Origin of the sequence: Micromonospora sp. WMMA1949, from assembly GCF_027460145.1 — a bacterium.
Lineage (GTDB): Bacteria > Actinomycetota > Actinomycetes > Mycobacteriales > Micromonosporaceae > Micromonospora.
Window position 1 is genome coordinate 57,672 of the sequence record NZ_JAPZBG010000001.1, and the last position, 115,343, is coordinate 173,014.

At 69.0% G+C, this 115,343-nt stretch carries 81 protein-coding genes, 4 pseudogenes and 1 CRISPR repeat array (2 of these 86 cut by a window edge); of the genes and pseudogenes, 41 read left to right on the top strand and 44 right to left on the bottom strand.

Annotated features, from left to right (window positions below; all coding sequences use genetic code 11):
* Together O7607_RS00220 and O7607_RS00225 are read left to right on the top strand one after the other, a co-directional pair.
* Window positions 1-1,027: the end of a TIR domain-containing protein gene (locus O7607_RS00220; protein ID WP_269700185.1), read on the top strand. It extends 1,721 nt beyond the left edge of the window; the window shows 1,027 of its 2,748 coding nt (coding positions 1,722-2,748); the start codon falls outside the window, past its left edge; its stop codon occupies window positions 1,025-1,027.
* A 132-nt stretch (window positions 1,028-1,159) separates the two neighbouring features.
* The gene (locus tag O7607_RS00225) at window positions 1,160-2,038 is read left to right on the top strand and encodes an IS5 family transposase (RefSeq protein WP_442929509.1); all 879 of its coding nucleotides are present in this window, start codon (window positions 1,160-1,162) and stop codon (window positions 2,036-2,038) included.
* 182 nt (window positions 2,039-2,220) lie between these two features.
* On the opposite strand, the gene O7607_RS00230 is transcribed toward O7607_RS00225, so the two are convergent.
* The 13 genes from O7607_RS00230 to O7607_RS00290 all read right to left on the bottom strand — a co-directional run bounded on the left by O7607_RS00230 (window position 2,221) and on the right by O7607_RS00290 (window position 26,932).
* Window positions 2,221-4,374, bottom strand: coding sequence for a UvrD-helicase domain-containing protein (locus O7607_RS00230; protein WP_269700186.1), 2,154 nt, complete (start codon window positions 4,372-4,374; stop codon window positions 2,221-2,223).
* Entirely contained in the window at window positions 4,374-10,751 is a 6,378-nt protein-coding gene (locus O7607_RS00235) for a DEAD/DEAH box helicase (RefSeq protein WP_269700187.1), read from the bottom strand. The genes O7607_RS00230 and O7607_RS00235 overlap by 1 nt, the downstream gene beginning before the upstream one ends.
* The gene (locus O7607_RS00240; protein WP_269706857.1) at window positions 10,748-15,463 is read right to left on the bottom strand and encodes an Eco57I restriction-modification methylase domain-containing protein; all 4,716 of its coding nucleotides are present in this window, start codon (window positions 15,461-15,463) and stop codon (window positions 10,748-10,750) included. The genes O7607_RS00235 and O7607_RS00240 overlap by 4 nt, the downstream gene beginning before the upstream one ends.
* Window positions 15,460-18,321, bottom strand: a complete 2,862-nt coding sequence (locus O7607_RS00245) for a helicase-related protein (RefSeq protein ID WP_269700188.1) — start codon at window positions 18,319-18,321, stop codon at window positions 15,460-15,462. The genes O7607_RS00240 and O7607_RS00245 overlap by 4 nt, the downstream gene beginning before the upstream one ends.
* Before the next feature lie 143 nt (window positions 18,322-18,464).
* Window positions 18,465-19,586 (bottom strand): hypothetical protein, encoded by a 1,122-nt coding sequence (locus O7607_RS00250; RefSeq protein ID WP_166457850.1) that lies wholly within the window; start codon window positions 19,584-19,586, stop codon window positions 18,465-18,467.
* Entirely contained in the window at window positions 19,586-20,101 is a 516-nt protein-coding gene (locus tag O7607_RS00255; RefSeq protein ID WP_269700189.1) for a DUF4365 domain-containing protein, read from the bottom strand. Before O7607_RS00255 ends, O7607_RS00250 begins: the two co-directional genes overlap by 1 nt.
* A gap of 762 nt (window positions 20,102-20,863) precedes the next feature.
* Complete coding sequence (locus O7607_RS00260; protein ID WP_269700190.1) at window positions 20,864-22,168, bottom strand: hypothetical protein; 1,305 nt, start codon at window positions 22,166-22,168, stop codon at window positions 20,864-20,866.
* Entirely contained in the window at window positions 22,165-22,848 is a 684-nt protein-coding gene (locus O7607_RS00265; protein ID WP_269700191.1) for a GGDEF domain-containing protein, read from the bottom strand. The genes O7607_RS00260 and O7607_RS00265 overlap by 4 nt, the downstream gene beginning before the upstream one ends.
* 241 nt (window positions 22,849-23,089) lie before the next feature.
* Window positions 23,090-23,368: a hypothetical protein gene (locus O7607_RS00270; protein ID WP_269700192.1), complete on the bottom strand. Its 279-nt coding sequence runs from the start codon at window positions 23,366-23,368 to the stop codon at window positions 23,090-23,092.
* A gap of 230 nt (window positions 23,369-23,598) precedes the next feature.
* A complete protein-coding gene (locus O7607_RS00275; RefSeq protein ID WP_269700193.1) occupies window positions 23,599-24,051 on the bottom strand; it encodes a hypothetical protein in 453 nt (150 codons plus the stop codon).
* Window positions 24,052-24,056: 5 nt separating this feature from the next.
* A complete protein-coding gene (locus O7607_RS00280; RefSeq protein WP_269700194.1) occupies window positions 24,057-25,103 on the bottom strand; it encodes a DUF4192 domain-containing protein in 1,047 nt (348 codons plus the stop codon).
* A gap of 418 nt (window positions 25,104-25,521) precedes the next feature.
* Window positions 25,522-26,364, bottom strand: a complete 843-nt coding sequence (locus O7607_RS00285; RefSeq protein ID WP_269700195.1) for a TRM11 family SAM-dependent methyltransferase — start codon at window positions 26,362-26,364, stop codon at window positions 25,522-25,524.
* Window positions 26,357-26,932 (bottom strand): hypothetical protein, encoded by a 576-nt coding sequence (locus O7607_RS00290; RefSeq protein WP_269700196.1) that lies wholly within the window; start codon window positions 26,930-26,932, stop codon window positions 26,357-26,359. The genes O7607_RS00285 and O7607_RS00290 overlap by 8 nt, the downstream gene beginning before the upstream one ends.
* Before the next feature lie 279 nt (window positions 26,933-27,211).
* On the opposite strand from O7607_RS00290, the gene O7607_RS00295 reads away from it, so the two are divergent.
* A complete protein-coding gene (locus O7607_RS00295; protein ID WP_269700198.1) occupies window positions 27,212-27,979 on the top strand; it encodes a hypothetical protein in 768 nt (255 codons plus the stop codon).
* 154 nt (window positions 27,980-28,133) lie between these two features.
* Here O7607_RS00295 and O7607_RS00300 read toward each other — a convergent pair whose 3' ends face one another.
* From O7607_RS00300 to O7607_RS00310, 3 genes are all read right to left on the bottom strand, one after another.
* Complete coding sequence (locus O7607_RS00300; protein ID WP_269700199.1) at window positions 28,134-28,403, bottom strand: hypothetical protein; 270 nt, start codon at window positions 28,401-28,403, stop codon at window positions 28,134-28,136.
* A 389-nt stretch (window positions 28,404-28,792) separates the two neighbouring features.
* Window positions 28,793-29,809: a hypothetical protein gene (locus tag O7607_RS00305; RefSeq protein WP_269700201.1), complete on the bottom strand. Its 1,017-nt coding sequence runs from the start codon at window positions 29,807-29,809 to the stop codon at window positions 28,793-28,795.
* Window positions 29,799-30,107, bottom strand: a complete 309-nt coding sequence (locus O7607_RS00310) for a hypothetical protein (protein ID WP_269700203.1) — start codon at window positions 30,105-30,107, stop codon at window positions 29,799-29,801. The genes O7607_RS00305 and O7607_RS00310 overlap by 11 nt, the downstream gene beginning before the upstream one ends.
* Window positions 30,108-30,592: 485 nt before the next feature.
* Here O7607_RS00310 and O7607_RS00315 point away from each other — a divergent pair, with 485 nt between their 5' ends.
* The 12 genes from O7607_RS00315 to O7607_RS00370 all read left to right on the top strand — a co-directional run bounded on the left by O7607_RS00315 (window position 30,593) and on the right by O7607_RS00370 (window position 43,476).
* Window positions 30,593-30,883: a pilin gene (locus tag O7607_RS00315; protein WP_269700205.1), complete on the top strand. Its 291-nt coding sequence runs from the start codon at window positions 30,593-30,595 to the stop codon at window positions 30,881-30,883.
* A gap of 2 nt (window positions 30,884-30,885) precedes the next feature.
* Window positions 30,886-31,866: a conjugal transfer protein TrbL family protein gene (locus tag O7607_RS00320; RefSeq protein ID WP_269700207.1), complete on the top strand. Its 981-nt coding sequence runs from the start codon at window positions 30,886-30,888 to the stop codon at window positions 31,864-31,866.
* 3 nt (window positions 31,867-31,869) lie between these two features.
* Window positions 31,870-32,763 carry a PrgI family protein gene (locus tag O7607_RS00325; RefSeq protein ID WP_269700208.1) on the top strand — a complete coding sequence of 298 codons (894 nt, stop codon included), beginning with the start codon at window positions 31,870-31,872 and terminating at the stop codon, window positions 32,761-32,763.
* Window positions 32,760-34,508 (top strand): VirB4 family type IV secretion system protein, encoded by a 1,749-nt coding sequence (locus O7607_RS00330; RefSeq protein ID WP_269700210.1) that lies wholly within the window; start codon window positions 32,760-32,762, stop codon window positions 34,506-34,508. The genes O7607_RS00325 and O7607_RS00330 overlap by 4 nt, the downstream gene beginning before the upstream one ends.
* A 26-nt stretch (window positions 34,509-34,534) precedes the next feature.
* The gene (locus O7607_RS00335; RefSeq protein WP_442929510.1) at window positions 34,535-36,970 is read left to right on the top strand and encodes a type IV secretory system conjugative DNA transfer family protein; all 2,436 of its coding nucleotides are present in this window, start codon (window positions 34,535-34,537) and stop codon (window positions 36,968-36,970) included.
* Between the two features lie 206 nt (window positions 36,971-37,176).
* The gene (locus tag O7607_RS00340; protein ID WP_269700213.1) at window positions 37,177-38,028 is read left to right on the top strand and encodes a replication-relaxation family protein; all 852 of its coding nucleotides are present in this window, start codon (window positions 37,177-37,179) and stop codon (window positions 38,026-38,028) included.
* 308 nt (window positions 38,029-38,336) lie between these two features.
* A complete protein-coding gene (locus tag O7607_RS00345; protein WP_269700214.1) occupies window positions 38,337-39,032 on the top strand; it encodes a hypothetical protein in 696 nt (231 codons plus the stop codon).
* A gap of 90 nt (window positions 39,033-39,122) precedes the next feature.
* Entirely contained in the window at window positions 39,123-39,851 is a 729-nt protein-coding gene (locus O7607_RS00350) for a hypothetical protein (RefSeq protein ID WP_269700215.1), read from the top strand.
* Window positions 39,852-39,863: 12 nt separating this feature from the next.
* Window positions 39,864-40,457: a hypothetical protein gene (locus tag O7607_RS00355; protein WP_269700216.1), complete on the top strand. Its 594-nt coding sequence runs from the start codon at window positions 39,864-39,866 to the stop codon at window positions 40,455-40,457.
* A gap of 171 nt (window positions 40,458-40,628) precedes the next feature.
* On the top strand, window positions 40,629-41,858 hold the full coding sequence (locus tag O7607_RS00360) for a MarR family winged helix-turn-helix transcriptional regulator (RefSeq protein WP_269700217.1): 1,230 nt from the start codon (window positions 40,629-40,631) through the stop codon (window positions 41,856-41,858).
* A 71-nt stretch (window positions 41,859-41,929) separates the two neighbouring features.
* Entirely contained in the window at window positions 41,930-42,919 is a 990-nt protein-coding gene (locus O7607_RS00365; RefSeq protein WP_269700218.1) for a DUF932 domain-containing protein, read from the top strand.
* Window positions 42,920-43,041: 122 nt separating this feature from the next.
* A complete protein-coding gene (locus O7607_RS00370; RefSeq protein ID WP_269700219.1) occupies window positions 43,042-43,476 on the top strand; it encodes a hypothetical protein in 435 nt (144 codons plus the stop codon).
* A 332-nt stretch (window positions 43,477-43,808) separates the two neighbouring features.
* Here the strand turns inward: O7607_RS00370 and O7607_RS00375 are convergent, their stop codons facing one another.
* A complete protein-coding gene (locus O7607_RS00375) occupies window positions 43,809-44,855 on the bottom strand; it encodes a serine/threonine protein phosphatase (protein WP_166457694.1) in 1,047 nt (348 codons plus the stop codon).
* Between the two features lie 362 nt (window positions 44,856-45,217).
* On the opposite strand from O7607_RS00375, the gene O7607_RS00380 reads away from it, so the two are divergent.
* The 3 genes and pseudogenes from O7607_RS00380 to O7607_RS00395 all read left to right on the top strand — a co-directional run bounded on the left by O7607_RS00380 (window position 45,218) and on the right by O7607_RS00395 (window position 47,981).
* Window positions 45,218-46,246, top strand: a complete 1,029-nt coding sequence (locus tag O7607_RS00380) for a C40 family peptidase (protein WP_104113260.1) — start codon at window positions 45,218-45,220, stop codon at window positions 46,244-46,246.
* A gap of 293 nt (window positions 46,247-46,539) precedes the next feature.
* Window positions 46,540-47,025 carry a hypothetical protein gene (locus tag O7607_RS00385; RefSeq protein WP_116510039.1) on the top strand — a complete coding sequence of 162 codons (486 nt, stop codon included), beginning with the start codon at window positions 46,540-46,542 and terminating at the stop codon, window positions 47,023-47,025.
* A gap of 100 nt (window positions 47,026-47,125) precedes the next feature.
* Window positions 47,126-47,981 (top strand): annotated as a pseudogene (locus O7607_RS00395) (IS5 family transposase).
* Window positions 47,982-48,257: 276 nt separating this feature from the next.
* On the opposite strand, the gene O7607_RS00400 reads toward O7607_RS00395, so the two are convergent.
* Both O7607_RS00400 and O7607_RS30515 read right to left on the bottom strand, forming a co-directional pair.
* The gene (locus O7607_RS00400) at window positions 48,258-49,346 is read right to left on the bottom strand and encodes a hypothetical protein (protein ID WP_146074803.1); all 1,089 of its coding nucleotides are present in this window, start codon (window positions 49,344-49,346) and stop codon (window positions 48,258-48,260) included.
* 163 nt (window positions 49,347-49,509) lie between these two features.
* Entirely contained in the window at window positions 49,510-49,668 is a 159-nt protein-coding gene (locus O7607_RS30515; protein WP_420914987.1) for a zinc finger domain-containing protein, read from the bottom strand.
* 125 nt (window positions 49,669-49,793) lie between these two features.
* Between O7607_RS30515 and O7607_RS30520 the strand changes: the two are divergent.
* Both O7607_RS30520 and O7607_RS00405 read left to right on the top strand, forming a co-directional pair.
* Window positions 49,794-50,015 (top strand): annotated as a pseudogene (locus tag O7607_RS30520) (transposase); the annotation flags it as partial.
* Between the two features lie 14 nt (window positions 50,016-50,029).
* The gene (locus O7607_RS00405) at window positions 50,030-50,623 is read left to right on the top strand and encodes an IS5 family transposase (RefSeq protein WP_442929436.1); all 594 of its coding nucleotides are present in this window, start codon (window positions 50,030-50,032) and stop codon (window positions 50,621-50,623) included.
* On the opposite strand, the gene O7607_RS00410 is transcribed toward O7607_RS00405, so the two are convergent.
* A complete protein-coding gene (locus O7607_RS00410; RefSeq protein ID WP_269700227.1) occupies window positions 50,607-53,096 on the bottom strand; it encodes a LysM peptidoglycan-binding domain-containing protein in 2,490 nt (829 codons plus the stop codon). The genes O7607_RS00405 and O7607_RS00410 overlap by 17 nt on opposite strands.
* A gap of 394 nt (window positions 53,097-53,490) precedes the next feature.
* Here O7607_RS00410 and O7607_RS00415 point away from each other — a divergent pair, with 394 nt between their 5' ends.
* From O7607_RS00415 to O7607_RS00435, 5 genes are all read left to right on the top strand, one after another.
* Entirely contained in the window at window positions 53,491-55,413 is a 1,923-nt protein-coding gene (locus O7607_RS00415; RefSeq protein WP_269700228.1) for a hypothetical protein, read from the top strand.
* A 780-nt stretch (window positions 55,414-56,193) separates the two neighbouring features.
* On the top strand, window positions 56,194-56,403 hold the full coding sequence (locus O7607_RS00420; RefSeq protein WP_030504821.1) for a helix-turn-helix transcriptional regulator: 210 nt from the start codon (window positions 56,194-56,196) through the stop codon (window positions 56,401-56,403).
* Window positions 56,404-56,406: 3 nt separating this feature from the next.
* On the top strand, window positions 56,407-57,618 hold the full coding sequence (locus O7607_RS00425) for a tyrosine-type recombinase/integrase (RefSeq protein ID WP_269700229.1): 1,212 nt from the start codon (window positions 56,407-56,409) through the stop codon (window positions 57,616-57,618).
* 497 nt (window positions 57,619-58,115) lie between these two features.
* Entirely contained in the window at window positions 58,116-58,472 is a 357-nt protein-coding gene (locus O7607_RS00430; protein WP_269700230.1) for a hypothetical protein, read from the top strand.
* Window positions 58,472-59,137: a nucleotidyl transferase AbiEii/AbiGii toxin family protein gene (locus O7607_RS00435; protein ID WP_269700231.1), complete on the top strand. Its 666-nt coding sequence runs from the start codon at window positions 58,472-58,474 to the stop codon at window positions 59,135-59,137. The genes O7607_RS00430 and O7607_RS00435 overlap by 1 nt, the downstream gene beginning before the upstream one ends.
* Before the next feature lie 47 nt (window positions 59,138-59,184).
* On the opposite strand, the gene O7607_RS00440 is transcribed toward O7607_RS00435, so the two are convergent.
* The 4 genes from O7607_RS00440 to O7607_RS00455 all read right to left on the bottom strand — a co-directional run bounded on the left by O7607_RS00440 (window position 59,185) and on the right by O7607_RS00455 (window position 63,119).
* On the bottom strand, window positions 59,185-59,655 hold the full coding sequence (locus O7607_RS00440) for a UPF0158 family protein (RefSeq protein ID WP_269700232.1): 471 nt from the start codon (window positions 59,653-59,655) through the stop codon (window positions 59,185-59,187).
* A 42-nt stretch (window positions 59,656-59,697) separates the two neighbouring features.
* Window positions 59,698-60,147 (bottom strand): hypothetical protein, encoded by a 450-nt coding sequence (locus tag O7607_RS00445; RefSeq protein WP_269700233.1) that lies wholly within the window; start codon window positions 60,145-60,147, stop codon window positions 59,698-59,700.
* A gap of 97 nt (window positions 60,148-60,244) precedes the next feature.
* The gene (locus O7607_RS00450; protein ID WP_269700234.1) at window positions 60,245-61,462 is read right to left on the bottom strand and encodes a hypothetical protein; all 1,218 of its coding nucleotides are present in this window, start codon (window positions 61,460-61,462) and stop codon (window positions 60,245-60,247) included.
* 817 nt (window positions 61,463-62,279) lie between these two features.
* Window positions 62,280-63,119, bottom strand: a complete 840-nt coding sequence (locus O7607_RS00455; protein ID WP_269700236.1) for an aldo/keto reductase — start codon at window positions 63,117-63,119, stop codon at window positions 62,280-62,282.
* Window positions 63,120-63,918: 799 nt separating this feature from the next.
* On the opposite strand from O7607_RS00455, the gene O7607_RS00460 reads away from it, so the two are divergent.
* From O7607_RS00460 to tuf, 3 genes and pseudogenes are all read left to right on the top strand, one after another.
* A complete protein-coding gene (locus O7607_RS00460; protein WP_269706862.1) occupies window positions 63,919-64,347 on the top strand; it encodes a GNAT family N-acetyltransferase in 429 nt (142 codons plus the stop codon).
* Between the two features lie 83 nt (window positions 64,348-64,430).
* Window positions 64,431-64,922, top strand: a pseudogene (locus O7607_RS00465) (sigma-70 family RNA polymerase sigma factor); the annotation flags it as partial.
* Window positions 64,923-65,234: 312 nt separating this feature from the next.
* Window positions 65,235-66,422 (top strand): elongation factor Tu, encoded by a 1,188-nt coding sequence (tuf, locus tag O7607_RS00470; RefSeq protein ID WP_269700239.1) that lies wholly within the window; start codon window positions 65,235-65,237, stop codon window positions 66,420-66,422.
* A gap of 294 nt (window positions 66,423-66,716) precedes the next feature.
* On the opposite strand, the gene O7607_RS00475 is transcribed toward tuf, so the two are convergent.
* The 3 genes from O7607_RS00475 to O7607_RS00485 all read right to left on the bottom strand — a co-directional run bounded on the left by O7607_RS00475 (window position 66,717) and on the right by O7607_RS00485 (window position 69,410).
* Entirely contained in the window at window positions 66,717-67,661 is a 945-nt protein-coding gene (locus O7607_RS00475) for a CPBP family intramembrane glutamic endopeptidase (protein ID WP_269700240.1), read from the bottom strand.
* Between the two features lie 3 nt (window positions 67,662-67,664).
* Window positions 67,665-68,240 carry a hypothetical protein gene (locus O7607_RS00480; protein ID WP_269700242.1) on the bottom strand — a complete coding sequence of 192 codons (576 nt, stop codon included), beginning with the start codon at window positions 68,238-68,240 and terminating at the stop codon, window positions 67,665-67,667.
* Between the two features lie 153 nt (window positions 68,241-68,393).
* Entirely contained in the window at window positions 68,394-69,410 is a 1,017-nt protein-coding gene (locus O7607_RS00485) for a protein kinase domain-containing protein (RefSeq protein ID WP_269700245.1), read from the bottom strand.
* Between O7607_RS00485 and O7607_RS30525 the strand changes: the two are divergent.
* Together O7607_RS30525 and O7607_RS00495 are read left to right on the top strand one after the other, a co-directional pair.
* A pseudogene (locus O7607_RS30525) lies at window positions 69,409-70,143 on the top strand (AAA family ATPase); the annotation flags it as partial. The gene O7607_RS00485 and the pseudogene O7607_RS30525 overlap by 2 nt on opposite strands.
* A 205-nt stretch (window positions 70,144-70,348) precedes the next feature.
* Window positions 70,349-71,137, top strand: coding sequence for a hypothetical protein (locus tag O7607_RS00495; protein ID WP_269700249.1), 789 nt, complete (start codon window positions 70,349-70,351; stop codon window positions 71,135-71,137).
* Here the strand turns inward: O7607_RS00495 and O7607_RS00500 are convergent.
* Window positions 71,115-73,850: an AAA family ATPase gene (locus O7607_RS00500; protein WP_269700251.1), complete on the bottom strand. Its 2,736-nt coding sequence runs from the start codon at window positions 73,848-73,850 to the stop codon at window positions 71,115-71,117. The genes O7607_RS00495 and O7607_RS00500 overlap by 23 nt on opposite strands.
* 341 nt (window positions 73,851-74,191) lie before the next feature.
* Here O7607_RS00500 and O7607_RS00505 point away from each other — a divergent pair, with 341 nt between their 5' ends.
* The 6 genes from O7607_RS00505 to O7607_RS00530 all read left to right on the top strand — a co-directional run bounded on the left by O7607_RS00505 (window position 74,192) and on the right by O7607_RS00530 (window position 79,277).
* Window positions 74,192-75,088, top strand: coding sequence for an ABC transporter ATP-binding protein (locus O7607_RS00505; protein ID WP_269700252.1), 897 nt, complete (start codon window positions 74,192-74,194; stop codon window positions 75,086-75,088).
* 16 nt (window positions 75,089-75,104) lie between these two features.
* Window positions 75,105-75,824: an ABC transporter permease gene (locus O7607_RS00510; protein ID WP_269700253.1), complete on the top strand. Its 720-nt coding sequence runs from the start codon at window positions 75,105-75,107 to the stop codon at window positions 75,822-75,824.
* 72 nt (window positions 75,825-75,896) lie between these two features.
* The gene (locus O7607_RS00515; RefSeq protein WP_269700254.1) at window positions 75,897-76,736 is read left to right on the top strand and encodes an alpha/beta fold hydrolase; all 840 of its coding nucleotides are present in this window, start codon (window positions 75,897-75,899) and stop codon (window positions 76,734-76,736) included.
* A gap of 50 nt (window positions 76,737-76,786) precedes the next feature.
* Window positions 76,787-77,431 carry a GOLPH3/VPS74 family protein gene (locus tag O7607_RS00520; RefSeq protein WP_269700255.1) on the top strand — a complete coding sequence of 215 codons (645 nt, stop codon included), beginning with the start codon at window positions 76,787-76,789 and terminating at the stop codon, window positions 77,429-77,431.
* Between the two features lie 289 nt (window positions 77,432-77,720).
* Window positions 77,721-78,578, top strand: coding sequence for an NAD(P)-dependent oxidoreductase (locus O7607_RS00525; protein ID WP_269700257.1), 858 nt, complete (start codon window positions 77,721-77,723; stop codon window positions 78,576-78,578).
* Window positions 78,579-78,605: 27 nt separating this feature from the next.
* Window positions 78,606-79,277, top strand: coding sequence for a hydrolase (locus O7607_RS00530; protein ID WP_269700258.1), 672 nt, complete (start codon window positions 78,606-78,608; stop codon window positions 79,275-79,277).
* A gap of 984 nt (window positions 79,278-80,261) precedes the next feature.
* On the opposite strand, the gene O7607_RS00535 is transcribed toward O7607_RS00530, so the two are convergent.
* From O7607_RS00535 to O7607_RS00570, 8 genes are all read right to left on the bottom strand, one after another.
* On the bottom strand, window positions 80,262-82,019 hold the full coding sequence (locus O7607_RS00535) for a hypothetical protein (protein WP_269700260.1): 1,758 nt from the start codon (window positions 82,017-82,019) through the stop codon (window positions 80,262-80,264).
* On the bottom strand, window positions 82,016-85,465 hold the full coding sequence (locus O7607_RS00540; RefSeq protein WP_269700263.1) for a DUF5682 family protein: 3,450 nt from the start codon (window positions 85,463-85,465) through the stop codon (window positions 82,016-82,018). Before O7607_RS00540 ends, O7607_RS00535 begins: the two co-directional genes overlap by 4 nt.
* On the bottom strand, window positions 85,449-86,564 hold the full coding sequence (locus tag O7607_RS00545) for an ATP-binding protein (RefSeq protein WP_269700265.1): 1,116 nt from the start codon (window positions 86,562-86,564) through the stop codon (window positions 85,449-85,451). Before O7607_RS00545 ends, O7607_RS00540 begins: the two co-directional genes overlap by 17 nt.
* Window positions 86,561-91,291: a hypothetical protein gene (locus O7607_RS00550; protein WP_269700266.1), complete on the bottom strand. Its 4,731-nt coding sequence runs from the start codon at window positions 91,289-91,291 to the stop codon at window positions 86,561-86,563. The genes O7607_RS00545 and O7607_RS00550 overlap by 4 nt, the downstream gene beginning before the upstream one ends.
* Window positions 91,288-92,163, bottom strand: coding sequence for a DUF4132 domain-containing protein (locus O7607_RS00555; RefSeq protein ID WP_269700268.1), 876 nt, complete (start codon window positions 92,161-92,163; stop codon window positions 91,288-91,290). Before O7607_RS00555 ends, O7607_RS00550 begins: the two co-directional genes overlap by 4 nt.
* A gap of 189 nt (window positions 92,164-92,352) precedes the next feature.
* Entirely contained in the window at window positions 92,353-92,928 is a 576-nt protein-coding gene (locus O7607_RS00560; RefSeq protein ID WP_269700269.1) for a hypothetical protein, read from the bottom strand.
* Between the two features lie 220 nt (window positions 92,929-93,148).
* Window positions 93,149-94,045, bottom strand: a complete 897-nt coding sequence (locus tag O7607_RS00565) for a hypothetical protein (RefSeq protein ID WP_269700270.1) — start codon at window positions 94,043-94,045, stop codon at window positions 93,149-93,151.
* Window positions 94,046-94,376: 331 nt separating this feature from the next.
* Window positions 94,377-94,547 (bottom strand): hypothetical protein, encoded by a 171-nt coding sequence (locus tag O7607_RS00570; protein ID WP_269700271.1) that lies wholly within the window; start codon window positions 94,545-94,547, stop codon window positions 94,377-94,379.
* Between the two features lie 388 nt (window positions 94,548-94,935).
* Between O7607_RS00570 and O7607_RS00575 the strand changes: the two genes are divergently transcribed.
* The 5 genes from O7607_RS00575 to O7607_RS00595 all read left to right on the top strand — a co-directional run bounded on the left by O7607_RS00575 (window position 94,936) and on the right by O7607_RS00595 (window position 104,791).
* Window positions 94,936-96,399 (top strand): NF041680 family putative transposase, encoded by a 1,464-nt coding sequence (locus O7607_RS00575; RefSeq protein ID WP_269700144.1) that lies wholly within the window; start codon window positions 94,936-94,938, stop codon window positions 96,397-96,399.
* Window positions 96,400-97,950: 1,551 nt separating this feature from the next.
* Window positions 97,951-98,706: a DUF429 domain-containing protein gene (locus tag O7607_RS00580; RefSeq protein WP_269700272.1), complete on the top strand. Its 756-nt coding sequence runs from the start codon at window positions 97,951-97,953 to the stop codon at window positions 98,704-98,706.
* A 13-nt stretch (window positions 98,707-98,719) separates the two neighbouring features.
* Entirely contained in the window at window positions 98,720-99,955 is a 1,236-nt protein-coding gene (locus O7607_RS00585; RefSeq protein ID WP_269700273.1) for a DUF6361 family protein, read from the top strand.
* Between the two features lie 61 nt (window positions 99,956-100,016).
* Window positions 100,017-101,693, top strand: a complete 1,677-nt coding sequence (locus O7607_RS00590; RefSeq protein WP_269700274.1) for a phospholipase D family protein — start codon at window positions 100,017-100,019, stop codon at window positions 101,691-101,693.
* On the top strand, window positions 101,690-104,791 hold the full coding sequence (locus O7607_RS00595; protein ID WP_269700276.1) for a C-terminal helicase domain-containing protein: 3,102 nt from the start codon (window positions 101,690-101,692) through the stop codon (window positions 104,789-104,791). Before O7607_RS00590 ends, O7607_RS00595 begins: the two co-directional genes overlap by 4 nt.
* Window positions 104,792-104,989: 198 nt before the next feature.
* Window positions 104,990-107,709: direct repeats of the CRISPR family, unit length 28 nt; unit sequence CTGCTCCCCGCGCACGCGGGGGTGATCC.
* A gap of 272 nt (window positions 107,710-107,981) precedes the next feature.
* On the opposite strand, the gene cas2e is transcribed toward O7607_RS00595, so the two are convergent.
* The 8 genes in view from cas2e to cas3 are tightly spaced (at most 33 nt apart) and all read right to left on the bottom strand, a layout consistent with a single transcriptional unit that may run on beyond the window.
* Window positions 107,982-108,371, bottom strand: a complete 390-nt coding sequence (gene cas2e / locus O7607_RS00600; RefSeq protein ID WP_269696653.1) for a type I-E CRISPR-associated endoribonuclease Cas2e — start codon at window positions 108,369-108,371, stop codon at window positions 107,982-107,984.
* The gene (cas1e, locus tag O7607_RS00605; protein ID WP_269700277.1) at window positions 108,371-109,324 is read right to left on the bottom strand and encodes a type I-E CRISPR-associated endonuclease Cas1e; all 954 of its coding nucleotides are present in this window, start codon (window positions 109,322-109,324) and stop codon (window positions 108,371-108,373) included. Before cas1e ends, cas2e begins: the two co-directional genes overlap by 1 nt.
* 12 nt (window positions 109,325-109,336) lie before the next feature.
* Window positions 109,337-110,002 carry a type I-E CRISPR-associated protein Cas6/Cse3/CasE gene (gene cas6e / locus O7607_RS00610; RefSeq protein ID WP_269700278.1) on the bottom strand — a complete coding sequence of 222 codons (666 nt, stop codon included), beginning with the start codon at window positions 110,000-110,002 and terminating at the stop codon, window positions 109,337-109,339.
* 2 nt (window positions 110,003-110,004) lie between these two features.
* Window positions 110,005-110,706, bottom strand: coding sequence for a type I-E CRISPR-associated protein Cas5/CasD (gene cas5e, locus O7607_RS00615; protein WP_269700279.1), 702 nt, complete (start codon window positions 110,704-110,706; stop codon window positions 110,005-110,007).
* Entirely contained in the window at window positions 110,703-111,827 is a 1,125-nt protein-coding gene (gene cas7e, locus O7607_RS00620) for a type I-E CRISPR-associated protein Cas7/Cse4/CasC (protein ID WP_269700280.1), read from the bottom strand. The genes cas5e and cas7e overlap by 4 nt, the downstream gene beginning before the upstream one ends.
* Window positions 111,824-112,495 (bottom strand): type I-E CRISPR-associated protein Cse2/CasB, encoded by a 672-nt coding sequence (gene casB / locus O7607_RS00625; RefSeq protein ID WP_269700281.1) that lies wholly within the window; start codon window positions 112,493-112,495, stop codon window positions 111,824-111,826. Before casB ends, cas7e begins: the two co-directional genes overlap by 4 nt.
* Window positions 112,492-114,153 carry a type I-E CRISPR-associated protein Cse1/CasA gene (gene casA, locus O7607_RS00630; RefSeq protein WP_269700282.1) on the bottom strand — a complete coding sequence of 554 codons (1,662 nt, stop codon included), beginning with the start codon at window positions 114,151-114,153 and terminating at the stop codon, window positions 112,492-112,494. The genes casB and casA overlap by 4 nt, the downstream gene beginning before the upstream one ends.
* 33 nt (window positions 114,154-114,186) lie before the next feature.
* On the bottom strand, window positions 114,187-115,343 hold the end of the coding sequence (gene cas3 / locus O7607_RS00635; protein WP_269700284.1) for a CRISPR-associated helicase Cas3'. 1,687 nt of this gene lie beyond the right edge of the window; the window shows 1,157 of its 2,844 coding nt (coding positions 1,688-2,844); the start codon falls outside the window, past its right edge; its stop codon occupies window positions 114,187-114,189.

The window sequence follows — 115,343 nt, forward strand, 5'->3', positions numbered from 1 at the left end:
CGCGCATCTGGAGGCAGGCGGCTACGAGCGGGCGGTCGAACTCGCCAGGCGGGCCTCTACGTCGGACGGCGAGCGGCTAGTGGCCCAAGGTCTCGACGCGCTCGGCCGGTTCGACGAGGCGAACGACTGGTGGTCACGGGTCGCGTCGGCACCGTCAGCCTCGGCGGACGGCGAAGTCGCATACATTCGCAGCCGCCGCCTTCGTGGCGAGATGAGTCACGCCCGTGACCGAGCCGGCGAGCTCGTCACCCGGCTTTCCGGCTCCGACGATGACCGGCTGCAGGCCGCCCGCCTCGAACTGGCCGTCATCCAGCTCTCCACCAACCAGCAACAGGAGGCCCGCCGCACGGCCGAGGCCGTGGTCGAGCACTACGCGCGGCGAGGGCTACCCGAGCACGCCAGCGCCGTCGCCGCACAGGGGGTGCTTGCTCAGGCCTGGCTCACCCTGCACCTGTTCGAGCTGAATCCCGACCCGCGCAGGTGGAAGGACTCGGCACGCGACCTGTGGGAGATGCGCGAGAGGCTGCGCCGGTCGCACGGCCCGCTCAACGCCCGTACGCTCGCCATTGACGTGGAGTACGGCTTCGCCCTACTGTGCCTCGGCCGGCCGGTGGACGTGTGGGCACACCTCGGCGAGACGCTCAAGGCGCTGCACCGCCGGTTCCCGGCCGGGCACCACACGATCATGCGCGCCACGTTCCTGCTCGCGCAGGCCGACGCCCAGCTTCATCGCTACGACCGCGCCCGCGCTTCCTACCAGGAGGCCTATGACGGGTTGCGCCTCAGCCTGGGACCGAGGCACCCGGAGACACTGGCCGCGCAGTACGGGCTCGGAGTGGCGCTTATCCTGACCTCTTCCCGAAGCCAGGGATTGAGGATGATTTGGCAGGTCTTGCGGGCGGCGCCGTCAGTCGTCGGGCTGAGGACCGACATTTTCGGCCAGAGCCTCGTCGCCGCCCTCCTCCTGCCACTGCTGCCCGGCAACGTGCTGCGTCTGCTCGGCCGGGTGGGGTCCAACGCGGACTAAGGCGTGTTTCGGAACTCGGGTTGGCCGGTTGAAGTCACGGCGTGGCGGTGATCGATAACTGAAGAGGTCTCCGGTACTTGGTACAACGACCAAGAAGCACCATGCACCGGAGACCTCGTGGCCACCTTAGCGGTGACGAGGCGGCATGACCTGACTGACGCGCAGTGGGCTGTCCTGGCCCCGTTGCTGCCTGCTGCGTCGTCTACCGGCCGGCCGCCGAAGTGGGAGAAACGGCAGCTCATCGACGGGATTCGGTGGCGGATTCGGATCGGTGCACCGTGGCGCGACGTGCCGGCGGAGTACGCGCCCTGGCCGACGATCTACGGACTGTTCCGTCGTTGGCAGCGCGATGGAACCTGGGAACGGATCTTGTCAGCGTTGCAGGCCCAGGGTGACGCCCGGGGGCGGATCGGCTGGACGGTCAGCGTGGACTCGATGACCAGTCGCGCTCACCAGCACGCCGCAGGTGCGCGCACCGACGGCCATCTGCAGAAGGAACCACCCGGTGGGGTTCATGATGAGCCGGCCGACCACGGGCTGGGCCGCTCCCGTGGAGGGCTGACGACCAAGACACATCTGGCCTGTGAGCAGGGCCAGAAAGTCTTGTCCTTGATCGTCACCGCCGGGCATCGCGGGGACAGCCCGCAGTTCATTCCGGTCCTGCGCCGCATCCGCGTGACCCGCCTCGGCGTCGGCCGGCCCCGCACCTGCCCCGACCTGGTCCTGGCCGACAAGGCCTACACCAGCCGCGGCAACCGCCGATACCTGCGCTCACGCGGAATCAAGGCCTGCATCCCCAGCAAGAGCGACCAGGACGCCCACCGCAAAGCCAAAGGCTCCAAGGGCGGACGCCCACCCACCTTCGACAAGGACCTCTACCGGCTACGCCACGCCGTCGAGAACGGCATCAACCGACTCAAACGCCACCGCGGCGTCGCCACCCGCTACGAAAAGCTCGCAGTCCGCTTCCAAGCCGTCCTGACCATCACCATCATCACCGAGTGGCTCTGACCGGCTTATGAAACACGCCTTAGGATCGCGGCGTGACCGGGAACGCCCAGATCTACAACATCGCGGTGTCGTTTGCCAGAGCGCAGCGGGCACTGGTCGGGCCCATCGTCCGGTGAGCACCGTAGACGTAATGACAATTATGTGTCTACAGAAGGTGTGTACCGATCATGGCCAGAGCAGAGCTATCGACGTTGGATCACCAACAGCTCGTCGCGAGCACGGGTTGCAGCTACGTACACCAATGACCGGGCCCGCAGCTCAACGTCGTGCCGCTCGATGGGATCAAGCTCGTTGAGTCTGGTCCTCTCGGCGACCGACTGAAACCCGACGTCGGCGAGTATGACCTTGGCGAACTCCATGCCCTTTGCCCGGTGCATGGTCATGACCAACACTCGGCCCTCCCCCGGGCGGTCGCGGTCGACCGCTCGTGCGGGCACGCCGCGCTCGTTGAGCGCATTGACGACCCGTTCCCGCTGAAACTTGTCGTGCACGAGCACGGCGATCGTCTCGGGTGTGGCCCCGGCGTCGCGCCAGGAGCGGATGCGGTCGGCGATCCTGTCCAGCTCCGAGGCGAGCGAGTCCAGCGTCTCCACCGCTGGCACCGGGCCTGATCGTGCCGACCGATAGCCGGTGATCTCCGCATGTTCTTCGAGGTCGACGTAGTGACCGCCGTCGAGCACAGTCATCGCGTAGCGCAGGTTCTGCGCCGTAGTGCGGTAGTTAAGGCTGAGCCGCTGCGATCGCCCGACGATCTTGATGCCGTAGCGGCCCAGGACGGTTCGGCTGCCGTAGATGCGCTGGTGGGAGTCCTCCGCGATGAACAGGTCGTCTTCGCCCTCGGCGACCAGAGCGCGCAGCATCTGCCAGTGCGTCGGCGACAGGTCCTGGCCTTCGTCAACGAGCACGTGGTCGGCTTGGCCACCGCTGGTCGTCAGGTGAGCGGCGGCGACGGCGGCAGCCTCGGCGAAGTCGAGTGTGCCGTCGATGCGGCACTGCGCCCGGTAGGCGGCGATCAGCGCCCAGACGCTGTCCCGCTTGGCCCGGTCGAGGGCCACACCACGACCGGGCCGGCGTACCCGGCGGTACTCGTGCTCGTTCTTGACCTTGTTGGGCAGGACGATGAGCGCGTATTCGTTGCTGAGGAACGTCTCGTTGACGATCTCCGGCGGCAGCGAGGTCGCCGACGCTTCGATGACCTCCCGCCAGCGACCGGTCGGCGTACGGCCGGTCGGCGTCGATCGGGCCTCGCCCAGGACGGCGTGGACGGCGTCGGCGATGCCGCCGCCGGCGGACCGGATGACGGTGGCGGCAAGTGCGTCGACGCCGGTGACGTGGACGCCGGGTACGTCGAGTGCCGGCGCCTGCGGCACTGTCGGGTCGAGTAGCCCGAGCCCGTCGCGGAGCGCGTCTGCCAGGTTCGTGGTGAAGGTCGTCAGCACGATCCGCGCTTCGGGCCGCTCCCGGGCCAGCGCGCGGGCGCGATGCAGGAGGACGACAGTCTTTCCGGTGCCGGCACCGCCGGAGAGTCGGAAAGGCCCTCGGTAGCGGCGCACCGCGTAGTGGCGCTGCTCGGGGTGCAGGAAGACCCGCCACGAACCGAAGTCACCGTTCTCGATGACCCGGCGGAGTTCCTCCTGGCCGTCGATGAAGGCGAACTGGGCCTGAGCGGCCGGTTGCTGGAGCGACCGAAGCAGGTCGGCGTCGTCGTCACCGGTCTGATCGGGCGCTTCGAGGTGCAGCCGCTCGGCGATGGCGTCGATGGAGTCCTGGGTGGCGAGGTCCACCAGGAGCAGCCCCAGCCAGCCTTCGTGGCGTTGTGCCAGCTCCAGGACGGCATCCTCGTCCGGCGCGGCCAATGCCTGGTCGGCGATGTCGGAGGGCACGCCGAGCCGGTCGACGAGTTCGCTGCGGCTGCGCCCGAGCCGGACCAGCAGCGGCTCCTCCGGTTCCGTGCGGGGGTGCTCCGGACGGGACACGGCAGAGCCGCTGCCGTGCGGCGGTGCGACGGGTCCGGCCTCCTCGATCTGGGGCAGGCCGTTGATCGGGTTGACCTTGAGACGGACCCGGGACGCGACGGCGATGGCGTCGTCGTGGGGCCAGACACCGTGGATGACGTAGTGGCACTCCCCCGCGCCGTCGAGCCGGAACATCACGGCCCGCCAGAACTGGTCGACACGGCCGGTACGGACGCGGGGGTCGGCCGCTCCCGCGATCGGTTCGACGTGCAGGCCGGCGGTGGTGTCATCGGCGGAGAGCTTCTGCAGGAACGTCATCGCCTTGGCTTTGACCGAGCCATCGATCTTGACGGGCCACTTGGTCATGATGATTGTCGGCATCAGCGCTCCCCCTGTTCGGTGGCACCGGTCAGTGCCGCGACGATGGCGTCCGGGTCCGGCTGCACGACGTGCCAGCCGGCAAAGCTGAGGTCCGCGCGGTCCTCGTCGGGCATGTCGTAGAGGTCCACTGCGACGTGCCGGTGCGGCCAGCAGATGTCCATCGGGATGCCCTGCGGGCCTTCCACGCCGATCAGCGGGGCGTCGAGGCCGCCGCGGGTGGCGAGCAGCCGGATCAGGTCGCGTTCGGCGCCCGGCGCGGCCGACTCGTACGCCGACACCCAGCTGTCGTCCACGCCATCCGGTAGGCCGTCCGAGCCGGTCGGCTCAGATGTGGTGGTCGAGGCGGTGGCGACGCCCGCACGGCTGGTGGTCGTGATGACGGTGGGCCAGTCACGCAGGGACATCGCGTTGGACAGTTGCAGCCACAACCGCCAGGCGTCTGCGTGGTCGGCGTCGAGTGCTTGCTCCCGGTCGTCGAGCACGAGCGCGGCGTGCACCGCCGAGCGCGCCGGCTCGATGACGACGGCCAGCGCGCCGAACTGCCGCACCAGGACGGTCCGCCCGCCCGGTGGCAGCTCCTCGCCGAGCAGCACGGCCCGCCCGATCGTGGCGAGGCCGATCCCTTCGGCGCAGGTGCGGCGCGACCGGCTGTCGACGAGGAACATCGGCACGGCCCTCGCGACGATCCCCAGGTCCGTCGGCTTGGGCGCCGACACCCACGCCAGCACCCAGGAGACCGGGCCGGAGCGCAGCCCTTCGTACGCGCTCGGTGCGGCCTGGAACGGGGCTTGTTTGATCAGTCGGGCCACAGTCGCCTCGGCGAACCACGCCGGAGCGGCGCTGGTGTCCTGCTCGGCGGCGGCGAGGTCGGCTGCGGTGACGGCCAGGACCACGCGCCCGGTGTCGCGCAAGATCTGGCGTTTCTCGGCGTCCTCGGCGAGCCGGTTGCGGGACGCGACGGCGTGGAAGGCCCGGCCGTCGGTGAAGACGGCCACCGCCGGTACGGAGGTGTCGTTGGATTCCAGGAGGAAGTCGGGGCGGGAGTTCTCGACGTTCACCTGCGGGGTGAGGGTCCATTGCCGGTGGTCACCGGGCAGAGTGAAGCGCAGTGCGTTGCCCCAGGGTTTGGGCACTTCGGTGATGGCGGCTCCGATCGCCTTCAACCGCTGCACGAGCAACTTGCGGAAGCGTTGTTCCAGGTGCGATTCGGGGCTGTCCTGCGGCGGGGTCTGCACCAGCGTCCACGGCGGGCCGTCGGCGGTGTCGGCGTCCTCGGGCAGGCCGAGCAGGTGGGCGAGGTGTCGCTCGGCGGCGGCACGGGATGTGCGGCGCAGCGCGGCGGGCGGGGTGAACGGCAGCAGACAACGATGGCAGGCGAGTCGTTCCTCGTGCCTGCATTCGCACTCGCGCACCCGCCGCCAGGCCCGCGCCAGCAGGTCGCGCAGCTGTCCGGGGTCGGCCAGGTCGGCCAGGTATCCGGTGCCACCGGGCACCACGTCGTGCAACAGCAGCGCGTCGTGGTTGTCGGTGCCGTCGCTGAGCGTCGGGTCGACGACGTGCTCGACCCGCAGATGGTCCGGGTGCCCGCCGATTTGCTCACGCAGCCCGAGCAGCAACGCCGCAGCCAGGCTGGGCACGGCGAAGTCGTCGCCGAGGGTGACCGCGTACGGCAGGCGCAGCAGCAGCCCCTGGGTACGCAGGGTGCGGGAGAGGGCGACGGCGACGGTGTTCTCCCTGGCCGACCTCCGGTACGGGCACCAGGCGCGGTGTTCGTGCGGGCGATTACGACCGGAGTCCGTGTCGAGCTTGCCGCACCCGCTGCACACCCGGAACAGCGCTCCGTTGCGTTCGTCGGCCGAGATGATTCGCGACATGCCGTGCCCCGGGACGCCGACGTTCAGCCACCGCAGGTCCATGGTGCGCAGGTAGGTACAGCCCAGCCCGGTGTTCTCGGCGAACCACTTCGCCGCCACGCCCGCCGGGTCGATGTCGGCGGCCGTGATGAGCTGGAACGGGAGGCGGTCGCGTTGGTCGCGCCGGTCGGAGATCTTCACCTCGTCGCGGCGCACCTCGGCGGAGACGTGGGCCAGTTCCACCACCTGGAGATGCTGGCCGGTGTCGGCGATGCCGGTGCTGCCGCACCGCGGGCACCTCGCGATCGGCTGTTCCTGCCCGGTGGCGGCGATGTCGGCGGCGTATCCGCAGGCCGGGCAGAACGCCCAGGGGCGGATGGATTCGCCGTCGATGCCCAGGTCGATCGCGTCGACGGAGATCTCCCAGCCTCGGGCGTAGAAGGTCGCGCCCGGCGCGAACTCGCGGATGGCCTGCGCGGAGGCACGCTGGAACTGGGCGCTGTCGCTTTCGAACTCGCCGGAGTCGGGGTTGGTCCAGCTGATCCCGACCGCGAGCGTGACCGTGTCGTCGAGCAACGTGTAGTTGGGCAGAAGGCCGTGTTCCTCCAGCACGCTGATCCAGTATTCGCCGCGCAGGTGACCGAGCTGCCCACTGATCAGTTTGCGGGTGGTTCGGGCCGAGCGCAGGGCGCGTTTGTCGTCGTCGGTGACGGCCGGGGAGGCGGCCTTGGCCTCCAGTTCCGGCAACACCTTGTTGATCTGGATCTGGCGCTGCCGGAGGGTTTCGACGGTCTGCTGCCAGCGTCGGCTGGCCGCGTGCACGTGCCCGGCGAACAGGCTGGTTCCGGCGCCGGCCACCGGGCTGACCCAGTCGACGAGCCCGTCGACGGTGGACTGCGGCAGTGCTCCGATCGTCTCGGTGAACCGGCGTACCGCGTCGGCCCCACCCGTCTCCGCTGCGGCGATGACCTCGCCGAGGAACGACCCCGGCTCGCTGGAGCCGATGGCCTGCTGGGCGTTGCTCGGGTGGGTGTGGCGCCCGTCGCGGGCCATACCGTCGACGAGGCAGGCGGTGAACTGCCGACGCAGGATCTCCTCGGCGCTCAGGTAGGTGGCGGGTGGACGCACCTCGCCGTTGATGACCGACAGCGGGTCGCCGAGCTTGGGTAGCTGCTCGCCCCGCCCGGTCAGGTAGGCCAGGTTCAGGGCGTTGCCGGTGATGCGTCCGGCCCGCCCGACCCGCTGCAGGTAGGACGCCACCGTGCGGGGCAGCGACGACAGCAGGACCGCCGACAGGTCACCGATGTCGATGCCCATCTCCAGCGTCGGCGTGGCGACCAGCACGTTCGGCGCATTCGCTTCGGACGCGGACCTCTTGAAGCCCTCCTCGTAGCCCAGCCGGGTGGCGTCGTCCAGCAGACTGGTGTGCTCGCGGGCGACGATGCGGCGCATGTCCGGCGAGCTGTACAGCCGGCGGTAGAAGTTGTCGGCCAGCGCCTCCCGGGTCAGCCGGCCGTGGCAGCGCACCAACATGCAGGGCGCCCCATCGAGCTGGTCGATCGTGGTGCGGCTGCCCGGCACCAGCGCCCGGCAGGTGTCGCAGGCCAGGAGGTGACGCCCGGCGGTGAGATCGTCGAGGCGGGCCGGTCCCACCGCCACGCCGGACGGTGGGATCGCGTAGACGGTGGCACCGCTCTGACTGGTGACGGTGGTGAGCACGCCGTCACGGGCGAGCCGGTCGAGCAGCAGGCGGACGAGCCGCCCTCCGTCGGCGGGGCTGACCGACAGCGCCCGCGACGTCCAGCGCGCGTACCAGGACTGGGCCGCCGTGACGGCGTCCAGGTCACTGTCACGGACGGGGTTGGCGGAACCCCCGACGCGCGGGTAGCTCGGTGCCGGGCGGGTTTTGGGAAAGGCCGGCATGCCCTCGTCGCGGGGCCGCCCACCCCAGATGGACCAGCGGTTCCCGTCCTCCTGCCGGAAGGTGGCGAACCAGGGATGGTCGATGGCGCCCTGCACCCGCATCCGGTCCAGCACGCCGCGCGCCCACCGGACGAGCGTCTCGTCGGACGGTTCGGCGCCGTCCCCGTCGAGCGGGTTCTGAACGGCGAAGCCGGTCAAGACGGTCCGGGCGGCGGCGGCCATCCGGGCCGGCGGGCCGGCGTCCACCTCGACGGTCACGGCGCCGGTCAGTTCGAGGGTCCGGCCGGTACGCGAGTTGAGCCCGAACTCCAAGGCCACGTCGAGGGCGAGCCGCTTGCGCACCCGGGACATCACCCGGGCGGGCACCCCCCGCAGCGTCTTCGACGTCCAGAACGGGGCGAACGACTCCCGGTCGACGCAGTCGGGGCCGAGCAGGCGGTAACGCTGGAAGCTGTCCTCGCCGGTGCGGCGGATCGCGTCCTCGACCAGCGCGTCCAGGGTCAGGGTGCCGGGGGCGATCGCGGCGTTGAGCGCCGCCCGCAGTGTCAGGGTGTGCGAGCGGGCCTCCACGAAGCCCGCCCGGTGCGCGGCGTCCTGCACCGAGTCGGTGAAGACCAGGGCCTTCTTCTCCTGTACGTCGAGCGCCGCCGACCCGAACAACGTGGACAGGGACACCGATAGCAGGGTGGCGATTGCGCTGCCGAGGAACCGGATGCCGTCCGGCTGGGAGCAGGAGGGACAGGTGTCGTCGCGGGCGTGCTCATCGGCGTCCCGGCCGGCGGTGGTGAGCACCGGCAGGATCCATCCGTCGCGCAGGTCGGAGTCGTCGTCGGGCGGGGCGGCGTCGAGCAGTTCCCGGCCGCGTACCGAGAACCAGGCCAGTCCGTCCGGGTGCGCGGCCCCGTCGTAGGCCGCGTTGGCTTCCGCCGGCGCGTACAGCAGGGCCCGGAAGCGTCCTTCGCGGGTGGCGTGGTCGCGCCGGATGCTCTCGTCGTCGGCGGCGAGACCGGTGCCGACCGGAGCGAGCGCGACACCCCAGCCGGATCGGCCGCAGAACCGGCAGTAGACGGCCGGGAACGACGGCCGGATGTCCTCGGTGTCACCACCGGGCACGGGTGGCCCGTCGTCGCCCCAGCGGAACCGGGCGGTGGTGTCGGCGGCCCGGTCGATCCGGGTGAGTTCGCGCACCCACAGGTGCACGTCAACGGCGAGCGCGTCTCGTCCGGCCACCGCCCGGATGTGCCCGAGGGTCGCCACCACCGCCGATATCGCCTGCGACCAGTCGGTGTCGAAGCCGCCCGCCGCCAGGCGTGAGGTGCGCTGGCCGACCTGGCCGGCGATCGTGCGGACCAGGTCGTCGACACTGACGGCGTCGGCTGTCTCGTAGGTGAGTTCCTGCACCAGCGGGTGCGCCTTCGCCAGCGCGAGCAGCAGGTCCGGCCCGGCCGCCGCGAGCCGGTCAGGGTCACCGGACCAGAGCAGACCCAGGACGGTGCGGGTGAGAGCGGCGCCGTCCGGGTCGGCGCCGACCGCCTCGACGGCGGCGCGTACCTCGTCGGGCCGGAACGCGTCAGCGACGGTGAACCCGGCCGCGGCGACGACGACTTCCGCGTCCCCCACCCATTCGGCGAGGTCCTGCCGGGACTCGGTCACCACCGCGTCGGCGGGGAAGGGCTCGCCGAAGACCGTCTCGGCGAAACCGAGCATCGCGCCGGGATCTCCCTTGTCGCCCAGGGTCGCCGACGTGGCCACCGGCGTCATCAGCCCCAGCGGCCGGGACCGGGCGGTCTCGGTGACCGCCGGGTCGTCGTCGTGCCAGTGACTCTTCAGCGCCAGGCCGAGGCGACGCAGCAGCATGGCGACGTCGGTGCCCTGCGCGCCGTCATAGGTGTGGAACTCGTCGAGCACCAGGTAGCGCAGGCTGGTCGCGGACTGCTGCCACAGGCTCTGGTCGTCGTGGCGCAGCAGCAACTGGTCGAGCATCTTGTAGTTGGTGAGCAGGATGTCGGGCGCGGTGTCCCGGATGATCCCCCGATCGGTGATCAACCCGTCGGCGGTGACCATCGTCCGCGGCCGGCCCTTCTCCCCGGTGTAGAGCGCGGCGGTGACAGACGCCAGCTCCGGGTGGCCGGTCAGCAGCCCGGCGAGGCGCCCGGCCTGGTCGTTGGCGAGCGCGTTCATCGGGTACAGGATCAGCGCCTTGATTCCGCTGACGCCCTCCAGCCGGGCCCGGCGCACGTGGTCGAGGATCGGATACAGGAACGCCTCGGTCTTGCCCGAGCCGGTGCCGGTGGTGACGAGCGTCGGCTGCGGACGCCGCCCACCCAGGGAGGTCAGCCGCGCGAACGCGGCGGCCTGATGCCCGTACGGGTCGGGGCCCGCGTACCAGTCGAGATGCTGCCGCCAGCCCTGCTCCGCCGGACGGAACGGCAGGCGCAGGCGCACGTACGGCCCCTTGAACATGCCGGTCACCGGGTCGGACAGGAACGTGTCGAGGCCGTCTCGGGCATCCGCGTCGGTGAGCGCGAACGTCGTCGTCAGGTAGTCGACCAGACTGTCCCGGACATTGGCCGCTTGGACGGTGGGCAGCAGCTCGGTCACGAACGCTCCCGCAGGCGCTGCGCGAAAACGGCGTACGCCTGGCGCATGTCCGCCTCCCGGTCCAGGGTGACGAACGGCAGCTCGTAGGTGTAGGTGTTACCGGCCTGGTTGGTGGCGGTGCGCTCCTCGGCGGTGATCCGGTCGCCCTTCCTGCGCCAGACGGTGAGCACCGAGTTGGGCACCAACCGGCCGTTCGCGTCATAGAGGTAGACGTTGCGGTCGTAGCCGCGCAGCACGGCGAACTGGGTCCGGTAGATCGAGCACAACTCGTCGGCGGTCAGGCCGAGCGCCAGCGCGACGAGTGCGTCGATCTCGACGAGCGCCTGACGCCTGTCGGCGGCGATCCGCAGCGGCGTCGTCACTGTCCACTCCAAACCAAAGTCAACGAGGGGGCGGCGTCTCTGGTGGGCCAACCCGCCCGCCCAGTCATCGGTGTTTGCCCCCGGTTCGCACCAGCGCCATAGGTCGGCATATGCCTCCGTCAGGCAGTTGAGCCTCAGGACACGCAGCGAGATCTCTGGCGTCAGGGGGTGGTCCAGCACGAGTGGCATCCGAGCGATCGTGCTGAATAAAATGGCTGACTTCGGCGCGCAACGAATGAGCAGGTCAGACAAGAGAGAGGACAGGAATCCGCAGACGATCGGAATCCGGACGATCTCCTCGGGCGGCACTGCCAGCGAATAGAGGGTGTAGAGATGGGCAGCACCGGGCGGGATGATCGCGGGGATCAGGGTGCGTTCGCCCTGATTGGCGGCCATTGCCCGCCATGCGATGCGGTAGTGGTCGCGGGCGGGGTCGGGGTGGTCCTCGTCGCCCCAGTCGGTGTAGGCGCAGTCGTAGGCGTAGCGGTCACCTCGGGGTTGGTAGGCGGTAGCGGGGATCGTGTCGACCGCCAACGCCTCAAAGTCCGTCACTGACCAGTCCTGGTTGTTGCGCAGCGACTCGTTCGGCTGCTTGTAGACCGGCGTCGACACGAACAGGTGCGGCCCTTGGAGGATCACATCGTCCCAGGACTCCGGCACACCCCACTCCGATTCGAAGTACCCTCTGCGGCGATCCGTTGTTTCGTTCCACCCCTGCGAGAAACGTAGTCCGATTTCTCCGATGCGTGAGGCGCGGGAGAGCTTTTCGAGCACGACCGCCGTCGCGCGGTTCACCGCGTACACCATCCGGGTCTCCCGGATGGGCACGTCGTCGCTTTCCATGGTGGCGTGCCAGGCGCGCAGCGTCTCGTCGGTGACAGTGGTGATCCGTGAGGCATGCGGGCGGAGGTCCCAACGTCCCTCGTCGTCCTTCAGTCCGGGCTCTGGCCCGGACCCGTCGTGCAGCAGGGATCGCACCGCAGTGTCGGGATGGTAGAGCCAGCTCGCTTGTAGGAATTGAGGCGAGACCGATCCTGGGCCATGAATCGTTATACCGAAAACGTTGGAATGATCCATATCAAAAAGGCTGAGTTCGTTGACGAAGTGCCAGTGGCGGCGGAGTCTCAGGTACAGCTCCGAACGGAGCAGGCCCGCCTTCTCGTCGGTGAAGTGCGAATTCGAGTGGATCATGCCGATGGTGCCGCGAGCCGAACCGTGCCTCCACATCACCTCCATGAAGCAGCGGTACAGGTCCGGACGTAGGCCGGTGAGATGCGGATACTGCGGTGTCGCGCTGACAAATGAACCCACACAGACGGTTTCCCCCGTGCCGTCGATGACCAGGTTCCGCACACCTGGCAGATCGAGGGTGTCGACACGCTTGGCGGCCACCTCGGCCTGGGTTGGCTTGAGCGCGAGTTGCCACCACGGGTCGCCCTCGGCGAGTAGAGCATTCACGTCGACGTCCGGGCGCACCCAGGGTGGGTTACCGACCTGGAGGTCGAAGCCGCCCCGGGCGAACACCGTGGCGAAGTCCAGGTGCCAATGGAAGAAGCCCTGCCGCTCGGCGATGCGCTCGCACACCACCAGCCACGGGTGCTCCCGCCGCACCGTCTCGATCGGCCTCGCGTTGGCGAAGCCGATCTCCACCTGCTCGGCCTCGTTGAGCTCGCTCCAGCTCATCCCGACGGTCAGGGTCGGTCCGGAATCCTTGCGCTTGCGGAGTTCCGGATTGCGGCCCAGCAGCGCCTGCAACCCGGCCACCCACTGCGCGACCGTCGGTGGAGCGATCACCTTCCCGTCAACGGTTGCAGATTCGTCGGTGAGCGGCCAGAACCACAGCGCCGCCCACGCGTCCATCGCCCGGCGCAGCCGCCGGTAGGCGCCGTCCTCGTCGGCGAGGGCCTTCTCGATCTCCTCGCGTTGCACCGCCCCACCAGCGGGCAGTTCGCCCGCCTCCCACACCGGGATGCGCCGGCGGATCTGCTGCTCGGCGAGGTCCAGGCGACGGTACGCGATCTGCCACAGCGACTCGACCCGGTGCGCCAGTTCGGCGTACGCGTCGACGGTTTGCTTTGTGGGTTTGGTCTTGGTGCTTCCTCGCCAGGTCTTGAGTCGCTTCGCGGCGGCGGGGGCCAGTGCGGCGGCCTCCTTGGCGTCGGCGGCCGAGCCCCAGCCGTCGGCGGGCAGCAGGAAGTGGTGGATACCGTCGGCGGCGACCCGGCCGGCGGTCATGCCGTCGACGAGCGAGGTCAGCGGCATCTCCTCGGGCACGGCGCCCAGCCAGGACTTGTCGGCGACCTGGCCGCGCCGGTAGACCGCCCGGCGGGCGCCGATCAGCGAGTTGCCGCGCTTCAGGTGCAGGCCGAACCACGGTGCCGGCAGGCCCGGCACCATCGTGTCCAGCCACAGGGTGATCTCGGCGAGTTCGACGGCTGTGGCGTTCAGGTCGACGCCGTAGACGTTGTGCAGGGCGAGGTACGCCTTCACCTCCTGCAGGCGTCGCGGGTAGTCGTCCGGGTCGATGGTCCTGCCCTCTTCGGCCAGTTCCTCCTTGCGGCGCTTGAGGTACTGCTCGGCGAGCTGCCGCACCGCCTCGATGGCGAACGCGCCCGACCCGAGCGCCGGTTCGCAGATCGTCATGCCGAGAATGTCGGCCGCCGGGGTGCGTTCGCCGTTCTGGTCGAGCAACTCCTCCAGGGCCTGGCCGACGGTGAACCTGGTCAGCACCTCGGGGGTGTAGTAGGAGGCCGACTGCTGGCGTTCCCGGCCGGCCAGCCGGAACACGAATGAGCCCTGTTTGTGCAGCACCGGCCGCAGCTCGCCGGTCACCGCGTCGGCCGCCTTCACGAAGTCGGCGGCGGCGATGCCACCCGCCCGGTCCGCCGGCACCACCCAGGAGCCCTTGCCCGCGTCGCCGCCCTTGGCGACCTCGTACAGGTCCGTCTCGGCGAAGAACCCGGTGTACGACATCAGCCCCTCGTAGACCGCGCCGAGCTGGTTGATGCCAAGTTCCGCGTACGAGATGAAGCCCCGGTCCCGGCCCCGCCGCTCCTTGCTCAGCAGCAGGTGGGTCAGCACCTCCTGAAGTGCCGCGTTGCCGAGGCCGACCGCGTCGATGTGCGCGGTTGCGCTGGGCCGGAACAGGTCGGCGCGCAACGGGTTGAAGGGGAGCCCGGGTGTGGACAACGCCTCGTCGTCGTCCGGCTCGGGGCTGGGATGGCCCTTGTCGACCAGCCGGAACAGCACGCCGAGGGACTCGTAGAGGTGGGTGCCGGTCCGGGCGCGCGGGGTCGCCAGTTGCACCTGGACCAGCTCCCGTAGCCGGTCCAGGCTGTAACCCCTGTCGTACTCGGGTGCGCCGACCGGCAGCACGCCCAGTTCGGGCGAGGCCTCGGCATAGAGCAGGAACAGGATGCGGTAGAGGAAGCGCAACGCCTGTTTGGCCAGCGGCTGTGCCTGTGCCGCGGGCAGCGGTTCGAGGCCCCGGGCGCGACGGCGGGCCACCACCTCGTTGGCAATGATCTCGATGGAGAGGCGTACGCCCTCGCGGAGGTCCTTGGAGACGCCGACGGTGTGCTTGATCGACTCGTCGAGGACACCGCTCCACCACAGGCCGCCGTCCGCGTCCGGAGCGATCGAGGCGGCGGACAGACAGGTCAGCGCGCGGTCGATCTCACCGCCGCGTCTGGTGTCGTTGCGCTCGCAGATCAGTTGCAGGTCGACGGCGAGATAGCGGCCCTCGGCCCAGCGGTCCCGTTCCGCCAGCACCGCCCAGCGCCCGGCCAGGATGAGCACCAGGTCGGGCGCGTCGTCCTCGCCGAACAGGCCCGAGACCAGGCGGGCGGCCGAGGGAAGCTCGTCACCGTCGTCGGTCAGGCGCACCGGCGCGGCCAGCGTCCGGCCGTCCTTGGCCAGAACGTCCTCGACCGTCGCGACCGGCTGGGCGAGCACGACGGCAAGCGGTGCCCCCTCGGTGATGCCGGGCGCCGAGACGCGCAGGACCGGCCCGTCCCCGCTGACGTCGAGGCCGTGCCCGCGAAGCCCCAGGATGCCGACGACGCGCTCATGGATCGACGCGACAGCGACAGCGGTGGGCTGCGCATCGGTGGCGCCGAGATCGGCCTCCACCTCGGCCAGTTCGGTGAGCTTGGCGAGGTCGGCTTCCAACTCCTGCCGGGCCTCGATGAACCGGCTGCGCGGAGTGGGCCGGCGCGCGTCGGCCTCCGCGTCCCACTCCTTGCGGCGCTCCAGCACGCGGGCGTGGAACGACTCCTTCGTCGCGTCGGTGGTGAAGTAGTGCTCCGAGATCCAGCCCTCGCCGACCAGGATCGCATCCGAGACGCTCACCGGGTGCCTCCGCTCTGCGACACGACGACCAGCAGTGGACGGACCAGTTGCCGGTCCGGATTCATCTCGGCCACCAGCCTCTGCTCCTGTGCGATGCTCACCCGGCGCTGCTTCAGGTCGCGGCGCTGGATGAGCGCGTCCGCCTCGTCCTGCCATTGGGCCAACCGGTGCGACCACTGCTCCACCCGGTGCGCCACGTCCTTCTCGGCCGCCGCGAACAGGTCGTGCATCTGCGCCCGGGCGTGCTGGACCGCCGGGGCGATGAACCGGTCGAGCGCTCCGGCGTCGGGCACCGCTCCCGGATTGGCCCGCACGGTGTCGAAGCCCAGCGCGGCCAGCGCGGCGGCGGCCGACGGATGCGGGGTCACCGGGGCGAAGGACAGGTCGTCGGGTGCCGGGAACTCCACGGTCAGCCAGGCCGCCGAGACGACCTGCCCGCGCCGGTTGGTGAGCGTGCCCAACAACAGCACGGTCGGGCCGTCGACCTCCCCGCGGACCGCGAACACCTGGTTGCGGCCCAGGCCGGCCAGCGCGCGGTCCGAGGCCCAGTCCAGCACCGGGTGCAGCGGGCCCAGGTAGTGCGCGTCCGGCCAGCTGGAACCGGTGTCGTCGCGGAGCGCCTGCTCCAGCCGTTCCTTGCCCCGGGCGACTGTGGTGGCCAGTACGAGCCGGTCGGTGACGCGCCGGTCGGCAAGATAGCTCTGCGGGAGGACGTCGAGACGTTGCACCAGGTCGGGCGGCGGGATCAGCTCTGCCGTGCCGAAGGCGGTGTTCCGCCGCCAGGCGACCCCGTTGTTGCTCGGCAGCCCGGTCGGGTCGACGAAGGCGGCATGCAGCGCCTCTTCGAGGTAGGAGACCTCGTCGGGGTAGAGCCCGGAACCTGCTGTCGTGGTCGTCTCGGGCAGCGGCGACTCGTCGGCCTCGTCGACGAGGCCGAAGAACATCGCTGACAGGTCGTCGGTGGCCAGCACCTCCTCCGGCGTCCGTACCACGTCGTCCAGGTCGCGCTGCCCGGCCAGGACAGCCCGGATGGCGTCCTCCTCGCCCTTGACGTCGTACCGGCCCATCAGTGAGGCGACGTCGCCGAGCGCGCGGTGCGCCTCGTTCTCCTTGTCGACGAGTCTCGCCAGGATGCGGACGTCGCCGGCGAACCGGTCGCTGTCCGGATCCAGCAGCAGGGCCGCGATCCGAGGTGAGTGTCGCTGGCCGTACCGGTCGATGCGGCCGTTGCGTTGCTCGATCCGGATGAGGCTCCACGGGATGTCGTAGTGGATCAGATGGTGGCATTGGGCGTGCAGGTTCACCCCTTCGGAGGCGACGTCGCCGGTGACCAGCACGCGCACCGCCGTGTTCTCCTGCTTGAAGGCGTCAACGATCTGCTGCTGCTCGTCGTCTGGCAGGCCACCGTGCATGACCGCGACGGCTCCGGCGGGCAGGCCGAGATCGGCGGGCAGCTTCTCGTGCAGCCAGGCGAGGGTGGCCACCCGTTCGGCGAAGACCACCACGCGGGTCGGCGAACCAGCGGCGACGCCAATTCTCTGGAGTCGGCAGACCAGCTCGGCGTACTTGGCCGAGCCTTCCGCCAACGCCACTGCGGTCAGGCCGGCCAGCCGATCCAGCGCCGCGCGTTCAGCGTTCGCGGCGGCGTCGTGCCCGAGCCGGGCCCGCCGCTGCCGGACGGTCTCCGCCAGCGCGGCCGGCGACGACAGGAACGCCTTGGCCAGCGTCCACGGGAACAGCGACGCGTTCTGCCCGGAGTAGGGGGTGCGCCGGTCCAGCGGCCACAGCCACACGTCCTCCAGTTCGCGTGCGACCGCGTTCTCCGCCGGGCTCGCGGGTACCAACACGTTCTCCGGTTCCTCCCGCTCCGCCCAGTCGGCACCGACGACGCCGGCCACCTCGTCGCTGTGCCGGTGCCGGCGGATCACCAACCGTTCGATCTCGGCGGCCACCAGCTCGCCGCCCGGCGGGACAGCGGACGGATCGAGCAGCCGGACCAACTCGGCGAAGGACTCCTTGCGGCCGTTGTGCGGGGTCGCCGACGCCAGGATCAGCGTTTCGGCATTGCGGGACAACGTCCGGGCCAGTTTGTTGTTCTGCGTGGCAGCGTTGGCCAGGTTGTGCGACTCGTCGATGACGACCGCGTCCCAGCGTTGCTTCTTCAGGCTGGCCGCGTACCGCTCCGATTTCAGGGTGTCGATCGAGATAATCGCCCGCCGGAAGTACGTGAACGGGTTGCGGTTGGCCGGAAGCTTCTGGCGGACCCGTTGGATGCCGGCCGAGTCGAGCCGGACGAACGGTAGTGCGAACCGGGACCACAACTCCTGCTGCATCTGTTCGAGCACGTGGCGTGGGGTCACGATGAGAATCCGCTCACCCCGGCCGCGGCGCACCAACTCCGACAGGATCATGCCGATTTCCAGGGTCTTGCCGAGCCCCACCGCGTCGGCCAGAAGGATCCGGGGCCGCAGGTTGCCCGGGTCCAGCGCCTTGCGCACGGCGGTCTGCTGGTAGCTCAACGGGGTGGCGAGAGCCTGGGTGGACACCGTGAGTGAGCGGTCGGCGAGCGGAACCGCTGTCTTGCGGTAGGTGGACTCCAGCCAGAGCCGAGCGTCGCGGTAGCGGGGGCTGTTGTCCGCCACGACGCGTGCGGCTGCCGGGTCGAGCGGCGCGACACGGTCGAGGGTGGCATAGAAGCTGGCGGTGACCTCACGAACCAGTTCTCCCAGTCCGCGGACGTGCACGAGGAGTCCATCTGCGGTTTCCTCCGCGGTCTGTACCAGCCACTCCTCGTCGCGGATGACCACCACCGACCCGGGCGCCACGTCGAGTGCCGACTCAGAACGGATATCGCCCACGGCCGTCTCCTCCCCCATCGAGTCGCGGTCCGAAGATCCTATGTAAAACACTGGTGGCCGGGGACCCGGTCATCCGTTCCGGCGAATCGAATCAAGAGCGCCAACCGGTCGTACGAGCGGTTGAAGCGCCACAGGTGGGCGGGTCAGGACGCGGTGGTGTCGCTGAGGACATCGACGCGGGAAACGCGCTCGATCCGCCCGCGTACCGCGATTCCCGTGACCCGCACATGCTGCCGGCGCCCGTGCGCCTCGACGAGTCGCTGATAGAGCAGATCCGGCAGGAGTACCCGCACGGATCGTTCCGAGGAGCCGTACACCGTGGAGATCGGTCCCCGCACGGTCGCCTGGCCGCCCTCGCCGATGTCTCGCCGGAGTTTGCTGACCTGGCCCTCGACGGTGACCTCGCCGTCCGGGACGGCCACCTTGAGCTGCTCCGCTGCCGTGTGCAGCACCTCGATCCGGCGGGTGTTGAAGCGGAACGAACGAGCCGGCACGGTGGAGGCCAACTGTGCGGCCCAGTTGAACCTGACGTCGTAGGGAACGCCGTCGCGGCCGAGTTTGGCCAGGGCGTCGCAGACGTTGGCCGACACGCCCTCACCGGTACGGCGAAGGAAGAGCCCGAGGTCGAAGTCGCGCTGCGCCTCACCGGAGGCGGCGAAGCATGCCCGCACCGCGCTGTGCATCTGTAACGACACGCGGCGGGCGAGCGGCACACCCGTGTTCCCGTCGGTACGCGGGACGGCGAGCCGTGCCGCGATCGCCCAGCTCCCCGAGCGTGGCGTTCCCAGTCGAACGGTACGCGCGAAGTCCAGCGCGCTCTCCGGCCGGCGCCCCTGAACCAGCATCGGTTGCTCGCTCATCAGGGCGTAGGTCGAGGAGACGACGAGTTCCCGCACTCCCGCCAACGCGTCCACCGCGTTGAACAGGGGAATGGTGCCGGACGGGCCGCCCGGCAACAACCGGAAGGAGAGCGTGTCCGCGCCGGTGGTCTCCAGATCGTCGAGGAGCAACCGGATCGGACGTTCCTCGACCGCCGCCACGGTGGTGAGGAAGTCGGAGACACGACTCGCGTAGTCACGCAGGCCCTGATCGCCCGGCACCAGCACCTGGAAGTCGCCGTCATCCTCGCTACGCGACCACAGGGTCGCCCTTTCGAGTCGCTGCTCCTGCGTCCAGCCGGTGGACGCCAGATAGCGGCTCAACGTCTCGGGTGTCAGCCCCGATGCTGCGCTAAATTCGTCAGCACTCATGGCGATCGACGGCATCATGACGCAGACACTCGTTGCGCCAGACGGGGCTCGAGAAGCGATCGTAAGCCCTTGACGGTCAGCAGATTCCGCTTCGGCACGGGGACCGTGACGTGGCGCTGCGTTGCTTGGTCGATCACGGGCGACGTCCGTAGCGACGTCCAGTATCCGCAGTGACTGAGCCGCAGGGAAGTCTCGTCCGCCTGCGCGTACTGACCGGCATCCGCAGGCACAATGACCAGGAAGAGGTAACGCGAGACCGCGAACCCCTCGCCGGCGAGGTTGTTGTAATGCCGCACGTCCATGGGATAGAGCCAGTCCAGGTCGGTGCCCTTGGGGCTGGACCAGGACTTGACCTGCGCCTCGATCTTGGGAAAGCGGACCGTGCCGCGCGTCCCCGGAAAGTCGATCGAGAAGTCCACCCCGGTGTGGTCTACGTCCTGCTGCCCGGCGATAAGACCGGCGGCGCTGGCCAGGACCCGCACGAAGCTCTCACCGAAATACCCCTGGTGGTTGTACCTGCCGTAACTCATCCACCTTGCCCCAGGCCCACACCGACGCGCTCCGTGGGCGTAAACATACTTCGGGTTACCGTCGTTGAGAACCCCTGGGCTGCCGCTGCAGACTCGATCGGTGGTTGGGCTAGCCGACTCTGTCGGGCTTAGGTGGGAGCCTATGCCCAGACGAGCCAGCCGGCTTGCTGCGTGGCCGGCCGTTCGCGCTGACCACAGGTTCCGCGCCAAACTATTCGCCCGGATCCCGCCGCGAGCACCTTGAGCTACATCGGACCAACTGAGTGTTCGGCACCGCTGGGCCAGCGGGCTCTTCCGCTTACGCGTGCCAACTCCAGCACGGAACGACCAGTTGGGAGCGCCGCGCCTAACTATCTGCCCTGGGCGGCGTCACCGTTACGCTAGCCAGAGGGTGGGCCCATCAACGGGCTTGCCCCCTACGGAGCTCCTGCTCCCAATCTGCTCCCAATTTAGGGGCAACAGCGCGGAAGCCCGTTACCTATGACTCCGGTGACGGGCTTCCTACCTGCACATACTCATGGTGGGCGATACTGGGATCGAACCAGTGACCTCTTCGGTGTGAACATAGTCGTCTACTCGTCCGGGGCCCGGACGAAGGAGCGTCACCATCGCCGTGTCATGGCGGCGCGCGTCCTTGGCCCTCCGCAGCTCAGTCGCCTGGTGCGTTTCGGTTGATGGTCTCGCCGTGGAGGCCGTACGCAGAGGTGGCCCTTGCTGTTGGTGGTGACAGGGGACGGGCCCCTGCCACCACCTGACATCAGGTCACGCTGGTCGCGGGGTCGGCTCCTCACCCTGCGGTTTGTGGCTCCTGAGCATGCGAACGGTGGTACTGGTCTTCACCGGGGACTCGGCTGGCCCTTTCAGGAATGGATTGATGTAGACCGGGCGGCGAAGCGATCGGCCTGGGCCGTAGGCTTGGTTGCGCCAGTGGCCGGAAACCCAGAACCGGCTACTCTGACGCCGGCCGTGCTCCCCCGGCATCGTCTCTGCTGCGTCGCTCGGGCTGCGGCGGCCGCGGATCCGCACGATGCGCACCTCTGGTTGGTCCCGCTTCGTACGGGCATAGGCGTTGACGATGTTTTTGTCGACTCTCGCGACGTCGACCTCTGCGGCCTTCTGAGTGATCAGCAGCCATGTAGCGAACAGGGCGGCTGCGGGGTGGTCGGCATCGATCAGATGTTGCTCAGTGAGGTGGGCGGCCGTCATGGGTACGAGCCAGCCGACTTGCTCCCGGAGCCGTTGCAGGGGTTTGCCTTCGAGTCCGGCCCCGATGGCGCGGTAGAGGACCACCTGCCAGCCGTCGGTGGCCAAGGTCCAGGAGGCGGCGGTGATCTGGTGTTGGGTCACGGGCCGCGACCAGGTGATGAGTACGTTGGCCGGCGGGCCGAGGTCGTGGCCGATGGTGAGGGCGGTGAGCTGGGTGGCGGCGTGTTCGGCGAGGTCGGTGAAGTCGTCGTCGATCCAGTACAGGCGCGACTGGTCGAGTCCGTCAGCGACCTGGGCGCGTCTTCCGGTGAGTCCGAGCGAAGCGGGAAGGTCGTCGTTGCCTCGGTAGAGGTGGGTGAGCCGGTCGCGGACCTTGGGCAGGTCCTTGGCTGCGATGGATGCCGCTGGCCAGGGGGTTGTGGTGAGGAGCGTGCGGCTGGGGAGGCGGGCGGCGAGGAATGCCAGGTGCAGTTCCTGGATGCGCCCTCGTACTTCCGGGTTGGTGCCGACGTCGAGGGCTTGGACGGCTCGGTCGACGACCAGGTCTGGGCGGCCGTCGTCGATGTGGGTTTGGCAGGTGGCGCATGCTGCCCACGTCTCGCCGAAGTTCTGCACGAAGGTGGCGGTGGAGCCGATGGCGACGGCGGTGACGTTTGCGCCGTGCAGCGTCCAGATCGGGTAGGAGTCGCCGCAGAAGTCGCAGGTCCGGCGGACGGTGGCGAGTTGGCTGACCGGGACGGGCACGGGGACGTGTCCGTCGGTGGCGAGATGGACCGGGTGGACGTGGGTGGGCGGTGTACCCAAGGTGTTGAGCGGGACCAGGCAGGTGCGGCAGGCCATCTCTTCGGGTGGGGCGGTCATGCTGGGGCTCCGTCGATCGGGCGTCGGCGGTCGCGCAGGCGTGGTCCGCGGCGGTGCGGGGCGGGTGGCATGGTCATGCCTGGCTGGTAGGTGACGTGACGGTTCCGCCCGTTGCGCTTCGCGTGGTACATGGCGACGTCGGCCCGGTGGAGCGCGACGTCGGTGAGCGGATCGGTGGCTTCGACGATCGCCAGGCCGATGCTGGCGGTGACAGAGTGCTCGTCGGTGTCGAGGGCGACGGGCTCGGCGATGATCGTCGCGAGCGCGTCGGCGATGCGGTCCGGGTCGCCAGCGCGGCTGGTTAGGAGGACGGCGTATTCGTCGCCGGCGAGCCGTGCGGCGGCGCCCCCGTGGAGGGCGGCGAGGTCGGTGATGCGGTCGCCGATGGCGATGAGCAGGTCATCGCCGTGGTCGTGGCCGTGGGTGTCGTTGACGTGCTTGAAGTCGTCGAGGTCGATCAGGGCGACCGTGATCGGCTGGGCGAGGGCTTCCTCTGCGAGGGCGGTGTGGGCGGCGTGGAGGCCGGCGCGGTTGAGCATGCCGGTGAGCGGATCGTGGAGCATCGAGCGGTGGGTGCCGGCGAGCTGGTGGCGTAGGCGGTGGATGGTCGGCCAGGCGCTGAGCCGGCCCAGGACGTAGGCCACCACAGCGGTGGCGATCATGAGCAGTGGTCGGGACACTGGGGTCCTCCTTTCGGGAGAACCCGGGACGCGGACGTTTCCAGGCGGCGCGTCCCGGGTCCTGATACGACGACGGCCCGCCAGTGGCGGGCCGGTTTCGGTTCCTGCTGCAAGGACTCGCGGCACTGGTGGCCGGAGCGTTCGGGCCAGGGCCAGGCCGGCGGCGCCGGACAGCGGCACGTCGAACCGCGCTGCAGATACGACAGCAGCCAGTCACCTCGTGACTGGTCGCGGGATGGTGTCAGCGGCGTACCGGGTGTTTGGCCTGGTCGGCGCGGAGTCTGGCCGGAAGGTCGGCGGGGATCTCGGCGTAGGGCTCAAGGGCCGAGAGCACTTCGGCCGGGTCGAGAATGGTCTCGACCCGGCCGAGGTGGATGACGTCGGGTTGCCGATCGGGTTCGGTCACCGGGTCCCAGGTGAAGTCGACGAGGGTGGCGATGTAGGTGCGGTGTGGGTTCCAGCCGACCTGGATCGTGTACCGGTCGAAGCCTGGCTTGGGTATGAGGGTGTAGAGGCTCATGGGTTCCTTTCGTGGAGATCTCGCGACGTTGCCGAGTCGCTGCCTCCGATGGCCTGCTGGCTGCGAAGGCTGGCGCGGAGACCGCCAGTGGCACTGGTTTCCGGCGCCGCACCCCCCTGCTCTTGACCCCTCGGGGAAGGCTGGCGCCGCTCGGGCCTGAAGGCGCGTTCTGCGGTAGGCGCGAGGGGAGGCTGATGGCCCTGGCGGCAGGCGTCCATCGGGCCGGGGACTCAGGCCGGACGGTGTCGGGCGCGTTCCTCCGCCGCTTCGATGATTTTGTCGCGGCGTGCGGTGGGAAGGCTGGCGAGCAGGTTGACGTAGTGCTGTTCCTGTGGGGTGAGCGGTTCGGCGAAGGCCTGCTTGTAGGCGAGGCGGGCTGCTTCGTGTTCGGCCTCGATTGGGCCGCTGTGGTCGTAGGCGGAGGCGACTTCGCGGAGTTGCGCGGCTGCGGCGAGGGGGTCTCGGGACAGCGAGGTGTCGTAGAGACGGAAGTTCGCGGGCAGGTCGGCTGCGGTGATGGCGGTGATTAGGCAGTGGTCGGCTTGGACGCTGTAAGGCCACGAGTTGCCGTGGGTGGGGGTTTCGCCGCGGGCGCGCACGGCGGCACGCTCGGCATACCAACGCAACCGGGCTTCTTCCGCTTTGCCGGCGAGGGCCAGCAGGATGGCGCGAACGGGATCCATGATCTTTACTCCTTTTCCATCGGGTCGTCGGGCAGAGCGAGGGGTTCGGAATCGGCGTCGGCGAGGGCCTCCTCGATGACGGTCGGGGGTACCCCGGCCTGTATGGCGTGAAGGACCGTCTCGGCGAACTGGTAGGTGCCGTCGATGTGGAGGGCGTGTTCGGCGGCCATGGCGGCGAGGACACCGTCGCCGCAGCGCCAGGCGGTGACGGCGAGCAGGGTGGCCGGCGCCGGTACGAGTGGCTCGTCGGCGCGGCGCGTGATGTCGGCCCAGAAGTCGACGTGCCGGCTGTGTGGCTCGGTGAGGCCGACGGCGAGGTCCCGGATGTCCCGGTCGACCAGCAATGTGGTCAGCCATGCCACCTCGTCATTGGTGAGACGCGTTCCCGCGTCGTGTCGACGTAGCGCGTCGCGGACTGCCCGCTCACCGGCCTCATACATCGCGGTGCCGCCGACCACGTGCAATGCCTCCAGTCGGATGCGCGCCTCGCGGCTGGCCCGTTGGATGGCGTCGCGCGCGGCGCCGCTCACCGGCGTGATTTGGCCGGCGATCGACGCTCGGTCGGGTCGAACCACGACGCCCGCGATGGTCGCCCGGACCGCAACCGTTGATGCGATGGGGTCGAACGGGGTTCCCTGGGGCGGGCAGCAGGCAGGGTTGTCGCAGATAAGGCTGAACAGGCGATCCCCAGCGATCCGCAGCAAGTCGACGACGGGCAGTCCGGCGGCGGCGAAGGCGTCGCGGAGGGCGCGCAGCGCCGGGTCGATGGGGTCCGGCGTGCCGTAGCCGATGATCACCACGTGGGTGAGTGGCTGTTGCCGCTGCACGACGGGGATGAACTGATCGGCGAGGGCGTCCAGCTGGTGTGCGTACTCTGAGCCGGCGGGCAGGTCCCCACGTGCGGCGAAGACGATCCGTCGGCCGTTGCAGGCGATGACGACGACGCTGCCTTCGCTGGGATGAAAACCGATGAGGTAGGGCACGGCGGCGGCCAGATCGGCCGGCGAGCGGACTGTCACTTTGTTCTCGGGTAACGACACGATGACCTCCACAATGTGACTCGGGTCGAAGGGATGGGATTGCCGACGGCATCTGGGCCGGGCGGGGGTGCATAGACCTGAAGCCGAGTGGTGGTACCGGTGGCGACTTCCGGCTGGTGACGTACGGCGGCAGGCGGCCACCCGAGTGGTGGCCGCCTGACCGACGGTTGCTACGCGCGATCGCCACAAAGGCGCGAGCGGGCTTGATGGATTGCGGCGTTCTGAGGCTGGCGCTGGCGGCCGACCGAAGCGGTGGGCGAATGCCGTCGCGGATGCGTCAGACGAGCGCAAAGAAAGAGAAAAGAAGGAATCCTCAGGCTATGCGGGCTCCCGGAGGCAGGGCCCCACGTGTCAGAACTGGCTATCTGTCAGGCCCTGACAGCCCAGCCGCCGCGAGCCGGCACCTCGGCGGGAGCGCCAACGGAGGCGTCTATGGACGCTGAAGCACGAGGACGTCCTCGTGCGCGATCAAGTGCATGGGAATGCCGTCGTCGCGGGCGCGGCGCACAGCCAGCAGCACGAACATGTTGGCCCGGTGGACGATATGCCCGTCGCGGACAGCGGCGAGCATCGCTGCGCACCGCTGCACCGGGATCAGCCCGACCGACCGGGCGACGGTGAGCAGCTCGCCAGGCAGATCTATCAGGTCGTTGCGCTGGCGGCGCACCGGCCGGCAGGTGATCACGACGATCCCGCCCGGGCGCAGAAGCTGGTAGCTGGCGGCGAGGATCGCGGCGAACCCGTCGAACAGACGCGACCAACCACCGTAGGCGAGGTTTCCGCTCTGCCGGTCACCGTAGTGGTGGTGCCGCTTGCGCACGCCTGCGCTCGTCGTCTGGACCAGTCCGTGAGTGCCGCGTCCGTACGGCGGCGAGGTGAGCACGAGCCCAACCTGGCCGACGACGGTGGCGGGCACCAGGTCGAGCAGTCCGGTGGCGTCGCCGGTGAACACCCGCGCGGTTCCCGGAGCGTTCTGCCCTGTGGCAAGAGCGATGTTGGCCTCAGCGATGGCGGTGTAGCGAGGTTCGATGTCGATGCCGAGTCCATGACGGCCGAGGTGCATGGCCTCGACCAGGGTGGTCCCGACCCCGCACATCGGGTCGAAAACCAGATCCCCCGGCCGGCTGTAGGTGGTGATGGCGTGGGCGGCCGCGTGGGGCAGCATCTTGGCCGGATGGCTCGATGTCGTCGGAACGTACCGGCCGCGGCGCTGGTCACGGGCGGGTATCTGGCAGGTCAGCCACACCGAGGTGATCGGCAGCGAGTCACCCATGGCCGTCGCCGAGCTGCGTGACGCCTCGGGTCAGGATCAGCACGTCGGTATGGATGTCGAGGTGCGTGCGCAGGCCGCGCCGTGGCGGACGGTCAGCCGCCACGATGTGCTGCAGATACATCAGTCCGGTGCGCTTGGCGGCGACGACCACGTCGACAGGCAGGGCAACGTCGTCGTGCGGCAGCAGCACCGCGACACAGCCACCAGGCCGCAGCCTCGTACGGCAGCGGGTGAAGAACTCCTCCGGCGCGGCAGCATCGTGGGGCGGCCATCCGGAGACGATCAGCGTCGCCGGCTCCGGGCCCCGCTCTCCAGGATCCGCCAGGATCAGATGAGCACGGCGCTGCGTGCCGATAATCGCGCGGGCCAACTGCGGCCCCACCGCCAAGTCGATGATCAGATCGGATCGGTGGCTGAGATTGTGGACCAGCCGCACCCCCATCGCGTTGGACATGGTCTCCCCCGCCTGCGGCGCGGGGACCGGCCACACGGTGATCGGCACGGGCGGGTCGCCGGGCACCACATCCCCCACAGGATCGGGTGCGCGACGCGGCTTCTTGTCGGTCATAGGCACGGTGGCCCCCGGACCGGCGGACGTACTGACGATTCCCAGGGCCACGCTGACAGGCCGATCGAACCCACCCCCGGTCTGACAGGACCCATCACCCGGCCGGCACGCGACGCGGGGTAAGCAGGCATGACCCGCTCTGACCGGTGTGGACCTGACAGGGCAGGGCACGACCCGTCCGACCCTGACAACCGACTCTGGTGTCAGGCCGAGCTGTCCCAATCGAGGGCCTCGGGAACGTCGCACCAGGCGACGTCCTCCGGTCGAGGGGACCTCACCATGGCATCAACGACGCACACGACGCCAACCGACACAGCGTTGACCACCGCCGAGAAGGCATTCGCATTGCTGACCTGCGAACCCGCACCGCTGATGTTCGACGCACGGCCGGTGCCAGGTCTGCCGGACAGGCCACTGCCGCTGGACGAGCTACGCACCCTGCTGCTGAGCGAGCATCACAGCAGCGACACCACAGACGTGCTGTGGCGACAGCTGGCCCACCACGCCCGCGAGTGGGGACCAGCCTGGGTTGTAGGCGCGATCGGCGTCGCGCTCCCCGCGCTGACACACCTTGCGGCAAGGGTCAGCCGAGGCAGTCCGAGGCACGCCGACGATGTGGACTCCGAAGTCCTCGCTGGCTTCCTCAGCGCTCTCCGCACCGCAGACCTGGCACCACCTCGGTTATGGCTCCGGTTGTGCTGGGCCGCCTGGCGCGCCGCAGTCGCGGTCGTCAAGGTCGACGATGGTGAGGAATTGCCACCCGACCTCGCAATCGGCTCGCGGACACCCAGAATGCCCTATGGGCATCCTGATCTGCTGCTCGGCCGGGCAGCTGCCGCTGGCCTGATCACCCCCGACACCGCCGCACTCATCAGCGCGACACGCTTCGGCGACGCCCTGATCGAGCACCTAGCCGCCAAACACGGCGTGACCGCACCTGCACTGAGGATGCGCAGGCGTCGCGCCGAACACCTCATCGCCGCCGCTGTCAGACGGGGCGACCTGTCCGGCCCAAGTCCTTCCGGGCACCGGGCGCACAGGCCCTGACCATGGTTATGGGCAAACAGCGAGCCAACGTCCGTCCTCGAGTCAGTTGCCCTCCGCGGTGTGCCTAATCGCCGGACCGGTCCTGTTCACTGCGCCCGATTTGTTCCGGTCGGCGACGCTGAGTACGGCTTGGTCGCCGGCATCCCGCCATGAATCACCCCCGGGAAGCTTGGTCCCAGCGGCGCGCCCGGTGTCGCAGCCAAACGGCGAGCGCAACGAATGCCAATCCCCAGACTGCCCCGCCGTCATCCGCCTGCCAGATCACAACAGCGTAGAACAGCTGGTAGACCGCCCAGGCGTTGAGCACCCAAGCCCTGACTCGCATGTTCCCCGGGTTGGTCTTGCCGAGAACGGTTAGGGCAAACAAGAAGGCCGCCCAGCCGATCCCGGTAACGATTGCGACGCCGTCTTGGAAGTCGTGCACTTCTGTCTAGCCCTCTCTGCCCGCTCGACGGTGTGCGCGACCGGCCTGGTCGCTCGTGGGCTCTTCTCCCGCCCGCCCGAAGGCGTCAGCGTAGCCGGTTCATCCGCTACATCCAGGCGCTCAGCGACCGGCGGTTCCTCGCACATCGTCATGGGGCCTCGATGAGCCGGTGCCGCTCTGCGGCAGTTGATGCCCTCGTGAGACTGGTACTACTCCCGTTCTGACGGCTTCGGGCAGGTCTTGAGGCAAGGCGAAGTCGATCGTGATGCCGGCATAGTTGCATGATCAATCGGTTGAGATGCCCAGGGATGGAGAGCTCATGAGTGGGCGAGTTTGCTGGGCGACACAGTGCGGGTCGCTGCGAACAGTTTCTGTCATCTGCGGCGAGGTTATACCGTGCTGATGCGCAGCACCTGCGGCTTCCCGTCATCGACGGACAAGACGGCGTCGTATCTTCCGCTGGCTGGTTCGGACGTCGCTCCGAAGAACAGCTGACTGTACGACGCCGTCACCGAGTAATCACCCTCGACATGGATAAGCCCGGTTGACGGCTCGAAGCGCGGCTTGGCGTTGATGGAAGGGTCGCCATTAAGCTTCCAACTGACCCTGCTCGACCCGGCACCTGAATAAGTATCAGGGCATTCGGGAGGCAGCCGCGACTTCTTTGTCTTCACACATCTCTCGAAGGCAGCCTTCACTAAGGACAACGCGAGCTCATCAGGGACTTGCGGATTGCGCTTCTCCGTAACCGGCCTGGGCGTATCGTCGTAGTTTCTCAGTTCTGCTAGCTTTGCCTTTCCCGCCGCCCACTCGACTCGAGCCCAAAATTGGATGACCCTCAGCTTGAGGGCGGGACCGGATGCAGTCACGTAGGACGCCGTCATGACCGCAGTGCCGAGCACGTGGAAGCGGCCTTCCTCGCCGTTGTAGTGGATGACGGCACCGTCGCCTGGTACACCGTGGATCCGCCATGTGACGGTCGTGGCGTCGCTGGCCGCCCAGTCCTTGACCTGCTGGGGGCAGTTCTGGGGTTGCAACACCAGGGCCTTCGCGCAGCTTTGCAGTCCGTCAAGGGCCGCCGCAAGGACAGCGAGGTCGTTCGATCCGGCCGGTCGTGTGCCATTCTCGGCGGGAAAAGAAGACTTGGGCTCGGGCGGGCCTGGAATGATGTTGAAGATGATGATGATGGCCACGACTGCGCCACCGATCAACTTCCAGGGGAAGGGATGGGACGCAGGGGCTGGCTCCTCCTCCGCAGCATCCTCGTCGCCGTCATCGGAGTCCGGCGATGGATAGATGATGTTATTGTCGCCGTGAATGATCGTCGAACGATGAGCTGAGCCGAAACTCCGATTGCCTTTGACGGTGTTCTTGTCCGCTCGCCCAGCGGCACCATCATCGGTCATTTTTTTTACCTTCTCCAAGACGGTTTCGGTTGCCGTACACGACCTGGCTGTTGGTCGCGGATCCAAACGACTTGTCGCCTTTGACTCTATTGACGTCCGGGCTGCCGCCGGCGGCTGAGCGACTCGACGAAGGTGGGCTCATCGGACGGACCCAGGTAAGCCAAGTCACCACCAGGGCAGTCACCGCGACCACAAGGCCAGCGATGGCGACCCAGTAGGCACCAGCTGTGCGGTCCTGCTTCCACAGCAAGGCCCCGAAGATTGCGGCGGCCACAAGGATGGTCAGCGGTCCACCCACGACGGCCACCTTACGTGCATTGGACATCTGCCCATAGTCGCCTACTCCCGCAATGAGCGGTAGAACCCCAGCGCCCACTGCCGGCGTCAGCGGCCGAGACGCATCAGCAGCCTGTGCTGAAGCAGCGCCGAACCCGGGCAGGTGTCGGCTCCGCCTGAGAAGTTCAGCCGGCGTTGACAGCAGGGCCACGGATCAAATGTTCGCCCGCTCGTTGACTGGTCGGGTGTTAGGGCGTGACAGGCGACATGTGGGTTCGATCTGTCTGACAGCACAGTTCTGGGCGGTGCATGTCCTCCATGGCATGCCCGCCGGGCGGGGGTCGTTCGCGTGGCGGGCCTGAGGTGAGTTCGGCATGGCTGGCGTGGCGTACTGACACCGCGATCCCTGCGCTAGACCGCGAGGGAGGAGCGCCCCCACCGACTCCCACCGGCCCCTCCCCCGAGGTCCCCGCTGGGCGGCTCACAGAACCATTCTGGAGTGCCGTCATGCACCTGACGCTGTCCGTCCTGTCGGGGATCGCCGCCGCGCCGCAGCCGGTGGCGGTCAATTCCATCAATCAGGTCATCTCCAACATCACTGGCTGGATCATGGGCATCATCGCGTTGGTCGCGACGATGTTCTTGGTCATTGGTGGTCTGCGGTACATGGCCGCCGGGGGTGATCCTGCCCAGGTCGAGCAGGCCAAGGGCAACTTCAAGTCCGCGTTGGTCGGTTACGCCTTGGCGGTGTTGGCCCCAGTGATCCTGCAGGTGTTGCAGGGCATCCTCGGCGGCTGAGGATGACCACCTGGGTGATGAACGATCTGGTCCGCTGGCTCGCGGAGCGGGTGATCGATCTTCTCGGCGGCCTGCTGGCTTTCCTGACGTCCTGGATCTTCGTGTCGCCGGATGTGACCGGGCTGCCGCAGGTGCAGTCGATCGCCGGGAAGAGCGCGCTCGTGGTCGACGCCTGCTTCATTCTCGCGATCGTCGCCGCGGGCGCCGCGGTCATGCTGGGCGACTCCGTCGAGACCCGTTACACGGTCAAGCAACTGATGCCGCGGCTCGTGGTCGGGTTGGTCTTGTCGGCGTTCGCGGTTCCGTTGACCGGCGTGCTCATTGAGGTGGCGAACGCGTTCACCGCGTCGCTTGCCGGGGTGGACGCCCCGACGACCGAGGCGGTCACCTTCGTCAAGGCGCGGCTCGCCTCCGGGATGGGGGACCCGAGTTCTGGCCTGCTGATGCTGATCATCGGGCTGCTGATCGTGGTGCTGATGTTCCTGCTCGTCAGCGGCTGGCTGACCCGCATCGCGGTGCTGGTCGTGTTGGCCGGTGTCGCACCGGTGGCCCTGGCGTGCCACGCGACCCCTTGGACCGAGGGGGTCGCGCAGTTGTGGTGGCGGTCGGTGTTGAGCTGTCTTGCCACCCCGACGATCCAGGCGGTCACGTTCTCGGCCGGCGTCAACCTGGTGATCGATCCGCGGGGGAACCTGCCGGTCCTGCTCGGCCTGCCTGGTTCCGACACCCTGAACCTGCTGCTCGTGGTCGTCGTGCTGTGGATGACGGTCAAGGTTCCGAGCCTGGTGCGGCGGTTCTCCGGTCAGCAGGGCCGCAGCGTCGGCATCGGCGGCGTCGTCCTGCGAACGGTGGCCCTGCAGGGGATGACCCGCAACCTGGGCCGACTCAGAGCCGCCCCGGTCCGGCGCACGCCGCTGGCGTCGAGCAACCCCATCCGACCGCCCTACCGCCACATGCCCGGCGTCTACCCCAGCCCGGAGTGATCAATGAACAATCTGGATGAGGCGACGCCGCGTGCGGTGGTGCCGGCCAACGTCAACGAGCCGGACCGGGTCGCGTTCGGGCTCACCTTCCGTCAGCTCGGCATCATCGGCGGCGTCGGCTTGGCCGCTGCCGGTGTCTACCGCTCGTTCGGGCATCTGCTGCCGCGGCCCGTGTGGCTCGTCGGCGGTGCTGTCGTGTTCGCGGTCGCGGTCGTGGTGGCGCTCGGCTGCCGCGACGGCCTGCCGTTGGACGTGTGGCTGCGGCACGCCTTCACGCTCTCGCACAGCCCCCGCGTGCTGACACCCGGGGCGGCCCGGGCCGTCCCGGGCGCGGCCGTGGAGGGGAAGCCGGTCGTGCCGGCGCTGTTGCGGTCGCCGGTGACGGCGGTCAGCCCCGCTGGTGTGCTCACCAGCGGGGGCAGCGACAAGGTGGTGATCGCCTGCGGCACCACCAACATTCACCTGCGCACCGGCGGGGAGCAGGGCGCGTTGCTGGACGGGTTCGGCCGGTTCCTCAACGGCTTGACCGGGCCGGCGCAGATCGTCGTGGCCGCGCAGCGCCACGACCTGGGCGCACACGCGAGCGCTGTCGCCGATCACGCCCGGCGCCTGCCGCACCGGGCGCTGCAGGCCGCCGCCGAGGACCACGCCCGATTCCTGCTAGAGCTTGACAGCGAGCGTGATCCGTTGCGCCGGCAGGTCCTCGCGGTCGTCACCGGCGCGCGAGCGGGCGACACCGCGGTGCGGGCGTTGTCCGGGCTCGGCGTGCACGCCGCCGTGTTGGACGGGTCTGCGGTGTGCGCCGCGCTCGCGGGCGCGGTCGACCCGTTCTCCCCACCAGTGCCCGGCCCGCGCGCGGTGCCCGGCGTCCCCATCACTCTGCGGAGCAGCACATGAACCTGTTAAAACCCAAGAAGAGTGTCCGAGGCGTAGAGGGCATGCCGTCGCCGGCCGCGTTGTCGCGTACCCCGTCGCATGTGCGGGTTGGTGACGGGTACGCCGCCACCTACGTCGTGTGCGGCTACCCGGCGGAGGTCGGCCCGGCGTGGCTCGACCCGCTGCTGTCCTATCCGGGACGCGTCGACGTCGCCGTGCACCTGGACCCGGTGGTGCCGCAGTTGGCCGCGCCGATGCTGAAGCGGCAACGCGCCCGCCTCGAATCCTCCCGCCGCCTCGACGCCGACGCCGGCCGGCTGGGCGACCCGATGGTCGAGGCCGCCGCAGCGGATGCTGCGGACCTGGCTGAGCGTGTCGCCCGCGGGGCGGCGAAGCTGTTCGAGGTCGGCATCTACGTCACCCTCCACGCCCGCACCCTCGACGACCTCGCCACCCTCACCGCAGGCGTGAAGTCCGCTGCGGCGAGCGTGCTGCTGGACCTGCAACCGGCGACGTTCCGTCACCAGCAGGGCTGGCTCTCGACGTTGCCGGTCGGGGTGGACCCGCTGCGGATGCGCCGCGTGCTGGACACCACCGCCCTGGCGGCGGCGTTTCCCCTCGCCTCCCCGGACCTTCCCGCACCCACACCCGGCAGCATTCCCTTGGCGGAGGGGGTGTTGTACGGGGTCAACACCACCTCCAACGGGGTGCTGGTGTGGAACCGGTGGGCGCAGGACAACCACAACTCGGTCGTCCTCGCCCGCTCCGGGGCGGGCAAGAGCTACTTCGTCAAGCTCGACGTTCTGCGCAACCTGTATCAGGGAACGACCGTCAGCGTCATCGACCCCGAGGACGAGTACACGCCGCTGGCCGACCACGTCGGCGGCACGGTCGTGCAGCTGGGCGTGCCCGGGGTGCGCATCAACCCGCTCGACCTGCCCGACGACCGGCGGCCCGACACGCTCACCCGACGCGGCCTGTACCTGCATACGCTGATCGCGGTCATGCTGGGCGCGGCCCCGCCGCCGGCCGAACGCGCCGCCTTGGACCGGGCCATCACCGCGACCTACGCCCGGGCCGGCATCAACGGCGACCCGGGCACCTGGACGAAGCCCGCTCCCCTGCTGCGTGACCTGGCCGAGGTGCTCGCCGGGGACGGGGACCCGGCGGCCGGGCAGTTGGCCGCCCGGCTCGTTCCCTGGACGGTGGGGAACTTCGCCGGCCTGTTCGACGGGCCCACCACCACGGTCCCGCATGGGCACCTGGTGGTCTGGTCGCTGCGACACCTGCCCGACGAGCTGCGGACCATCGGCACGCTGCTGGCGCTCGACTCGATCTGGTCGGGCATCGACACCCCGCCGGCCGGCACTAGCCGGGGTCGGCATCTGGTGGTGGTGGATGAGGCCTGGCTGCTGATGCGCGACGGCGAGGGCGCGCGGTTCCTGTTCCGGATGGCGAAGGCGGCCCGCAAGCGGTCGGCGGGGTTGTGCGTCGTCACGCAGGACGCGGCTGATGTGCTGTCGACCGACCTGGGGCTCGCCGTGGTGTCCAACGCCGCGACGCAGGTGCTGATGCGCCAGAGCACCCAGTCGATCGACGCTGTCGTGGAGGCGTTCAACCTCACCGCGGGTGAGGCGCGGCTGCTGCTGGCCGCGCCCCGGGGCGAGGGGTTGCTCGTCGCGGGCAGGTCGCGGATCCCGTTCCGTGCCGTCGGGTCGGCCGCGGAGCACACGATCGCCGTCACGGGCATCGGGGAGACCGAGTGACCGTCACCCCGGGCTGGCCCGCCGAGATGGGGCATTGGGTGCTCGCCCGGCCGTGGCTGGCCTTCGTCGCCGCCGCGATCGTTGTCGCGGCGGTGTTCGGGCATGACCAGGTGCTCGCCTGGCGGCACCGGCGGTTCACCGCCGGCGCGCGATGGCTGACCGTCGCTGCCCCACCGCAGGTCACTGCCGAGGCCGCCGCAGCGTTCTGGACCACCCTCACCGGCGTCCTGACGCCGTCGGTGTGGCGCCGCCGGGTGTTCGGCTACCCGCATGTCGGCTGGGAGTACACGTGGACCGGCCGCGCGCTGATCATCCGGGTCTGGGTGCCCGGCACGGTGCCGCCCGGCGCGGTCGAGGCCGCTGTCCGCGCGGCCTGGCCTGCCGCCACCATCACCACCGCAGATGCCGCCGCGCCGATCCCGCCGCTGGTCGGTGAGGGGGTGGGTGGGGCGCACTGGCCGCAGCACCCCGATGGGCTGCCGCTGCGCGGCGACCACGACACTGATCCGCTGCGGGCGCTGCTCGCCGCCGGCGCCGAGGTCGGCCCCCGCGAGCACGCCTGCGTGCAGGTCCTCGCCCGGCCGGCGCGAGCCCGCCGAGTCCGCGCCGCCCGCCGGGCCGCGGCAACCGCCGCCACCCACCCGCACGGGCGGCCGGACCTGGCCGCGCGGGCGGTGTCGGGCATGGCGAGGCTGGCCGTCGAGCCGCTGCTGTGGCTGCTCGACGTGTTCACGCCCGGCCCGTCCAGGCCGCCGCGCGCCTCGGCTGCGGCGGGTCGGGTGGCCGAGCGGGATCCGGTGGCCGCGGCTGAGGCCCGCACGGTGGTGGACAAGGCGGTGCGGGTGCCGCACTTCGAGATCGCGGTCCGGTTCGCCGTCGCCCGCGACCCGGACACCACACCACTGGATGCGGGGCGGGCCAAGCGCATCCGTGAGCGGCTGATCGGGCTGGGGCACACGATCGCCTCGGCGGCCGCGGCGTACACGGGCCCGAACCGGCTGCGGCGCATGAAGATGCCCCACCCGGTCGCCACCCTCGCCGGGCGCCGGTTGCGGCGGGGGTTCCTGGCCACCGTGGCGGAACTCGCGGCCCTCGCCGCGCTGCCGCAAGACCTCGCCGTGCCCGGCCTGGACCGCGCCCGAGCCAAGGCTGTGCCGGCGCCCGTGCAGGTCCCCGGCGGTGGGCGTGGCGTCAAGATGCTCGGCCGCGCGCAGATCGGCCGCCACAAGGTCGGGTTGACCGTCACCGACGCCCGCCAGCACGTGCACGTGGTCGGCAAGACCGGCGTCGGGAAGTCCACGCTGCTGCTGAACATGATCCTCGGCGACATCAAAGCCGACCGGGGCACGGTGGTCATCGACCCGCGCGGAGACCTGATCACCGACATCCTCGACCGGCTCCCCGCCACCTCCGCGGACAAGATCGTGATCATCGACCCGGACCAGGAGAACCCCGGCTGCTTCAACCCGCTCGATGACCGAGGAGACCCGCACCTGGCGGTCGACAACCTGGTGGGAATCTTCGCGAAGATATTCCAGGGGCAGTGGGGGCCGCGGATGGACGACACCATGCGGGTGGCGTGCCTGACGCTGATGCGCCACGCCAAACCGACGCTGAGCCTCGTGCCGTCGCTGTTGCAGGACAAGGACTTCCGGGCCCGGTTCACCCACGGCCTGGACGACCCGGACGGTCTCGGCGGGTTCTGGGTCTGGTACGACGGCATCAACGAGCAGTTCCGCGGGCAGGTCATCGCCCCCGTCCTGGCCCGGCTGCGGGCGTTTCTGCTGCGCGACTTCGTCAAGTCGGTCATCGGCAACGCGCACAGCTCGTTCGACATGGGTGGGGTGCTCGACGGTGGGGTGCTGCTGTGCCGGTTGCCCAAGGGGGTGCTCGGGGAGGAGACGACGCGGATCCTGGGCTCGCTGATCGTGGCCCGCGTGTGGCAGGCCGCCATCGCCCGCGCCAGCATCCTGGAGGACCTGCGCCGCGACGCCGTGCTGTACGTCGACGAGTGTCAGAACTTCCTGACCCTGCCCGGCTCGGTCGGGGACATGCTGGCCGAGGCGCGAGGGTTCCGGCTGGGTCTGGTGCTGGCGCACCAGGACCTGGCGCAGCTCCCGAAGGATGTCGCTGCGGCGGTGTCCGCCAACGCCCGGTCGAAGCTGTTCTTCAACGTCGACCCTGCCGACGCCCGGGAACTGTCCCGCCACACCAGACCGGAGCTCGACGAGCACGACCTCGCCCACCTCGACGTCTACACCGCCGCCGCGCGGCTGCTGGTCGGCAACCGGGAGCTGCCTGCGTTCACGTTCACCACCAACCCGCCGGCGGAGGTGGTGGGTGAGGCGACCGCGATCCGGCAGGAGTGCGCCGCCGCGCACCGCCGCGCCGACGGTGAGCCGCCGATGCAGCAGGTCGCCCGCTCGGCGATGAAACGGCGGATGGCCAGCCGGGAGCGCTGAGCAAAGGCCTGCTCGTTTCGGGCCTCGTCCGGGTGCTGCGGTGAGGGCTCGCTTGGGGGTGTCGGCGAGACGAGACCTCGCCCGAGCCCTCCCCCAGCCGTCTGTCAGGTGCCTGACCTGCCCGTGCCTGGCCTGCCGTCGGCCTGTCCGCGAGATCAACTCGTCCAGACTCCCTACCGGGACTCTCTCCGCAGGGGTGAGCACCTATGCCGCAATCGCGCTCTGCTGACCTGCTGGCCATCTACCCGCACATCACCAGTCGGGACCGGCAGCTGCTCCGACTCCTCGACGACCATCAGGTCCTGACCACCGATCAGATCCACCAGCTGTTCTTCCTGGCCCGACGTACCTGCCAGATCCGCCTCAGCGAGCTGTACGGGCTGGGCCTGCTGGACCGGTTCCGGTTCGCGCGCACGGGCGGCGGCAGCCATCCGTGGCACTGGACCCTCGGCCACAACGGGCGTCGTTTCCAGGCCGCCGCCCACGAGCGCCCCGAGCCGACCGCGCGGGCGAGCCGGCAAGCCGTGCAACGGGTGTCGGCCAGCCCGACCCTGACCCACCTGCTCACCGTCAACGAGTTCTTCGTCCGGCTCAAGGCCCACACCCGGCGCCATCCGGAGACGCATTTGGACCGGTGGTGGTCGGAACGCAGCACCACCCGGCAGTTTCGCACCATCACCGCCGACGGCCACGGCATCTGGACCGCCGCCGGCGCCAGCGTCGGGTTCTGGCTGGAGGCCGACACCGGCGCCGAGCCGCTGGGCCGGCTGATCGGCAAACTCGACCGCTACGCCACCCTGACCCGACGCGTCGGCATCCGGTACCCGGTGCTGTTCTGGCTCGGCAGCGCCGCCCGGGAGGAACACCTGCACCGGCTCCTGCGCGGGCGACGCGGCGACGTCCTCGTCGCCACCGCCACCCATGACACGGACCCAGCCGAAGCGGTGTGGCTGCCGGTCGGCGCCACCGGCCGAGTCGGGCTCGCGCAGTTACCCACCGACCATGGTCAGCCGGTGGCGGACAACCCCAACTTCGACGACGGAGTCTTCGTCCTCTGACATGACCTGTCAGCCGACCCGCCGGAACCTGTCAACGCAGGTGAAGCACATGATCACGATTACTGGTCGAGGGCGTACTGTCAGGTCACGACGCTACGGTGCAGCTTCTTCTCTTTTGTTCGCACCGCAGCCCGTCTGTTCTCCCCGGATCTGCCCACGCCAGCGGGGCACCCCTCGGCCCACCATCCGGTCGGCCCCGTGACCCCGCCCCGCGCCTTTCCCGGCAGCACTTCGCCACAGACGCCGCATCCCGGTGGCACCACCACACCCGCAGTCGAACCGCGCCTTCGCGAAGGGAGCACCCCGTCATGCCCGCACCCACCAACACGTCCCTCACCGACCAGGTCATCACCGTCTGCTTCGCCCCCGGCCAGGACGCCGACTGGTTCGCCGCCTCCGAAAAGGTCCACGACCTTCTGCAGGCCAACGGCACGCCGTCGCGCCGCTACCGCGTCCGACACCGCCGCCTCATCGGCTGGCTGACCCGCTTCATCGGCTACTACCTGCTCGACGCCGCCCGCCGCTTCGGCGCGATCACCATCGCCGCCGGCGGCCGCAAGAATCGCCTCGACCTGACCGGCACCGCCGCCACCGCCGCACACGACGCCGCCCTGCGCTGGCGTACCTGGCACACCCACGTCGCCGCGACCACTCCCGTCGCCCGGCCGTTCGAGGACTACCTCGCCCAGCACCACACCGATCCCGCGAAGGTCAGCGCCCACGAGGCCCGCCGACGCTTCGAGCAGCAACCCCGCGTCCTGGCGATGCTCGCCCACCACCTCGACCCGTACGAGCTGCCCGCCTACCAAGCCGGCGAAGCCACCTACACCGGCCTGCACTGGCGCATCGCCCTGGTCGGCGACGCGCTGATCACCACCGACGGTCGCCTCCTCACCCCCGCAGGCGGCTCCGTCGCCGACCGGTTCCGCTTCCTCAACGACGCCTGCGCCTACCTGCGCCACCTCGACCCACGCGCGCGGCTGTGCGCCGTCACCATCGCCTGACACCTCCCGACCTGAAACACCAAGGCCGGTCGCAGCCCTTCTGCTGCGACCGGCCTTCGCCATGTCCACACCATTGGAAGGAGACCCCTGATGTTCCTGACCGATCCGGTGCTGCGGCGCATCGCCGCCGACACCAACGACGTCCTGCCCGAGCAACAGTGGCGCCACGACACCGCCACCGCCGAACCGATCGGCGACCTCGCCCGCCTCCTGCACAAGGCCGCGCTCGACTTCACCGAGAGCACCACCAACCTCGACCAGGCCCTCGCCCGAATGGGAGCAGTCGCCGAAACCGGCCGCCGAGGACTGGCCGCGCACGCCGGCCTGCACCTCCCCGGCCACCACCAGGTCGTCACCGACGCTCTCGCCGCCCGGGAGCGGCACGCCGTCCTCGGCGTCACGCTCACTGCCTGCTACAACGCCTGGCGCAACCACCGGCCCATGAGCGAAGGCGACGAGCGACACCTGCTTCTGCGGCGCTGCGACCCGTCACGCGGCGTGGCGACCCTGCAACGCAAGGATCCGGACACGTGGCTGGTGATACCCGACGCCGAAGCCGCCGCATCCTTCGACATCCCCTACCCGCAGCGCATCGTCGGCGACGTCACCCAGACCGGTCGGGGCTGGGCGCCAACTGCCTACATCGCCCGTGCGCATCAGGTCCCGCTCGCCGCCGTGTATTCACTGCCGATCCGGGGTGAGCTCACCTCGGCCTGCCGGACGCTGCTGCGCTGGTGGAACCTGCGCCACTCCGACACCTGGCACAACCGCACCCCCGCCCAGCTCACCCCCGCCGAACTCGCCCACCTCACCGACTGACAGGGCAGCGTGATGCCGCACCTCAACCTGGTCGAGCGGTGGATCACCGCGGCGACCGGTCGCACCCTCGACCAACACGCCGTCGACCCCATCCCCGCCGCCGCGCACCTACCCGAGGCCGCCGACAATCTCCGACACCTACGCGACGAGCTGCTGCTCGCCGTCGACCACCTACGCACCAGACTCCTCAACGAAGACGACCTACATGCATCCGCCGCCGCCATCGCGGGATCAGCGAAGACAATCCAGGACCTGGCCGGCGAGTACCGCAACGCCCACGCTCGGATCGACGCCCTCATCGGCGACGAGACGCGGACCGCCTACGCGTTGACCCACCCTGGGCAGCAGGTACGGCGGCGCTACGTCGACCCCGGCGACACCGTGCTGGTCGTTCTGCCGCACACCGACTCCTGCCGCGCCCTCAACCTCGCGGGACGCACCGCCCACGTCAGGGTGGGCAGCTCCGACGCCCGGTGTCGGCCGCCCGGCAGCGTCAGCTCGGTGCGGCTGTCCCACAGCGACGCCGGCATCTACCGGGACCGCACCGAGAACCGCCTCTACACCCTGCAGCCCGTAGCAGGCGCACCCACCACCTCAGGCCGGTAATCGACCGGTCTCATCGCGGCGCCCTTCACCGGGCGACGAATGGCACACCTCGCACGGCACGGCGCTCCCGACGCGCGCCTGCCGCCCCGGCTGTCACCCGCGACCCGGCTCACCATCCGGGCGGCCTCACTCGCGCCGCTATCCGAACTACGTCTCCAAGAGAGGAACCCCATGAAAGACCTGTCCCTGACGCCTGCAGCGCAGGCTGTCCTCGACGCCCTGACCGACCTTGGCCAGGGCGACGTGCACGAGTTGGCCGACCGCGCCGGGAAGGCGCGCTCGACCACCGACAAGGCACTCAAGACCCTGGCCGACGCCGGCTTGATCGTGCCCGTGGACAACGACGCCGATGCGGCCGACGGCGCGTCCACCCGGTGGGCCCTGCCCGCCCCAGACGGCGCCGCCGCCGCGGAACCGGACGCTGCCGTCGATCTCGGCGACCAGCAGACCGCCGCCGCGGACGAAAGCGAGCAGCTCATCGGATCGCACCTCGACACCTCGGCCAGCGAACCTGCCAACGGCGGCGCAGCTGATCCATCCCGCGACGACCACGCGGACAAGGCGCCGGATGAGGCGGGAGACGAGACCGATCACGACGACAGCAGCGAACGCGACGACGACAGCAGCGAGGCCGGTGAGAGTTCCGCCGTCGTTGCGGTGCAGCCGGCGCGGCCCGGTGACCGCAAGGTCATGGCCATCAAGGGAGTCCTGGCCGACTACGGCGACGCCGGCGCCACCATCGACCTGATCGTGGCCGAAAGCGGCATCGGACACGCCACCGCGTCCCGGCTGCTGACCGCGATGGAACAGGCCGACGCCGCCCGTCGACTGCCCGGCCTGCCCGAGCGGTGGGTCGCCGGCCCGACCAGAGCCAGTGAGGTGGACCCGAACCCGGAGCCGCCCCGCTGCCCGCTGTGCTCCCAGGTCATCCGCGGCCAAACGAGCATGCCGATCGCCGCAGCGGCGGTGCTGCCCCTGATCCGACCGGACGGCACGCTGCACGTCGTCGACGCAGACGGCGAGACCCACGTCGTCGCCATGCCGCTGCGCGCACCCGGCCGCACGCCGCGCGTCGCCCGCAGCACGGACCCGCGCGGTGACGGGACCGTCAACGCCGACGGCAGCCCACCGTTCAGCCGCGGCGAACTGGAAAGACTCACCCTCGACGTCCTGGCCGCCAACCCCGGCCAGCAGATGACCCCGCAGGACATCGCCACCGTGCTCGCCGGCCAACTCGGCCGCGCGATCAGCTCCGGGGCCGTGCGAAACAACTGCACCAAGGCCGCCGCCAGCGGCCGGATCGTCCTGGCCTCCGACGCGCCGCTGACCTTCGTCCACCCGACGCAACCCGACAGCGACAACCCCGTCGAGACCGACGCGGGCAGCACCGACCAGTCCTGACCAACGCCACTTCCCTGCGGGGGCCGAGCCGCGTACTCGGCCCCCGCCAGCACATTGAGAGGAGCATCCCCGTGCCGCACGAACTCGAGACCTTCACCGACGGAACGACTGCCTTTGCCAGCGCACGCCTGTCGGCCTGGCACCAGCTCGGCACCGTCACCCAGGACACGATGAAGGCCGAAGAGATCATGGCCGCCGCCCGCCTCGGCGACTGGGGCGTCCGCACCATCCGCACCGTCGGCATCGACATCGTCAACGGAGCCGAGGTACAGGTCCCCGCCGACGACAAGCGAATGACCGTACGCCGCAACCCGGTCACCGGCCAGACCGAATACCTGGGCATCGTCGGCACCGACTACACGGTCGTCCAGAACGAGCAGTGCGCCGAGATGCTCGACCGGCTCGTCGATCAGGTCGGCGGCGCCCACTTCGAAACCGCCGGCAGCCTGCGCCGCGGCAAGAGCGTGTTCGTCACGATGAAGCTGCCCGACGCGATGGAGATCGCCGGGGTGGACCGCCTCGACCTGTACCTCATCGGCACCACCTCCCACGACGGCAGCGCCGCCCTGCGGGTAGACGCCAGCCCGATCCGGGTGGTCTGCGCCAACACCCAACGCGCCGCCTTCCAGCACGCCGTCGGCCACTACACCTTCCGGCACACCTCCAACGTCAACTCCCAGATCAGCCAGGCCCGCGAAGCCCTGGGCCTGATGTGGACCTACATGGAGACCTTCGAGAAGGCCGCCGAACGGATGCTCAACGCGGAGCTGACCATGCGGGAGTTCGAGAACGTCGTCGCGCAGGTATGGCCGGTCAAGGACACCGCGTCCGAGCAGGCCAAGAACAACGCCAAGCAACGCCTCGGCACCCTCAAGTACCTGATCCGCGAGGCCGACACCCAGAAAGCCATCACCGGCAGCCGGTGGGCCGGATACCAGGCCATCACCGAATACCTCGACCACTACCAGCCCGCCAAGAACGACCTCGTCCGCGCCAACCGGGTGCTGACCGGCAACACCGGCGACCTGAAAGTCGCCGCCTTCGACCTACTGAAGATCTGACCGCACACCCATAGCCGCCGGGGCAGCGGTCACCCGCGCCGCTGCCCCGGCCCGAAGGAACGGACACCTCACGTGACTCCGCCCAGGACCCGAGGGCTCGATGCATACCAAAGGGCCCGCCGATGACCGGCCACCTCCGCCACCCCCGCGATCTACGGCAGTCGGTATGTGGCCTACCCGCCACCGACGTGCAGCAGTGGGCGACCGACGACCCGCCGCGCAGCGACTACACCTGCGAGGACTGCTACACCCTGTTGCCCGAGGCCGCCCGCCCCGACGACGCCAACCACCCGCCGGGCGACGCCACGCTCATCGACACGCTGCGACGCATCGTCGCCGCCTGGCAGTACGCCAAGATCGACGGCGTGCTTGTGGACGTGTGGTCCGCCAGCGTCACTGTCCTCATCTGGGACAAGCTTCGCGAGGACAAACGGCAGCGGCTACTGACCCTGCCATCACACGAGCTGATCCTCCGATGCATCGCGATCTACAGCCACATCACGAGGGACCAGACAACTAAGGACCGGTCCAGGCACGACCGAGGTACAGGGGTGTGAGGTCAGCCGGTGTTGACACGCCTCACGTTCATCGGCTGATCGAGCAATTTGAGGTGGCCGCCCACGTGGGCGGCCCACGGTCATTCTCCGCTTCACCACCTTGGAAGCCCTCCGCGCACCTGTCCGCTCCGCCGCCGGTGAGCGCGCTCCTGTCGGCGTACGGCTTCGAGTGCAGAGCCAGGTACGGCACCGGGTACGCAGCAGCTATCGACGTCTGCAAGTGCGGCTGCGGCTCGCGGCCGAGCTTGCTCTGCAACGATCAACTACAGCCAGTAATGTTGGTCGACCCGGCAGTGCGCGGATCTGCCGATGTGAGTGCATAGTTCCATTGCTCAACTCGCCCGATCCGCAACGATCTGGACTGTATTCCCGTTGCCGGGATACTCGGCCTGAAGGTCGCCGTCGAACAAGCGCCAGCAGAAGTCGTTCATCCGGGCAGCGGCGGGGGCGTGTCTGGCGATGATTTCCCCTACGGGCGGCGGCAGGTCCGGTGGGATATCGCCGGCCGCGCATCGGCGCACAAACTGGTCGCGTGCGACGGGACCGCCGCCGACCGGCCCGGGCACCCCGCATACCGAGGTGGCCAGCCAGTTCACCAGCCGCATGGAAGCATAGTCGGCATCGTGACCGGCATTGCGGGCAGCGAAGTGGCGCTCGGCGTCCGACAGGTCGAAGCGCGGTGAGGTGGCGAGCCCGAAGTCGACGAGGTAGAGCCGCTCTTCGTCGGCCCGGATATTGCCGAAGTGTCCGTCCAAGTGCAGCATCTCGCGGTTACGTAGAAACGCCACCATCTCGAACAGCTGCCGCTCGACCGCCGCGGCTCTGCCGACCGGGTCGCTCAACCAGCGAGGCAGCTCGTCGGGGAGATGTTCGAGGAACAGCACCAGGCTCGCGGTGGCGCCCGCCAGCGCTTCGAACCGCGCACGCACGGCCTGGTTACCGCCGAACTGAGCGACGACGGCGTCGATGTCGAGGTGCTCGGCCGCGACCGGCGGGCGGCCGGGCAGCACCCGCCAATGGTGCAGCAACGGGAACGATTCCGACTCGCCAGCGAGGACGCCCTCAGTGACGCTCTGGTTCGCGGCCAGCTCGCGCCACGCGCCGAAGCCCGGACCAGCCAGGCGGTACATGCCGTATTGCCAACGGACTGGCATGCCGAACAGGTTCGCCGTGCTGTGCGGATGAGCCAGCTCCCGGTCGGTGATCGGGACCCGCTTGACGAACACGGGCACGCCGTCGACGTCGGCGATCGAAGAGCTGCCGCCCACGCCCACGCCGTCGAGTGACGCGGCCCGCAACAACGCTGCCAGTTCACCATCGGTGCACCCGGCCAGCAGCGCCGCGACGCCGTCATGGCGGGAACGTCGCGTGAGGAGCACCGCTGCATCATGCCATCGAGCGACAGCCCTTTGACACGGTGCGAAGCGGTCTCCTTCGCCAGACCAATTGACGCGCCCGATCGGACAGGGACGGTTCTGAACGGGTTCGGAGCATGCTGGCAGGGCGCCATGACAACTCCCCGTTATGCCGCGATTCGGGCGAAGGCCCACCTCCGCCGGTTACTCATCGTAAGCAACGGACGTGCGTCGCCGGGGCGGACCGGCACCCCAAGGTCCCCAGCGCCACTCGCCCATGCCTGCACATTTGGCGTACCTGGCTCTGCACCGGAACCCGTACACCGACAGCTCCCGGCTGTCCCTGTCCGATCAGCTATCCCCAGCCGTATTGAAAGGCCGCCGCCATGACCAGAGCCATCACCGGCATTGTCAGCCTCGTCGTCGTTGCCTGCCTCGGCCTGCCCATGCTCCTGCTGACGGCCGTCATGGGCGGCGGCTCCAAAGGGTGCGGCGCCGCCGCTCTACCCAACATGCATCCCTCCGGGCGACCGCCTACCGTCGGTGCCTGGGATGTCGAGCAAGTTGACGTAGCCGCGATCATCATCGACATCGGCGTCACCAAAGGCGTCCCTCGATGGGGCTGGGTCATCGCTGTCGCCGCCGCCATGCAGGAATCCCGCCTCCGCAACCTGCCGCATCTAAGCACCCGCAACGACCACGACTCCATCGGGGTGTTCCAACAACGCCCCAGCCAGGGATGGGGCACCGTCGCGCAACTGTCTGAACCCGCCTATCAAGCAGGCAAGTTCTTCGACAAGCTCCTCACAATTTCCGGCTGGGAATCGATGCCGCTTACTGAGGCCGCCCAGGCGGTCCAAGCCTCGGCCTACCCCAACGCGTACGCCACATGGACCAACGATGCCCTCCGCCTAGTGGAGCAGCTCACCAGCACCCTCCCTGACTGCACCCCCGACGCACTGGCCGCCCTACCGGCCGGATTCACGCTGCCCTCCGACACCCCGCCAGCCGTGACAACCGCAGTGTTCTGGGCCGCTGCCCAACTCGGCACGCCCTACCACTTCGGCGGCACGTGCACCGACCCCCACGCCAACGAACCCCACAAACAGTGCGACTGCTCATCCCTGATGCAAGCCGCCTACCGAGCAGCCGGCATCTCCATCCCCCGCATCACCACCGACCAAGCCAATGCCGGCACACCAGTAGCTAGCCCGACGCGCCTGCTACCCGGCGACCTCATCCTGATCCCCGGCAGCAACGGCACCCTGGCCCACCCACGCCACGTCGGCATGTACCTCGGCGAAGGACTCATCATCCAAGCCCCGCAGACCGGCGACGTCGTCAAGATCACTCAACTGAGCAGCTGGAACGACCAGATCGCCAAGATCCGACGGATTGTCAAGGAGCCGGCTTGAGAAGGGCACGTTCCTGGGTTCGGGACAGTCGATGCCGCCAGATGCCGCTTGCCGGGTGCCTTGGCCCTCGCATCTGCTCAACCATCGACTGAAGTGCGACTCGACGATCCAGTCTAGACACCCACGACGAAGGGTCGGTAGACGCGGATTGGCGCGCGGATCGCGGCAGAACCGTGCATCCGATCTTGGCCCCTCAACGACTCGTCTGCAGGTCGCGGTGCTGCCGGGACTATCTCGGCTTGCACCAACGTCTCGTTCCCGCGGCAGCACATCACCGCGTAGGCTGCAGCGCCGTGAACGCCACCGTCGTTGTCTCGATCGCCGGACTCATCGCTACCACCACCGTAGGGGTCCTCTCCCCGGTTCTGCAGGGCCGATTCGCAGCACGGAACGCGGCCCAAGCCAGGCGCTACGACCAGCAACTGAGCGTCTACGCCGACGCGATGCAGTTCGCCTACGCGCGCAAGCAGCAGCTGGAAATGTCAGGTGATCCGGATGATCCGTACGAGACGAACCGAGCGAGCCCGGACTGGACGACAGCAGCCACGATCGGCGGTCGACTCCACTTACTCGGCACGGGCGACCTCATCAAGAAGTGGGATGCGTTCCAAGATGCGGACTCGGCGCTACGCTGGCACGCGCTCGAGGAAGCCCCAGTAGACGAGCATGGCCAGCCGGAAGTGGAGCCCGACGATCCATATTTGGTCGCATTCAACACCGCCGTTAAAAATCTGATTGTCGCGCTACGCAAGGCCGCTGGCTTGGAGGACGCTGCCTGAGAGGGCGGTTCGGTAGCCTTTGCCCATTGTGGGCTTGGCTCGGGATGTGAATGCGAGCGATGGTCGTAACCGGTGAGGTCCCGGTCGCGTTGGGCCGATCATGGGCGAGCGAGCGGCGTATCCGAGTGACCTGACCGACGAGCAGTGGGCGGTGGTCGGTCCGTTCCTGCAGGCGTGGAAGGACCGGCATCCGTCGGTGTCGGGGCATCAGGGCCGCTACGAGCTGCGGGAGATCGTGAACGCGATCTTCTACCAACCGGACCGGCTGTCAGTGGGCGTACCTGCCGCACGACCTGCCGCCAAAGTCGGCCACCTACTACTACTTCGCTCTGTGGCGTGATGACGGCACCGACCAGGTGATCCACGATCTGCTGCGCTGCCAGGCGCGGGAGAAGGCCGGCCGGGCAGAGGACCCGACCGCGGTGGTGTTGGACACACAGTCGATCCGGGCCGCCAACCACGTCCCGGCAGCGACGACCGGCAAGGACGCCGGCAAGAAGGTCCCGGGCCGCAAGCGGGGCCTGGCCGTCGACGCCCTCGGTTTGATCATCGCGGTCGTGGTCACCGCGGCGTCGGTCACCGACAACGCGATCGGCGTGCGACTGCTGGACAACGTCGTGGCTCACACCCCGACGGTGACCAAGGCATGGGTCGACGCCGGGTTCAAAGACGACGTGCAGATCCACGGCGCCGTGAACGGCATCGACGTCGAGCAGGTCAAACGCTCCGACACCACGGCCGGGTTCGTGCCGATCGCCCGCCGGTGGGTAGTGGAGCAGACCAACGGCACCCTGATGCTGCACCGCCGTCTGGTCCGTGAATACGAGAGCCGACCCGCCTCCGCGGTGTCACGCACCTGGTGGGCCTCGACGGCGAACCTCATCCGCCGGCTGACCGGCACCACCACCACGTCCTGGCGCGACCCAGGCGTGGACAGCGGGATGCTGGCAGGATAGGTCAGCAACGAAGCTCCTGTGCTGGGCAGTGCGCCTTGGTCGACTGCTGTCCTACCGGGAGCTTCGTCCTATCTGGAGCAGCGACACTCCGCTACGCGCCTGCTCAGGAGCCCTCGATCACGATGAAAATGGCTCAGTGGGGCCGTGATGCTCCTGACTGCACTCGACCGGGACGATACGCGGGCCTGCCGCAAGCGCGCGATGGATCCTGACACGAACTCCTTGATCGATCGACCCTCGAAGGGCAGTGGCCGGAGGGTGCGCCGATCCGGCGGACTACCGCGCCTCGTCGCCGTGGCGACGCCGCCCCTCGACCCGGTCCTGGACGATGCGCGTGCTCTGGTCGGGAGCCAGTTCCGAGAACACCCGCAGGTGCTTCTGGTCCACCCACGTCACCTGCGTGCCGTCCCCGAAACCGTCGTAGCTGTCGACGCTCTTGCGGGTCAGGTTGTTCATCCTTCGGCCGTCGAGGTCACAGGCGAACATGTCGGTCGCCAGCCCGTTCGGCTGCGGCGACTCGAACGCCACCCGGGCACGTTCCGGGTCCGGATCCGACAGGAGCGGGCGACCGGTCGCCGGTGAGCGCCAGACGTCCTCGGGATAGCGGATCCCGGCACGGACGACCAGAAGGTAGGGCGTACGGGACACCGGCCGGCCGCCGATGCACTCGACCGCGACGACCAGTCCCGGCGTACCCGTCGATCGCGCCACCTCGACCTGCCCGGCGTGCAGGGCCGCTCCGTCGACGTACGGCAGTATGCCGCCGCGGTCGAGCAGCCCGACCGCGGCGAAGCGACGGTGCGGGGGCCGTCCGGAGACGGCTTGCAGGTAGGCGAGGTCCGTGATGATGTGCAGGACGACACCGGCCGCCGCGCGACACGTGCCGCGCACCACGAATCGATGGGGCAGCGGCGTGGCCCGGGCGAGGTCCGCCCCGGTCAAGGCGGTGCGCAGGTCGACCCTGCGGGGGTTCGCCCCCTCCGCTGCGGCAAGCGACCAGTCGGCCGGTAGGACGTACAGGTCGCGGCCCGGGACCAGCACCCGCTTCTGCGGGCCCTCGCCGTACTCGACCGCGCTGATCCGGACGTTCGAGGCGACCGGGATCGCGTCCAGTTCGAGGGCGGGACGCAGGTGACGTCGCCTCACCCGCAGGCTGACGTGTCCCAGCTCCGCCGGATCCGCGGTGGGCCGGAACTCCAGCACCAGGTAGGCGACCACGCACAGGACGGTCAGCGCCCACGCCAGCCACAGGTTGCCGGCCAGGAAGGTGGGCACCTGGGACGTCGAGTAGTTCACGACGATGCTGGTCACCGTGAGGACAAGGGCGGCCAGCAGAGATCGACGTACCCCGCGCTCGGTCCGCATGCGCCGCAGGCTAGTGCACGCGGGACTCGACCTTCCATCCCCCGACGCGTCGAGTCTCTGCACTGTGGACCTGTCGACGATGACCGACGCGGTGACCGCGGCGTCCCGACTGCGCCCGTCAGACCCCGGCCCGGCGCCGACGCCGGCGAGTGAGGCTGGCCGGTCAGGCGAGGGACGAGGGCAGTGGCACCTCTCCCCGCAGCGCCCGCTCCGCCAACTGGACGCGCTGGGGGTGGAGGGTGGTGTTGGCCAGCGGATGACCGGGCACGTTGATGCACCGTTCGCCGGGCACGGAGTCACAGACCGGACAAGGGAGGAACAGGCCGCAGGACGGGACGAGTTGCGCGTGCCCGCCGCCTAGGGCGTGTCCTGCCGATCATGTAGTGGTTGATCGTTGACGATGTGCCGGTGGTGCGTCGTGGTGAGTTGACCGATGAGGCGTGGGCGGTGATCGCGCCGCTGCTACCGGAACCTGGCGGAGCTCGGGGGCGGTGGCGGGATCACCGTCAGGTCATCAACGGGATCTTGTGGAAGCTGCGTACGGGTGCGCCGTGGCGTGACCTGCCGGAACGCTTCGGGCCGTGGAAGACCTGCCACGAACGGCTACGCCGCTGGACCGCTGACGGGACATGGGATCGGATCCTCGCGGCGGCGCAGGTGCACGATGACGGCACACCGGTGCAGTGGACGATCAGCATCGACTCGTCGATCGTGCGGGCGCACCAGCATGCCGCTGGCGCCCGCAAAAAGGGGGCTCCCCGGCAAGTGCGGCGACGCCTGGTGCGCAGGATGGCGAGGCCATCGGCCGGTCCCGCGGCGGGTTGAGCACGAAGATTCACCTCGCGGTCGACGGACGCGGACGGCCGCTGTCGATCCTGCTCACCCCCGGCCAAGCCGGCGACAACCCGCAGCTGTTGGCGCTGCTGGACGCGATCCGCGTCAACGAGCCCGGGCCGGGTCGGCCCCGCAAGCGACCGGAGGTGCTGATCGCGGACAAGGGCTATGCACATGACTCGACCCGGCGAGCCCTGCGACAACGCGGGATCCGGCACGTCATCCCGGAACGCAGCGACCAGGTCGCTCGCCGGGCCGCCAAGGGCAGCCACGGCGGGCGACCACCGGCCTTCGACAAGGCGATCTACAAGAAGCGCAACGTCGTGGAACGCTGCTTCAACCGGCTCAAGCAGTGGCGTGACCTAGCAACTCGATACGCCAAACGCGCATCCCTCTACCGAGCCGGCCTCGTCCTGATCGCTGCCGTCATCTGGCTCCCATGATCGACAGGACACGCCCTAGGGCGATGGTGTCTTCGCTCGGTTGGGCGTCGAGGTCGGCGAGCACTCTCGTCAGGGCGCGCAGAAGCGTACGAATGCCGTCGGCATCGCCGAGGGCGTGCCGGGCGTGCATAGCCTTGGTGTAGAGGGCTTCGTTGTACCGGTCTAGGACGATGGCTTTGTTCAGCAGGTCTGATGCGGTCTGCGGGTCTTGGTTAAGCAGGTCTTCGGCGAGGAGTAGGTGGGCTTCGGTGCCCCAGCGGCGCACCGTCTCGCGGTGGGGTTGGAGCCACTCGTAGTCCTGCCCCTCGGCCAGTGGCGCGTCGTAGAGCTCGCAGGCGGCGGTCAACAGTTCGTGGCGGCGCAGTCCGGTGGCGATGGTGGCGCGACGCATGAGGTCGCGGAGAGTCCACACGTCGACGTCGACCGTCGTCGGGTCGAGTCGGTACCGGCCGGCGGTTTTGATGATGTAGGCGTTTTTGGTCTCGGCGGTGCCGGCACGGCCGAGGACGTGTCGCAGGTTCGAAGCGTTGGTGTGTACGCGTTGGTCTGCTTGGCTGAGGCGGGCGTCGGGTTCGAGGTATTCGCCGATGTCGCGGGTGGTGACGCCGTCGGGGTGGCAGGCCAGGAAGACGGCGAGTTCGAGGGCTTTGGCGCGCAGGGGCCGTCCCGGTTTGGTGATGTCCTCGATCCGCGGCGGGCCGAGCACCCGAAGTCGGGCCTTCCCGACGACAGCGGCGGAGGGAGTTGCAGTTGCCGCGGGCTGATCCTGAGATGCCGCGTCGTTCCGGCTGGCGTGCAGGGCAATGACCGTGGCCGGTACGCCTGGCGAGGTTGTCGCTGGAGGTTCGCCGGTTTGTGCTTCGCGCAGCGTGGTCAAGGTCTGGATCGCTGTGGTGGGTTCGAGCACGGGTAGGCGCGGCGGTAGCGGTTCGGTTGGCCGACCGGATATGAGGGTGGCCCGTCCGTCTGGGGCTACGTCAATGGTGACGCCGGTGGGCCACTCACCAAGCAGTACCGCGAATACCTGCCTGCTGGCGCCCGCGGCCAGAGCCGCTTTGACGCGGGCTGCGGCTGCTGCGGCTGGTGTCTCTGTGATGAGGACGACCGGAGACAGAACCTCTACTTCCGGAGCCTTGGGTTGTTGCTGCTCGTCGGGGTCGGTCAGCGTCTGTTCGTCGAGAAGGCGGCTGCGGTGCAGCAGCAGGGTCTCGATCGTGGTGAGTGCGTCGTCGAGGGTGTCGGTGATATGCAGGCGCGGCCATGAGCTGACGGTCGTCATTTCGGTGCCGAGCAGCGTGGTGAGGGTGGCGGCGTCGATGACGACCTCGCCATGCGCGTTGGGGTGTTGCGGGTCGCCGGAAGCCAGCGCTGCTACGAGGGTGGCGCGTGCGGCGGGAGCTGCGCCGTCGCCGACGAGGCCGACGCCACCGGGCGGCAGCGGGACAAGGGCGGCCAGTGGTGCCCCGTCGTCGGAGTGCGGGAGTTCGGGGTTCCGGGCCACGGCACGGCGTAGCTCGGCCACCGAAGGCGGCAGGTGAGTGGGTGGATCGTCGTGGGGGTCTCCGGTGTAGCGGCGCCGGCGTTGTCGCCACACCAGGGCAGCCGCCGCGCTGATGGCGGCGGCGAGGGACCAGGGAAGCCACTCCGCGGAGGTCAGCTGCAAACCCCGCTGGTGGTCGGCGTCCTGCGGGCGTTGCGCGCCGTCGGCTTCCGGCGAGGACGAAGGCCGCGTGGGAGCGTCGGTGGGTGACTCGGCATCCGGTGCGGTGGGTGTGGTCGCCGAAGAGCTCTTGGAGGCAGCAGCCGTCTCGTGGCTTTCCGGCGTGGGCGGATTGGCGGGCTGCGGGGCTTCCGGCGGGTTGCTCGGCGGTGGGGAGGGGGCGACGGTGCCCGGTCGTGGTGAGCGCGGGCGGCGGCCCGGGATGGCGGTCTGTGGGGGTTGGGCATCGGCGGGTAGCCGCAGTTCCCAGCCCGGGTAGATCAAGTCGCAGTCGCGCAGGGTGCCGCCGACCTGGGGAAAGTGGCGATGCTTGTTCATGCGGCAGATTTCCGGCCAGCGGCCGGCGTCACCGAGCCACTGCTTGGCAATCTTCGACAGGGTGTCGTGTCGCTCGACGGTGTACAGGTAGCGGGTGTTGCCGACCTGAATCAGTGCCGGACCTTGCGCGAGGGCTTGCTGAGGAACAGCCGCTGCCTCGGCCGCGTCAACGGCCGCCGGTGGTCGAGCGCCGCCGGTGTTCAGTTGGCCGACGGAGGTGACGGCGATCGCCGCGGTGCCGGCCAGGCCGAACACGAGCCGGTGCAGTGGTGCGGGAAGCCGTAGCACCGGGATCCGCCATCGGGTCGCCAGCGCGATCAGCTCGGCGATCAGCAGCAGCGCGAGCACGGCCCACAACAGCCACACCGCCCAGACGGCCGCGCCGGCCAGGACGGTCGAGGTGAACCGTTCATTCGGCTGCTCGAACCATGCCACCACCTGCGTCCACGACGGCCACCTCCGCAGCGGGTTCCCGTCAAGGGACACCAGCAGCGCCGGTACCCCGGCCAGGAACACGACCGTGGCTACGGTCGCCCGGACTGGTCGGATCACGGAGGACACCCGCCCCGCTGTGTCGCGCGGCGGTGTCGACGCGGGCGGGACGTAGACCGTGGGACGCGCGTATTCGGCTAGCCGGTTGCCGCTGTCCGGGGATTGCTGCGACATCCTGTCCGTCCCCCCGCTTGGTAGATCCCTTTCCTCTCGCATACACGGCGATACCCATCGAGGGCCATCCTGTCAGGAAGGATTCTCACCATGCGCGCACAATCGATCACGGGACGAGAACGTGGTTGACGATCTACGCCCCGGTCGGGAGAGACTGCCTCGCATGCCAAGCGGGGGCACGCGACTATCGATCGATCTCACGTCGTCGGCAATCGCCGCCACCGTCGACCGCGATGGCACCCGGATCCCCGTCCTGCTCAACGGCCGCATCGTCATGCCGCACGGCATCGTGATCGACCCCGCCGGTCAACTTCACCCCGGCGTCAGCGGGCTGCCGGAGCCCTCGGTAGGTCACCAGTTCATCCGCGACCCGGTGGACCTCCTGCACGCGGCTGACGCCGAGCCGCCGGTGGACGCCGTACAGCTGCTCGCCGGGCAGTTGTGGTACATCGCTGACCAGGCAGTCCGCCAAGTCGCCGTACCGGTCGCCGCTCTGACCGTGACCATCCCGTCGGCCTGGGGACCGCGCCGACGGGGGCATCTCACCGACGCGGCAGCCCGGGCCGGCCTGCCCGCACCGGCCATGGTCACCGCGCCAGCAGCACTCGCCGCTTACGCGACCGCCGGCCACGTCCCGAATGGCACATGTCTGCTGATCTGCGACGCCGAGCGGCGTCCAATCACGCTGACCGTCCTGCAAGCCAGCCGCGATGGGTACCAGGAACTCGCCACCCGCCAGGTGAGCCCGAGCCGCGACCTGGACCGAGACCTCGCGCAGCACCTCTTGAACCGCAGCATCGCAGACGACCCCACACAACGAACCGAAAAAGAGGCCACACCCGAGCCAGCCGACGCGGCACTCCTGGAGTCCATCCGCCAGGCCAGGACCGCCCTCTCCACTCAGGAACGCGCACCCGTTCTCCTGCCCTCGCCCCGCCCACCGGCCGTTCTGACCCGCGACGACGTCACCGCCGCAGCGCAGCCCCTCCTCGACGACGCCGCCACTGCCGTGCAAGGCATCCTCGACGCCGCCGACATCGGCCAGCAGCACCTCAGCCATGTGATCCACCGGGAAGCCCGAGCAATCCCGGGTCTGCAGGAACGCCTCGCGGCCGTCACCGGGCACACTCCGAACGCCCTCGACGGTCACTCCCATGCCCTCGCTGACGGCGCCCTCTCGCTCACCGCAGCCCATCACCAGACAGCAAGCACCGCCAACGACACCGCACTGCCACGAGTTCGGCTCCGCGTCCGTGACCTGACCAGCGCCATCATTCTCGGCGTTTGCTCGCTCACCGTGCTCCTACAGACCATCCTCACCGCGGACATCGTCACGACCTACTCCGTCCAGATCGTCGGCGTCCGCCTCTCCCTGCCTCAACTGGGCGTCGCCGGTGCCCTCACCATGCTCACCGCATTCGCCGTGGCGCACCTCGCCCCCACCACCTGGCTCGCCGGCACCACCGACGCAGCCACCACTAGACCCACCACCGGCCACCTCATCAGACGCGGATACCTCGCCGCCGCCGTCGGCGGATCAACCGCCGCCGCCCTCTACGGCCTCGCCACCGGCACCGCCGTCCAGTTCGGCTACGAGCCATACCTGAAATGGACGCTCGGCTCCGCACTCCCCCTCGCTGTCTGCGCCGCAATCATCGCCGCCACCGCTCCCCGCATCGCGGCTCCGCAACTGTCCAACTGGCTCGCGCGCACCCGTCCGGCGGCCCTGCCCGCCGCCATCGCAACCACCGGCATCTGCCTCATGCGCGCGGCGATCACCCTCACCCCACCGGTCGACCTGACCGGCATGCCCGGCCTCATCGGCAGCGCCGGAGCAGCACTGCTCGGCATCGCCACCGCCCTGACCACCAGCCGAAGCCGCACCACCCGCACCATCACGGTCCCCGGCCTCGCCATCGGCTACGCCATCGTCTTCACCAGCGACACCAGCAGCGCTCTGCTGGTCGGTTACCTCGTCGCCCTCACCTGGTGGGCCGTCCAACTCGCCGCGTACACATTGCGGCTCGCCTACCCCGGCGCCGGGCAGGCATTGCGCCGACTCGCGGGCAGCAGCCACACAGCCTGACGAGTCGTCAGAGCAAACACCGGCGCCAACCCTCGGGACTCACCGCTGTCCGGCCAATGACGGCGCCACCGGCGTGAGCACCAGGCAGCGCTCCAACAGATGACGGCCCGCCGATCTCGGCGGGCCGTCCATTCAATCCAGCCAGCCTGCCGAGCCTCTCTGCTCGGCGGGCCAGCCACGCATGCCCTCTGACGCAAGGAGGTCACCGGTTCCACGCGCCCGGATATCGCAGACCACGACCAGCACCAACCCACACATCAGCCTGACCGAAAGGCAACTGACGATGAGAACACTCCAGAACTTCCCAATCTGCATCGAGATGACCGGGCGCGCGAGCACCGCGCCCCGGATCGCACGTTTCCACACCCAGTTCGGTACGGGGACGCACCGCGTCTCGCAACTGGCGAGCGAGGGCTCGACTGACGCCCTCTGCCCGCCATCCAGCGCTCCGCAGGACCAGGGGGACGCCGTCCGTCCGCGATCGATACAGAGCCTGCAATGCCTCTTCGAGGACGAGCCCAGCCCTTGGCTTGACCCATGGGGGACACGACGGATGGATAGACGGCCACAGCTGTCAGATGCCGCACCCGCGGGTCGTAGCGACGACCCCGTTCACCCCCGGCCCCAGCAACGCCGGGCCAACAAAAGGAAGCATGATCCATGCCCGCCCCGACCCCGAACCGGCCCGGAATCCAGACCAGGTGCCGACGCACGCCGGCCAACTGCCAACCGCACGACGCGCCGCTGGCAGCCCGGTTCGACCGACGTCCTGGACCGGCGATGAACGGCCCCGCCGCCTCCGAATGGCGACCAGACCCACTCCTGACCATCGACGACCTCGCGGCCTGGTTGGGCAAGCCCAAGAACACCCTCTACGCCTGGCACAGCCGAGGCAAGGGCCCTCGCGCCATCCGCGTCGGCAACACCCTGCGCTACCGGCGCAGCGAGGTCGAGCGCTGGCTCGAAGACCACACCGACGCGGAGCGGTGAACCATGGCCCGACCTGAACTGGCCATCGGCACCTCCGGAAAAATCCGGATCGAGAAACTCGGCCCGAAGAGATTCCGGGCACGCGCCCGGTTCCGCGACTACGACGGCATCACCCGCGACATCGAGGCCACCGACACCACAGGCCCGGCCGCCGAACGGACCCTGAAGGCCAAACTCCGCGACCGTGCCACCCCCACCGACGACGAGATCACCCGCGAAACCCGCATCAACGCCCTCGCCGAACTATGGATCGAAGAGATCACCGCCGAGGAGCGCATAGCGCCACAAACCATCCACCGATACGCGACCAGCGTCCGCACCTCGATCCTGCCCGCCCTCGGCAACCTCCGAGTCCGGGAAGCCAGCGTCGGACGCCTCGACCGGTTCCTACGCGACATCGCCAAGGACCGCCCCTCAGCCGCCAAAGGCGTGAAGGTGGTAATCAGTCAGATGTTCGCTCTGGCCGTACGCCACGGCGCCATCCCCACCAACCCGGTCCGCGACACCGGCCGACTCCGCAAACCCCGCCGCACCGTCGTCATCCTGTCCGCCGAGCAACTCCAAGCCGTCCGTACGGCCATCCGCGAATGGCAGCGACCGATCCCTGGTAAGCCCGGTCCTCGGCACAGCGGCGACCTGGCCGACGTCGTCGACCTCATGCTCGCCACCGGCGCCCGTATCGGCGAGATCCTCGCCCTCCGCTGGGAGGACCTGGACCTCGCCGCCGAACGATCAACCCTGACGATCTGCGGAACGCTGGTCTTCATCAAGAGCCAGGGCTTCTTCCGACAGCCCTGGACCAAGAGCGATGCCGGCTATCGGAGGGTCGTCCTCCCCCGGTTCGCGGTCGGCATGCTCATGGCCCGCAAACTCACCGCCGCGGACAACCCCCACGACGCGATCTTCGCTTCCCGACGAGGCACCTGGCTCTCCCCCAACAACGTCCGCCGTCAGTGGCGCCAGGCCCGCGCCGAGGCCGACCTCGACTGGGTCACCCCGCACACCTTCCGAAAGACCGTCGCCACCCTCATCAAGGAGGAGATCGATACCAAGAGCGCGGCAGCGCAGCTCGGGCACTCCAGCGAGGAGGTCACCGACACCTACTACATCGCCAAGCCGGTACAAGCCCCAGACGTGTCCGGCATCCTCGAACGGCTCGGCAGCCACCCGAGCAGCCAAGGACCGCCGCCAGGAGAGAACGATGCACACCGATGACGAACTTGGTTGCCGCACCGCGTAAACGGGGGGTTTTCGGGGGGCGGTTCAAATCTCCATCGAAGAAAATCAAAGCCCTGACCAGCGTTTCCGCTGGTCAGGGCTTTTTCTTTGTCGGGACGGCCGGATTCGAACCGACGACCCCTTGACCCCCAGTTTGACAACAATTCTGTCACGGCATGCCGGAACAGGCTGAAACGTCGGCGGAATCGGACAATAACGACGCCCCAAAATGCTGTTCCGTACCGCGCCTTGCCGTCTCATCCGCCCGCTGTGATGCCCTCCGTTACCGAGCTCGTTACCGCGGATCGTCAAGGACTTCCTCTGCCAGGCAGTCCGGCCGGCCTGCGGCGTCGCGCGACCGCCAATGGGCCGATCATCGATGTCAGGCTGGATGGGGTCCGACACAGTGCCGCGAGCCCTTCGCCCGTCGCACCGTCCACTACCGTGGGCCATAACGTTGTCGTCACGAAGCAGCCTGAGGAGGCTGGTCGATCATGAGTGGTGCCAACACCGGCGGAGCCCCCGCCGGTTCCCGCTACGCCGACCAGCGGCCCTACGTCGTCGCCGACCGGCTCGACGATCTACGGGGACCAACGAGCGGCGTCGTGAGCCTGGATCGCCGGCTCGACTGGTCCGGGCGGGCCCGCTACGACACGAGCAGACCCAGGCGCCTGGCCAGCATGTACGAGACCGTGCTGCGCGAGGCGACCGCGCCCGATGACCTCACCCAATGGCTGGACGGCGCGACGTTGCTGCGTCTGTGGCCGAGCTTGGTGTTGCCTCCGCAGGTTCGCCATCTGTGGGAAGCGCGGTTTCCCGAACTGGCCAGAGCGCGCCGGCACGCCGCATAGTGGCCGAGCAGACCCCGCCGATCCATCGCCGGCTGGCGCAGATCGCCCTGCAGGTCGGCGGCCAATACGGGTTCGCGTTGGCCGGCGGGCATGCGATCGCCGCCCATGGCATCCTCGACCGCCCCAGTGAAGACGTCGATCTGTTCGCCGACTGGCAACGCCGCGCCGACTTCCCCACCGCCGTCGACGAGGTGATCACCGCCTATCGCGCCGAGGGCTTCCGCGTCGACATCGATCTGCGGCTCGACACGTTCGCTCGGCTACACGTCACCGAACCGGCCCACCCAGACCAGCAGCACCGCGTGGAACTGGTCGCGAACTGGCGCGCTCAGCCGCCAGTCCAGATGGACATCGGTCCGGTCCTGCACCCCGATGACGTGATGGCAGGCAAGATGGACGCCCTCTACAACCGGGCAGCCGCCCGCGACTTCCTCGACATCGATGCCGCCATCAGCAGCGGCCGGTACACCCTCGACCAGCTCTGCGACCTCGCGCACGCCGCCGACGACGGATTCGACCGGAGCATGTTCGCCACGATGCTTCGCCACGTCGACCGCTTCGACGACGAAGACTTCACCGACTACGGTCTGGCGCCGCATGAAGTCGCCGAAATGCGGGCTCGCGTCTCTGCATGGCGGACCGCCCTACTCCGAGCAGTCGAATAGGTTCGATCAGGCTGCTCTGCTGCCTCCGTCTCCTCGGCCTGCTCGACTCATGGCACGTCCGGGTCAGGGTGCTCGGTCCGACAGCGGCTCGCGACAACGTCATCGATCAGGCAGCTGTCGAGCAGCCAGTCAATGGCCCGGCGGGTTGCCCGAGCCTGATGGAAGGCGTGCCAGACCGTCAGCAGGTGCGGATACTCGTCGTGCAGTTCGTCCCTGAACCGTCGGAAGGCACCCCTGCCTTGGACGGCCCGTAAGAGCCTGCGGCCCGCCTGCTCGTCGCTGACCCGCTCGGCAAAGTCGACCATGTCGCGGTGCCAGACGGAGGGCGGTAACGCCTCGATCAGGACCAGGTCGAGTTCATCCAGGTCCACCGGCGTCTTCCCGTCGATGCCGCCATCAGCCGTCCACATCAGGATCTCCCCGCTGGCCGGATCGATGAGCCAGCGGTACTCGTACGCGTTCTGGTCCTGCAGCGCCGTGGCGATCTCCTCGAGATCGAGGTGGCGTACGTCGAGCATGATGTCCACTCCCGTTGCCATGGTCGTCGGCAGACCGGTCAGCTACAGCCCGGCGGCGTCGAGGGTCTTGAGGAACGTCGGTCGGCGCTTGTGCGTGACGCGCATCTCCGCGAGGTACCGCCCGAACGCCGCGGCCTCTCCTGCCGCCTGGTACGCCGCCCTCAGGGCCGCAAGCAACGCGACGGCCCGTCGGTAGCGCCGTTTGTCAGCCGAATTGAGGATCGCCTGCTCGACAAGGTCCCGGTACGGCTGGATCACCTCCTCCGGATGCGTCACGGCCCGCCTTTCCAGCAGGGTCTGCCACTGCGGCCCGCCGAGCCACCGCCGGTGGCGAAGGGCCTCCTGCCAGGCCTCATCTTCGCGGCCCACCGCCACCAGCACGCCGACCAACTCCGAGGCGTACACCGGCTCCTGGTCGACCCGGTCGCGCAGCACCTCCAACGCCCAACCCGTCGGATCGTCGCCGCCGGCCGCCCCCGCCGTGTCGATCAACGATCGGTATTCCGCAGCGGTGGGATGCCGGCCGAACTCACGCCGTTCCCTGCCCGGCCCAGGCCCGAGTGGACCTGGCGCAGCACCTGACGGCGCCTCAGCGACGGCGGGCGTACGCGGCCAGCCGCTCGCTGACCGGGCTGACCCGCGGTCGCGGCGCCCGTCGGAAGTGCTCCGGCTTGTGTGCGCGGAGAAGTTCCTCCCCGTCGCGGGTCCAGTCGAAACGCGGCTTCTTCAGCAGCCGCCGGAACACCACACTGGCCCGCTCGGGATCACGCGCGGCCAGCCGCCGCAGCACCAGCGGGCCGACGCTGTCTTCCTGCAGGTACGCCAGCGTGTGCTCCCGGTGGCGGCGTCGGCGCAGCAGGTCCGGATTCGCGAACGCCGCCTCCACCAGCCCGAACTCGGCGTAGAAACCCAACCCGTCGACTTCGTCGTAGATCATCGCCACTGTCTCCGCGTCCACCACATCCGGCGGCAACTCAAACATCGGTGCCTTCTGTACGGCCCGCTCGGAAGCCCGCGACGTGGCCACCACCTCCGCACGGCAGAACGCGTGGTAGTCGGCCATCCGCTCGGCGACCCCATCACCGGGCACCACCACCAGGTCGCCGCCGAAGAACCGCACGAACCGGTCCCGATCCTGACGTTGCAGCTCCCACGCTTGGGCCAGCTTCTCCGGGTTCCGGTACACCGCCTCCGGTGTACGCAGCGACATCTCCAACGCCATCTGGTAGGCGACGTCTCGCTCCTGCGGCCGCCACACGTTCATCGGGCCACTGATCATCCACTCCTGGCCCACCGCCACCAGCCGAGCGAGCAGGAACGACCGACGCGGCGTACGCCGGAACACCGATGACCCCATGTTGGAACGCACTCGGTAGGTCAACTCATCCACGAGGTTCACCACGATCAACGCCGCCCCGTCGCGTCCCTGCACCTCGAACGGCCCCTGCACCACGTCCCGCCACCCGAGCAGCATCTGACGCTCCGGCTCGGACAAGTCCGGGTGCGCGGCGACGAACTGCTCCACCACCGTCTGGCCGTTACGCAGCCGATGCTCCAGGACGAAGTAGTCCCATAGGATCATCAAAGCGTGCTCATCGAGTGCAACGCGCCCGTCGTGCTGGTCCGCCAGCACATCATCGAACGCCCGGTCATAACGTCGCTGCTGCGAGAACGCCACCAGCTGCTGCTTCAGCTCACCCGCACGATTCAACAGATCATCATCAACGGTGATCGGCACGGCACGTTCATACCACGACACAACGGCCGACGGATCCGACACCGGTCCGCCCGTCAGCTCACCCAGCACGACGCGGCGGCCAGCAGCATCTGCGGCGCTTGACGCGGAATTAAGAGACCAAAATGCCGCCTCATCCACAAGCGCAGAAGAAGCGGCAGGTCAGAGCGTTCCAAGCCGAGCAGGCCGGCGGCCAGCCATGCACGCGGTTACCGCCAACAAAGATCATCCGTTACCGGATGCTACCGCCGTCACCGGAGAAGATCTTCATCTTCCCAGGTCAACCTGTCGGGACGGCCGGATTCGAACCGACGACCCCTTGTTACCAAAAGTAACGGGCTAGCGCTTGCCAATCGTTGTCGACAATTGGCGTTGACCTGCGAGGACGGCCCGACGGGATGATCGCCAATTGTCACTGATTGTTGCGGCCAGACAGGGGTTTTCGGGGGGTAAATGGGGGGTGCGATCTTGGTCCAGTGTGGGTGATCAACCCGGCGTGACGGGCTGGGCGGGTCACAGCCACTCGTTGATCGCCACGACGTGGAGTGCGGCCTGGGCGGTCCGGCGGAGTGGGCGGTGAGCGTGGCCCAGCGCCGGACCGGCGCGCCGGCTGACCCAGCGCTGCGCCGGCCGGTCGCGCCGATGCTCGCCGCGCCGGTCGACGGGGTGCCCGGGCGCGCCGAGACCTGGTGCACGAGTCGAAGTCGGATGGTTCTCTAGAGATTTCGAGGTGTCTCAGGGGCGGGACGTCCCCGCGCAGTCAACCTGACCATGCCGACCTACGCGGCTTGATCGAGACCACGGTGAGTTGCTACCGGCAGCTCTGCGACATCGATGCGGTGTCCGCTTCTGCCGAAGTGAGTGCGTGGCAGTGCAGGCGCGGCAGGCACTACGTCGGCTTGTGCAGCCGATCCAGGGTGGCGTATTGAGCGGGGGTGAGGTGAAGCTTCTCGGCAGCGAGATTCTCTTCCAAGTGGTCTACCCGGGCGGTACCGGGGATCGGCACCATGACCGGCGAGCGACTGAGAAGCCAGGAGAGGGCAACCTGAGTGGGAGTAGCACCAGCCTCAGACGCCACGGCGGCGATCGCCGACTCGGCCCCTGACGCGCCGGCCGCGACAGGCCGCCACGGGACAAAGGCGATCCCGGCATGCTCGCAGGCCGTGAGAACGGGCTCGTGCTCACGCTCGAGCACGTTGTACCGGTTCTGCACGCTCGCCACATCGACGATCCCCCGCGCCTGGTCGAGTTCGGCGACGGTGACTTCAGACAGTCCGATCCGACCGATCTTTCCTTCAGCACGCATGTCACGCAGCGTGCCCAGCTGATCCGCGAAGGGCGTTTCCGGGTCGATCCGGTGCAACTGGAGCAGCTCGATCCGCTCGACGCGCAGTCGGCGCAGCGCCTGCTCGACCTGCGTGCGGAGGACGGCTGGCCGCCCGTCCAGCCTCCACTCGCCCTGCGCGCCGGATCGCGCGACACCGACCTTGGTGGTGATGACCAGCCCGTCCGGATACGGGTACAGGGCCTCGGCGAGAAGCTCCTCGTTGGCTCCCCCGCCATACAAGTAGGCGGTGTCGATCAGCGTGACGCCCAGCTCGACGGCTCGCCGGGCCACCGCCAAAGACGACTCGCGGGCCGGTCCCGCTTCGGTGGGCAGGTGCATGGCCCCGAACCCGAGCCGCCGCACCTCGAGATCTCCGCCGATACGGAACGCTTTCGATGTCATCTAGCTCCCTCCGCCTGAAGGCGTAACGCTAGCAACGCGATTTGTTGGTGTCTGTCCCCCGCATCGAGGCCGCGAGGAGCACGGCCGCACTGATCTGCCGCGATCCGGGCGCTCCATCCCTCGTGGTGGTAACACGCTGTAGTCAGCGGGCGTGGTCATCCAGGGGATCTGGTCAGGCATTTGCGGCGCCGGCGGGCCCACGAGCTGAGCCACTGCCCCTCTCACCCTGAGGTGAGTCGGAGTAGGTGGTTGTCACCGATGCGAATCGGGTTGTCTGACCATGCTGACCGTCCCTACAGGGCCGCGTCCTCAACGCCGTCGGATTGACGACTCGCATGCCGCAGGTCGAGGCAGACCTCGGGCACGCCGCTTTCGCCGCTGGTCAACCGCGCGCCAGCCGCCCCAACCCGGCTGCTCGGACAGACAGCGACCAGTTCGCTTGCAACCGAGTGCGCTGACGGTGCCAGCTAAGGGGCTTTTACCGATGCCGAGGTGCCGCCAGTGGCGGAAGCCTTGTGTCGAGACGAAAGGATCCGCGATGCCCATCCGATGTGCCATCGAAGTCGACGAACTGAAGCTCGCCTATAGCGAGCTCCGCGCCGTCAACGCCTCCTCCACGCCGGTGGTCATCGAGGGCCACCGGACGGCGTCGGTAGGCACGGTGCGCGTGTTCGACAGGAGCCCTCAGACCGGAGCGCGGTCCTTCCGCACGGAGGCTCGGCTACCGAGCAGATCGTCGACGCATCGTGGCCGGGGAGCGGCCAGCACGGACGCCATCAGTATCTGGAAAGGACGCCGAATGATTCGAGAAATCCATGACAGAACCGGAGCACTCGTAACGGTAAGGCTGAATCAAACCCTCCCGATCGGCACCTACACCATCAGCCTCGCCGAGGGATCACCGCTCGGTCGGGCCGACTTCGTCGACTCTCCCGGGGTGGATGGTGAGAGAGTCGTTTTTCACACTGAAGTAGACCAGAAGTTCCTTGGACGGGGCCTGGCCGGGCTGCTGGTCCGCGAAGTGCTCGCGGACAGCATTCGCACGGGTGTCACAGTCGTTCCGGTGTGCCCGCTGTTCGCTGGCCATCTACGAAGGCATGGTGCCGAGTTCGTCGCGGATGGGGGCAAGTTCCGTGCGCCGACACCTACCGACATGGCGCTCGTCAGGCGCGCTACGAAGTCCCGCGTCTCTTCTCGGCTACGAGCGTGCAGGGAGGATCACCAATGACCGCGCACACGATCAGCGAGCAGCGGACCAGACCGTGTGCCGCCCGGAAGCCCGACCCGCGCCCGCCCACCGACCTGGTCGCCATCGGGGAGCCCAAGCGGCATCTCCGCGACCGCACCTGGGACGTCCAGGCGCCGTGCCGTCTTCAGGAGTTGCGGCTGGCCATCTTCGACGCCAACAGTTCACTGCTGCAGGCCCTGGGCCGTTCGCCGACGGTGGCCGACGTCGCCGTCCACCTCAGGATCACCGAGGAGGAGGTCCTGGAGGGCCTGGAGGGCGCCCGCGCGTACGACGCGGTGTCCACCTCAACCGGCGACGGCGACCGGGCCACCGAGTCGGATGACATGCTCAGCGGTGCGGACAGCGAGTTCGAGCTGTCCGAACTTCGGGTCGCCTTGGGCCCTGCGCTGGCCACGCTCACCGAATGCGAGCAGCGGATCCTCACCCTGCGCTTCTACGGCAACCTGACCCAGTCGCAGATCGCCGAGCAGATCGGCGTGCCCCAGCCGCACGTGTCCCGGCTGCTGGCCCGGGCGCTGACCAAGCTGCGCGGGCAGTTGGACGGGACGTACTAGTGCTGGGGACGGGCCGGGAATATCAGTCGCCCGTCCAGAGGTTCAGAGCTAGCGTGATCGCCATGTTCGGCACCATCGGCTCTGTGCGGCCGGCAGGTTTCCACCTGCCGGCTGCCGCCGACGTGTGCGCATGGCTGGCTGATACCCGAGGCTGACCCTCCTCCCGCTCCGGCAGAACCACGGAGGAGGGTGGCCCGGTGATCCGGCGCGCTGGTGAGCGCGCCGTGACATGCGGTTCTGGCGCGGTTCTTCGCGGAGTGGCATCCGCCCGCGTTCGTCGTCCGCCAACTCGTCTCCAGTGTGGAGCTCATCATGGCCAAGAGCCAATTCGTGCGCGCGAAGCCGCACCTCAACATCGGCACGATGGGTCACGTCGACCACGGCAAGACGACCCTGACGGCCGCCATCACCAAGGTCCTCGCCGACCGCGACCCCGCCGTCAACCGGTTCGTGTCCTTCAACGGCATCGACCGGGCGCCGGAGGAAGCGGCGCGCGGCATCACCATCAACATCGCCCATGTCGAGTACGAGACCGAGACCCGGCATTACGCCCATGTGGACATGCCCGGTCACGCCGACTTCGTCAAGAACATGATCACGGGGGTGGCGCAGGTCGATGGCGCGATCCTGGTTGTCTCCGCGCTTGACGGGGCGATGCCGCAGACCCGCGAGCACGTGCTGCTCGCTCAGCGGGTCGGCGTGCCCTACCTGGTGGTGGCGATGAACAAGGCCGACGCCGTCGAAGACCCGGAACTTCTCGACCTGGTTGAACTCGAGATACGGGAGTTGGTGTCCGAGTACGGGTTCCCCGGAGACGAGGTGCCCGTCGTACGGGTGTCGGCGCTGAGGGCCCTGGAGGGCGACCCACGCTGGGCTTCCTCCGTCATGGAGCTGCTCGACGCGGTCGACCGGTACGTCCCGGTGCCACCCCGCGAACTCGGCGAGCCGTTCCTCATGCCGATCGAGAACGTGCTGACGATCTCCGGACGGGGGACGGTGGTGACCGGCGCTGTCGAGCGGGGCGTGCTCCGTGTCGGCGACCCGGTCGAGGTGGTCGGTCTCAGCCCAACGCTGTCCACTGTGGCAACTGGGCTGGAAACGTTCGGCAAGTCGCTGGCGACCGCCGAGGCCGGGGACAACGCCGCCGTGCTGCTACGCGGGATCAAGCGTGACCAGGTGCAGCGGGGTCAGGTGGTGGCGCTGCCGGGCAGCGTCACGCCGCACCAGCGGTTCCGGGCCAGGCTCTATGCGCTGACCACCGCCGAGGGCGGGCGCCACACGCCGTTTCTCGCCAACTACCGGCCGCAGTTCTACTTCCGCACCACCGACGTGGTCGGGTCGGTAGACCTCGGTGATCTGACGATGGTCCTGCCCGGTGACACCGTCGACCTGTCGGTGGAGCTTGGCAGGCCGATCGCGATGGATGTCGGGCTCGGCTTCGCCGTCCGGGAGGGCGGCCGTACCGTGGCCGCCGGCACCGTGACCGAACTACTCGACTGAGCTACGTGGCAGGGCCCCTTGCCGGCAAGGGGCCCTGCCACGTACGGCCTTGCTCAGGTGCGCTGGCCGAGCCCTCCGTAGGACCGACTCCGTGGCACTCCACCGGCCTGTCCCTCGCGGTGAACGCCGCAGCGAACCGCTCACCTGCGGGTCAGTACCCGCTCGACAGCGCACGCCGTACCCCGACCTTCGGTTTCCGTGTCTCCCGCAACTCGGAACCTGGACGGGGTACGGCGTGCGCTGTTGACCAGGGTCGAAACCCTCCCACGAGAACGTCACGGGGGCCATCTTCGGCTACCCGCGAGCTGCGGCCCTCGAGAGCGCGGACGCGGATCGAAAGGCCGCCGAGTGCGGTGTTCGCGTGGGGCCGCTGCGCCGGGTGCGCACCCAGACCACCATGGCGGTGATGACGACAACCGCGCTGGGAACGAGGACCCCGATCGTCGCGGCGCCCGCTGCGCGATCCGTCACGACATTGGCGATATCGGTGCGCAGCGCAGCGTCGAACACGAAGGACAGGGTGTTGTACCCCGCGTGTAGCACCACTGCGATCTCGATACCCCCGCTGCGCCAGGTGATGAGCGTGAGCCCGATGCCGAAGATCAGGTACCAGAGATTCAGCCAGATGTCGGTCGACAGGTGGACGACCGCGAAGGCGACGCTGGAAACCAGCACACCGACGGCGAGGCCCGCCCGCGCTCCGCGCGTCCAGCCACCGGCGACGCGGAAGATGAGCCCACGGAACCCGTATTCCTCACCCGCGGCCTGCAGGGGCGTGAGCAGGAGCGTGGCGAGGAGTATCCACAGGACGTCGGTGTAACTCCATTCGGTCTGCGGCAACGGCACCCAGTAGTGGAACGCCATGACGGCAACCCACGCGGGGGTGATCAGAAGCAGCGCGCGCCCGAAGACGTCGAACCGGAACCGCGAGATCACCGAGTGCAGCGACGGGCCTCTCACGCCGTAGAGCCACCGCTGGATGAGCATGCTCCACGGGATGATCAGTGCGACGGAAACCATGCCGGCGGTGTGCATCAGAGGCGTCCACTCAGTGCGGCCGTCGGTGTCGACGGCGGCATCCACGAACGCCGCCATCAGGCTGAGAGCGACGCCGGACAGCGTCATCCCGCCGATCAGAAGCACGATCGCGAGGATCCCACGACCGATACGACGTCTCTCCCCGGCCAGCACCCTGTGGTACTCGACATCGGACGGAACGGTGTGCGTTTGCTCAGTCATGGCTCACGGCACCTCGACGACGAAGGTGAGCGCGGCCCACGCCGCGACGGTGCCAACCGTCGTCCAGATGACGATGGAGATGGCCTGCCAGAGCAGGACCCACCGGCGTGGAGTTCCGCCGCCCACGAGGATCGCCGACGTGATCTGGGTCGGAATGGCGAGAGGACCGAGGATGCTCGCACCGGGGACGCCAAAACGGACGAGCCATCTGTTGAAGCGCCGACGCCCCTTCGACTCCGGCTTCGTGGCTGCCGTCTCCTGGTACGTCTCCCCGAGGGCGCTCGATCGCGCTCCTGCGCCTCCGCCCACCCCGACCAGGCTGTCTCGGCGATCGACGATGGTCGTCCTGGCGCGTGAGGTGACCGCGACGACCAGCAGCACGCACAAAAAGTTCCCTACGGCGGCTGCGACGCCTGCGACAATCGGATGGAGACCACCGGCAATGCCGATGATGGCCGCTCCCTCACCATCGACAAACGGGATCGCGCCCGCCAGCATGACGATGAACGGCTGGACGATCCCGGGCACTTGGGCGACGAGCTCCTGGAAATTGCTGATGAGCTGCTCGATTGGACTCATGTCTGGTCCTCACCTTCCTGTGATGTGAGTGCGTCATATGGCGGTGCGGCAGTCCTCGCCGTCGAGGGAGTTACGAAAGGTGCGCAGGTGGCGTTGACCTCGCCGGCGTGCGTCCAGAGCGGCCAGAGGTGGTGAGCCAGTGCGGACCGTTGCCTAGGTGGATCGTGTGGTGGCCATGTCCTTGTCACGGGCGGGTCGACGAGGCGAGTGGTCCGATGGCGATGCGGTGGAGATCGTCGATGTCAGCGCAGTGCGCCACGGCGGGTGGATCGGATTCGCGTTGTCCAACGCGTCCATGTCGGTGCGCTCGTCCGCACGGACCAGGCCCTTCGCCGCGGATTGGAGCGCTTCCCTGAACGATCGGGCGCTCTGGAACCGATCCTTTCGGTCCTTGGCGAGCGCCGTGAGGAGCACCGCGTCAAGCGCCGGAGTCACCTCGGTGCGGTAGGCACTGGCTCGCGAGGGCTCCTGGTGCACGTGCTGATAGGCGACGGCAACCGGGTTGTCACCGGTGAAGGGCGGCCGCCCGGTCAGCAACTCGTAGAGCAGGCAGCCCGCGGAGTACAGGTCACTGCGCGCGTCGGCGACCTCACCGCGCACCTGTTCGGGAGAGAGGTACTGGGCGGTTCCGAGGAGTTCGTGGGTCTGCGTTGCTGGGGCGGCACCACCCTCGACACGCGCGATGCCGAAGTCCACGACCTTGATTGCGCCGTCGGGAGTGACCATGACGTTGGCGGGCTTGATGTCGCGATGGACAACGCCTGCGCGATGGCTGGACTCGAGTGCCGACAGGACCGCTATCTGATGCTGGATCGACTCCTCCAGCGTGAGCGCGCCCTCGCGGAGTCGGGCCCCCAGCGACTGGCCGGCGACGTGCTCCATGACGATGAACGGAACGTTTGGCTCGTCCGCCCGGCTGCCTTCGACGTCCTCATGTCCGACGTCATGAACGGCGACGATGCCGGGGTGATTGAGGCGGGCGACGGCCTGTGCTTCCCGCCGGAACCGGGACCGGAACAGCGGATCGCGGGCTAGCTCTGCGCGGAGCACCTTGACCGCGACCCAGCGCTTGAGCCGGATGTCACGAGCCAGGTGAACAACGGCCATGCCGCCCCTGCCCAGGACGTCGCAGAGCTCATAGCGTCCGCCAAGCACACGATCCGTACTCATGGGTCCTCCCAACTTTCTCGTTGTCGGTGCGTACCGGGAACGGGTTCGACGTCTGGTCTTCAGACGCCCGCCACGGGTTCCGGAGTCCATCAACCCGGGTACGCCGGGGTCCGGATGCCCGATCCTGGCGACGTCATCAGGCTCGCACCGGAGGCCGAGCCCTCGCGTCGGTCACAACCACGTAGGTCCTCACGGCCCAGCGCCACCGAGAACCACTGAGGTGGCAGGGGCTAACTTGCAGCTTCCGCACTTCGCATCAGGGACGACTACGGTGTCGGCTACTTACATCTGGCGCGCTGACGGGAGGCACAACGTGACGGATCTCGTAGGCCGGCGTTCAGAGCGTGAGGCGGTCGAGAAGCTCCTCTCTCTGGCTCGCTTCGGGCGCAGCGGCTCTCTCGTGGTGCGTGGAGAAGCCGGCATCGGGAAGACCGCCTTGCTCGAGCACGATCACCAGACGGCACTCGCCTCGGATTTCCGGTTGGAGCCCTTGGCCGGCGTCGAGTCCGAGACGCAGTTCGCGTTCGCTGGGCTGCACCAGTTGTGTGCTCCCCTGCTGGAACGCACCGGCACGCTGCCCGAGCCGCAGCGGACCGCCCTTGGGGTGGCGTTCGGACTCCACGCTGGCGCCGCACCGGACCGGTTCCTGGTCGGGCTGGCCGTCCTCAACCTGCTGGCCGAGGTCGCCGAAGAACAACCGCTGCTGTGTCTCGTCGACGACGCGCAGTGGCTGGATGAGGCTTCGGCGCAGGTCCTGGCCTTCGTGGCCCGACGGGTGGGGGCCGAAAGGTTGGCCCTCCTGTTCGGGGTGCGCGACTCCGACGACGGCGACCGCCTTCCGTTCGCCGGGGTTACCAGAGCTGGGCCTGGAGCGGCTCGGCGCGTCCGATGCGCGGGTACTGCTCAACGCTGCGGTACGCACACCGCTGGACGAGGGTGTGCCCGAACGAATCCTCGCCGAAGCGGGCGGCAACCCGTTGGCGCTGCTGGAGCTGCCCCGCAACATACGGTCGCCGTACTGGGCCGGCGGGTTCGAGCTGCCCGACGCGCTGAGCGTCCCGCGGCGCTTGGAGGAGAGCTTCCGACGCCGGTCAGCGAGCCTGCCCCCGCAGACGCAGCTGCTGCTGGTCGCCGCGCCCGAGCCGACAGGCGACGTGGCCCTGCTGTGGCATGCGGCCGCGCGCCTGGGCCTGGCTCGCGAGGCTACGACACCCGCGGAGGTCGCCGGGCTGCTGGAGATCGACGTCCGGGTACGGTTCCGTCACCCGCTGGTGCGGTCCGCCGTGTACCAGGCGGCCACCCTCCCGGACCGTCGCCGCGCCCACGGCGCGCTGGCCGAAGCAACCGACCCACAGGCCGCCCCTGATCGCCGTGCCTGGCACCGCGCACAGTTGGTGCTCGGAGCTGAGGAAGAGGTAGCTGAAGGGTTGGAGCGCTCGGCCGAGCGGGCGCGTGCCTGCGGGGGCCTGGCCGCCGCGGCCGCGTTCCTGCAGCGTGCAGCCGAGCTGTCCCCTGAGCCCGGCGCCCGCGCGAGGCGGGCTCTTGCGGGCGCACACGCCAAGCACGAGTCCGGTGCGCCCGAGGCCGCCCATGAGCTGCTGGCGGTCGCGGCTGTCGGGCCGCTGGACCCTCTGCCACGCGCCCGCCTGGAACTGCTCCGCGCCCAGATCGGGTTCCACCTGACACGAGACAGCGACGGCCCGCTCAGGGCAGCCGCACATCTTTGAGTTGCCGGCGGGAGGTGATGCCGAGTTTGCGGAAGATGTTGCGCAGGTGGGCTTCGATGGTGCGGGGACTGAGAAACAGTTGTGCGCCGATCTCCCGGGAGGTCGCCCCGGTGGCTACCAGCCGGGCGATGTGCACCTCGTGTGGGGTGAGGGCGTCGGTCGGGTGGGCGGTGCGCTTTCGTGGGTGTTCGCCGGTGGCGCGAAGTTCGCGGGCGGCCCGCTCGGCGAATGCGCCCGCGCCCATGTCCGACAGCAGTTGATGGGCGGTGTGGAGTTGGTCGCGCGCGTCCTGGCGCCGCCCTTCGCGGCGCAGCCACTCGCCGTAGACGAGCCGAGCACGAGCCGCGTCGCCGGCCATCCGGGACTTTCCGAGCTGTTCGATCGCTTCGCGGTAGTGCTCCTCGGCATCAGGCCCTGCGCTGGTCAGCGCTCGTGAGCGCGCGGCCAGGCCCAGCGCCCACGAGGTGCCGCACGCAACTGCGAGTGAGGTGAACTGCTCTAGTGCGAGCGCTGCTCGTGCCGGCTCGCCGGCACGGACGGAAGCCTCGATGAGCTCGGGTAGGCACGCGCTGCTGATCGACTGTTCGTCAGACCTGCACGCCCTCGTCGCCGCTTCCTGCGCGACCGAGTAGTTGCCCAACCCGTTGTGGAGCACTGCCATCGCGTACTGAGCCAGGGAGACCTCCGCGCCCCCGTCGGGGTAGGTGTCATCGCTGGCGACGGTGGCGTCGAGCGCGGTGGTCTCGGCTTGGTCACCACGCCAGGCGTGGAGAATGACGCGAGCATGGCGCAACGGCACGCCCCCGGTGGCCTGTGTGATCACCGTGGCCTCGGTGGCCAGCTCGTCGGCGCGGGCGAGATCGCCCGTCAGGACCGATGTGATGGACAGGAAGTTCAGTGCGGCGGGGAGCGTCGCCAGCGCGCCGGCCTCACGAGCGAGCTGGACATTGCGGCTGGCCAGCACATGGAGCAGCTCGTCGTCGAGGATCGCCACGGCGTTGCGGGCGGCCAGCCACAGCCACCGGTCGCTCTGGCTGCACTGCACAGATTCCGCCTGCGGGCCGTCGCGGAACGCTTCCAACGCGCGCCGTAGACCTGGCACTCCCGCCGCACGGCCCTTGCTCAAGGTCGTCGTGAGCCCGTCGAGGAGCAGGTCCACCGGTCGCGTCGGCGTCCCGGGTGCGGGGGCGGCCAAGGCCGCTTCGGCGATGCGCGCCGCGTCACCCCCTCCGTTGATGATCGCAGCATCCAGCGCATGTAGGTAGGTCTCGCGGGACAGCGCAGCGTCCAACGGGGCGAGTGCCATGGCGGCATCCATCAGCATGCCCGGCACCTCGGTGCCTCGGGTCAGGTGGAAGGCGATCTGGGCTCGCAATAGGTCGAGATGCGCGCGTTGCAGGGAATCCAGCGGCTCGAGCGGTGCCGTCGTGAGCAGGTCCAGCGCGCTGTCGGACGCGCCGGCCTCGTGCTTGGCGCGGGCGGCTCCCAGCATCCGCCGAGCACGGGTGGCGTGATCGGGGGTGAGGGCTGCCGCGCGCTGCAGGAATGCGGCTGCGGCGGCCTGCCCGCCACGGGCCCGCGCCCGGTCCGCCGAGCGCTCCAGCTCCGCGGCGGCTTCCTCATCGGTGCCCAGGACCGCTTGTGCGCGGTGCCAGGCGCGCCGGTCCGGGTTGGTCTGCGGGTCGGTGGCGGCGGCCAGGGCGCCGTGGGCGCGGCGGTGGTCGGGCGGCGTGGTGGCCCGGTAGACCGCCGAACGCGCCAACGGATGACAGAACCGCACCCTGGTATCGATCTCGAGCAGTCCGGCGGCTTCTGCGGGTGCGGCCGCCTCGCGGGCGATCCTCAGCTCGGCGGCAGCGCGCCACAGCAGTGTCACGTCGCCGGTCGGCTCGGCGGCGGCGACCAGCAGTAGCAGTTGGGTGTCGGGGGGCAGATCGTCGGAGCGGCGCCGGAATTCGTCCTCGACGCGATACGGGACGCTGAGGGTGTCGGGCAGCTCGAACCCGCCGGCCAGCTGGGTGGGCCGCGTACTGCGGGGGAGTTCCAGCAGCGCCAGCGGGTTGCCGCGCGCTTCGGCGACGATCCGATCGCGTACCCGGCCGTCCAGCGGTGCGCGGACCGCGGCCGTCAGCAGCATCCGGGCGTCGAGCTCACCGAGGCCGCCCAGGCTCAGCTCAGGCAATCCGGAGAACGGGTGGCTGGTGTTGGCGTCGCGTAGCGCGAACACCAGCGCCACCTGCTCGGCTGCCAACCGACGTGCCACGAACGCCAGCACCTGCCCGGAAGCCTCGTCCAGCCATTGCGCATCGTCGACGAGGCACAACAGCGGCCCGTCCTCGGCGACCTCGGCCAGCAGGTTGAGGGTGGCCAGCCCGACCAGGAACCGGTCCGGCGCAGGCCCGTCGCGTAGGCCGAACGCCACGCCGAGGGCGGCCTGCTGCGGCTCGGGCAGCGGAGCCGCGCGGTCCAGCAGCGGCCTGCACAGCTGATGCAGACCGGCGAACGCGAACAGTTCCTCGGACTCCACTCCGACCGAGTGCTCCACCCGGAACCCCGATCCGACCGCGACGCCACGGGTGTACTCCAGGATCGCGGTCTTCCCGATGCCAGCTTCCCCGCGCACCACCAGCTTCCCGCTGCGTCCAGCTTGAACCTGGGCGAGCAGGTGTTCGATGGCGATGCGCTCCGCGCGCCGGCCGAGAAGGTCGGTCAATTCCGCTCCCATCCGAGGCTGGTTGAGGTCCGTCGGGCCGGAGTTAGGTAGTTCTCACCGACGCGAACCGCAATACTTTCTGATCTTGGTCGCCGTGGCAAGCCCGTGATCTTCACACGGAGCGGCCGACGAAGCGGATGCCGCAGGTCGAGGCGGGCCCCAGGCCCACGGCCTTCATCGCTGGTCAACCGCGTACCGGCCGCCCCTCGCCTGCTACTCGCACCGCCAGCGACCAGCTCGCGCCCGACACGGTGAGCTGACGGTGCGAGCTAAGGCGTTCACACCGATGCGATGGCGCCGCCAGTGACGGAAGTCTTGTGCCGAAGACGAAAGGATCCGAGATGCCCGTCAACCCAGTCATCGAAGTCGACCAACTGGATGTCACCTACGGCGAGTTCCACGCCGTCAAGGACCTCTCGTTCCAGGTCGCCCGCGGGGAGCTCTACGCACTCCTCGGCACCAACGGAGCCGGCAAGACCTCGACCCTCGAGGTCATCGAGGGCCACCGGACGGTGTCGGCGGGCACGGTGCGTGTCTTCGGCAGGAGTCCCACCGACCGGCGCGCGGTACGTCCCAGGATGGGGATCATGCTGCAGGAGAGCGGCTTCGCCGGCGACCTCACCGTTGCCGAGTCGGTCCGGCTGATCGGCCGGCTCTCCGAACGTCAGGACACCGTGGCGAGGGTGCTCGATCTGGTCGATCTCGCCCACCGGGCCGACACCCGGGTGGCGCAGCTTTCCGGCGGAGAGAAGCGGCGATTGGACTTCGCCACCGCCGTGTACGGGCGGCCGGAGCTGATCATCCTGGACGAACCCACCACCGGGCTGGACATCCAGTCACGGGACGCCCTGTGGGAGACCGTTCGGCAGTTACGCGAGGACGGCGCCACGGTCGTGCTCACCACGCACTACCTGGAGGAGGCGCAGCAGCGGGCCGACCGCATCGGCCTGATGCACCAGGGCGTCTTCCGCCGTCAGGGCACGCTGCCCGAGCTGACTCAGACCCTGCCGGCATCCATCCGGTTCTCGCTGCCACCCGGTGCCCCAGCGCTGCCGCTGCGACCCGCTCCGACGGCCGACGGTTCCTACACGATCGACACGTTCGACCTTCAGCGGGACCTCAAGACGCTGCTCGACTGGGCGGACGTTCACATGGTCGAGCTGGCGGGACTGTCCGCCGCACCGACCCGGCTGGACGATGTCTTCCGCGCCGTCGGCACCGAGTCCGTACCCTCCTGACCTCGAAGGATTGCCCATGTTCCCCATCGCGCAGGGCGAGCTCGTCCAGCTCCTCCGAAACCGTGCCGTGCTGATCAATAGCTTGATCGTGCCCGTGGCGGTGAGCATCTTCTTCATCAGTTACCGCGACACGTTCAGCCGGATCGGCAGCCTCGGCTACGTCGCGGCAGTGCTCATCTTCACCATCGCCGCGTTCGGTCTCTACGCCACCACGGTGACCACCCTGGCAGCTCGCCGGCAGAACCTCTTCCTCAAGCGGCTCAGGTCCACCGCCGCCAGTGACGCGACGATCCTGACCGGTCTGGTGCTCCCGATCAGCGTCATCGCGACCGTCCAGGTGACGGTGATCCTCGTCGTGTTCGCCGGCGTGGGCCGAACCCCCGCCAACCCCGCACTGGTGGCGGCGGCGCTGGCCGCGACGTTGGTGATGATGCTCGCGTTCGCGATCGCCACTGCCGGAGTCACGAACTCCCCGGAGCACGCGCAGGTCACCACGCTTCCGCTCAGTCTGGCTGTGGTCGCCGTGGCCAGTTGGGTCGGGATCACCGGCACCGAGAGCCTTGCGCTGCTGAAACGGTTACTGCCCGGCGGCTCGGCCACCGAGCTGGTCGTCAACGCCTGGAACGGCGGGGTCCCACTCGCCGACTCCATCCTCCTGCTGGCGCCGACCCTGGGCTGGGTGGTGGTGGCGATCGTATTGGCCGCGCGGATGTTCCGCTGGGAGCCCCGTCGATAGGCGTCGGGCCACGACAACGACGTCCAACACCGACACCACCACCCGGTATGCGACAACAGGAGGGAAACGATCATGGGATTCATCGCCGTCGGGACCGAGAACAGCACCCCGATCGAGCTGTACTACGAGGATCAGGGTGCCGGTCAGCCGATTGTCCTCATCCACGGGTATCCGCTGAACGGCCACAGCTGGGAGCTTCAGACGCGTGAACTGCTTGCTGCCGGATACCGGGTGATCACCTACGACCGTCGTGGCTTCGGGCGCTCGTCGAAGGTAGGTTCCGGCTACGACTACGACACGTTCGCGGCCGACCTGAACACAGTGCTGGAGAAGCTCGACCTGCGCGACGTCGTCCTGGTCGGGTTCTCGATGGGCACCGGTGAGCTGGCCCGCTATGTCTCGCGGTACGGCCATCAGCGGGTGGCGAAGCTGGCATTCCTCGCCTCACTCGAACCGTTCCTGGTCGAGCAGGACGACAACCCCGAGGGCCTGCCGCAGAAGGTGTTCGACGGGATCGAGGCCGCGGCGAAGGGTGACCGCTACGCCTGGTACACGCAGTTCTTCTCGGACTTCTACAACCTCGACGAGAACCTTGGCAGCCGGATCAGCCAGGAGGCTGTCACCGGCAGTTGGAACGTCGCAGTCTCCAGCGCGCCGGTGGCGGCCTACGCCGTCGTGTCTTCTTGGATCGAGGACTTCCGCGCCGACGTCGAGGCGGTCCGTGCCAGCCGCAAACCGGCCCTGATCCTGCACGGCACCGCCGACAACATCCTCCCCATCGACGCCACCGCCCGGCGCTTTCGCCAGGGCCTGCCCGACGCCGAGTACGTCGAAATCGAAGGCGCCCCACACGGTCTGCTCTGGACCCACGCCGAGGAGGTCAACGCCGTCCTGCGCACCTTCCTCGGCTGAGCTGACGGAAGGGACACCGCGCGGAGAGAACTACGAGAAAGGAACGAGATATGGGCGAGAAGCCGACGTCGGTACGGGACGACCTGCTCATCGTCGACGACCTCATGCTGCTCCTGATGGACGACGACGGCGTTTCCATTCAGACAGCGGGCACCCTGCACGACGCGCTTGGCGGCGCGGTGCTCACCGAGCTTGCCCTGCTCGGTCGGATCCAGACCGACAACTCCGGGGTGCTGGACGGCCCGCGGGTCACCCCGTCGGGCGAGGGTCCGCTGCCCGACCCGCTGCTGCAGTCGGCCTACGACACCGTCGCCGAGAAGCCCCAGCGGGTGCGGCCGTTGCTCGTCGCGCTCGGCACCGATCTGTGGTGGGTGGTACTCGACCGGCTCGTGGACCGCGGCCTGCTGCATCCAGCACGTCCTGAGGAGGCGCAGCTACGAGCGCGGATCCGCCGGATCTTGGAGGACGGCGAAGCCCCGGATCCCCGCACTGCGGCGATCATCGGGCTGCTCTTCGCCAGCGGCGCTGTGCCTTCGCTGCGGCCCCCGCTGTCTTGGACATCGACAACGGTGGCCCGAGCCAGCGAGATCGGACGCGGCCATTGGGGATCAGAGGCCGTCTCCACCGCGGTGACCCGCACCGCGGCGGCGATCATCGCCGCCAGTGCCGCCAGCGTGGCGACTACCACCAGGTGAGCGCCGACCGGCGAAAGGAACGCTCGATAGCCGCCCTGGACCAGGCGCTCCAGGTCCGAGCGACCGCGGTCGGACCGGCCTCGCCGGCGGCGGCAAGGGCCCTGGATCGCCTCCGGCGTCCTGCTGGTACTCGTGGTCGCGGTCGGTCCCGGTGCTGCAGTTCACGGGTGCGGGATGTCCGGCCACGGGGAGTTCCATGACGTTCACTACGCAGTTCAACGGTCTGGCCGACCCATGACCTGCCACACCTCACCCGTGGGCACGGATCTATTGAATAGGAGCTAAATGCATGGCAACGATCGCAATCGTGGGATTCGGCGACATGGGCGAGCAGATGGCGCCTCATCTCCTCGCTGCCGGACATCAAGTGCGAGTATCTGATATCTCGGACTCCCGGCTCGAAACAGCTAGGCGCATCGGGACGACCGCGGTCGCGTCGGCCGCAGAAGCGGCGCGGGGCGCTGATGTGATCTTCGGCCTCGTGATGTCGAATGACATCCCGACCGCCTATTTGGGCGACGATGGAATACTCGCCGGTGCCCAGCCTGGTGCATCAGTGCTGATCTGCTCGACCACCACCCGAGCAATCGTCGACCAGGTCCGCGCGGCGGCGCCCAGCGGAGTGGCCGTGCTCGACTCGCCCATCGTTGGCGGCGTGAAGTACGCGCGCGAGCGGACGATCACGTTCCTGGTCGGCGGATCGGCCGACGATTTCGAGCGGGTGAAGTCGGTACTCGATGATCTCGGCAGATCCCGGCACCTGGGTGAGTTCGGTGCGGGCGTGGACTACAAACTGATCACCAACGTAGCCATCATGGCTGCGGAGGCGGGACTACGCGAGGCGCTGGACCTCGCGGACATCCTCGGACGCGACTATGAGACCTCGTTGGAGTTGATGGCGGCTGGGCCCATGAGAGCGGTCGTGGAGCGTGCTCTGGACGTCGCCAACCCTCGTCCGCTACGTCGCTCTGCGGAGGACGACGACACGCTGGTGTCTGCCGTCGATGACCCGGCCAGGTTGCTGCCGATCTCCACCGCGGGCCGACAGCGACTGTGGGAAGCGGTCAACGTCGATCCGAATTTCGAACCCGACTTCGTGGACCTGACGCGCAAGACCACCTCGCGCGCCGCCAGCATCCGCTCTTAGGCCAGCAGACACCAGAGGAGATGACGTATGACTACTATCCCGACAAGCAAGAAGATCAATCCTGAACCGATCCGCGATCCCGATTCCGACCACCTCTTGACAGCGCAAAACTGCGCCATTGCGTTCATCGACTACCAGGAAGGCCAGTACGCCACAGTCGGTTCCGCCAGCCGGGACGAGATCAACCTCGGTGTGGTGACGCTGGCCCAACTGGCGCGAGCTTATGAGATTCCGACGGTCGTGACCACCGTGGCGGTGGGAATGGGCGTGCACAAGCCGACCGTCGACGAGATCACCCGTGAACTACCCGGCATCACTGAAATCGACCGCACAGGTGTCAATTCCTGGGAGGATGCGGACTTTCGGGCCGCGATCGAGGCCACTGGACGCAAGAAGATCGTGATGGCCGGCCTGTGGACAGAGGTCTGCCTCGCGTTCCCAACCCTGGACATGCTCTTGGAGGGCTATGAGATCTACCCCGTGATCGATGCCGTTGGAGGCGTTTCAGCGGTCACCCACCACGCAGCCATCGACCGCATGCTTCAGGCCGGGGCGCAGCCGATCACCTCGCTGGCGTTCGGTTGTGAACTCATGCGGAACTGGGCCCGCTCGGACGCTGACCGGTACCGAACCATCATCAACGACTACTTCCGCCGCAAGCGTGAAGCAGGGCAGTCCGCAGGTGATCTGTTCTCCTAGACGAGTAATTCCGAAGTCGGGTCAGTGGTCGTAGGCGATCAAGGACCTACTACATCGCCAAGCCGGTACAAGCCGCAGACGTGTCCGGCATCCTCGAACGGCTCGGCAGCCACCCGAGCAACCAAGGATCGTCGCCAGGAGAGAACGATGCACACCGATGACGAACTTGGTTGCCGCACCGCGTAAACGGGGGGTTTTCGGGGGGCGGTTCAAGTCTCCATCGAAGAAAATCAAAGCCCTGACCAGTGTTCCCGCTGGTCAGGGCTTCTTCTTTGTCGGGACGGCCGGATTCGAACCGACGACCCCTTGACCCCCAGTTGTACAACGATCCTGTCACGTGATGCCGGAACAGCTCGATACATCCGCATACCCGGACACAGCGACATCACGCGTCACGTTCTCATGCCATCGAATGTCGGGCACTCCTCCCCGGCGAGCCCTCGTCGTTACCGGGTCCGTTACGGGGAACGGTCAAGGATTCGCCCTGCCACCCCATCCAGACTCCACGGTTGACGAGAAACACAGCCGTTGGAGCGTCCTAGGATAGAAGTCCGGAGCCGTTCGGCGCCCACTCGGGTGGCGAGTCCGGCACTTGGTCGGGATCGCTGTCGTCCCACCGGCTGACTCGAGGAAACAGTCCCACGACGGTTCGACAGCGCGGGCGTAGGGTCGGCCAGGGTGTCTGCCTTTGGTCGGCACGACGATGCCCGGTTGCCCGTCCGCGACCGAAAATTCGCTGCCCTCGGCGACGAGACGAACGAGCGTGCAGTCCTGAGGGGACACTGGAGCGATGCGCCAATTTGGCGGGCAGCCGTCGTCACCATGGAGCCCGGTACCACCCACCTCGGCCGGACGATCCGGGACTGCTGCAAGAGTCAAGTCCGGGGTTTCGAGTCCTTTGACCATGTCGAGCCACATACTTTCCCCGCTCCTGAAGCACTACGGCAGCAGGGCTTGTCGAAGCGGACGTGTTCAGGGGCAGCATCAGGCTGACGGCTGCCACGTGGCTTGCCATGATCCTGCGGCTGCGGCTGTAGTCGCAGCGTGTTGGTAGGCCGCAGCGGTCAGCCAGGCCCCCGCCAGGGCGGTGGAGTCCTGCTGGTTCAAGCGGCCGAACGCGTCGCGGCTACGCCGGTGGCCCGCGCGCCGTAGCTCTCGGAGCACGGAGGCGGCTGTCGGCAGCTGGGCGTCCAGCAGCGCTCTCAGGTCCCGATCGACGTCCGGCATCAGGGCGCTGCGACCGGCGGCGACAACTCGTTGTAGGTGGTGGGCGAGGAGATGCAGCGGTGGTTGAGGTTGGTCGGCGTCCGGAGGCTCCGTGGTTGCGGCGCCGGGTAGGTCGGCGCGCTGTAGCTGGTCGACGCCGAGGTCGATGTGTCCGGCGAAGCGGTTCGGCAGCCAGGGCGCGGCAACGGCGAGACCGTGGACTTGGCGGCGTCCGTGGAAGCGCCCGACCATTCGTACCGGCCTGCCGGTGGCGTGAGCGGCGAGCAGGCGCAGGTTCGCGACGTACGGAAGCATCGGATCGTCGTGTGGGGCCAGGACGGTGACCGGCCCCGGCAGTTGCGCCGTCTTCAGGAGTAGGCCTCGCTGATCGGCGGCGAGGACGCCGTCGAAAAAGGCGAGGTCGTGGCCGGCGGGCCGCTCGTGTCGGGCGAGTTCCAGGGCGTTCAGCCAGCGTGCGGCCTGCTCGGAGATCGGTTGTCGCCAGAGGGCGTCGGCTGGTTCCTCGCGCCAGCTGCGGCCTGTGGTTCGTACGGCCTGCGTTGTCCTGCCGTGGCTGAGTCGCCGGTCGACGGATGCGTGGGCATTGACGGCGATGATCCCGGCACGGCACAACTCACGGTGGCTCAGCGTGACGTCGCCGAGGTTGACGCTTGAGTGTGCGGCGTTGCGGGCTGTGTCGCCGTCGCCGGGGCGTGCCTGCGCCAGGCTCCAGATCGTCGCATCGCCGTCGGTCAGGTAGCTGATCGCGCCGACGTGGCCGGTGGTGGTGCGCAGCGGCTCGGTGCACAGCCCGTACAGGTGCAGGTCGCCGACCGGGCTGTAGCCGCGCCGGCTGGTGCCCCGGGCGACTCGCTGGTCACCGATACCTTCGATTAGGAGGTGACAGACGGTCAGCGCCTCGCGCAGATCCTCGGTGAGGTCGGCCAGCCGGAATCCGGGGATTCCCCGGCGGGCTGCGCGCAGTTGTTCAACCACTCTGGTCGCGGCTGTCGCCAGTCGGGGCAGTCCGACGGCGCGGGCCTGGTGGATGGCGCGGAGCAGATCCGCCTGGGTCACCGCGCCGGCGCCTGCCACCCCGTGTTCGAGGATCTGGGCAGCGACGTCGCATACCTGGGCGGCGGCGGCCTTCTCCTCGGCGGTGGCGGACGGGGCGGCGGCATCCGGCGGGTCGGCTTCGGTGGTCACGACGGCCCCGGCGGTGGCCACGTCCGGTCCGGCTGCGACCGCATGGTGTGGCTGCGTGGTCAGGACGGGTGCGGCGCTGAGCACCGCGGCCCGATGCAGGCAGCGTGGTGCGAGCAGGCAGTTGCAGGCGGCTCGGTCCGCCGCGTCGACCGGCGTGGTGAGGGTGACCGTGACATGGTCGTCCAAGGCGATCGTCGCGCCGGAGTCGGACGAGGTGATGGTCCAGGTCGGCTGCTTCTCGAGAGCTTGGTCGAGCTTGGACCGCAGCCGGGTGGGCAGAGCGGCGACGGCGTCGGCGGTGACGTGTGGTGCGACGTCCGGCAGGCTCATCTGACCTGGTCTCCGATCCAGCGGGCGAGTTCGGTGGGGCTCAGCGCGGCGATGGGCATCCCAGCAGCCACGAGTTGCCCGGCGACGGCGGTGCTGTAGCGGGGTTGGCCACGGTCGTCGAGGCTGGCGCAGGCGAGCAGGGTGACGCCGTCGTCGGCGAGCGCCCGGACGGCGGCCAGTAGTCCGCCGATGGGATGCCCCTCTTCGAAGTCGCTGACGAGCACGACGAGGCTGCGGCTGGGGGTGGTCACGATCTGCCGGGCGTAGCGTAGGGCGGCGGCGATGTGGGTGCCGCCGCCGACACTGATCTCCATCAGCAGGCTGAGCGGGTCGACGACCCGGTCGGTCAGGTCGACGACCTCGGTGGAGAAGGTGACGAAGTGGGTTCGCAGGGTCGTCACGCCGGCGAGGACGGACGCGGTCAGCGCGGCCCAGATCGTGGACGGTTCCATCGACCCGGATACGTCGACGAGGAGGATGACCTGCCAGTCGACGCTGCGTCGACCGCGGCTGCGGAAGACGAACCGTTCAGGGCTGATCTGGGCCGCGCCGTGGGAGTCGATGTGCGCGGTGTGCAGGTTGGCATGGACGGTGGCTCCGAGGTCTAGGCGCCCGGTGGGTCGGCGGCTGCGTCGTGGTGTGGCGAGTCCGCTGAGTGCCGGTCTGATCTGTCGGGCCAACTGCTCGGTCAGCTCGGCGACGAGCCGGGCGACGAGTGGGCGCAGTCGGTGCAGCCGCGCCTCGGGCAGACCGCCGGCCAGAGCCAGGACGGTGTGCAGCAGTTCCACCGAGGGTCGGACGTTCTCGGGCGCGATGGTGAGGAGAGCGTCAGCGCGTCCGCGTTCGGCGGCGCGGGCGAGCACCTCGTCGCGTACTGCCGCGCCGAACAGCGCTTCGAGGTCGTTAGCCCAGTCGCGCACCTGGGGGTAAGCGGGTTGTCGTCCGCCGCCAGGTCCGGCGGTGGTGTGAGAGCCCTCTCCCCTGCCGTTCCCGTACAGCTCATCGAGCGCGGTAGCGAGTCGGCGGGCGCCCGGTGGCAGGTCGTCGCGGCGGCGGCCGAGCAGTAGTCGCCAGCGCTGCGCGGCGGGGAGCGTCTGGGGGCGGGATGCCTGGCGGGATTCTGCCGGGGGCGGTGGTGGACCCGACCACTCGGCGGCGCTGTCGCTTGTGCCCGCAGGCAATCCGAGGGCGGTCATGGCCTGGCGTCCCTTCTGGTCGACGGCGAGCCAGTCGGCGAGCAGGCTCGGTGCGACGGTCATCGTCGCGTCGAGGTCACCAATGCGGTGACGGACGGTGTCCAGAAGGCGGTCCCGATCGGCGGGGCTCAGCGCGTCGAAACCGCCGCGCAGCGCGGGCAGCCGGCGGATGAAGTGCTCGTCGTCCCAGCCGTCTACGGTGTCCAGCAGCGGGGCCAGCGTTTCCCCGCCGGCCTCCAGCAGGGCGCCGGCAACGCTGAGTGCTCCACGGAGTCGGTCGGTGCACTCGGCGGCGGGCATCTCGGCCCAGGACGCCAGGGCAGCACCGAACGCATGGGGCTCGGCGAGGCCGAGCAGCACCTGGACGGCGTGGCCCGCTCCTCGCATCAGCGGTGATCCCTCACGGGCGAGGCGGCTGACGGCGTCACCGAGCCGCAGCAGGTGGCCGCTGTCGTCGGCGTGCCGAACGAGGTCGAGCAGGGCGCGGGCGTCCCCCGCATCGGTCGATCCGGCGAGCCCGTTGACGGCGCGGACAGCGGCGGCGTGCAGGTGGGCCAGGTGCTCGCCGAGGCCCGTCGGTGGTGACGGCGTGGCGGGGATGTGCCCGCGTTGCAGCCGCTGGAGCAGTTGGCTGGCGGTGGCGAGTTCGGCGAGCGTGGCGGTGCCGGTCGCCGCGGCGTGCAGGTCGGCGAGGCGGACGTCGACGGCGTCGGGCAGGCCGCAGGCGGCGGCGCGCGCGAGCCCGGAGATGGCGTGTGCGGCGGTGGGGCCGCCGTTGGCAACCTCACGGCGGCGCCGGATGTTCAGCATGCCGGCGGCGGCTTGGGCGAGGGTGACGCCGTGTGGGCTGGCGGCGGCGAGGGCGGCTTCGGTGCCGGGCTGCCAGTGCAACCGCCAGCGGGTGGTGAGGGTGTCGGCCGTGGTGGTCTCGACCGGCTCGGCGTAGGGCACCTGGCAGGCCCGCAGTCGCTGCAGGGTGGCCTCTCGTCGCTGGTCGAGCGGGTTACGCAGCGGGTCGAGGCGAACGATGCGAGGCGCCTCACCGGGGCCGGGCAGGCGCAACTGCCGCAAGAGAGCTGTGGTTGCGGGGGTCAGCCCGCAGACGGGTGTGTCCGGGCAGAGGTGACCACGGCGCTGTCCGATCAGGGTGTGCTGCATGGCGGCGGCGACCGCTCGGCCGCAGCCGACCGGCTCGCCCTGGGCGAGGACCGTCTGCAGCGCTTCGACGAGTTCACCGCGTCCGGCGGTGGGCAGGTTTCGCAGTCGGGCCAGATCGTGGGCGAGCCGTGTGATTTCGGCGGCCTCCGCCGGTCCCGTGGGGTGTCCCTGGTCCCGCAGGTGGCGCGTGATCTCGACGGCGAAGCCGCGCAGGCGGGCGGCCAGCGCGGTGGGGTCGGCATGAGCCTCGTGGACAGCCTGCTGCCAGCGAGGATCGCGGATTCCGGCGGGATAGCCCGACCGCGCGTCGAGCAGGTCGAACGAGTAGGGCACCAGCGAGATGACCGGTGCGCGCCGTGGCGGCTCGGCGTCGGGTGGTGTGTTGGGCGATGGCTGAGCGAGTGTGGTCAAGGCGGGGGCGTGGAAAGCGCCGACGACGACGGCGAGGCGGCCCGGGGTTTCGGCGACGCGTTGTCGCATCCATGCCTCGCGCCGCTGGTCGAGGGCGCCGATTCCGCCGGCGGTGGCATCGGCACGCAGCGCCCAGCCGACCGCCAGCGCCGATCGGCGTACCGCCTCGGGCGGTGAACCGGGGGCTGCGGCTTCGACCCAGCGGTCCCACAGGTCGTCGCCGGTCCGCCCGGTCAGGGCGGCCCGCACGGTGTCGGCGTAGCCGCTCGCCCGGGGGCCGACGGCCGGACGTTCCTGCCAGGCCGGGTCGGTCAGCGGCAGGTCGCAGCAGTGGGCCGGCACGCCTCGACGTTGCGCCCACCGCAGCGCGGCCAGCTCGGGGGAGAAGTCGGCGAACGGGTAGAACGCCAGCGGTCCGCCCTCGTCGCCGTCGGCGGCGGCGAGCGCGACCGGGGCGTGGGTGTCGGGGTGCGCCAGCCAGGGCAGCCACGGCTGCATGTCGGCGGGCAACTCGACCAGCACCGCGTCCGGGGCGGCCGCGTCCAACAGGGCGGGGATCGCCGCGGCGAGCACCGGCGAGTGGTGCCGCACTCCGATCAGGGTGACGCGGCCGGTGTCGGTGAGACGTGCGACGGCGGCGCGGGGGTCGCCGGCGGTGATGTGGTCAGTCGCGGAGGACATCGCGCTGTTCCCAGAGCTGCCGCCACATCCGGCCGCCGGCCTCTGCGCGTCGGCGCAGGGCGCCGTCCCAGTACGCCAGCAGCCGCGCGTGGTCGGCCGGGTCGTCCTTGCGCACCACGCCCAGCAGGTGCCCGGGGAGCAGGGACAACGGATCCGGGCCGGGCAGATACGAGGTGGACAGGCCGATCGACGTGGCGACGGCGACCGCCTCGGCGGTGCTCATGACCGAGGACGGGCGTTCCACCTCCCAGCCCTCGACGGTGCTGCCGGTGCGCAGGTCACGGAAGGCGGTCACCAGTGTCTCCAGCACCGCCTCGTCCACCGTGTACGCGGCGCCGACCCGTTCGACGGTGGCGCGGGCCTGCCGGGTGACGAGGGCGACCTCGGCGTCGAAGTCGGCGATCGGCGGGACCACCTCGAAGTTGAACCGCCGTTTCAACGCCGCAGACATCTCGGACACGCCGCGGTCGCGCAGGTTCGCCGTGGCGATGACGCAGAAGCCGGGGGCCCCGTAGGCGACGGGGTCGTCGGCAAGCTCGGGCAGGACCAACCGACGGTCGGACAGGATCGACACCAGCGCGTCCTGCACCTCGGGCAGGCAGCGGGTAATTTCCTCGACCCGGGCGACGGCGCCGGTGGTCATGGCGGTGAGCACCGGTGAGGGCACCAGCGCCTCCCGGGACGGCCCCTTGGCCAGCAGGAGCGCGTAGTTCCAGCCGTAGCGCAGCTGTTCCTCGGTGGTACCGGCCGTACCCTGCACGGCCAAGGCACTTGTGCCGCAGATCGCCGCGGCGAGCAGCTCGGACAGCATCGACTTGGCAGTGCCCGGTTCGCCGACGAGCAGCAGGCCCCGCTCACCGGCCAGGGTCACCACACACCGCTCGATCAGGGCCCGCTCCCCCACGAACTTCGGCGCGATGGTGACCTGACGGCCGTCGGGGCCCGGCACGGGGCGGCCGGCGGAACCGGCGATGAACGTAACCACGGCATGAGGGGTCAGCCGCCAGCCGGGCGGGCGGGGACCACGGTCGGCGGCGGCCAGGAACGCCAGCTCGTCGGCGTACAGGTGCTCCGGCGGGTCGATCTGTCGGGTGCTCACGCCTTCTCCTGCAGGTCGAGGTAGCGGGGGTTGTCACCGGCGGTCACGCGATCCCACGCTGCGCGGTACAGCTCCGGCATGGTGCGGTTGACGAGGGTCAGTCCGTTGAGGAACAGGTACAGCGGCTGCTTCCAGGTCTCCATCGGCGTGCTGGGGGCCTTCGCCGCGAGCCAGCCGCCGGGCAGGAAGACGCCGCGGCCCGCCCGTTCCCGCTTGCCCGCCAGCACCAGACCGGCGTCGAGAAGAGCCGCCTGGGCCTGCTTGAGGGTGGCGGGCTTCCAGGCGTTCCAGGTCCGCACGTTGACATCGGTGGGGTTAGGCAGAGCCAGCAGCTGCAGGTAGTAACTCGCCGGGTCACGGTCGAGGCCGGTGTGAACCGCGACGGCGTCGACCAGCTCGGGTGCGCTGACCCGCGGGTCGCGGTGTTCGCCGCCGACGCCGTCGGGGGTGGCCAGCACGGCGGTGATGTCCGGGGAGAGCACCAGCCGCAGCGCGTCCGCGACCGGGCCGGAGATGAAGCTGACCGCGGGATCATGCGGTCCGTTGAGGCGAGCCGGGGCGAGATGGTGCACGACCGTGTCCCGGAAGGCGTGTCCGGGCACTAGCGCCGGCCCCGCCTGGGGTGGCTCGTCCACCTCGTGTCGCCCGGCGCCGATCAGCAACCGCGGGTTGCGCAGCCGCTCCCGCAGCAGCTCCAGCGCCCGAGGCAGGGCGTCGCGCATCGGGTCACCCCACGGCAACTCGTACGCCAGCCACAGCAGCGCCACCGTGCACCCGTACAGGTGGTTGCCGTCGAACGGGGTTCCGCTGGTGGCGGTGGTCTCCAGTCGGCCCCAGTCGCCGGGGCGGCTCTCGCCGTCGGTCGTCAGCCAGCTTCCCGGTGCCGGGTTGGCGATCGTCTGCAGGATGTCGGCCGCTTGGGTCGTGGGCAGGACACGGGTGGCGTCGGCAAGCAGGTGCTCGCCGATGACGACGCGGACGCCGCGCAGTGCCAGCCAGGCCGTCGCCAGCCCGTCGACGTCCGGGCCCCGCCGCCACAGATCTGCCGGGTCCCGCGGCATCGCCGCGTCCACCAGCGCGATCCGCTGCCCGTACGACAGGGACTTCAAGGCGTCGCGGGCCGCGCGCGCCTGCGTGGTGTTCACGCCGAGGATGCGCCGCTGTTCGGCGGTGAGGAAGTTCGCCTGCCACTCGTCGATGCCGGGAAGACCGGCCAGCAGCAGAGCGGCCTCCGCCCGCGTCATGCCGGTGCGCTGCACCAGGTCATCGACGCATTCCGCACGCCAGCGGGCCGGGCCCTGTTCGGCGAGCAGTCGGCAGAACGCCGCGATGCGATCGGCGCCGCGCCAGCCGGCCGCGACGATCTCCGCCTCGACGGTGGCGCCCGACGGCGGGGTGAACCGCCCGTCCGGGGACAGCTGCACCGCCGTACGCCGCCACTGCTTGCTCCGCCCGGCGTACCAGGTGGGACTGCGCTCCGGCAGCAGCACCGTCACCTGGCCGCCGTCGCGCTGAACGGTCCGCTGGCTCTCCGGAGGTGCCTCGTCCCAGGTCACGGTGAGCACCCGCACGGCCTGCCCAGGGTCGGAGAGGATGGTATCGGCCAGGGTGGACACCAATTGCGTCAAAGCGGCCCGCTCCTGCTCGCCGGTCACCAGTGCGGCGGCGCGGACGGCCAGGGCGCCGAGTCCGCCGAGGGCGTCCACCCACGTCGGGGTGGCTTCCGGTACGTCCTCGACCGTCCCGGCCGTGAGAAGGTCCGCGACCGCGGTGACCTGCCGGAGAACATCGTGCCGGGTCTGCGCTCTGCCCGAGTAGTAGGTGAACCTCTCCGCCGGCAGCAGCCCCGACCAGGCGGTGCGCAGCACATCGTCGGCGACGGTCTCGACGGTGCTCTCCTCGACCGGGTCGGTCGCCAACAACTGTGGCAGCCCCTCCAGTCGCCGGCGCAGGCGTACCGCGCGCACCACCTTCTCCGCCACGGCGGAACGCAGGACGGGGTCGGTCACCTCCGTCAGCACCTCGGTGACGATGGCCAGCGCGGCCGCATTGATTTCGGTGGACTTCGTGACGGCGTCGGCAATTGCCATCAGCCGGGCCGCGTCGGCGGCGTCGATACGCCGCAGGCGGGCCGAGCCCTGCCCGTCGCGCGCGCCCAGCGCGTGCCACCAGGCCAGCGGCGGCAGGTACCGGGATGTCCTGCAACGGTCCACCGGCTCGCGGCCGTCGGCGCTCCACACCGTCAGCTCCAACTCGGCCCGGTGATGGGGCCGCCCGGTCACCGGAAGTACCACGTCGCTGCCCGGCAGCTGGAGCCCCGCCACCAGCGCGTCACTGTGGAACGGGTTGCGGCTGGCCCGCACCGCGGTCGGGTGCCAGGACACCCGCCGCCCGTCAACCCCCTCCCCCACCTGCGTGCCGTCCGGCAGCCGGGTCACCCGCCACCCCACCAGCCCGTCCCGCCAGCCCAGCGGCGACGAGGCGAACTCTGCCGGAGCCGGCCGCAACTCACACAGGTCAGCCAGGAGGACCCCGTCGCGCGGCAGGTCGGTGGCGAAGAACGCGGGCAGGCTGTAGCGACCGCCCTCGCCCGTCGCCGGGGCGTACTCCCGCCAACGCCGCTCACCGGCCGTCGGGTCGGTGGGCCGTTCACAGCGCCAGAACGAGACCCCGTCACTGGCGACCGGATATGTCCCGGCCGGGCCGCGGGTGTCTCCGGCGTGCCAGGGCCGACCACCCGTGGTCGTCGCGCCTTCGGGCAGCGGCAACGGCAGCGACCGTCGGCCCCACAGGGCGTGGTCCGTCGGTTGGTCGGGCTCAACCAGCACGTCCGGGTCGGCGGACCAGTAGCCGACAAGCCGGCCGCTGGTGCTGTACCAGGTGACCAGGAGCTGCCCATCGACCAGCCGACAGCTGGTGTCGGAGTAGGAGTTGCGCGCGTGTGGGCTGTCCGATGGCGGATACCGGAAGATGTGTTCGCTGATCAGGCCGTTGACGTCGACGACGTGCGCCGTCCGGTTGTCCTGCACCACCAGCTGCGGCCAACCGTCGCCGTAGCGTCGGCCGAGTTTGTCCTCGGCCACCTGCTCATAAGCCGGCCACGACAGCTCAGCGACCAGACCGGCGCGCAACGACCGCGCGAGCACCGCAGGCACGTCGACCCGCGCCAAGGCGGTGAACGCCTCCGGTGCCAACGCCACGCCGGCGGGCGACCACACGGCCGCGAGCTGGGACAGTGCCTCGTCCAAGCCGATCAAGGTACCCTCCGGCATCCGAGCGGCCCGTTCGACGAGCAGCTCGGACAACACCTCGCGCAGGCCGGCCGCTCCGAGCGTCTCGGTGACCAGCTGCGCCGACAGTGGCCCCGACCCGTGCCTGCTGTGCAGCCCCAACAGCGCGTCGGCCGCCCCACGCGCCAGCAGCACCCGACATTCGGGGTCGGCGGCCACGGCCCGCAGGTCTCGCCGGCCGGGACCGTCGTCCTGCACCCAGGCGGACACGTTGAACGCACTGCTGTCTGTCTCCACCGCCACCGGCACCCCGCCGGTCAGGCAGACGTCGAGAACGTCCAGGTCGGCCCGGTGAGCGAAGTCGCTCCACAACCTCACCGGCCGGCCCTCCGCCCGCAGCCGCGGCACCAAGTTCGCCACCACACGGATGAGCCTCTCGCAGCGGCGTCGGCTGCGCCGTTCCCGCAGCGCCATCAGCCGCTCCAGCCATCGCGCCGCGGACACCGCCGCCGCCTCGTCCCGCAGCAGATCGAGCGTGCCGGCCGCCTCCAGCAGCTCCAGCCAGAAGTCGGTGACATCCGTCGACCAGCCCGGCGGCTCGGGGAACATCTCCACCAACCGGGTACGCACCGCCGGGTCCCGCCTGGCCAGCCGCATCAGGGGTTTGCGGTACGCCTTCCACACCGGCTCGCTCGAGCGAGCCATCGCGGGGAACGCCAGCAACTGCCGGATCACCGCCTCGGCCTGCTCCTCGACGTCCACGCCGGCCGCCTTCGCCAGCCGTCGCAGGTCCTCGGCCATTCCCGCGTACGGCGGCAACCCGCCGGCGACGCGACGAATCGCAAGGGTCCGCACCATCTCGTACGCCTCGAGCGCCGGCCGCCGTGCCGCGACCGCGCGGGAGTACTCGGTCAGCATCTTCGCCGTCAGCGCACCGGCGAAGGCGAACTCCAGATGCACCTCCCGCAGCCGCTCCTCGTCCACTGCGAGCCCGTGCATCTGTTCGGCCCGACGGGCCTCGGCGAAGCAGCCGCCGGCCATCCGCGGATTGTCGGCGGCGAGGAACGCCCGCCCGGCCTGCTCCCAGAACGTCGGCAGGAAATGCGGTGCTGCTGCGCCCAGCCGAGTGGCCAGTTGCTGGTAGCCCTCGCGGGCGTTGCCCGGCCTGGAGGCGGCGGTCCGGGCCAGCCGCGCCATGTCCTTGACCATTGCGAGTGCGTGTCGGCCGTTAGCGGGATCGTTGATCAGCGCCCAGGCCGGGAATCCGAGCGACTGCCGGCGGGCCGTGCCCACCGGCGTGGGTTCGACGCTGCGGCTGAAGCCGAGGAACTCCATCGACAGATCCTCGGCCTCGCCGAGGGTGGCGCCGGCCAGACGCACCACGGCCCGGCCACTGAGCGCCGGATGGGTGTAACGGCGGGCGGTCACCACGTCGCGTCCCGCCTGCGCCTCACCACCGGGCAGGATGGCCCCCGCCTCCAACAGTGCCTCACTCACGCCTGCTCACCGTCCTCGTCGACAACCCGGCCGGCGTACAGGTTCGCCGCCATCCGCATTCCTTCCGACCACGCCACCGGTCCCACCGCCGCCAGCGCCACCGCCTCCCCTGCAGGACCGGTGAAGTTGAGTGGGCCGGTCTCGGTCTCGTACAGCGGATCGCCCTCGCCGATCCACAATGAGGCGACGATCGGAATACCGTCCTCCCACACCCGCAGCGACGCAGCGCCGCCCTGCACGCGGTAACCCGCCGACGTCGTCCTCGCCTGCACGTGGCGCAACTCCTTGTAGCGGCCGCCGGCGTACCGGGACACCTCCCGCCGTCGTTCGTCGTCGGACTCCGGCCGCGTCCACACCTCACGGAACAGCTGCAGCGTCGCCTGCCGCACCCCCAGGTCGGCGGCGAACTCCCGCAGATCCGCCAGGTCAGGCAGCCGAACCGGGTGAGGCAGAACAACCTGCTCGACGGTGAGACGGCCACTCTCGCCATCCAGGTCCACCACCCCGAGACCCTTCTCGGGGTCCGCGTCACGTAGCAGCCCCGCCCGGTCGGTATCCCATCGCCCGGCGTCGTCGAGCGGCACCACGACCAGATCACGCAGCGGAGTCCGCCACGAGTCGTCTGCCCAGACCTCGCAGATCACCGTGGTGGGCACCGGGAGAGACTGGATCATCCACTGCTCGACCTCACGCCGGCAGGAAAGCTCGTGCCGCTTCAACCACTCCGACAGCTGCCGCAGGCCGACCACCACGTCGGCATCGCGCAACGCCTTCGGCAAACTCTTCAGCGGCTTTCCCTGGCGGTTCCGCGCGACCACCCGGCCGCGCTCCAGGCTCACCTCGTAATCGGCACCGGCCGACAGCCAGCCCATGTTGATCTCCTCCCGGCGGGCAGTGAGCGGGATTGTGCCATCCGGGACCGACACTGGAAGATCACCGTCAACGGGATGCGCAGACCCGCGACAGCCGGTAGCACCTACGGGTCGTCGACCTCCGGTAGCGCCACGTGTCGGCCGAGTTGACGATGGCCTGCTCGACGAAGTCCGGGTACCGGCAGCCTGTCACGCATGCTTGCCACTGCCCACCGCCAGCAGCACATTGATCAACTCCGAGCCATACGCCGGCTGCCGGCCGACCTGACGGCGCAGCCCCTCCAGACCCCCGCCATCCGATCGTCGCTGCCGGCCGTCTGCACGGCGCCGACCGACCATCGGCCCCCGTCGCGTGAAACGCCTCGCCGACTCCTCCCGGTGAACCCGACAGTCCCGGCGTCCCCCGGCGGCGACGAGCATCTCTGCCACATGGGGCACGGATCGGTCCCGCACACGATCCATTCCGCCGCTGTGCACGCGCGAACCGGTCATCATTGTGGACGTGAAATGCCGGGGCGAGCACGCCCTGAACGGCCACGACCTCGCGAGCTTCTCCAGTGCGTCGACATCGGGCGAAGCGGCGGTTGCGCCGATCCGATCGGATTGCGCGAAGCGCCAGCCAGCAGCGTCCGCAGCGCCTGACGCGGAATCTAGAGACGACAATGCCGCTCCGTCCAGGGAAGCAGACGAAGCGGCACGTCGGAGCATCTCGAAGTCAGCGGTTCGACGGCCGACGATCATGGCCGTCACCGCCAGCAAGATCATCCGTTTGCTCTGTTCAACCTGCAATTCGGGTTTGGGAATGCTCCGAGAAGACCCTCGCCTGATATACCGTGCGATTGCCTACCTCCAGTCCGATCAGCCTGCCTCGCTCGGCCGTACCTCTGCGCCGACTCCCCTCGGGCGAGGCTAGTGCTCCCAGCATTACCTCCCCGAAAATGGCGCTCCAACTAGATAGGCTCGCCTGCCAGCTGTCGCCCCAAAGCTAGTCTTGCGACTCATCGTGACGGGCCTGCGTTGGCACCCCACTTCGGCGCTTCGTTCGCTTCGCCTGGGCCAGCGCCTTCGCCCTAGCATGATCCGATGGACTGTCGGCATCGATAAGAGGGAATAACTGCTTCTCGTAGTCGAGAAGCGGTCGACCACCGTAAGTCGCCACCGCCTCCCCACGCGGGTCGCTACGCCAGATCACTCCGAAAAAATCCGCATTCATATGGCGATACACCTTCACCACTTGCGGAGCCCCTCCGATCGTCGGATACTTCTTACTTCGAATCATGTCTCGTAGGACTTCAAAGGGCTCCATGTCTAACGGGTCGTCCATCGTAAGGCCCGACCTGGCACGGAGGAGGTTGAACTCGCGGAGAGCTTCTCCTGTTACATCGCCTCCAATTTGGAGCTGCACACTCGGTTCGTCCTCCCGGTGCGGCTCTCTCTTGGAACGAACGTACCTTCTTTCCTTTCTGCTGAAAAAGTACTTCCAAATCTGGAACTGCTGGTATCGCCAAGACCAGCCTCCGAGAATGAACATCGTCGCGCTTTTTTCTAAGTGAGCCGATTCAAGTAGCGCCCTGTCGACCACCCTGATGTCCAACATTTGGTTTAGGACATTTTCCACAATGTCCGCTAATTGCGTTATGTCGTATCGTCGACTGGTGACCGCAGGACTTGCCTCGACCGCTCGTTGAACTTGAAGCATTGCCGGATAGGCAATGTCGGTAATTCCAGCAAATGCCAGGACAGCATCCGAACGTGGGAGGGATAGGATCTTTGGGCAGCAGTCCCAGCGAGCGCCTCCCCCAGAGAGGCGACTGTCGCTTGCCATCACCATTTCTCGCACGTCGGGGGAGGAGTTCCGCACCCATGAAAAGACAAGCGTCATACAGCGATCCTATTCCGTCGGCCGATGTTCGGGACTCCACTCGAGGTGGCGACCTGGCAGGGCTTCGTTTGCACTTGAGCCTGGTCCATCCTCAGACGAGCCGGTATCCGTACTTGGTCGGAGTGAGCGCCTTGATGGCAATCCATCCGTGGCCAGATGCAGCGGCCGCCCCCCGAGGGCTTCGACGACGGACAGCGTCGAAGCTGGACGTCGGCAACGATGAAGAGTGCGTGTTCGGCGTCGCAGCCGTCAGCCAGTTGGTTGTGGCGTACTTCGTTTCGGGTGATAACCAACTCCTCCCCAAGCGACTGAGTTCCCTTGACATCGGTCATCAACGAGGAGCAGAGGAATCGGCTGTTGCCCGGGGCGGCGAGGAGCGCCCGAGCGCCGCCGGTAGCACGAGCATCGCGACGATCGCGACGACCTCGACCGCCAGCAGGCGATCCAGTCGGGTAAGGCCAGGAATGTCGGACGGCACGAGCACCTGCCGCAGTGGCAGCATGGCAAGCAGCGCGGCGGCGAGTTCCAGTGATGGTGAGGATCGCGGCGACGGCGCCAGTTCTCGGCAGCAGCGGCAATCCCGAGCAGCAGCGGTGCCGCTGCGATGGAGTACACGGAGATGGTGTACTCCGTCGGTCGCCGGACGGAGCCCGAGAGGTCGGCGATCTGCGCGAAGCCCTCGCTCGGTCTGCTAATGGCGTACCCCGGTTCAACGGTCCAGTCGACGAGATTGTCGCCTTGAGAGAGCGCGATTCCGAAGCTCAGCTGCTCCACTAACTTGATCTTTAACCTCCGAGGGCCCTGTAGGGACCCTGACCGATCACGGAAACAGCCCTTGGCCGATGATCTTCTTGTCTAGGGAAGAGCATCAATAACCAAGGGCTGTTCTGGTGACCAGTGTGCATGAGCGTGCTGCGGCTGACGCCGTCGGGGACCTGGACAGGTTCCGGCGAGAGTTCTACGACTGCCTGACCGCTCGGGCTGAGGCATTGTTCGACCTGACGGACGCGGTGTTGTGCGCCGACGGGCCGGTCCGGTCGTTGGTGGAGTTGTCGCTGGTGGGCGAGCACCGCCGCGGTCACGGGGCGCTGTATGACGCCCTCGCCTGCGGCCAGCTGGACATCGATCGGCTGCGCACGGCCCTCGCCGGGGTGTCGTTGCCGCGGGCAGCTGATGGTCGTCTCGTCCTGGCGGTCGACATCACTTGCTGGCTGCGGCCGGACGCGCACACCTCGCCGCAGCGGATCTTGTGTCACACCTACGGCCGCGGCAAGGATCAGACCATCATGATCCCGGGCTGGCCGTACTCGATGGTCGTGGCCCTGGAATCTGGTCGCAGTTCGTGGACCGCGCCGTTGGACGCGGTGCGGCTGGCGCCTGGTGACGACGCGGCCACGGTCACCGCTGGTCAGCTGCGAGACATCGTGGGCCGGCTGATCGGGGCCGGACAGTGGCAGGCCGGGGACCCGGACATCCTGGTCGTGGCCGATGCTGGTTACGACGCGCCCCGGCTGGCGTTTCTCCTGCGTGACCTGCCCGTGCAGGTCCTCGCCCGGATGCGCTCAGACCGGGTACTACGCCGGGCAGTGCCGCCCCGGCAGCCGGGAACGGTCGGCCGTCCGCCCCGCCACGGCGGCGAGTTCGTCTTCGGCGATCCCAGCACCTGGGGCGAACCCGACGCGGCCACGATCACCGACACCCGTCTCTACGGCAGCGCGTGGGCTCGCGCCTGGGACCGGCTGCACCCCCGGTTGACGCACCGATCCGCCTGGATCGACTCGGCGAAGGTACTGCCGGTCATCGAGGGAACCGTCATCCGGCTGCAAGTCGACCATCTACCCAGCGGCGCGACCCCGAAGCCGGTCTGGCTGTGGTGGTCCGGCGTCGACGCCACCGCCGCCGATGTCGACCGGCTCTGGCAGACGTTCCTGCGCCGCTTCGACATCGAACACACGTTCCGCCTGTTCAAACAGACCCTCGGCTGGACCTGCCCCAAGATCCGCACCCCGCAGGCCGCCGACCGTTGGACCTGGATGATCCTCGCCGCCTACACCCAGCTCCGCCTGGCCCGCGCCCTCGCCGCCGACCTGCGCCGGCCCTGGGAGAAACCCGCACCACCGCAGCGTCTGTCACCCGCCCGCGTCCGCCGAGGGTTTCGGCACCTCCGCCCGAGAGTCACCTGTCCGGCCGGTGCACCCAAACCCTCCCGGGCAGGACCAGGGCGGCCACCCGGCCGCCGCAACACTCACCCCACCCCGCGCTACGACGTCCACACCGCGACCACCACGAACGCCAAGACAGCGGCTGCAAAGAAAACGAAGTCTGTCAATCCACGTCCACGCCGCACAGGTTAAAGATCAAGCTAAGCGATGTCTCGTAACCCGGTGACGGGTCCGTCGCGGACGAGGTGTCATCACGCGGCTTTGGACGTCCGTGTTCGGTCACCGGTCACCGATGCCGGCCCTTCCCCGCAATAGCATCAGGACGATCAATGACACGAGCAGCGCACCGGACCCACACAGCACGGCGAAGTGCAACACCGGACCACCGAACCCCTGGTTCGGGTCCCTCATCAGCGTCGAAGCAAAGGTGCAACTGGTCGATACCAGCAGCACCCAAAGCAACCACCGAGGCTGCCGTCGCAGCTCCTGCCACGCCCTTCTTCGGATCACGCCATCCCCGCTCATCGAAAGCCGCGTCTGCGCATCGGCCACCAATATCTAACGGCGCCACCACCAGCCTAAAGGACGCCTCGTAACCCTGGCGTCTGTCTGTTGAGGATGATCGGGCAGGATGCCTGGGTGCAGGTGATCACGGCAGCCCAGCCTGAGTGCGCTTCCTAGTCAATAAAATCCGGAAAGTTGATCTTTACTAGCGCAGGTGAAGTAGTCTGCTCCCCGCGCACGCGGGGGTGATCCCCCGATGCCGTCGCGCATCGGCCCCCAGTACGCCTGCTCCCCGCGCACGCGGGGGTGATCCCTCGTTCAGCCTGTCGGCCACCGTCGGAGCGATCTGCTCCCCGCGCACGCGGGGGTGATCCCCAAGAGCCGCGGGGCCGCCGTACCGAAAGGCACTGCTCCTTGCGCACGCGGGGGTGATGCCTCTATAGAGTCCTTTTTCGAGCGGGCGCAGCTCTGCTCCCCGCGCACGCGGGGGTGATCCGGAGGTTCACGCGGCCGGGGCCCCGTTCCTGGGCTGCTCCCCGCGCACGCGGGGGTGAACCCGCACTGTCGCGGTTCGCGCGGCCGACCACCCGCTGCTCCCCGCGCACGCGGGGGTGATCCTGAACGCGAAGGCGGCACGCAGTACACGGACATCTGCTCCCCGCGCACGCGGGGGTAATCCACCATCCGCGCCGCCGGCAGCAAAGGCGGCACCCTGTTCCCCGCGCACGCGGGGGTGATCCCCGCTGCCGGCAGCGCTCGGCGCGAGCCATCGTCTGCTCCCCGCGCACGCGGGGGTGATCCGTCTCGATCGTTGCCGCGGCCGCGGATCCGCTCCTGCTCCCCGCGCACGCGGAGGTGATCCCGCCTTGTAGCCCCAGAGGCCGATGTCCACCCACTGCTCCCCGCGCACGCGGGGGTAATCCCGTGACGGCCCGGCCGTCGCCCGGCCACCACGCCTGCTCCCGCGCACGCGGGGGTGATCCGTCGGTGCCGAAGAACGACCAGTAGGCGAACTCCTGCTCCCCGCGCGGTTGCTTCTACCAGGCCGACCCGAAGTAACCCTCGCCGCTGCGGGCACAGCTGCTCGGCGTTGCCAGCTCGAGCTGCACATAGAGGTCCGATGTCTAAGTTCGTGTGCAGTGAATTATGGACGGCCGGCGTTCATAAACGGCTAAACGTTCCACAACGACCGTCATTCGGATCATGGCCGTCGAGCTCGGCGGTACCTAGAGTGGTGCGGTGCTAACCGTCGGCGTTGACTTGGCAGCCGCAGACAAGCGCACGGCAATGGCCGCAATTGAATGGCTGCCAGACCGAGCAGTAGTGCGCGACCTGGCCCTCGGGGTCAGCGACACTCAGATCGTTGAGGCGAGCCGCCGCGCGGACAAGACCGGGCTCGACTGTCCATTCGGATGGCCGGCACCCTTCGTCGCACTCGTCACGACCCACCAGGCTGGCCATATCGCCGCGAGCGAAGGCGAGGGCGGGCTGTGGCGGCGCCGCTTGGCATATCGCCACACCGACGAGGTGGTGCGCGAGCAGACCGGGATCATCCCGCTCAGCGTCGCCGCGGATCGTATCGGGCATGCTGCCTTCCGCTGCGCCGGCTTACTGTCGATGCTCGCCGCGGACGGTCAGGATGTGGATCGCTGCGGCGGCGGCCGGGTCGTTGAGGTGTATCCGGCGGCGGCACTGAGCTGTTGGGGCTTGGCGCACCGCGGCTACAAGGGGCGAGGCCAACAGGTCCAGCATGCCGACCTCGTGACTGCACTGCGCGCTGCCGCGCCCTGGCTGGAGCTGGGCACCTTCGAGGCGTTGGCTCGGCGCAGCCACGACGCGTTCGACGCAGTGATCGCGTCGTTGGCTGCCCGCGCAGCTGCGATCGGCAAGGCCACAACGCCGGATGACGAGCAGCGAATCGCCGCACGGTCTGAGGGGTGGATCGCCTTGCCGATGTCCCCTCTGAGTGGCCTTGTCGCTGCGGCAGAAGCGTAGACGGAGGGTAGTCGTGGCTTCAGGATTGAGCTGGCTGGACAGCTCTCGCAACGATCAGCAGCGGATGCGCGAGCTGCTCAAGCTCTTCAGTGACACGGAGAGCCGGGACGAGCTGGGTATCGGCCAGGTCCGCGACGCGTTCAGCGACCTGCTCTTCCCCGGCACCTCCGTCCTGCAGACTCGGGCGCGGTACCTGCTGATCGTGCCCTGGTGTTACCAGGAGTCCGAGCGGCGGGGATGGCGCGGCGACCGCCTCACGAAACAGGTCGACCGCAGCGAGCGGAAGGTGATCTCCGCACTGATGAAGGGTGACGACACAGAGGGCGTGATCGGCCGTCGGGCTGGTGTCGCGGTACGGACACTGCCGTCGACCATCTACGCGGCCGCGCTGCTGCGATACGGCATCCGCAAGGATGACCATGAGAACTCACAGGGTCTTCAGTCCGGCGTTGGCTCCGCCGAGGCGGATGAGCTGACCGAGCGAGTACACGGCGCCTGGCACGCGACGTTGCCGGCCGCGCCGAAGGGCTTTCCGAATGAGGTCGAGGGTGGATTGAAGCTTCGGCCGGAAGAGGGGCGATGGCTGCGCGAGCGGCTCCTGGCCGCGGTGCCGGACACGCTGCTGGCGTACCTGCTCGAGCCCGCGCATCGCCCCGGTTGGGACAGTGAGGCGCCGTGGGAGGAGCCGGCGGTGGCAGCCGCGCCGGGTCCGATCGGTCCAGTGGTACGGGACGCCGCGCTGTTCTCGCTGGCGATCCACGGAGCGGCGTTGCTGTACAACCTCCTCGTGGCCCAACGGTACGAGGCCGCCGGCTTGACCGAACGTGAGGCGCCGGCGGCCCGCTACCGAGACCTGTTGGTGGACTGGAATCAGCGTGTGTCGACCGAGCACGGCCTCAAGGGCTGGGACCGATCGGGCATGTGGGACCGGCTGATCGACAAGAACCCGCGAATCGCATCGAACGTATCTGCCCGACGGTTCATTGACCGTTGGCTTGACGCGGTCACGAGCGGAGCGGCGCACGACGCCGTCACGGACGAGAGCTTGCGCAATCTGGTGGCCGAGCGGGAACGATCGGTCAAGAAGGGGCAGTCTCGGTTGGTCAACGACAAGCTGCTGCGTACGTGGAGTGGTGCCTCCGGCAGTAGGCCCTTGGTCTACCGGTGGCCGCAGGTGCGCCGGATCCTCATCGACATCCACGACGGCTGTGCCGCCGACCTGCCGGAGGCTGCCGGTGCTCGCGCCTGATACTCGCTCTCTGCTGCTCGACGCGTTGCGTCCGCCGCCGGGTATGCGGATGTCCCGCGCCGTGGCGTTGACGTTCACCCTGGATCTGGAGAGTCTGCTGATCGCCCCGCTGGCCTTCGCCGCGCACGGCTTACGCGAGTCGACGGACCCGATCGCGGTGATGGAGGGTGTACGGCGCTGTGCCGACCGGATCGATGTGTTCTGTCAGGCCGGGCAGATCGCGGTGCCGCCGACGAAGTCGGCGCTGCTGGCATTCGTCGAGCCGATGGTGCACCAGGTCCGCCGGCCCAGGCCGGGTCGTCTGTTCCACCCGAAGTTGTGGGCTCTGCGCTTCGAGGACGAGGCCACCGGTGAGACGTCACTGCGCCTGCTGGTGCTGAGCCGCAACCTGACCAAGGACCGCAGCTGGGACGTGTGCCTGCGGTTGGAGGGCTATCCGGGCACTCGCCGGGTGGCGGGCAATAAGCCCCTCTTCGACCTGCTGCAACGCGCGATGCGGCTGGCAGTCGCGCCGTTGCCGGCGGATAGGCAGGCGGCAATCGAGGCGCTGGGCGAGGATCTGCGTCGAGCCGAGTGGGAGTACCCCGAGGACGCCTCGGCGATGTTCTTCCACGCGCTGGGGGTGCCTGGTGCTCACCGAGTGGACTTCGCCGGCACACGACATCTGGTCATCTCACCGTTCTGCACGCCGGACGGCCTCGACCGCTGCGCGCCGAGCGGCAAGCTGGCGGTCGTGAGCCGCCAGGAGACGCTCGACTGCCTACCCGACGAGAGCCTGACCGGCGCCGAGGCCTTGGTGGTCAACGAGTTGGCTGGCTTGCCGACTGAGGAGTCGCCGTCGGGCCAGGAGGTGCTCACCGGACTGCACGCCAAGGTGTACGTGGTGGAGAAGGGACACCAGGCACGGGTCCTCCTCGGCTCCGCCAACGCGACCGCCGCAGCGTTCGACGGCAACGTCGAGCTGCTGGTGGAGCTGGTTGGTGGCCGCACTCAGTGGGGCATCGATGCCCTCTTCGGCCCCAAGGCAGCATTCCGCGAGATCCTCGAACCCTACGAGCGTCACACCAGCGCCGATGCGGATCCCGAGGCTGACCGGCTGCGAAACCTAATCCGCGACCTGGCGGCCGTACCGCTGTTGGCTACCGTCACGTCCGAGTCGGACCGCTACACCATCCGGCTGACTTCTGAAGACGCCGTGCCAGATGCGCCGGGTGTACGGATCACCGCGCAGCTGCACACCCGCCGGGGCGAGGCGACCACACTCGCAGCGGGGCAGCCGGTCGACGCGGCGTTCACCGGGCTCACGCTGGTCGACATCACCCCGTTCGTCATCGTCACCGCGGAGGACAGCACCGGCCGCGAACAAGCCGTCGTCCTCGCCACCCTGGTCGGCGATCCCGAGCACCGGCTCGACCACGTCATCGCCGAGCAGATCGACACGCCGGAGAAGTTCCTGCGGTTTCTGCTTCTGATGCTCGGCCTCGGCACGGAAGCTGCCGCCGCGGTGAGCGGCGGCGCCGGCGGAGCCGGCGCCTGGCGTACAGGCGGGACCGGGATCTTCGAGCTGCTTCTCAACGCTCTCGTCGACCGGCCGGAGCAACTCGACGACCTGGCCCGGCTCGTTAGCCGCATCGAGGCCAGCGGCAGCAGCAAGCAACTGCTTCCACCTGGCTTCGCCGAACTCTGGAAGATCATCACAGAGGCACGAGACGCGATGGCAGAGGAGGTGCGCGCGTGAAGCGGTACGACGCCGGCCCGGTCATGGCCGGCTTGAAGGATTTCCAGCGCACCACCGTCGCGCATGTCGTCGACCGCTACTTCGGCGCCGACCCGACCCGCCGGTTCCTGGTCGCGGACGAGACCGGTCTCGGCAAGAGCGTGGTCGCCCGAGGCGTGATCGCACAGACCCTGCAGCGTCTTCAGGACGACGACAGCGTCGAGCGGGTCGACGTCATCTACGTCTGCTCCAACCAGGATGTAGCACGCCAGAACATCGACCGGCTTCGGGTCACCCCGGACGAGACGGTAACGCTGTCCAGCCGGCTCACCCTGCTCGCCAAGCACGCGGACAAGCTCAATGCCGCGACCGCTACCGTCGGCAAGCCGATCAACCTGGTCGCGTTCACCCCCGGCACATCCTTCGACCAGGGCTGGCGCACCGGCACGGCCGAGGAACGTGCCCTACTGTTCCTGCTGCTTGAGCAAGCAGGCTCATGGGACGGCTGGCGGACCCGGGCGGCGCTGCGGGCGTTGCAGGCCGGCGTCGCGACACCTGGACGCTTCGAGCGCGAGTGCGTCCGGCTGCGGGAGGAGCTGGGCGGGAAGGTCAACCGCACGATCGCTGACGAGTTCCTGCGCCGCGCCCGACAACGGGGCCTGCTCGACAGGTTTGACGCACTGCTGGACGGCATCGGCCGACGTCCCGCGCTACCAACCGCTCTGCGGGAGACCGCCCGCAAGCTCACCGGTGACCTCCGTACGGCACTGGCCACCGCCGGCGTCGAGGTCCTCGAACCCGACCTGATCATCCTCGACGAGTTCCAGCGCTTCCGGGAGCTGCTCGATGACAACGGCGGCGAGGGCGCCGAACTCGCCCAGCACCTGTTCGACTACCGGGATGCCCGGGTGCTGCTACTGTCCGCCACCCCGTACAAGCCGTTCACCTTCGCCGAAGAAGCCGCTACCGGCGAGGACCACTACAGCGACTTCCGGCAGGTCCTGCGCTTCCTCAGCGACGACGAATCCTGGCACGCCGACGTGACGAAGGCATTCGAGGCGTACCGGGAAGCTCTGGTCCGCGGCGAACCTTGCGCTGACCTGCGCGAGTGGCTGCGCCGCCTGCTGCTGACGGTCATGTGCCGCACGGAGCGACCCCTCCTCGGCGAGCACGACATGCTGCGCGAACACGTCACCCTGGCCGACGACGTCAACCCGCAGGACGTACGTAGTTACGTCGCGATGCGCAAGATTGCCAAGGCTGTCGGGGCTCCTATGACGGTCGAGTACTGGAAGTCCGCACCGTACTTCCTGAACTTCCTCGACGGTTACCAGCTCGGCGCCAAGGTCCGCGCGGCGCTGAAGGACCAGACAGATTCGAAGGTGCCACCGCTGCTGGGCACGGCTCAGCTGCTTGATGCCGAGACGATCCGCCGACGTGAGCCCGTCGATCTCGGCAACGGCCGGCTACGGCAGCTCGCCGCCGACACCGTTGACCGGGGGTGGTGGAAGCTCCTCTGGCTGCCACCGTCGCTGCCCTACCACGCGCTCGATGAGCCGTTCGCTACCGCGGCGCGTGAAGGCATCACCAAGCGGCTGCTGTTCTCATCCTGGAACGCCACTCCGACCGCGGTAGCGGGCCTCCTCAGCTACGAAGCCGAGCGCCGGCTGGGCACGGCTGGAGAGAGGCATCGCCACCTCGACTACCGCATCGAACACGAGCGCCCCGCGGCAATGAGCGTCCTCGCGCTCTTCTGGCCACATCCCACTCTGGCGGCACTGTGCGATCCGCTGGCGTTGGCTCGGCAACGACCGGACGACCTCGCGCTGCTGGACGACTTCGAATCTGAGGTACGGGACCGGCTCCGTGCTCATGCCAGAGCCGAAGAAGGGTCCGGCCTGCCAGCGCTGGCTGAGCCGTGGGAGCTGCTCTTCCGATGGCCGGGCGCCGATCCAGCCGTCGACGACGCTGCTGCCGCCCTTGGCTCGTCGGCAGACGAGGAGCATTCGGCAACAGGTCTGGACCGACACGTCGCCCGGGCGCGGGATCTGACAAAGCAGGCCGGCTACCCGACGCAGGGCCAGCTGAACGGGCTGATCGACAGCATCGCGACAATCGGCCTGCACGGCCCTGGCAACGTCGCCTACCGTGCGTTGTCGCGCCTGATCGAAGAACCCGGCAGCCAGGTCACACCGGCGGGGCATTGGCGTGCAGCCGCGCTCCTCGCCAGTGGCCTGCGTTCCCTGTTCAACCGGTCGGAGTCCGCACAGCTACTCGACCACCTGGCGATGGGCAAGGTCTACTGGCAGGCAGTGCTGCGGTACTGCGCGGCCGGCGGGCTGCAGGCGGTCCTCGACGAGCACCTGCACACGTTGCGCAGCACAGCCTCGGACACCCCACTCGACGACTGCGAGCTGTGGAAGATTGCCGACGAAGCACGGCAGGCGATGGCCAGCCGACAGTCGACGTACGAAGCCTTCGACCCACGCAACCCGGAGCAGCCCATCAAGCTGCCCGGGCGGTTCGCCCTACGCTACGGCGGCCGCGGCGAGGAGCAGTCCCAGGTCAACCGCAAGATGGTCGTACGTGCCGCCTTCAACAGCCCGTTCTGGCCGTTCGTCGTCGCCACCACCAGCGCCGGCCAAGAAGGCATCGACTTCCACCAGTGGTGCTCAGCGGTCGTGCACTGGAACACCCCGGCCAACCCCGTCGACTTCGAGCAGCGCGAAGGACGCGTACACCGATTCGGTGGGCATGCCGTACGGCGCAACGTCGCCCACGCTCACCGGGCCGATGCCCTGCGCTCTTCGGATCCGGACGTTTGGAGAGCCCTGTACGACGCTGCCCGAGCAGAGTCCGGAGAGCTGGGTGACTTTGCGCCGTACTGGGTGTTCTCCGGGCCGGCGAAGATCGAACGACACGTGCTGCCCTATCCGCTCAGCCGCGACCAGGCGCGGTTCGACCGGCTCAAGGCGGACCTGGTGAGGTATCGGCTCGCGTTCGGCCAGCCGCGGCAGGAAGACCTACTGCTCCTTCTGCAGCGGCAGGCGAGAGACGAGAACGACGTGCCTGATGTTTTGGATCTGAGGCCTCAACGGCCGACCGTTTCCCGGTTGTGAGACGGAGGCTCGACTCGAGCCGTAGGAGGTGCAGTGAACGCCCGGACCCGTTCGCCCAAGTCGCACTGATTCACTACGCTCAGGTGGAGGTTGTCGGAGCGTCAGCTAGGCATCAGCCAGAGGGCAAGGGAAACGATCTTGCGAGCCATAGTGAATGAAAACCGCGAAGTCGATCTCTAGCGGCCCAGGTCAAGTAGTCTGCTCCCCGCGCACGCGGGGGTGATCCGCCGAGCAGGAGGCCGCGCGATGAGCCTCAAGACTGCTCCCCGCGCACGCGGGGGTGATCCGTCCTGACCCCACCGGGTGAACTTGCGGCGGTCCTGCTCCCCGCGCACGCGGGGGTGATCCTGGAGCTGATGAAGCTTGACGACATGCCGGAATCTGCTCCCCGCGCACGCGGGGGTGATCCGGGGTGACCTGCCATGTTCAACGTTGGTATCGGCTGCTCCCCGCGCACGCGGGGGTGATCCCTCCGCCCGCACCACGAACCGGCGCCCCACCAGCTGCTCCCCGCGCACGCGGGGGTGATCCGAACCAGAAGAACAACGGCGTGTACGTCCTCCCCTGCTCCCCGCGCACGCGGGGGTGATCCGGCGGAGGCTGAGGCGGCGACGACGACCCGGGGCTGCTCCCCGCGCACGCGGGGGTGATCCCCGCACCCGCCCCAGCCCCGCCTCCGCCAGGATCTGCTCCCCGCGCACGCGGGGGTGATCCCGGGAGCAACCGATGAGCCACGACACCAAGGGCCTGCTCCCCGCGCACGCGGGGGTGATCCGGGGGCAGAGCGCAAGGCGTGGGAGGGCCGAGCCTGCTCCCCGCGCACGCGGGGGTGATCCCCCGGCGGCGGATGACCCGCCGGCGGCGGCGCCACTGCTCCCCGCGCACGCGGGGGTGATCCCGCCCCACCCCGGGCGCGGTCGGGGTGGGGCGTCTGCTCCCCGCGCACGCGGGGGTGATCCCGAAACGACCCTGGCTGTCGTGGTCTACACGATCTGCTCCCCGCGCACGCGGGGGTGATCCTGCGCCCACATGAGAGCGCGCATCACCGTGAATCTGCTCCCCGCGCACGCGGGGGTGATCCACAGGTTCGTCTTGCCGCGGCCTCGCACACCGACTGCTCCCCGCGCACGCGGGGGTGATCCCGAGGAGCGAAGGGAGGCGACCAGTGCAAGAGCCTGCTCCCCGCGCACGCGGGGGTGATCCGGCGTCGGCGAGGTTCAACAGGGCGGTCATGTTCTGCTCCCCGCGCACGCGGGAGTGATCCGGCCGCGTACCCCGACTGGAAGACCCGCGACAACTGCTCCCCGCGCACGCGGGGGTGATCCCGTTCTTCGGGGTCTTCAGGTACTGATCGGCCACTGCTCCCCGCGCACGCGGGGGTGATCCGCGATCCCGTTCTACGAGCCCGGACGGCGGATCCTGCTCCCCGCGCACGCGGGGGTGATCCCAGGTGCGAGCTGTCGCCGGAGGTGCGCTTCCCCTGCTCCCCGCGCACGCGGGGGTGATCCGAACTGTTGCAGGGCGCGGCCCGCGTTGTTGATCTGCTCCCCGCGCACGCGGGGGTGATCCGCCGTGCCGCTGCTGCGTGAACCCGCCCGTTGCCTGCTCCCCGCGCACGCGGGGGTGATCCCGGACGCGGCACCACCGAGCCCGGCGTGTGCGCCTGCTCCCCGCGCACGCGGGGGTGATCCCAGCGCGTCGTCGATGCGCTCCCACAGGTCGTCCTGCTCCCCGCGCACGCGGGGGTGATCCCGCTCCGCTCACCACCAAGGCCGAAGTTTGGGTCTGCTCCCCGCGCACGCGGGGGTGATCCGGGGGGGGCACACCCGCCGAAGGCAGGCTAACCCCCTGCTCCCCGCGCACGCGGGGGTGATCCCGCCGCGTCGTCGTACATGTTCGACCCGGACAAGTGCTCCCCGCGCACGCGGGGGTGATCCCACGATGGGTGTGCCGCTGACGCTGCGAGGCTTCTGCTCCCCGCGCACGCGGGGGTGATCCGAAGATCCGAACCACGATGGAGCCGGACCGCGACTGCTCCCCGCGCACGCGGGGGTGATCCGCTGCGTGCGTTCCTGCTGTTGACCGTGCCGACCTGCTCCCCGCGCACGCGGGGGTGATCCCGGCAACGGTCCGCTTCGCCGCCCCGTCGGCGTCGCGCCCTGCTCCCCGCGCACGCGGGGGTGATCCGATGACCCTGAGAGGGACGCGGTTCGCCTACATCTGCTCCCCGCGCACGCGGGGGTGATCCCATGCTCGCGCGGTGGTTCGGCTACACCGCCGCCTGCTCCCCGCGCACGCGGGGGTGATCCCCTCCGGCCGGACGGGTACGCCCTGGCGCTCGGCTGCTCCCCGCGCACGCGGGGGTGATCCAACTCGGCGAACCCGCCCGCCTCCACCGCCGCCCTGCTCCCCGCGCACGCGGGGGTGATCCCGGGGTCTCCTGTTCGGTGGGGCGGGTCGCTCTCTGCTCCCCGCGCACGCGGGGGTGATCCTGACCCGATGTGTGCGCCGTGGAATGGCACGGCCTGCTCCCCGCGCACGCGGGGGTGATCCGCCGGGCCCGAAGCCGGGCACGAAGCGGACCCCCTGCTCCCCGCGCACGCGGGGGTGATCCCCGGGCCAGCGGGCCGATGCTGCCGTTGTAGACCTGCTCCCCGCGCACGCAGGGGTGATCCTTGGGCCGCCGGACTGTCCGGATCGGACGGCTTCTGCTCCCCGCGCACGCAGGGGTGATCCCTGGGATCGGGTGTGGAGGCCGCGAACGTGGTCCTGCTCCCCGCGCACGCGGGGGTGATCCAATGGTCGTGGTCTCGAAATACCACGTTCCGGCCTGCTCCCCGCGCAGTGGGGGGTGATCCCCCGCCAACGGCTGACCCGAGCAGTCCCTGTTCTGCTTCCCGTGCATGCGGGGGTGATCCGGAGCCGACAGCCGCGCCGACGAGGAAGCGCTTCTGGTCCCCGCGCACGCTTGGGTAATGGGTGATGCCTCGATCTCCTCCTCGCTGTTGCCGGCCGAGAGCTGTTCCCGCGCACGCGAGGATTATCCGCGGAGTTGGCCGCGTGCGGCGCCTGCCCCATCCCTGGTTCCGGCGTACCCGCGGAGGAATTGCCCATCATTTCGGGACCTGCATCCTGTCCCTACCCGCATCTCGCGCAAGCAGGGGTGATGGTGATTCCTACCGCGGTCTAATCAAGATCCCGACGATTCCGTTTCGTTAGTCGCCGTCGCTGCGCGGCCGCGCCGGCCAAAGCGCCGGCGCTTGGCCGCCTTGCTCCAACCTCCCGCGGCTGCTGGATTGGTCACCGGCACCGCGGGTCGGCGCATAAGTGTGACGCCCTCGGCATCTACTGGCGTCCAGTGATGGTCGTGCGCGACGAACGACAGTCGCTGCTCGCCCCGCACTTGGAACACCATCAGGGCGCGCCCGGCACCCGCCATTTCGGTCACCCGATTCCACAACCTGTTCCGTACGCGGGCGCTGACGTGTCCGACGTACACGCCCGCCGAGAGTTCGAAGAGCCACTGCGTCAGGTGGCCTCGGAGCCCGGCCGGGCACGCAGTGAGAATGATGACCGTCATCAGAAGTCGACCTCACCCGTGTTGGCGTAGTTGCGCCCTGCGGCCAGCTCAACCCCGCTCCCGTCCCACAGGCGGAGATCCTCTCCCTCTTCTTCGACCTCGCCGCCGCCCTGCTGTTGAAGAAGCAGCATGCGGATGTCGCGTACGCATCGCGCGAGGATGGCCCCGTCATGTACTCGGTCGCGTACTGCTCGGCGGGTGTCAGCCCCGATGTCGGTCGAGCCGCCGGCTACGACGTCGAAGGCCACAGGGATCGTGATCTCGGCCTTGTACAGGTCAGCGATGTCATAGACGAAGGCTCGCTCGTGGCCCGTGTGCACGAAGCCTAGACCGGGCGCGGCACCGAGCGCGACGATGACGGCGTGAACGATGCCGTAGAGGCACGCGTGGGCGGCTGACAGTGCCTGATTGATCGGGTCGCCGCTGTCGAAGTCCTCCCGGTCATATTCGCGCTGGCGCCAGGCAACGCCTGTGCGTTCGGCCTGCTCCCTGTACATGCGGCGGACACGTGCGCCCTCTTTGCCTCGCAGTTGCTGCAGGGTCAGGCGCGTGGTGTCTTCGCCCGGGAACCGCATCGCGTACATGGTGCGTGCGACGGCCAACCGCCGGTCTCGATGGCTAACTGCAGCAGCTTGCGCCACAAGCAGCCTGCTGGATGCTGCCAGTGATCGACCGTGAGCGTAGTAACGCACCCCTCGCTCCCCAACCCAGACGGCGGTGGCGCCGTGGTCGGCGAGCAGGGCAATGGCTTGGTGGGTGACGCTGGTACCCGGTCCGAGGAGCAGCACGCCGATCGAGGCCGCGGGTATGTGCACGATCCCTTGGTCGTCGGTAGCGGTAATGGCATTGCTGTCACGGTGAATGACGCTGCGTTCAAGGTAAAGGAAGCTGATCCGGTCCTCGGCTCGCGCCAGGTCGGCGATCTCGGCGGGTGGTACTCCTGGAATCTTCATGGATGCGCCGAATCAGCTGGCAGGGGCCATGGTCAGGAGGCCGCATCCGTACGCCTTGCCGTGCCCAATGCCACCACGCAGCGCGCGGCGGAAAGCCTCCGCGTCGGCGACCTGGAGGATGCCGTCATACGTCACGGTGGCCAGGGTGACGTTGGCCAGGCCTCGCTTGAAGTTCAGCGTCTGGCTGTGGTGCAACCGCAGGTTGGGACGCCCGTCCTGTTGCGTGGCGATGCGGAATCCGCGGTCGGCTGCTCGGCTCAACAGCCAGTTGACCTGATCCTCCTCTCGTAAGCGGCCGAAACGCTGGGTCTCCTTGGAGTCCGCGGTCTTGCGCCCGCTGTGGACCGGGTTGGCGGTGAGCCGGAACGCCCAGTCCTGGCCGGGGCGTAGTGAGTCGAGCAGGCCGCCGTAGTCGCGGGTGACCCACGCGTCGGTCGTCGGCCAGCCGGCCTGCTCGACAAGGTGGGTCAGGTCGGGCCTGCCCGGACTCGTGATGTAGAGGTAGACCGTCGTGGAGACTTGGGCGTCGAGCCGCCACAGGGTGCGGGCGCCATCCCGCTCGTAATCCTCGGGAGCAGCAAACGCGGCGCGGACAGCGGCGTGCATGGCCTGGGGTGATCCGAGCAGCTTGCGTGCGCCGCGTCGAGCGGGGTTGATCTGGAACCGGGTCAGAAACATGGTCAGCCTCCCAGCAGGCTCAGCGGATCGTGCTCGGGGACGGCGGCCCGTTCTGTGAGGTCGTTCCTGACGTCGACGTGTCGGCGAATCACCGACCGCCAGGTGTGCTGGCGGTGAGCAGGGTCGAAGCTGACGGGCTCATCGGGGACGGTCTCGCTTATCGGTTCACCCGCTCGCGCGTCGCGGATGATCTCCAGTCGAACGGTCCGGGCAGCCCGGCGCTGATACCACTGCGAGGCGAGCCAGGGCCACTCCGCCAAAGCGTCGTCGAGGGCCATGTCGTGCACACCGAGACTGATGGGACCGTCCGGTGGGCATGACCGGCGGCCCAGGTAGAGGGGGAAGTGTGGTCGAGCGAGCGCTTCCGCGAGGCCCGTCAGAAGCGCCTGCTCCCCCGCGACCGCAGCGAGGAAAACCGCGTCGGATAGATAGAAGCGGTAGGTCAGTGGAGCGCTTTGCCGGCCATCCAGCGATCGGGCCGTCTGGAAGTCCCGCAGGATCTGCCCGGGCTGGTCGAGGCGTACCCCGAACTCCAGACCCAGCAGCTCGGTGAGCGGCTCCGTGCGGCGGATGCCTTTCGCAGCGGCGAGCAGGCCGAGTACACCGCTCTTGGTCGGGGCGACCTCGGTGCCGCGGCGAGCGAAGCGGCTGGACGAGCCCCACGACTGGAGCGGGCCGGCCAGCCTCATCAGAAGTACGCTCATGCTGGCTGTCCGAGCGCCAGGTCGACCTGCTCCCCTACTCCGGCGACCAACTCGCTGAAGCTGACCGCCTTGCCGAGGTCGGCCAGCACAGCGGTCTGCTCCCCGACCTGGGTGACCCAGCTGGCGACCGGCCGTTCCCCGTAGGCCTGCTCGACGGCGATGGTGTGCTTCGCCAATGCGGCCGCGGCCAGCTCGACCCGACCGGCGGCGTGCGTTTCCCGTACCGGCGTCTCGAAGGCGCCGACGAGGTTGACCGGCTGTGTGTCGCGCATCCGTACGAGGACCGCGTCGGGGAGCGTCCGGTGAGCGAACGTGTTCTGTTTGCCCGTCGGCATGCTACGGGCGAAGGCGACCAGGAATGCCTCCACCGCGGCACGGGTGGCGGCTGCGTCGCCCAACGTCCGATGCAGTGCGTCGACGTCGACGGTCGCGTACCGGTACAGCGTGGAGGAGTTGAACTCGATGGTGCCGATCATGCCGGCACCGGTCTCGGCGGCATCGGCCTTACGGTCGTCGACGGCGGTGAAGTAGTCGAACTCGTTGTCGACGGCGTGGACGCTGATGGCGTGAGAGAGCTGGCACGCCGCGTCGACGTTGATGTCCGTCATGTCGGCGACCATCCGGCCGAACATGGCGATGTCAACGGAGTGGTCGTTCCTGGCCAACTCCTTGAATCGCCCCTTGTCCAGAGGTGTGCCGGCGGCCGAGGCCTCCAGCGCGGCGGAAGCGAGGTTGTCCAGCTGTCGGTGGCTCAGGAAGAGCAGGTAGCTGGACTCGATGTCCTTGATCTCGCCCTTCTTCTTGTCGAGCTTGGCCAGCCCTGCCGCGACGAAGACCTCGGCGGCCAGGGCCGAGGCTGCTTCGTCGGAAAGGTTCGGGTCGAGGGCCTTGATCCGAGCCGCCAGCGACTCACCCACCCGCTTGGTACGTTCACCGAGTTGCGAGCGGTCGAGCAGGTTGGCAAAGGCCAGCCGGATGGCTCGCTTCCATGCCTGGCTGGAGACCCGTGCGCGCCGTACGCCGCCGTAGACGGCGGTCTTCGGCGAGCCGGTGTCGTCACGGTTCAGGTTGCTCGGAGGCACGGTCTGCAGCGCGTAGACGTCGATGATGGTGCGGCTCATGACAGGTTCTCCTCGGAATTGTCGGTTGAGGCGTCAGCGGTGGTGGCGGGCCTGGTGCGGAAGAACTCGCGACCCCAGACGGCCTGGATCCTGGCTTGACCGCCGGGTAGCAGCAGGGTCCGTAGGTCGTCGGCGAGCAGCCCGTAGTCGAGGGGGATCTGGTGTTCTCGCAGCATGGTGATCAGGCTGCGTAGGTGGTAGATGCTCTCGTGGTAGGTGCTGGCGGTACCGAGCGCGGCGAAGCGGCGACGTACGCCTTCGGGACCTCCGGATACGCGTACGAGGTCGGCCAGGCTCCGGCCCAGTCCTCGCCCGTCGACGTGCATCCGCTCCCGGCGTGACTGCTGGTGCAGTGCGTACAGGGTCACCGCGTCGTGCACGGCTTGTTCCGCGTCGGCGGGCTGCGCGTCGTCGTCCGGCCGGCGACCCAGTAGGTGATCCGGCACCTGCAGGTATCGCTCAAGGGTGAAGTCGAAGCCCGGCGGGCGTCCCATACCGCGCCGTAGCCGGGCGAGTGCGCTGACCGCTTCCGGCTGGGTCGCGTCGCGAAACAACCGCGCCTGAAGGGCACCCACCGTTCGGGCGACGTGTTCTCCGAGTTCGGCACGTCGGCGAGTCCAGGACCTGGCCTGCACGCCGGCTGTTGGCTGCTCGTCGACCGCGGTCATACTGCTTCCTCCTGCTTCTGCTGGGGCACCTCGGCCGCCATCGGTAACGCCTTGGCGAGGCCTGCGCGGAACCACGCGTCGGCCTGGGAACTGGAGTAGTGCACGTCTTTGCCGGCGCGGTCTTTGCCGACGCGGCCGATCCATGCCGCCGGTCCAGCTGCGGCAACCAGTTCGCCACCGAGACGGCCGACAGCACGGCGCACCAAGCGTTGCCATGCCGCACGCTCGGTGGCTGGCTCACTATCGGGACCAAGCCCAGCCAGCCAGTTGCGGAAGGCATGGTCCAGCACGGCGTAGGCGCGTTCTGCTGCCCTCTCGGCCTCTCCGCTGTCCTGGTCACGGCTGCCAGCGGCCCGCGCGAGGTTGTCCGCGAGCCGGCGCAGGACGTTGACAGCCGTCTCGGCGTCGGCGGCAGCGTCAATAGCCGTCACGCGCAGCTCCGACTGGTCGACCAGGAGCAGCACGTTCATCGTGAGCGCATCGCTGAACACCTCGTCGATCACTGCCTGCTTTGCACCGTACGAAATGCTCACAGCCCTTGTCCGAACCCGAAAATCAGGCTCGACAACTTCGGTAACGGTCAGCCGGGCCAACCGCTGCAGCACCATCGGCGAAAGCCGCTGAGGCGGCTCGGCGCCAGGCTGTGGCGGAGCCGGCAGCAGCGTCTGCAGCCCGCGCCAGAGCGCCCGACCGTGGTCGTGCGGCCGTGGCAGGTAGACCGGGATTACCTTCTGCTCTCGCTCGCGCGGCGCGCTACGGCCCCATACGCTCATGGGCTCCAAGAGCTGACGATCCTGCCAATCGAGTCGATCTCCGTTGGAGACCATTGCCCCGGTGATGGCGATGGCGTCGCCAAACAGCCGGACTCGTCGGGATTGCCAGGTGTAGAGGCTGAGCAGGCCGAAGGGTCCCCGCGTCGTGTCGGACTCCTCTGCAGAGCTCTGTGGTGCGCGTTCCCACACCGGCGCGTCTCGCTCGTCAGCTCGTTGCCAGGCGGGCGCGACCGGCACCAGATTGAGCAAGAGGGTCTCGAGCAGGGTGGCACCCTCCAGGTAGACACCGCCGAGCCAACCGAGCGAGCCGGCACCGATCGGGTAACCCTTACCACTCTTCACCCGCGCGTCTCCCACCGCGCCGGTCTTGATGCCGGAGGGGTCGTAGGCCTGGCAGTGCACCAGCCAGCGGGCAGCCTCGGCCGGTGTAATCGATGCCATTCCGGCGCCCGCGCGGGTGGTGAGAAACTGCAGGCCGTTGGGCACGTCGGCGATGAGTCGCTCCAGCCCGTACGGGCCGTCATTGGAGGCGCGCAGATCGGCGACCTGGTAGAAGGGCCGTTCCGGGTGCAGAAGATCGAACCGGTCTCGGAACTCTCCGAGGTAGTCACTGATATCCGCGGCCGGTAGCCGCCGGTCGCGCCACAGCGCCAACCAAGCAGCCTCGCCGGAGGGGCCGTCGGTGGCCCTGTGCAAGATCGCCAGCGCCAGCCGTAGGATCGCGAACGTCTGCGTCGGCAGCTCGCAGGCGATCATGCGAACCTCACCGGCCTGGTCGAACATCTCACGCAGTGACAGATCACGGCAGCGGCCCCCGTTGTCCAGTGCCGGGATCCACGCCTCGTCCAAGAGCGAGAAGCCCGCGGGGCTGGGTGGAGCGTTCATCTGTATCCGTCTCCTTGGCTGACAAGCGTGATTTCAGGTGCCGGATCGGACGGCACGCAGACCCTCGTCCGGGCTGTACTGCAGATCGAAGCCAGCCACGGTGGCTCTGCCATCGGTGTCGACGTCAAGCACGAGTTCGCCGGCGAGCCAGTGGTTGTCCTGCCAGGCGCTGACATCGGTGCGTCGTTCCAGGTCTGCGACGACCTCATCGATCACGTCGTTGGCAGTCATCGTGCGAGGCAGCGGCAGGGTGCAGCGAGCGATCAGACGGGGTAACGGCCATCGTGGGACGCTGGCGGTTGGCACGGGTACACCACCTCCGTCGATCCATGGCGGGAGGATTAGTCCCTCCGGGGTCCGTACCAGAAGGAGGACTTCGAGCGACTCGGCGTCACTGTCGCGGACATGCCCCTGAGCCATCCGGTCGTCGGCGCCGGCGACGCCACCGGAGATCCAGTTGAGCAGAGGAATTCCAGGGTCGGCGACGCTGGCCAGCCGGAAGCCGTCAGCCTTGAGCTCCTTGGCGGCGATCTCGTCACGCTGTTTCGCTTCGGCCTCGGCCATCGCGGGCTGCCAGGATGGCGGCCCGACCGGTTGAGGACCGTAGGCAGCTTGGGTGAGAGGGGCGATGTCCGCCGGGAGCCGCAGCCGTAGGCCGTCGAGGTACGGCACGAGCACGGCGGCACTGCGCAGCAGTGCGGCTGGCTGATAGACACGGCGGGAGCCGTTGACCGGCTGCGGCGGCTCGGTGAGCCAGTCGGCTCCGGCGATCCAGCATTCCGGCTTCGTGAGGCGGGTAGGCCGATCGCCGCGCGGATGGCGGTGCAGCCGGCCGATGCGCTGCAGCACCAGGTCGATCGGAGCGAGATCGGTGACGAGGAGATCGAAGTCGATGTCGAGGGACTGTTCGGCGACCTGGCTGGCGACCACGACGTGGCGTCGTGGCCGTTGTGCGCTACCCGGCGGACCGAAGGTGTCACGTAGCCACCGGTCCTTCGCGGCGCGGTCGACGGCCATGAACCGGGAGTGCGCCACCGATACCGGGGTGTCCGGTCCGAGCGCCGCGCGCAGAGCAGCGGCGGTTTCCTGAACCCGCGCGACGGTGTTGCGGACGATCAGGGCGCAGCCGCCGTCGGCCAGACGGTCGCGAAGCAACTCCACCATCGTCGGCAGATCGTCAGCCAGTGGAC

Bases quoted from the DNA above. Each gene is read 5' to 3' on its own strand.
- O7607_RS00230 (WP_269700186.1), bottom strand. From the start codon at position 4,374: ATGCCGACAATCATCATGACCAAGTGGCCCGTCAAGATCGATGGCTCG.
- O7607_RS00250 (WP_166457850.1), bottom strand. From the start codon at position 19,586: ATGCCGTCGATCGCCATGAGTGCTGACGAATTTAGCGCAGCATCGGGG.
- O7607_RS00255 (WP_269700189.1), bottom strand. From the start codon at position 20,101: ATGAGTTACGGCAGGTACAACCACCAGGGGTATTTCGGTGAGAGCTTC.
- O7607_RS00260 (WP_269700190.1), bottom strand. From the start codon at position 22,168: ATGACCGCCCCACCCGAAGAGATGGCCTGCCGCACCTGCCTGGTCCCG.
- O7607_RS00270 (WP_269700192.1), bottom strand. From the start codon at position 23,368: ATGAGCCTCTACACCCTCATACCCAAGCCAGGCTTCGACCGGTACACG.
- O7607_RS00275 (WP_269700193.1), bottom strand. From the start codon at position 24,051: ATGGATCCCGTTCGCGCCATCCTGCTGGCCCTCGCCGGCAAAGCGGAA.
- O7607_RS00285 (WP_269700195.1), bottom strand. From the start codon at position 26,364: ATGGGTGACTCGCTGCCGATCACCTCGGTGTGGCTGACCTGCCAGATA.
- O7607_RS00290 (WP_269700196.1), bottom strand. From the start codon at position 26,932: ATGACCGACAAGAAGCCGCGTCGCGCACCCGATCCTGTGGGGGATGTG.
- O7607_RS00295 (WP_269700198.1), top strand. From the start codon at position 27,212: ATGGCATCAACGACGCACACGACGCCAACCGACACAGCGTTGACCACC.
- O7607_RS00305 (WP_269700201.1), bottom strand. From the start codon at position 29,809: ATGACCGATGATGGTGCCGCTGGGCGAGCGGACAAGAACACCGTCAAA.
- O7607_RS00315 (WP_269700205.1), top strand. From the start codon at position 30,593: ATGCACCTGACGCTGTCCGTCCTGTCGGGGATCGCCGCCGCGCCGCAG.
- O7607_RS00320 (WP_269700207.1), top strand. From the start codon at position 30,886: ATGACCACCTGGGTGATGAACGATCTGGTCCGCTGGCTCGCGGAGCGG.
- O7607_RS00325 (WP_269700208.1), top strand. From the start codon at position 31,870: ATGAACAATCTGGATGAGGCGACGCCGCGTGCGGTGGTGCCGGCCAAC.
- O7607_RS00330 (WP_269700210.1), top strand. From the start codon at position 32,760: ATGAACCTGTTAAAACCCAAGAAGAGTGTCCGAGGCGTAGAGGGCATG.
- O7607_RS00335 (WP_442929510.1), top strand. From the start codon at position 34,535: ATGGGGCATTGGGTGCTCGCCCGGCCGTGGCTGGCCTTCGTCGCCGCC.
- O7607_RS00340 (WP_269700213.1), top strand. From the start codon at position 37,177: ATGCCGCAATCGCGCTCTGCTGACCTGCTGGCCATCTACCCGCACATC.
- O7607_RS00345 (WP_269700214.1), top strand. From the start codon at position 38,337: ATGCCCGCACCCACCAACACGTCCCTCACCGACCAGGTCATCACCGTC.
- O7607_RS00350 (WP_269700215.1), top strand. From the start codon at position 39,123: ATGTTCCTGACCGATCCGGTGCTGCGGCGCATCGCCGCCGACACCAAC.
- O7607_RS00355 (WP_269700216.1), top strand. From the start codon at position 39,864: ATGCCGCACCTCAACCTGGTCGAGCGGTGGATCACCGCGGCGACCGGT.
- O7607_RS00360 (WP_269700217.1), top strand. From the start codon at position 40,629: ATGAAAGACCTGTCCCTGACGCCTGCAGCGCAGGCTGTCCTCGACGCC.
- O7607_RS00370 (WP_269700219.1), top strand. From the start codon at position 43,042: ATGACCGGCCACCTCCGCCACCCCCGCGATCTACGGCAGTCGGTATGT.
- O7607_RS00380 (WP_104113260.1), top strand. From the start codon at position 45,218: ATGACCAGAGCCATCACCGGCATTGTCAGCCTCGTCGTCGTTGCCTGC.
- O7607_RS00400 (WP_146074803.1), bottom strand. From the start codon at position 49,346: ATGCGGACCGAGCGCGGGGTACGTCGATCTCTGCTGGCCGCCCTTGTC.
- O7607_RS00415 (WP_269700228.1), top strand. From the start codon at position 53,491: ATGCCAAGCGGGGGCACGCGACTATCGATCGATCTCACGTCGTCGGCA.
- O7607_RS00420 (WP_030504821.1), top strand. From the start codon at position 56,194: ATGAACGGCCCCGCCGCCTCCGAATGGCGACCAGACCCACTCCTGACC.
- O7607_RS00425 (WP_269700229.1), top strand. From the start codon at position 56,407: ATGGCCCGACCTGAACTGGCCATCGGCACCTCCGGAAAAATCCGGATC.
- O7607_RS00430 (WP_269700230.1), top strand. From the start codon at position 58,116: ATGAGTGGTGCCAACACCGGCGGAGCCCCCGCCGGTTCCCGCTACGCC.
- O7607_RS00440 (WP_269700232.1), bottom strand. From the start codon at position 59,655: ATGCTCGACGTACGCCACCTCGATCTCGAGGAGATCGCCACGGCGCTG.
- O7607_RS00455 (WP_269700236.1), bottom strand. From the start codon at position 63,119: ATGACATCGAAAGCGTTCCGTATCGGCGGAGATCTCGAGGTGCGGCGG.
- O7607_RS00460 (WP_269706862.1), top strand. From the start codon at position 63,919: ATGATTCGAGAAATCCATGACAGAACCGGAGCACTCGTAACGGTAAGG.
- tuf (WP_269700239.1), top strand. From the start codon at position 65,235: ATGGCCAAGAGCCAATTCGTGCGCGCGAAGCCGCACCTCAACATCGGC.
- O7607_RS00475 (WP_269700240.1), bottom strand. From the start codon at position 67,661: ATGACTGAGCAAACGCACACCGTTCCGTCCGATGTCGAGTACCACAGG.
- O7607_RS00480 (WP_269700242.1), bottom strand. From the start codon at position 68,240: ATGAGTCCAATCGAGCAGCTCATCAGCAATTTCCAGGAGCTCGTCGCC.
- O7607_RS00485 (WP_269700245.1), bottom strand. From the start codon at position 69,410: ATGAGTACGGATCGTGTGCTTGGCGGACGCTATGAGCTCTGCGACGTC.
- O7607_RS00505 (WP_269700252.1), top strand. From the start codon at position 74,192: ATGCCCGTCAACCCAGTCATCGAAGTCGACCAACTGGATGTCACCTAC.
- O7607_RS00510 (WP_269700253.1), top strand. From the start codon at position 75,105: ATGTTCCCCATCGCGCAGGGCGAGCTCGTCCAGCTCCTCCGAAACCGT.
- O7607_RS00515 (WP_269700254.1), top strand. From the start codon at position 75,897: ATGGGATTCATCGCCGTCGGGACCGAGAACAGCACCCCGATCGAGCTG.
- O7607_RS00520 (WP_269700255.1), top strand. From the start codon at position 76,787: ATGGGCGAGAAGCCGACGTCGGTACGGGACGACCTGCTCATCGTCGAC.
- O7607_RS00525 (WP_269700257.1), top strand. From the start codon at position 77,721: ATGGCAACGATCGCAATCGTGGGATTCGGCGACATGGGCGAGCAGATG.
- O7607_RS00530 (WP_269700258.1), top strand. From the start codon at position 78,606: ATGACTACTATCCCGACAAGCAAGAAGATCAATCCTGAACCGATCCGC.
- O7607_RS00535 (WP_269700260.1), bottom strand. From the start codon at position 82,019: ATGAGCCTGCCGGACGTCGCACCACACGTCACCGCCGACGCCGTCGCC.
- O7607_RS00540 (WP_269700263.1), bottom strand. From the start codon at position 85,465: ATGTCCTCCGCGACTGACCACATCACCGCCGGCGACCCCCGCGCCGCC.
- O7607_RS00555 (WP_269700268.1), bottom strand. From the start codon at position 92,163: ATGGGCTGGCTGTCGGCCGGTGCCGATTACGAGGTGAGCCTGGAGCGC.
- O7607_RS00560 (WP_269700269.1), bottom strand. From the start codon at position 92,928: ATGATCTTGCTGGCGGTGACGGCCATGATCGTCGGCCGTCGAACCGCT.
- O7607_RS00565 (WP_269700270.1), bottom strand. From the start codon at position 94,045: ATGACGCTTGTCTTTTCATGGGTGCGGAACTCCTCCCCCGACGTGCGA.
- O7607_RS00570 (WP_269700271.1), bottom strand. From the start codon at position 94,547: ATGCTGCCACTGCGGCAGGTGCTCGTGCCGTCCGACATTCCTGGCCTT.
- cas2e (WP_269696653.1), bottom strand. From the start codon at position 108,371: ATGACGGTCATCATTCTCACTGCGTGCCCGGCCGGGCTCCGAGGCCAC.
- cas1e (WP_269700277.1), bottom strand. From the start codon at position 109,324: ATGAAGATTCCAGGAGTACCACCCGCCGAGATCGCCGACCTGGCGCGA.
- cas6e (WP_269700278.1), bottom strand. From the start codon at position 110,002: ATGTTTCTGACCCGGTTCCAGATCAACCCCGCTCGACGCGGCGCACGC.
- cas5e (WP_269700279.1), bottom strand. From the start codon at position 110,706: ATGAGCGTACTTCTGATGAGGCTGGCCGGCCCGCTCCAGTCGTGGGGC.
- cas7e (WP_269700280.1), bottom strand. From the start codon at position 111,827: ATGAGCCGCACCATCATCGACGTCTACGCGCTGCAGACCGTGCCTCCG.
- casB (WP_269700281.1), bottom strand. From the start codon at position 112,495: ATGACCGCGGTCGACGAGCAGCCAACAGCCGGCGTGCAGGCCAGGTCC.
- casA (WP_269700282.1), bottom strand. From the start codon at position 114,153: ATGAACGCTCCACCCAGCCCCGCGGGCTTCTCGCTCTTGGACGAGGCG.